Raw genomic sequence first — 115,343 nt, 5'->3', positions numbered from 1 at the left:
ACGCCCAGTTCGAAGAAATCCGTCAATTGAAACTGGGCCATGCCGTCCGCGCCGGCGATGACGGCATCGGCCTGCTGAAAACGGAAGGTGGGAAAGGCGCCGCGAATGGTGAGCGTCGGCTCGGGTTGCGGAAACAGGAAAATGAAGTCATGCAGCCGGTTGCGGTAGGCACTGAACTCCAGACGACTGCGCTTGCCCTGCTGTTTGAGCGTGACATCGAAATTGAAGCTGCGCTCGCGGGTCAGGCCGGGATCGCCGATCTCGAATTGTGCGGTGCCGTGATGCACGCCATTGCTGTAAAGCTCATTAATGCCGGGTGGCCGCCAGGCGGTGCCGAGATTCGCGGCCAGCGCCCAGGAGGGCGCGAACTGATAAATTGCCCCCGCCACCGTGGTGAAGTTGTGATAACGATGCACGGTGGTAACGACTTCACGATTGATCCGGCGGTAAACCCGTTGTACGCGGGCATCGAAGCGGAAGCCGGCGTTGATGGTCCAGGCGCCGTGTGTCCAGGTCTCGAGAACATATGCGCCGCCGGTGTGGGCGCGAAAATTAGGGATCAACAGAATGGTTCCGGCTTGCACATTGCCCTGGCGCATGCCGCTCACGCCGAGCTTGCCGAAGAGATTGCGCCAGGGATGGTGAGCAAAGGTCAGGTCCACAGCGTGCGTGGTCAGCGTGAGATCGAGGGAGGCCCGGTTCAATGCCGCCAGCGAATCGTTGTACGGCTTGTGGGCGTCGAACTCCTGGCGATGGTTTTGTTGCCAGCCGTACTGCAAGTGCAGCCGGCCCAGTCGTCCCGCGGGCAGGCTGGAACGCACCGACAACAGATTGTGGCTGATGGTCTGCTTCGGCGGCCGGATTTCATAGCTGAAGTCGCTGTCTGTGGCGGGCCGGCCGCGTGCGATGGCGCGCAGCAAGTCCGTGAGGTTGCCGAGGTGTGAACCCGTGAAAATTCCCAGCTCGGTGCCGAAGTGGCTGAAATACACCTCGGTGGTGACGCCGCCTTTGTCATAGCCCAAACCGAGCGAACCGCTGCGTTCGGCAAAACCGGAGTTGCGGATGTTGAAATCCGGCGTGCGGGCGTCACCAGCGCGGCGCACACTGCCTTGCAGTCGCCAGGCCAGGCCCGGCATCTGCCGCGGCGCGCCTTCGAGCAAAAGCGAGCCCGCCGCTTGCAGATTGTTCGAGAAACCATTGAGCCAAAACTCGCCGCCCCAACCCGGGTGCTCGCGCAGCGGCCGCGGCTCGACGCGAATCACACCGCCGATGGCACCAACGCCGTATTGCACGCCGGCAGCGCCTTTCAACACTTCGATGCGTGCCGGTGCAAATGGATCGATTTCCGGGGCATGCTCCCCGCCCCATTGCTGGCCCTCCTGTGTCACGCCGGCATTCAAGACCAGCACGCGATCGCTGTGCAGACCGCGCACCACCGGCTTGACCACCGCCGGTCCGGTTTGTAAAACCGTCACGCCGGCGATCCCCTCGAGAGTTTCGCCCAATGACTGGCCGCGCGCCTTCTCCAGGCGCTCTCCGCGCAACACTGCCAGCGCGCGGTCGCTGCCGCCAGGCTTGTCCCGGGCAAAGCGTTCGGCAGTGACCGTCACGGCCGGCGCCGCCACAGGCTCTGCCTCGAGTTGAAAGATATGCTCTGTATCCTCCTGCAGCAGCAGATGCTCTTCACAATCTGCATAGCCCAGCAACTGGCAGCGCACGTGGTGCCTGCCCGTGGGGATGGCGGGGATGGTGAAACGGCCATGGTCATCCGTGACCGTGCCGCGCCGCAACTCGGGAAGATAAACCTGGGCACCGGGCAGCGGCTGCTTCGTTTGCTTGTCGATCACCCGTCCGAAAAATCGGACAACTGTCGGTTCCTGCCGGGCAACACCGTCTGGCAGGGCCAGCCCCAAATACAAAAACACGAGCCAATATCTCAGACTAGGCAATGACATTTTCCAACCTCGCAGATGGAAAAACCATGAGGCCTTTCCGCGGCGCATGGCCGGCAGACTCGTTTCAGACGGCAGTTCTGCCTGCGCTCCCACTGCCGAAGTGGTGCGGGCAGCGCATGCAGTGTGCAGGCGCACGGGCTGACCCTCGCCTTGCACGCACCCCGGCAGCAGCTTCAAACCGCCATGTGGCAAAACGGCTGCCGGCCAGTCACAGACCAGATGCCGGTACAATCAGAAAGGCGATGATTTGGCGCATTCCGGCCGGGATGAAGCACTGCGGCCCGCCCCGTCAAGCTGCCGGCTGCCTTGCAGGCACAGGCATGATCACACGACAGCAGATGACATCGTCTGCCCGGGACCAGGCAGCGCAGATGGCCTGCTGGCAACTCGCACGATGACGGAAAGCGGGAGGCGCTTCACGCCGCCGGAGAACACCGTAATTGTGGGGAAAATGCTTTCAGGCAGGGACAGCAGGAGGGGCACGCAGGGTGCAGAAGAGCGCCGGAGCGGCACTATGAAAAGCAGGTTCAGTGAGAGGCAGAAACGAAACGACAGACGGCAGGTCCATGCAAAGAAGGTTTGCTGCAACTGCAGACTGCGTCAGCGACAGCAGACAGGCAACGCAATCCTGGCTTTTGCCGGCCATGCCCGGGGATTTGCCCGTGGCATTGTCCGTTGCAAGCAGTCGCAATTCGGCCGGCTGACTGCCGTGCCGATGCGCCAGTTCCGCCGTCACTGTGAGCAGGAGAAAGACCGCGCTCATGAGTGCGGCGACCGGGGCTCGCCAGTTTTTCTTCATGACTCCATCTCTGATTTTTTGATGAGGCAAATCTCACTGCCTGTTGCAATGCCCACCTGCAACGGTTTATTCCGAGCAGGTGCGGCCAGTATAGGCAGGCTGGGCGAAGAAAGTCAAGCAAAATTTCGCGCGGGTTGCAGGCCCGCGGATCTTGGCGAAGCGCGCGGCACAAAGCTGTTGCCGGCAGGCAGGGAAGTCGGCGTTATGCCACATGTTGCTGGGAGATTGCTTCGACTATTGAGCAGCCCGGCTTTCGAAATTCGACCGTTTGCCAAAGGCGTCACGACTTTTCTCCCGCGAAAATGAACCCCACGAAATGGCTTTTTCCATGGGCGTGCTGCTTTCGCGGAGGGATTTTTGGAGTCTGATCCTGACACCGATGGCGGCTGTTCTTTGGGCTTGCTTGCCGGAATGGATTTCCTTATTTTCGGCTCCCTTTTCAAATCAAGCAACGAGCTGACGGAGGCCAGATGAAGCAAATCGATCCATTGGAACTGCACCAGCGCCGCCTGCGGGGTGAGGCCATCGTGCTGTTGGATGTCCGGGAGCAGTCCGAAGTGGACTATTGCAAAATCGACGGCGCCCTCCACATCCCCATGCGCGCCATACCGCATCGTCTGGGGGAAATGAATCCGGAAGACACCATCGTTGTCTACTGCCATCACGGCGGGCGCAGTATGCAAGTCTGCCGCTTTCTCGAGCAGCAGGGCTTCAGAAATGTCATGAATCTGCGCGGCGGCATTGCGCAGTGGTCACGAACGGTTGACCCGTCGGTGCCGGTCTATTAAAAACCACCCCGAGGAGGCCGTGCCTTTTCGTTTCACGCCCGCGATGCAAAAGCGCCTGAGCCGGCGGCTGGTGCAGATGCTGCACCATGCCCTGCACCATTTTCCCGAGCTGCAGGGGCAAACCATCACGGTGGGCTACACCCGCGTGCATCTCGGCGCCGCCATTCGCGAGCAAAACCTGATTCGCCTGCGCGCCCGCAAGGTGAGCTACAACACCATCGGCCATGAGTTGACACATTTGGTCCAGGGCCAAAATGGCATTCCCGGGGGCGAAAAACAATGCGACATCTGGACGCTGGCGCGCAGCCCGCTGTTCTGCGATGAGGCACCGGCCTATTTGCGCCTGCCCGCCGTCGTGCGGCAGCACTGGCCGGCCTTCGCACCGGCAGTGCGTGCGCTCTGCCTGCGCGCCCTCGAAATCAGAAAGACCCACCGGCAGTACATCCGCTGGCTGGAGCAGGAGCTGCACGCCTTGAGCCGCTGCCGCGCCGCTTCTGCCACGGGGCAGCTTTCGTTGTTCGAAACAGCCGGCCGGGAGAAACCGGAGGCCTGATGATCGCAAGCCTTCGCTGGAGGGTGCTGGTGGCGGCTGGCGCAGTGTTGTATCTGACGTCACGCACCGCCCACGCGCAAACTCCCCAATTCGGCAGCCGGATCGATTGCGGCGTGGTCGCCTGCCGGCTGCTCACCGAAGCCTCCGGACTCGCCGCCAGCCGGAAAAATACCGCCGTGTTGTGGACACACAACGACTCGGGCGATGACAGCCGGTTGTTCGCGCTCGACACCCACGGCAGACATCTCGGCACCTTCAGGCTCGCCGGCGTAACCGCGCGCGATTGGGAGGATCTCGCCCTGGGGCCGGGGCCGCTGCCGGGCGTGGATTATCTCTACATCGGTGATCTGGGCCACACCTCTTCCTCACCTTCCCTCAAAACCATCCATCGTGTCCCCGAGCCGCGCGTGCGGCCGCGACCATCTCCGCTCGACACCACGCTCACCGGCGTGGAAACGATCACGGTGCGCTATCCCGATGGCAGCCGTGACGCCGAAACACTCATGCTCGATCCACTGACCAGGGATCTTTACATCGTCAGCAAGCAGGACACCATTGCCCGCGTGTATCGTGCCGCGTATCCGCAGCCGACTTCGGGCACGCTCACACTCGAGCACGTCGCGACCTTGCGCTTGGGGGGTGTGGTTGCCGGCGACATTTCGCCGTCCGGTGACGGCATTCTGATCAAAACCTACGTCGCGATCTACTTTTGGCCGAGGCAGCCGGATCAGAATCTGTGGCAGGCCTTCGCTCAACCGGCCACGCCCGTGCCCTACATTCTCGAACCGCAAGGCGAGGCCGTGGCCTGGCAGGCGCAGGGCAAAGGCTACTATACGCTGAGTGAATCGCTGCGCGGCCTGCCGGTGCGGTTGTACTACTATCCCAGGCTCGAGGCTTCGCCGCGGCGATGAGCTGCCGTTTTTATGCCGGCGGCACGCTCCGGCAATCTGTTCTCATCTGACGGACTGGCCCGTGGGAATTTTTGCCTGTGTGCCAAAGGCTCAGTCAAAATCACGACACAACTTCTGACACCTGAATTTTGCATCTTCTTTTTGCCACCTTTCCCTCAACGCTGAAACCGCCTGAAGGCGGCTGCCCGCCAACCGGGTGACAAGCCGGCCTTCAGCCGGCTCGCGCTTCGAGCCTGCGATTGCAACCGCAGGTGGTGAGGGCAACATGACCCGTGCAAAATTTCAGGAGACAACTTTGCCCGCTGTCACTGCGCGCACACGTCAGTTTACACCTGAATTTTGCACCCAGATCGATCCCCTCCGCGAGAAACACCGCTTTGATCACGACGCCCAACCACCCAAGGGGTGGTACATAAAAAATTTTGCAGGCAAACACGCTGTCAACTCCGGTCGGAGTGAACTGTTTTTTAGTGAAGCGGCATCTCGCATTTCCCAAAACTCCGTCAGGAGTGACCTACTTGGCCCTCCTCGAAAAAACCGCGCCAGATTATGGGAAATTCGACAGGCCACTCCTGACCGAGTTTAAAGACACGCAAGATGCCCATGTCTACAAACAGTTCACTCCTGACGGAGTTTTGTGAACAGGCCGTTTCTTCCGAACAACGGCAAGCCCGCCTGCAAAATTTAGGTTACATGAAAAAAAGTGAGCGCAGGAACGTGCTTGCCGGCCACGCCACCCGCCACTGCCGGCTTCAGCCGGCGGGGCTTTCAGACGCTTTCTTCGCCACTCTCTCTCTGCGACGATCCCAAATCACCAGAAGCACGACCATTGCCATGGTCACGCCGGAGAGGCCGGGCACGGCCCAGCCGAGGCAGCCGAGCGCCTCCACGGCATCGATGGCGAAAGCCGCGAGCATGGGGCCAAACAGTGAAGCATAACCATAAAGCATCGAAAAACGCGCATTAGCCACCGCCATTTTTCCGGGCGGCGTGCGGTCGCCCAAAATCTTCAGACTGACGGGATAGACGCCGCCGACGCCCACACCAATGCCGACGAATGCCATCGTTGCCCAGATTTTACCTGCCGCCAAACCCTTTTGACTCATGACCCCGGCCGCCAGACAGCAGGCCACGCCGAACACCCCAATGCCCGCCATGGCGGGGCGCGCGCCGAATTTGTCCGCCAGCCAGCCGCAAATCGGCTGGGTGAGCACCATGCCGAACGCGGTGAAACCAACGATGTGCAAGGTTTCACTGCGGCTCAAACCCAGACGCTGGCCCTCGACCGGATAAGTGCCGGCGATGGCCATGTCCAATGCACCGAAGACGAGCGCACCAAACAGACCAAGCCACAGACTGCGCCAATCCATATCATCGGCCGGCGACAGCCTGCCAGGGGATTCCGGCTGTGAAGCGGGCTGGCCAATTTCACCGCGCAAGCCCCACCATGCCAGCGGCGCCATGATCAGCGCGGCGGCTGCAACCAGCCCGAAACACCACAAGCCGGCCCAATCATAAGCCCAGTCGCTCACAAAGACCCCGGCACTGAATCCGAAGGTCAATGCAGCGCCATAGGCCGCCATCACCCGGCCCCGCACGTGGGCGGCAACGCCACGCAGCAATGCCACCTCGGCGCCGACAAAAGTCATGGTGGCGGCAACACCGAGAGCAAAGCGGACGAGAAACAACGCCGGTTCATAAAACGCCAGCGCCACCCCCAGGCCGGCGAAGCCGAGAGCCTGGCCCACCAACCCCAGGAAGTTGATGCGCTGGGTGCCATGGCGCTCGACCAACCTGCCAACATGTGTGCTCAGCAGGGCGACCGCCACCGCCAGCATGGCGGAGACGCCGCCGGTGAAATACTCGCTGAAGCCGCGCTGCTCCAGCAACGCCGACACCAGAGGCGCCACCGCGCCGAAGCTGGTGCCGACGAGCAACATGGAGCTGATGAGAGCGATCACCTCGGCGGGACGAAGCGAGGGGGGTGAGACGGATGAAACATTTGACATGAGGCCATTTCGCAGTTGGAACAAGGAACGACGGATTAAATGCCGGCGCGTCTTGCGGAGTTTTCACGGGTCACCACCGGCGGTCAAACGGATTGGCAGCCGCAACTCATGCCGGATTACGATGCTGCAATGTTAGGCCTCTTTTGACTGGAAAGCAAGCCCAGCCTTGCTTTCCAGCCGGCAAATCGTTATTATGCCCGTCGTTTGCTCCAGAAATGACACCTGTGTTTCATTATTTTTTATTCGCATGAGTCAGCTTCGATATTTTACCGCCGGTGAGTCGCATGGCCAGGTGCTGGTGGGTATATTGGAGGGCATGCCCGCCGGCCTGGAGATCAGCGAGGCGGAGATTGCCGTGCAACTCCAGCGCCGCCAGCGCGGTCACGGCCGTGGTGGCCGCATGCGCCTCGAGCAGGATCACGCCCGCATACTCAGCGGCGTGCGCTTTGGCAAGACCCTTGGTTCGCCGATTGCCCTGCAAATTGAAAATCGCGACTGGCCCAACTGGCAAACCCGCATGGCAGTGGCACCGACCGCCGGGGAGGTCACGCCGGTGGAGATTCCGCGGCCCGGGCATGCGGATTTGGCGGGCGGCATCAAGTATCAAACCGATGATTTGCGCAACGTGCTGGAACGCGCGAGTGCCCGGGAAACGGCGATGCGGGTGGCGCTGGGCGCGGTCGCGAGAAAATTCCTGGCGTCGTTCCACCTCCGGCTGCTCAGTCACGTAGTGCAAATTCAACAGGCGCGCAGCCGTTATTCCTTTTTGCAAATTGGACAGCCGGCGTTCGACCTGCCCCTGGATGAAATCGAGGCCCGCAGCGAGGCCTCGCCGGTGCGCTGTTTGGACGAGGAGGCCGGCCGGGAAATGATCGCATGCATTGATCAGGCCAGGGCCGCGCGCGACACGGTGGGAGGCATTTTTGAAGTGGCGGCGCTCAATGTGCCGGTGGGGCTGGGCAGCCACGTGCAGTGGGACCGCCGCCTCGATGCCCGGCTGGCCGCGGCTTTCATGAGCATTCCGGCGATCAAGGGTGTCGAGATCGGCGACGCCTTCGCCGGCGCCGGGAGCCGGGGCAGCGCATTTCACGATCCGATCCATTACACCGCGCAACGCGGGTTTCATCGCCCTTCCAACCACGCCGGCGGCTTGGAGGGCGGCATCACCAACGGCGAGCCGCTGGTGGTGCGCGCAGCCAAGAAGCCGATTTCCACTTTGATGCGGCCGCTGGAATCGGTCAACCTGCGCACCAAGGCACCCGCCGCCGCGCACATCGAGCGCTCGGATGTCTGCGCCGTGCCGGCGGCGGCGGTGATCGGCGAGGCCATGATGGCGCTGGTGCTGGCCGACGCCCTGTTGGAAAAATTCGGCGGCGATAGCATGCAGGAAATCCTGGAACGATGGACAACCTGGTCACACTCAAACCGGTGAGGCATATTTTTCTGATTGGCTTCATGGGGTGCGGCAAAAGCACGATCGGCAGGCTGCTGGCGCACGAGCTGGGCTGGCAGTTCGTGGATTTGGACGAGGAGATCGTGCGACAGGAAAACATGTCGATCGAGCAGATTTTCGACCAGCATGGCGAACCCTATTTTCGCCGCGTGGAAGTGAACCTCCTGCAGCAGTTGCTCGGCCGCGAGCAGGTGGTGATTGCGCTGGGCGGCGGCACGCCCACCCAGGAGAGCGCCTGGCCGATTCTGGCACAGGGTCTGTTGATTTACCTGCGCTGCCATCCCGATGAACTCTACCGGCGCCTGAAGGATGGCACCGGCCGCCCGATGCTCAACCGCATCGCACCCGCCGAACGGCCGCTGTTCATCCGCACGCTGTTGAACGCACGCGAGCCGTACTACCGGCGCGCCACGCTCACCGTGGACAGCTTTGCGCAGCACACGCCGCAGGAAACCGCGGCGATCATTTCGCAGCTCATCCGGGCAAGCCTGTCGATCACCTGACCGCGCCGGGATCCGCAAACCATCTCATGTTTTCATCCGGTCTGACCGCATGAAGAAAATACTCGTTGTCCACGGCCCCAATCTCAATCTGCTGGGCGAGCGTGAGCCCGACATCTACGGCCGTATGACGCTGGCCGAGCTGAACGCCGAGCTGGCGCGCTTCGCCGCGGCGGCGCGGGCGGTGGTGGATTGCTTTCAATCGAATCACGAGGGCGCATTGATCGACTTTCTGCAGCGCGAGCGTCACGCGGCTGCCGGGGTGGTGATCAATCCCGGCGCGCTCGGGCATTACAGCTACGCACTGCGCGACGCGCTCGCCGCCGTGAAGCTGCCGGCAGTGGAGGTGCATCTCTCCGACATTCATCAGCGCGAAGCCTTTCGGCGTCAGTCGGTGCTGCGTGAAATCTGTCTCGATCAAATCAGCGGCCTGGGGGTGGAAAGTTACCGCCGCGGCCTCGAGGTGGTGTTGGGGGAAGCGGTCCGGCAGGAGCTGCGCGAGTTTCTCGCCCACACACCCGGCCTGGACGAGACTTACATTTTTTGCGTGCAAAAATTGAAGGCGCACTTCCCCAAATACGATTGGGTGGGAATCTATCTGCTGGCGGGCAACGAGCTGGTGGTGCACAATTACCTGGGCGCGCCCACGCCCCACACACGCATTGCGCTCGGCAGCGGCATCTGCGGCGCAGCCGCGGCTGAGGAAAAAACCATCGTGGTGCCGGATGTGAATGCCGATCCGCGCTACCTGGCGTGCAGCGTGGAAACCAAATCGGAGATCGTCGTGCCGATTAAGGGCCGCCGCATCTATGGCGAAATTGATATCGACAGCCACACGGCCGATGCTTTTTGGCACAATGACACTCGCCTGCTGGAAGCCATGGCCACGCAACTGGCAGCCCTGAACGACCAACTGACGTCTTGACTTCTCTGACAGTTTTACCGCCCCGACAGTCTGACATTTTGCCTGAGACCTGCTGCATGCCCGGAGATAACTCCCGGGAAGTCCGGCGGTTGAATCTTTTCACGCCGTAGTTTCTCATCTCACGCGGTACAGGGATAAAAACTTTTCGGCAACTGAGCTTTGGAGTGCAAGATTTTAATTTTCTGGCACTCAGTTCTTATTTGATCTTTAGAATCCACGCAAGCACTGCCTCATGCTACCATGCTGAGGCATGACACTCCGGTTCAAATTACTGAACTTGCACGCCCGGAGAGGGCGGCACAACGTTTGTAGAGTTTGTTCATCTTGAAAGCGGGACTGGTATCTTCCGACCAAATCTGGTGCGGGAAAATCACTTCCGCGTGTGAAGTCCTGCAACTCGAAAATTCATCTAAATTCATACAGGAATTTCCTATGAGCAAAGAACGAGATTCCGATGATCCGGGAATCGAGATTAGAATTCCGAAAGTCCTGCCGCTGCTGCCGCTGCGCAATACCGTCATCTTTCCGCAGCAGATTTTGCCTCTGTCCATCGGGCGTGAGAAATCCGTACGCTTGATCGAGGCCGCCATGCGCAGCGACCGCCTGATCATGGTGGTGGCGCAAAAGGATGGTGCGGTGGATGATCCCGGCCCGGAGGACCTGTATCGCTGGGGCACGATTGCCCAGGTGATGAAAATCTTCAAGATGCCGGATGGGACGCAAAGCGCGATGGTGCAGGGTGTGGCGCGCGCGCGATTGCTGGACTTTCTGCAAACCGACCCGTACCTGACGGTGGCGGTGCAGCCCTATCCCGAAGGCAAGGCCGAGGGCATGGACATCGACGCCATGGTGGTCAACCTGCGTGCGCAATTTCAAAAGGCAGTCGATCTCGCGCCCTACCTGACTCCCGAGCACACCATGATGGTGATGAACGCCGAAAGCCCGGGCCGGCTGGCGGATATCATCGTGTGGAACCTCAACATCCCGATGCAGGAGAAGCAGGACATTCTCGAAATCACCGACATCCGCCGGCGGCTGGAGCGCACGACTTTCCTGCTCAGCAAGGAGTTGCAGATTCTCGAACTGGGCAGCAAGATTCAAAGCGAAGTGCAGGGCGAGATTTCCAAAAACCAGCGCGAGTATTATCTGCGCGAACAACTGAAGGCGATCAAACGCGAGCTGGGCGAGGACGAGGACGAGCGCACCAGCGAGATCAACGAGCTGCGCCAGAAACTCGAAGAAGCCAAGCTGCCCGAGGAGGCCCGCAAGGTGGCGGAGAAGGAGCTGGACCGCCTGGCGCGCATCCCCCCGGCGGCCGCGGAATACACCGTCTCCCGCACATATCTGGACTGGCTGATCGAGCTGCCGTGGAGCAAGGAAACCGAGGACAACCTCGACGTGAACTATGCCCGCGTGGTGCTGGATGAGGATCACTACAACCTGGAGAAGGTGAAGCGGCGCATTTTGGAATATCTCGCGGTGCGGCAGTTGAAGCCGGACATGAAAGGCCCGATTCTCTGCTTCGTCGGGCCGCCGGGCGTCGGCAAAACCTCTCTGGGCCGCTCGATTGCGCGCGCCATGGGCCGCAAATTCGTGCGCATCTCCCTGGGCGGGGTGCACGATGAGGCCGAGATTCGCGGCCATCGCCGCACCTACATCGGCGCCCTGCCGGGCCGCATCATTCAGGGCTTGAAGAAAGCCGGGGTCAACAACCCGATCTTCATGCTCGATGAGATCGACAAGGTCGGCGCCGACTTCCGTGGCGACCCCTCCTCGGCGCTGCTGGAAGTGCTGGATCCGGAGCAGAACTTCTCCTTCAGCGATCATTACCTGGAGGTGCCCTTCGATCTCTCCAAGGTGATGTTCATCGCCACGGCCAATCTCGAAGACCCGATCCATCCCGCCCTCAAGGATCGCCTGGAGATCATCGAGCTGCCCGGTTACACTGCGGAAGACAAGATGCGCATCGCCGAGAAATTTCTGGTGCCCAAGCAGCTCGAGGCGCACGGTTTGAAGCCCGAACAGGTCACCTTTGAACCGGAGGCGATCGAACATGTCATCTCCGCCTACACCCGCGAGGCGGGTGTGCGCAACCTGGAACGGGAGATTGCCAACATTTGCCGCGGCGTGGCGCGTGAAATCGTCGAGAGCAAGGGACAGGAAAACGCCGCCGAGATCAGGCGCGTCGTCACCCGCGACAGCGTGCAAAAGTATCTCGGCGTGATCAAGTATTTCTCCGACGCCAAGGAACGCACCAGCCGCACCGGCGTGGCCACCGGCCTGGCGTGGACTGCGGTGGGCGGCGACATTCTCTTTGTGGAAGCCACCAAAATGCGCGGCAAGGGCGGCTTGACCCTCACCGGCCATCTCGGTGACGTGATGAAGGAGTCGGCGATGGCGGCGCTCTCCTACATTCGCAGCAAGGCCAAGCAATACGAAATCGACGAGGATATCTTCGACAAGACCGACATTCACATCCACGTGCCGGCGGGCGCCATTCCCAAGGACGGACCAAGCGCGGGCGTGACCATGTTCGTCGCCCTGATGTCCCTGCTCACGGACCGCACGGTGGCGCATGATTACGCCATGACCGGCGAAATCACCCTGCGCGGGCTGGTGTTGCCGGTGGGCGGCATCAAAGAGAAGGCGCTGGCCGCCAAACGCGCCGGCATCAACAAGGTGATTCTGCCGGAAAAGAACCGCAAGGACATCGAGGAAATCCCGCAGCATGTGCGCGAACAGATGCAATTCTATTTCGTCAGCGAAATGGACGATGTGATCAAAATCGTGCTCGGCAAACGGCCGCGCAAGCCCAAGACGGAATCGGCGGGCGTGGCCGAACAGCACCCCGCCATCGCGTGACCCGCGCGGCGGGATTTCTCCACCCGCGCCATTCAGCCACAGGCCGTGAGTGCATTCACGGCCTGTGTGTTTTCCCCTCCCGGCGCCACGCATCCTCCAATCCTCCAATAACGTGTGGAGTGGCACGGATATCCCTGCCTGCAGACAAGATGTCTGCGCCACCTCGCCATGCGTAATTGAGGCATGACGCACCCCGCTAAAATCCATTTGACAAAGACTGCCGGTTTGGTTACCATAGCCGCATCCTTTTTCACACGCAACTCACGGGCCCATGGCGACGCGCAAAGAATTTCCGACCACCGCCACGCTTGCCGGCAGGGATGCAACCCTGAAGCACGCCGTCCCCAATTCACCCACGCCTTCTCACCGGGCAGCATTCCAGACCTTCATCGCGATCGGCGCGGCCGCCTTCCTGGATCTGCCGGTGTTTGCGCGGATCGACCAACTGGTCAAAATCACGGCGACGCGGGCGGGCAGCCGGTGGCGAGCGCGCAGCCGCCGGCCCTGCTGCCAGTCGTGCATTCAGCTCCCCGGCCCCGGGCGTTGGCCGCGCATGGCTTTGTATGGTTGACATGGGATGGCGCGCCGGCAACGCCGGTTGGCAGCCGGTGGTGGAGCTTGCCCGTTCTGGCGGGCAGCATCTTGATGAAAATATTCTTGCCAGGCAAAGCAGCGTCCGGCCGCGGGATCCCGCACGACTAAAATCCCGTGGCGGCTGACCTTGTTGATCCCGTCACATCCGGGCGCATGAAGCAAATGTGAGGGCCATTGATGATGGCGCAAGCGCATCGGAGTTCATGCTCATCGAGACCGCCGGCGGCTGCCATGCTGGGCGTTCTGTGTTTGCAGCTGCTGGCGCTAAGCCCGCCGTTGCCCGGCCAGCCGCCCTCACCGCAGCACGGCCGGCGGCCGGCAGTGTTGGTCATCACCGATGCCATGCTCATCGAGGGCAACGCCACGCCCGCCGAGGGGCCGGTGGATATCGTCATCCAGCACAACCGCATCGCGCGCATCACGCGCAGCCGGCCGGATGCCGGCTATCGCCACACGGCGGAGGCCGTGATCCAGGCGGCGGGCCAATACGTGCTGCCGGGCTTCATCAACATGCACGGCCATTTGCAGGATGAGCGTGCCGGCCTCCCCATGCCCTTCGACTATCAATACAAACTCTGGCTGGGCTGCGGCATCACCACCGTGCGCGACGTGGGCAGCGACTATGACAAAGCGCTGGCGGAGAAACGCAAGAGCGCGGCCAACACCATTGCGGCGCCGCGGCTGTGGCTTTATTTCTGGTGTCCGGGCGGCGACAGCGAGGCGGAGATCCGCGCCAAGGTGCGGGAGCTCAAAGCCAAAGGCGCGGAGGGTTTGAAGTGCCATCAGATGGACCGCGCCACCTATCTCATCGTCGCCGAGGAAGCGAAGAAACTCGGCCTCAAGCTGGCGCATCACGCCGGCGTGGAAGATCTCAATGCCTGGCACGATGCACAAGCCGGCACGAGCACAATCGAGCACTGGTATGGCGTACCCGAGGCCGCGCTCACGGGCGTGCAGCAGTTCCCGCCGGATTTCAATTACAACAACGAGCTGCACCGCTTTCGTTATGCCGGCCGCCTGTGGCGTGAAGTCGATCCCGCAAAACTGCGGCAAGTCTTGCAGGCCCTGGTGCAGGCGGGCGTGGCGTGGGATCCGACGCTGTGCATTTACGAAGCCTGCCGCGATTTGCAGCGCGCCTTGACCCAGCCCTGGTTCAAGGACTATCTCCATCCCGCGCTCGCCGCCTTTTTCCAGCCCAATCCTGATTTTCACGGCTCGTTCTTCCACGGCTGGACCAGCACCGATGAGGTGTATTGGAAGGAGAACTACCGCCTGTGGATGCAGGCCATCCGTGAGTTCAGCCGGCTGGGCGGCGTCGTCACCACCGGCGAGGATGCCGGCTTCATTTATCAAATCTACGGCTTCGGTTATTTGCGGGAATTGGAGCTGCACGCGGAAGCGGGCTTTCATCCGCTCGAGGTGATTCAGCATGCCACGAGCAACGGCGCGCTGGTGCTCGGTCAGGCGCATGAGCTGGGCCGCCTGAAGGCCGGTTATCTTGCCGATCTCATCGTGGTGGACGGCAACCCCCTGGAGAATTTGCGCATTCTCTATCCCGGCGGCAGCGAGGCCACTCTCGACCGCCAGCGCCGGGGCGGCGGCATCGTTTGGACCATCAAGGACGGCATTCCCTATCATGCGCCCACTTTGTTTGCCGAAGTGCGGGAGATGGTGAGAGTCGCGCGCCAGACTGCCGCGCCCTGACCGGATCTGCCGCACGCTGGCAGACCATGGCCGAGTCCCCTCTCCGGCAGCCCTGCCAGGCAACAGCCACAGCCGGTTTGCGCAGGAGGCATGTGGCAACCATTGCCGGCATGCCGGCAATGCAACAACGTTTTCACAGCGCGCTTCCCCGGAGGAAAGAAAATGAGAATACGCAGCCACAACATTCTTAAAATCCTGCCCGCCCTGCTCACACCATTGGCGCTGGCGGCACCGGCGCACAGCCAGTCGGTGAATTGGGATTTCACCTTCGGCGCGATTTATCCCGCTCACATGGCGGGTGGTGTTTACGGCGGCGCCTGGCTGGGCACCAGCATCGATCGCACCGGTGTGTGGCAGTGGGATTTCGCGGTGGGCGCCGGCGTGCATCGCCGGCACTATCGCGACCTGGCCTTCGTCGCCGGCGAGGCGGTGACAGGCGTGCGGCCAACTGCTGAAATCGATTTCACCCGCACCATGCTGCCGCTCATGGCCGGGCCGGTGCTCAAACTCTCCCTGCTCGAAATGAATCTGCCCAATCTGCCCGGCTTGGGCTGGGCCGCCAAAACCGGCATGGACAAAGTCACCTCGCTCGAAGACACCGGACTGTTGCTGCGGCCGGTGGTGTGTCACACCATTCTCTGGAGCCGGGAGGCGAACGCCAACGGCACGCCCAGCGAGAGGCGCCAGTATCGCGCCTGGGGTTGGGGGGCGGAGGCCGGCGTCTACTTTACCACCGATGACGGCATCACCTCCACCCTGTCGTTGTTGTATCACGACGTGCGCGTGACGCGCAAGCAGGGCAGCGTTGTCACCGGTCTGCCGCAAAATCGCCGGGTCGATCTCAATGGCGTGGCCTTTCTGCTGACCATGGGTTTTGGCATGTAAGCGTGATGCCTTATGCTCGAACAGCTTCTGCAAATCGACATTGCCCTGTTCTTCTTCGTCAATCACACGCTGCAATGCGGGGTGCTCGACTGGCTCATGCCGATCGTCACCAACCCGCGCAACTGGTTTCCGCTGTTTGCCGCGGTTTATGTCTGGCTGTGGTGGAAGGGCGGCCCGACCGGCCGCAGCGCCGCGCTGCTGATCATTCCGGTGATTCTGCTCAGCGATCAAATCGCCGCCTTCGTGCTCAAGCCCTGGTTTCAGCGGCTGCGGCCGTGCGTCGTGCTGGAGGGGGTCCACATGATTTTGGGCAAAAGCACCTCGTTCTCTTTCCCCTCCAACCACGCCGCCAACTCGTTTGCCGCGGCAGCACTGTTCACGCACTTTTATCCGCAGCAGCGCACGCCGCTTTATGCCTGTGCCTTTCTTTCCGGCTTCTCGCGCATCTATCTCGGCTTGCACTATCCCTCCGACGTTGCCGGGGGCGCGCTGTTCGGGATGACCTGTGCCTGGCTTGTACTCAAGGCGCATCAGTTCGCCCGGCAACACTGCGTTCCCGGACGGCCGCAGCCGGCGGCTGAACAACCATCACAGAAGCAATGAAGAATGACGGAGGAGATCCTCAGCTTGCCCGCCCTGGATGCCATCCCTCTCAACTTCAACCCCGCCACGCTGACGCTGCTCAATGTGATTCTCGGCGTGGTGATGTTCGGCATTGCGCTGGATTTGCAACTCGGTGATTTCAAACTGGTGCTGCAGTTTCCCCGGTCCATTTTGATCGGCATGCTCGGCCAGTTCATCCTGCTGCCGGCCCTGTCCTTTGTGCTGGTGTGCCTTCTGGCGCCGGCCGCGAGCATGGCGTTGGGCATGCTGTTGGTGGCCGCCTGCCCGGGCGGCAACCTTTCGAACTTTCTCACCTATTTCGCCCGCGGCAACACCCCGCTGTCTGTGTGCATGACGGCCTGTTCCACCGCCGCCGCGCTGGTCCTGACACCGCTCAACTTCACCTTCTGGGGCTCGCTTTATCCGCCGGCGCACGCGCTCTTGCGCAAAATCGCGCTGGATCCGGTGGATCTCATGACCGCGGTGTTGTTGCTGCTGGGCCTGCCGTTGGCGCTCGGCCTGCTGCTGGCGTATCGCCGGCCACGGCTGGCCACGGCGCTCAAACGACCGATGAAAATCCTCTCGCTGCTCTTTTTCGGCGGCTTTGTGCTGGCCGCGCTGCTGGCGAATTGGGACAACTTTGTGAATCATGTCGGCCGGGTGGCGTTTGCAGTAATGGTGCAGAACGGCCTGGCACTGGCGGGTGGTTATGCTGTTGCCCGCGCAGCCCGGCTGCCCGAGCCTGATTGCCGTGCCATCGCCATCGAGATCGGCATCCAAAACTCCGGCTTGGGATTGCTGTTGATCTTCAATTTCTTTGGCGGCCTGGGCGGGATGGCGCTGGTGGCGGCATGGTGGGGAATTTGGCACATCATCAGCGGGACAACACTGGCATGGTTGTGGTCGCTGCGCCCACCGGCAGCCGGTAACACTCGTGGAATTTCGCAGGGATAAAAATGGCACATGCGTCGTCGTTCGCAGTGACCTTATGGAGTGACGCGGGCATCCCTGCCTGCCAACAAGATGATGTCCAATGCTGCTATCTGATTTTGCATGCCGGCTTGCTGTTGCTCAGAATAAATGGCGGGTTCACAAAACGCCGTCAGTTATTCCAGGTCGAAGTCACACGAGACTTTTTTCGAATGTCGAGCGGCCTGACTGCGAAATTCGCCCGTTTGCCGAGGGGGTCACGGCTTCTCTCCCACGAAATGGCTTTTTCCGTGGGAGCGCTGCTTGCGTGGGAGAATTTTTGTGTTTGATCCTGATAGCTTATGATTGAGTCGCTGTCGTGCTATAAACAGAGCGTCCCGGGCGGGGCTGCTGGGCGTGCGCCCTCTCAGCAGCGCCGGGAAACAGCTCCAGCGGGTCGAACTGTTTATACCTGAATTTTGCATGTTAGCTTGCTGTTGACCGAAAGAAATGTCTCGTTCCCCAAACTCCGTCAGGAGTGCACTGTTTGTAGACATTCGAAGCTTGCGCGTCTTTAAACTCCGCGAGGAGTGGCCTGTAGAATTTCCCGTGATCTGACGCGGTTTTTTGAGCAGAGCCGGTCAGGTCACTCCTGACGGAGTTTGGGGAAATGCGATATGCCGCTTGACTAAAAACAGTTCACTCCTGCCGGAGTTGACCGCACGTTGGCCTGCCAAATTCCTCATGCCCCATCCCCCGGATGGTTGGGCGTCGCGATCAAATCGGCGTTGCTTGCGGAGCCCGGCTCGCGCGAGTCGATGCAACGGCCAAGCCGTTGCAGAAACAGTCTCACAACCTCCTGAAATGGCGCGTTCTTTCACCCTGCCAATGAGCAGGACGCGATACGCATGAAAAACATTTTGATCACCGGCGCGGCCGGCTACCTCGGCAAAATCGTGCTGGCGGATCTGGTGACACAACAACGTGCCGGCGCCCTGCCGGCCTGCACGCTGGTCGCACTCGACGTGCGCGCCACCCCACCCGAACAACAGCTTGCTGGCGTGCAGTACGGGCAGCTCGACATTCGTTCCCCGCAACTGGTGGAGCTTTTCCGGCGGCATGGCATCACCACAGTGGTGCATCTGGCGGCGATTTTGGTGCCGCGTGATCGCGCCCTGGCCGAGGCCGTCGAAATCGGCGGTTTGCAAAATGTGCTGCACGCCTGCCTCGCCACCGGGGTCGAAAAAATCATCGTGACTTCCAGCGGCGCCGCCTATGGCTATCACGCGGACAATCCCCCGCTGCTCACCGAGCAACATCCGCTGCGCGGCAATGACGAGATTCCCTACGCGCGTCATAAACGACTGATCGAAGAGCTGCTGGCGCGTCACCGCCGCGAACACCCCGAATTGCAACAGGTCATCTTCCGGGTGAGCACGATTCTGGGGGAAACCACGCACAACCCGATCACCGCCTACTTCGAAATGCCCTGGTTGCTGGCGGTCAAGGGCAGTGACAGTCCGTTCGTTTTCATTTGGGATCAGGACGCGGCCGCCTGTATACGCCAGGCCATCTTCACGGACAAAACCGGCATCTACAATCTCGCCGGCGACGGCACACTCACGCTGGCAGAGCTTGCCCACATGCTGGGCAGGAAAACGTTGACTTTGCCGGCAGGTTTGTTAAGATGGGGATTGGCGCTGCTGCACAAACTGCGGCTGACGCCCTACGGCCCGGCCCAACTCGATTTTCTGCGCTACCGGCCGGTGCTGGACAATACGAAACTCAAACGCGAGTTCGGCTACACGCCGGTGCTGACCTCCCGCGAGGTGTTCGCCCGTTATGCCAAAGCGCGATTTCAAAGATAAGGTCGTGATCATCACCGGTGCCGCCGGCGGTCTGGGCCGTGCGCTCTGCCGCTGCTTTGGCGAGGCCGGCGCCCTGGTGGTCGGCATCGACCGGGCGGCTCAGGAATTGGAATGCCTCGCCCGCGCCTTTCAAGCCACGCCCGTCCGTTTCACCGGCCATGCCGGCGACGTGACCGATTGGGAAGTCACCCAAAAACTCGTGCAAAAAATTCTGCAGGACTTCGGCCGCATCGATGTGCTGATCAACAATGCCGGCCTCAGCCATCGCAGCCGCTTCGCGCACACCAATATTGAAGTGATTCGCCGCGTGCTGGCGGTGAATTTTTTCGGCGCGCTCAACTGGACCGCGGCGGCGCTGCCGGCGTTGCAGCAAAGCCGGGGCATGATCATCACCCTTTCCAGCGTGGCCGGCTTCTCGCCGCTGCTCGGCCGCACCGGCTATGCCGCCAGCAAGCACGCGTTGCATGGCTTCTTCGAAAGCCTGCGGCCGGAACTCGAAGCCGAAGGCGTTGCCATCATGCTGGTGTGCCCCTCCTTCATCGACACGGCCATCAACAAAAACGCGCTGGGCGCCGATGGCAATCCGGTGCGGCACGAGCAGGTGGTGGTGGGCAGGAAGATGGCACCGCTGGCCGCCGCGCAGCGCATTTTGCAGGGCGCGCGCCGCGAAAAACAACTGTTGCTGGTGGGCAACATCAGCCGGCTGGCTTACTGGCTGAACCGGCTGGCGCCGCGCTTTTACGCCCGTGGCATGGCCAGGCGCTTGCGCGCGGAAATCGAATGAGACCTTGCAGGGTTTTCATCCAACGGCCAGGCCGTTGCAGAGCCAGGCTCGCGGGGGTCTGCCGGTGCAGAGTAATGCCTCAGTTACATGTGGAGACGCAGCGCAGACTCATTGACTGCAGGCAGCGATGCCTGCGTTACTCAAAAAGTTTCCGAAGGATGACGGTGCGGGGAAGTGGCCGGCACTCTGACCAAGCAGGCAATGACGCATGATTCAGACAACAAATGCGACGAGATGCTGCAAGGAGTTTTCCATGCGACGTTTTCTTCTTATTGTGGCGTTCTGCCTGGCGCCCGCGTTGCAGGCGGCGCCCGACGAGGGCATGTGGCCGATCAGCGACATTCACAAATTGCCGCTCAAAGACCGGGGTCTGCTGATCGATCCCACTGCCATTTACAATCCCAACGGCGTGAGTCTGATCGACGCCATCGTCATGGTGGGTGGCTGTACCGGCTCGTTTGTTTCCCCGGAGGGCTTGATTCTGACGAATCATCATTGCGCTTTCGGCGCGGTGGCGGCCGCCAGCACCGCGGAGAAGGATTATGTGAAGCGTGGCTTTCTCGCCGCCACGCGGAACGAGGAAATTCCGGCCAGGGGGCTCACCGTGCGCCTGATCGAATCGTATCGGGACGTGTCCGCGGAAGTGTTGAGCGCCGTCAGCGGGGAAATGGACTACAGTGAGCGCGCCAGGGCCCTCGAGCGCAAGATCAAGGAGATGGTGCAGGCCGCCGAGCAGGCACAGCCGGGCCGGCGTGCGGAAATCGCGGAGATGTTCATCGGCAAAACCTACGTGCTGTTCCTCTACACCCATCTCAAAGACGTGCGACTGGTGTATGTGCCGCCGCGCAGCATCGGCGAATTTGGCGGCGAGGAGGACAACTGGGTGTGGCCGCGCCACACCGGCGATTTCTCCTTTCTGCGCGCCTATGTGGCGCCGGATGGCTCGCCGGCAGAGTATTCCCCCGACAACGTGCCCTATCATCCCAAGGCCGTGCTGCGCGTGGCGCCCGAAGGCGTGAACGAAGACGACTTTGTCTTTCTGCTCGGTTATCCCGGCCGCACCTACCGCCACCAGACCGCGGCCTATCTCGCCTTCGAGCAAGAGGTCCGCATGCCCTATGTCGCCGATCTCTATGAGTGGCAAATCAAAACGATGGAGGAGCAGGGACGCGCCGACCGCAGCGTCGCGCTCAAACACGCCAGCCGCATCAAGAGCCTGGCCAACACCATGAAAAATTATCGCGGCAAACTCAAAGGTTTGCAGCGCCTCGCTCTGGTCGAGCAAAAGCGGGCGCAGGAGCAGGCGCTGCAGGCATTCATCGCGGCGGATCCCGGCCGCCGGCAGAAATATGGCACGCTGCTCGCGGAAATCGCGCAGGTCTATGATGACATGCGGGCGACGGCCGAACGCGATCTGCTGCTGCAACATCTCGGCAGTGTCACGCTGTTCCGCTTCGGCTTTTCCGTCTACGAAGCCAGCCGGGAGTTGCAGAAGCCCGACCTGGAACGCCTGCCCGCCTACATGGAGCGCAACTTCAACACCACCAAACAAAGCCTGCAGCAGGCCGTCGCCGATTTTCATGAGCCGACCGACAGGATTTTTTTGAAAGAGCTGCTGTTGCGCGCCGCCCGGCTGCCGGCCAAGCAACGACTCGCGGCGCTGGCGGATATCGTGGCAGGCGATGACCCGCAGAAAACCATCGACAAATTCATCCGGCAGGCGTATGCGCGCAGCAAACTCAAAGACGGACGTTTTTTGATGGCCTGCCTGGAAAAACCACCCCGGGAATTGCAGAAATTGAAAGATCCGTTCCTCACTCTGGCACAGTCGCTTTATCCGGCCTATGAAGAAATGCGACGGCAGACGCAACGCCGCAACGGTGCCCTGGAAAAACTGTATGGCCAGCTCATTGAAGTGAAAAAGGAATTCCGCCAGGCCGATTTCATTCCCGATGCCAATCGCACACTGCGCTTCACCTATGGCCGCGTTCGCGGCTATTCGCCGGCGGATGCCGTCTACTACCGGCCGATCACCACGCTCTCCGGTGTCATCGCCAAGACCACCGGCCGGGAGCCGTTCGATACACCGGAAAAACTCATCCAACTGCATCGCGCGAAAGACTACGGCCGCTTCGCCCACCCGCAATTGCACGACGTGCCGGTGGCGGTGCTCTACAATCTCGACACCACCGGCGGCAATTCCGGCAGCCCGCTGCTCAACGCCCGCGGCGAACTGGTGGGCGTGAATTTCGACCGTGCCTTCGAGGCCACAATCAACGACTATGCCTGGAGCGAAGACTATAGCCGCTCGATCGCAGTGGACATTCGCTACGTGCTGTGGGTGACGCAGAAGTTTGCCGGCGCCGATTATCTCCTGCAGGAAATGGGCATCACCCCGTCGGCCGGCAATGAGTGAGCGGCGTTCACACTCAGCTCCTGGAGGATGAAGCCATGGCTGCCCTTGTGACCGGCCTGTTGCTGCTTCTGTGGCTGATGCCGGCGGTGGCGCAAAACCTGGCGCGACCGGCGGTGCGCGTCAACCGCAGCGCTCGCAATCCCAATGAGGTGGCGATCGCCATCAATCCGCTGCATCCGCACAACCTGGTGGCGGTGTCGCATGCCAGCGGCCGCCATCTCGGCACGCGCGTCACCAACTATGCCTACACCTCCTTCGATGGCGGCCGCACCTTTTTCGAACAGCCGCTGCCCAACCCCGAAAAACGGGTGCAGGGTGATTGCTCGGTGCGTTGTGATGCCGGGGGCAACTGCTACAGCGTGTACATTTCCTTCACCGGCTTCCGGCGGGAAAATGTTTCCGGCATTTTTTGCATCAAGTCCGTGGATGGCGGCCATTCCTGGCTGGAGCCGGTGGCCGTCTACGATCTCAACACCGCCACGCCCTTTCAGGACAAGCCCTATTTCGCCATCGACAACACCGGCAGCGCCTGGCACGGCAATATCTACATCGCGTGGACGGAGTTCACGACCTACGGCAGCGCCGCACCGGAGGACAGCAGCTTCATCTTGTTCTCGCGCTCCATCGACGGCGGCCGCTCCTTCCAGGCGCCGCAGCGCGTCAATGAGCTGGCCGGCGATGCCCGTGATGATGACAACACCGTGGAGGGCTGCGTGCCGGCGGTCGGGCCTGACGGTGAAGTTTATCTGGCGTGGGCGGGCCCTGACGGCATTTATTTCGACAAATCACGCGATGGGGGCGTGACCTTCGGGCAGGATGTGGTGGTCAGTCCCATGCCCGGAGGGTGGAATTTCGACGTCGACGGCATTTACCGCTGCAACGGCATGCCGGTCACTGCTTGTGATGTGAGCCACGGCCCCTATCGCGGGACGATCTATCTCAACTGGATCGACCAGCGTCACGGCGATCCCGATGTTTTTCTGGCATGGTCCCGCGATGGCGGCGCAAGCTGGAGCACACCGCGGCGCGTCAATGATGATTCCGTGGGGAACGGCAGGGAACAATTTTTGACCTGGCTGGCGGTCGATCCGCAGGACGGTGCGATTTATATTTTGTTTTATGATCGCCGCGCGGCGGGCAGCGATGCCACGGCCACGCACGTGTACCTGGCCGCCTCTTTCGATGGCGGCGAAACGTTCCGCAATTACCGTCTCTCACCGCAGCCTTTCACCACCAAAAAGTCGGTGTTCTTCGGCGATTATACCGGTATCGCCGCACAAGCTGGCTATATTCTGCCGATATGGACGGCGTTCACCACCGCCGATTCGTTGGAGCTGCGCACACTGCCCCTGCGCAAGGATGATTTGCTGCCGGGCCGGTGAGGCCGCCGCACCGCAAGCATAAAATCTCCGGCCGCTTCCGCGCTGGCGCCTCGACAGGAACAGGAACCTGTTTTTTCGACTGGTGAGGCGCCGGAGCCGGATGCCCGGCGGGTATCTTCGTTGGCGGGCAGGAACGATCGCGTCTCTTTGTCATCCTGACGAGTTCCTGACGCCGGTTTGCGCCTGTCTGCAGGCGGGATGCCCTGTGCTGAGCTGTGGCCTCCCGTGCAGCGCGGAGATCCCGTCCCAAATGCAAGCTGCGGCGTTGTCGTGGGATGCAATACAAACTCAAGGGAGCCCATTGTGAAAAGTAACCATGGCTGGTCGGTGCCGGCCGGATCGAGCCGGCGCCTGCGGAAGGTCACAAGCTGCTGCCTGCTGTTGGCCTGCTGGTTTGCCACGGGCGCGACGCAAAGCAACGGGAGCAGCGATTCGCTGCGCTACACCGGCGAGGTGCATCTGCGCAACGTACGGCAACTGACTTTTGGCGGAAATAATGCCGAGGCCTACTGGAGTTATGATGACAAGCAGCTCATCTTTCAGAGTGACTGGGCGCAGATCAATCCGCAGGGTTGCGATCAGATCTTCGTGATGAATGTGAACGGCAAGCCTCTGAAGAGCGGCAAACAATACGAGCTGCTTTCCACGGGGAAGGGGCGCACGACGTGCAGTTACTTTTTCAAGGATGGCCGCTGGCTCTATGCCTCGACGCATGCCGCCAGCCCGGATTGCCCGAAAGGCATGATGTTCGCCCAGGGCCGTTACGTCTGGGCGTTGTTGCAGGACTACGAAATCTATGTCGCTGGCCCCCAAGATCACACCCCCAGACTGTTGCTTGGCGGGCCGGGCTATGACGCCGAGGCCACCCTCTCACCCAACGGCCGTTATCTCGTCTACACCTCGACTCGCTCCGGCGATCTTGAACTTTGGCGTTTTGATTTGAAAACCGGCGAAAATTTGCAATTGACTTCCGAGCTGGGGTATGACGGCGGCGCCTTCTTTTCGCGCGATTCGAAACAGATCGTCTGGCGTGCCAGCCGGCCCACCGGTGAAGAGGCCATCGCCTATCGTGAGTTGCTCGCCCAAGGGCTGGTCGAACCCAAGGCGCTCAACGTTTTCATTGCCGACGCCGACGGCAAAAACGTGCGCCAGGTCACCCATCTCCCCGGCGCGAATTGGGCGCCGTTTTTTCACCCCGATGGCAAACGGGTGCTGTTCTGCTCCAATCACCATTCGCTCGACAAGGGCGGCCGCAACTTCGATATTTTCATGATCAAGACCGACGGCACCGGCCTGGAGCAGATCACCCATACCGACACCTTCGATGCTTTTCCCATGTTTTCCTACAGTGGCCGGCAGCTCGCCTTCTGCTCGAACCGCAACACGCAACGCACGCCCACGCGCGACACCAATGTCTTTGTTGCCGACTGGGTGGAAAAGCCCGCGCGCGCGGATTCGAACTTTGTGAGTTGGAAATAAGCGGGCCCGGCGCGTTTGGCCTCGCGCTCCGGCCGGCGGCCTGCTCCAACCGAAAAAAATCCCACGGCAGCAGCATTCTAATAAAACTGCTGGCGTGGGATTTTGCATTGGCGGCAGGAGGGCAGGCTGGCGAAGGCTTCACCTGTGCCGTGCAGCTTCCAGCCGCCACGTCATGAGCGGCGCCACCAGGTGAAGCGCCGGGCGCTCTCCGGTTTCTCATAGCCCCATTCCCTGGCCAGGGCATCCGCGGCATCTTCCGGATCTTCATCCGTGGTGCGGCCGCGATTGCGCAGCCAGGCATGCGCGAATTCATGCGCGATGACGTAGTTGGCAAACTCCAGCGGCGCGGTGCTGAGCGAGGACTTCCAGGCGATCATGCGGCTGCCGTTGTTGCCCACGCCCGGTGGCGCAAAATGCAATGAGTTGCCGGCCGGATCGCGAACATCGTACACCGCCATGCGAAAGCGGTCGTCGTTCACGATATCGGACACCACTTCCGGCGGCAAACTGGCGAGCACGGCGCTGATGCGCTGGCGCAAATCCGGCGCGTCAATGAAACGGCTCACGAAAGCCACTGCCAAGCGCCGGCGTTCGTCGTTCTCCGGGTGTGGCATCAGCGCAGCAGCACCAGTTTGCGCGTTTGTATGAAGCTGCCGGCAGTGAGACGGTAAAAGTAAATGCCATTCGGCACCAACCCGCCGGCGGCGCTGCGGCCGTCCCACATGACCCGGTGAAAACCGGCAGCGCGCCGCTCGTGCACCAGCGTGCGGACTTTTTGTCCGAGCACATCATAAAGCTCGAGGGTCACCGTTTCCGCCACCGGCAATTGAAACGCAATCGTGGTGCGGGCGCCGCGCGCCTCCCTGACCTGAAAAGGATTGGGAAAATTCTGCGCCAGGCCAAAGGCGGTGGGCAGTCCGGGCGTGCGCGGCTCAGACACCTGCGTCGCGAACAGGCTGCGCCACAAGGCCTGCGCCGCATCGGCATTGGCCTGCAAATCGGCGAGATTTTCGCCGGCGAGCAGCGCAAAACCCACCGTGACGACGCCATGAGGCGCAAGGTCGAAAGGGCCGGCGGCCACCACGAAGGAAACATCCGCCGGGCCGGCGCGTTCGAGGCCGATGCCGCCGCTGATCGACTGCCATTTTTCCGTGTCGGTGAAGCCGTCATGCAGCCCGATGCCGGTGAAGCCGGGCGCATTGGGATCGTTGTAGATGGCCTCGTAGTTGAAGGGGCTCTCACTCACCAGCGACATGCCGACGTAGGTTTTGGGCCCGCTGCCGCTGTCGAAGGCGTAGCCCAGCCGGCGGGAGGCATCATGGTCGGTTTTGTTGGTGGCAAAGGTGCCGCCGTCAATATCCCAGTCGAAAAAAACACCGAAATGAAAATTGTTCAGCGGCGTGTCCTTTTGATTTTCGATGCTGTAGCGCAGCAGGATGAAGTCATCGTGGGGCGCGTCCTTCATGGCGAAGCTTTCCTGGGTGATGCGGATGTTCATCGGATTGTTGGCGGCGCCGTCTTCGAAAATACCGAGACTTTCCTGATCGCTGCGGGTGCCGGGCGCGAGCACGCGCAGATCGCCGTTCGGGGCAATGGTGAAGTCCTGATCATTGAGTTGCTGGCTGCCGGACAACAGGCCGCGCACGGCATTCGAAATTTGCGCGGGGCCGGTGCCGGCAATGATGCCGCCTTCAAACAGCAAACTGGGGCCGTTTTTGAAGCGAAAGCCCACACCGCTGGCGGCATCCGCGGGGTCGAGATTGCCGAGGCGGCCGATGTTGGTCACTGTGGTGGCAATGTTGTTGATGTTGATGGCGCCGGCGGTTGGCAAAATCGTCAGGGTGAAATAATCGCGATCTTCATACTCGTTGGTCACGAGACGCAGGGTGAAGTCCACGGGATGGCCGCTGGGCGCATTGCCGGCCACGGTGAAGCGCAACGGCGTGGTGAGCTCGGCCCGCTCCTGCGTGCCGAGCGCCGCCAGCCTGGCCGTGGCGGAGGTGAGCGTGATGTAGGCATCGCTTTCCAGCAGGCTCACACTGATGCCGCTGGCAGCGGCAAGATAGTTGTGCAGCGTGATCCAGACATCGACGGTTTCACCCGGTTCAATTACGCCATCGCCATCACTCTCCACGACACGAACGCCGGTCAGGCGCAGGGAGGGCAGGCTCTCGGTGACGGCGCGCTGCGCATTGATGCGGCCGAAACCCAGCAGGCCCGCATAACCGGGATTTTTGCTGTCGATGTTGTCGGCCGTGACGCGCACCTGCTCCGCCGCCTGCAAGCCATTCCAATCTGGATGCCGGGTGCGCACCAGCGCCACCAGGCCCGCCACCAGCGGGCAGGACATGGACGTACCGCTGAATGTGGCATACTGGCCGTGGTTGACAGTGCTCAAAATGGCGGTGCCGGGTGCCGCAACATCCACCCAGGTGCCGTAATTCGAAGCGGGATTGCGCGTGTCACTGTTGGTGGTGTTGGCCACCGCCAGGACATGGCGGTAAGCGGAGGGATAATGCAGCGCGCGGGAATTGTTGTTGCCCGCCGCCGCCACGATCGCCACCCCCAAATCGGCGGCATAATCGATCACTTCCTGCTCGAAGGCGGAATTGCTGTACCCGCCCCAGCTCAGACTGATGATGTCGGCGCCGTTGTTTACGGCATACAGGATGCCTTCGAAGCCATAGGTGATATAGCGGTCGGTTGCCGAATCACTGGCGCACACCGCCATCAACTTCGCGTTCCAGCTCATGCCCGCCACGCCAGTGTTGTTGTCGGTAACCGCGGTGGCGAGGCCCGCGGTATGCGTGCCGTGATTGGCATTGTCCGGTGTGCCCGCCAGGCCGGTGGGATCCGGTGTGTTGTTCGCGAAGTTCCAGCCGTGCACATCGTCGATGAAGCCGTTGTGGTCGTCGTCCACGCCGTTGCCGGCAATCTCGCCGGGATTGCGCCAGAGATTCGCCGCGAGATCCGGATGGCCGATGTCTGTGCCGCCGTCAACGATGGCAATCACCACACTGCCCTGCTCGCCCTTCACCGCGTCCCACGCCTGCGGGGCGCGCACGAGATTATAAAAGGTCTGGTTGGGAAACGAGGGGTCATTGGGGATGGCGATGATGGTGTGTCGGTATTTCGGCTCGGCATAGATCACCAACGGACTTTGGCGCAGTGCGGCCGCCACCTGTTCCGGCGCCGCACCGCCGTGGAAGTGGGCGAAATAAACGTTGTCGAGCCGCCGCGCCGCGCGCGCCTGCCGCCGCTGCCGTGCCGGCAGAACTTGTTGCAATCGCTGAATGCGCTGCGCGCGCAACAAACTGTCAAGTGCCGGCCGGCCGGTGGCAGTGAGAGTTTCCGCAAGCAACTGCTCGCCTGCGAATTTGACCACCACCACGCCGGGCACGGCAACCTGGGGATTCGTTTGTCGCGATCCTGCGCCTCCCGCCAGGGTGTCGGCGGCTCTTGCAGGAAACGCCGCCATCAAACTGACCCACATCCCGCTCACGGCCGCGACGGCTGCAATTCGAGTCCGAAACATGCGAAGTCCTTTGTCTTGGGGGTTGAAAGTGAATTGGGGTACGGCTGTCTTCGCGCCTTAAGAAATGTGCAACAATAGCGTCCCGCCCCCGGAAAAGCAAGGGCTTTTTGCAACCGGTCACCGGCTGTTCGCACATCTCAAACCCAATCATCACGCCTTCGGCTTCAAACAAAACGCGCACCGGGAAGACAGGCAGAAACGGCGGGCAGGGAGTTTTGCGATACATGCGGCGACTGTGCTTTTCCGTTGCCGACCCAGGACAAAAACACAAAGGGAAGACCATGCCAACAACAGGCAAACTCGAACGAATCTGGATCAAACGCGCCAGGCGTGGCCCGATGGACCCGCAGCCAGCCGCACGACTGGTGGCGGGCCGGGGGCTGGTGGGCAATGCCAATCAGGGCGGCAAGCGCCAGGTGACGATCATCGCGGCGGAACGCTGGGCGGAGATGATGCAGCAACTGGGCGCACAGCTCGATCCCGCTGCCCGGCGTGCCAATTTGATGATCAGCGGCTTGCCATTGCAGGACAGCCGCGGCCGCCTGCTGCAAATCGGCCACTGCCGGCTGCGCATTCTCGGCGAAACCCGGCCGTGCGAACGCATGGACGAGGCCCTGTCCGGGCTGCGCGCCTGCATGGAACACCACTGGGGGGGCGGCGTGTTTGCGGAAGTTTTGGATGATGGGGAGATCGTGGTGGGTGATGCGGTGAGCTGGATCACCGCCACAAGCTGAGACCGCTGCTGCCGGACACACCCCGCTCAGGCGGCCGGCTTGGGTGCGGCGCAAATGAAAAGAATCGCGGCCGGCGCGAGAGTGTGCGGATGCAGGGGCTCCCGGCATTCCACCAGGCGCAGGCCGCAGCGCGTGAAGAGATTGAGCCACGAACGGACGGTGCGAAAATACCACGGCGCGGGCCGGGTGAACCCCGGGCCGCATCCCTGCCATGAGCCGGGCCGCCAGCCATCGCAATCAGGCTCACGGCCGCAAGCCACCCGCGGAGGCAGCGTTTGCACAAACAAGCGGCCGCGGTGACTCCGCAGCGCCGGCACAGCACGCAACCGTTTCTCCACCGATTTCTCACCCAACAGGGAAAAATTGCAGACGACCGCATCGAAACGGCCGTGCGGGGCCAGCGCGCCCGCGGCAATTTCTTCATCCGAACACACGGCAAACGCCGCCCGACCGCGCTGCCGCGCCGCTGCAATCAACGCCGGTATGGCATCGACACCCAGCACTTTCCGGCCCGGCTGCGCCAGACAGCGGGCCAGCCAGCCTTCTCCACAACCGAGATCGAGCACACGCCGTGGTTGATGATGTCGCACGGCCGCGAGAATCGCCTGATCCGCAACCAGCTTGCGGCTGGCGAGTGTTGGTTTTTCATGAAAGTGAAGCGCCTCGCAAAAGCAGGGGCACGGCCCTTCCGCCATGCCCCTGCCATTCGCTTCAGATGGTGGGATCCGCCGGGGTGTTGGGATTGTTCAGCCGTTCCTGGTCGGGATAGGGATAGAAATTGCGGTTGCGCTCGGGGTTGGGATCGAGCGGACCGGGACGGCCCAGCCGGCGGCTGTCTTCAAGATGCAAGCCGGTCATGAACAACTCGGCAGTGCGCTGGCGGTAAATTTCTTCCAACAACGCCGCTTCGGTCACCGCGCCACTGTAAGCCGGCAAGCCGGCCGCGACGCCGAAGGGATCGCTGGTTTTGGTGCGCACCGCGTTGATCTCATTCACCGCTTCGGGCAGGCGGCCGAGCCGCACCAGCGCCTCGGCTTTGATCAAATTCATCTCGCCGGGCAGATACACCGGAATCGCCTTGTTGGCGGCATCGAAGAAACCCTTAAGGTCATCGATGGGCAGATTGTAGGGCGAGGGATTGGTTTTGTCTGCCGGATTGAGATAGAACGCCAGCCGGCCGTCACCCGGTTCAGTCAGCCGGCTGCCGAAGTTGTCGCGCGGGGCATAGTTGCGGTTGATGAACACGAGCTGGTAAATGGGATTGGGATTGCGATCATCGTAGGTGAAAACCGATTTGGCGGCGGGGTTGACACTGCCCGCGATGTCGAGCGCGGCTTGATAACGGCCGGCCATCAGGTTGTAGCGCGCCCGCATGGCATTGATCGTGTTGAGCAGATCGAAATTTCGCGCCAGGATCTGCGTATTGAATTCGTTGCTCACCGGCGTCGCAGCCAGCAACTGCGTGGCGGCATCAAGCAGACGGATGGCGGCAAGCAACACCTCCTGCCGCGGTTGGAACACCGCCCGGCCGTTCTTGTCCAAATCGACCGGCGCCTGCTCGAACGACTGCGCCAAAAAGCCCATCGCCATGGCCTTGTAGAGATGCGCCAGAGCGATAATGCCGCTGCGCGTGCCGCCCTCCAGTTGCACTTTGGGCGCGCTGGCAATCAAGTCATTCGCCATGCCGATCACCCGGATCGGCCGCGCCCACAGCGCCAGCACGTTGCCGTTGCCGGTGGTGACCTGGTTGCCGCCGTCCTGCAGTTCCAGCAGGTTGGTGAAGGTGGAATTGATCGCGATTTCGCCGCTGGTGACACCCGGCGTCAGAATCACCGGTTCCATCACGCTCACGGCGAAATTTTGCTGCATGCCCACGGCCAGCGCGATCACGCCGGCGCGCGTGGTCAACACCTGATCTTCCGAGGCGCTGTTGGGGTTGGTGACATCCAGCGAGCAGGCGGTGAGCACCACCAGCAGCATGCCTGACAATAGCAGCGCCACTTTCGGGGTATGAAGAAAACGCTTCATCAGTTGGATTCTCCCAAATGAGGGTTTGCGGCAAAAACGTCCTGCCGGCCAGCCGGAAAGAGCGGAGCGTCACGCCCCGTGTTGCACAAAACGCGTCGCACGGACGGGCGCCCGCCGCCGCGCTCCACCCGCGGGCAAGACGACCAAGCAAGACAGCAGCACGCTAGTAATTCAATGTCACGCCGAAGGAAAACGTGCGCGGAATCGGCACTTCGACGAAGTCAAAGCCCCGCACGCCCGTGCTCTGGCCGGCGGTGTTGATTTCCGGATCATAGCCGCTGTAGTCATCGATCGACAGCAGATTGCGGCCGATCAGACTCAGCCGCAGGCTGCGCAGACCGAGCATTCTGGGATGCAGGTCATACGACACCGCCACTTCACGCAGTTTGATGAACGAACCGTCTTCGATCCAGGCGCCCAAAATCGAAAACAACGCGGTGTTGTAGCCCGCCGGGACTTTGCCCTCCAACTCGCGCTGGTAGTCGACCAGATTGCCGTAAAGCGGCCCGCGTGCGCCCACCCGCCGCGTGAAGTTGAACACGTCGAAGCCCTGCACCGCATCGACCTGGGCCCGCACCGACCAATTGCGGCCGATCTCCAGCTCATTGAGCCACGAGAAGGTGAAATCGGGATTGGGGTCGCCGGTGACGGTGCGAATGGTGCCGCCGGTGGGCTGGCCGGTTTGCGGATGGCGGCTGCGCTGCTCGGGTTGCGGCAGGCCCGCCGGCGTCAGCAGCAAGCTGCCGTCGGGATTGCGCGCATAGAAGGTGGTGTAGAACACGCCCAGCGGCTTGCCATTCACCGCCGCCGATTGGCCGAAAGAATCGGCCAGCAGCAGGATACCGCTTTCGATGCCGTTGACCTCGTTCTTGTTGGTGGCGTAGGTGAAGGTCGTGCTCCAGCGCAGACTGCGGCTTTGCAGCGGCAGGGCGCGCAACAGCACCTCCCAACCCTTGTTGTCCAGCGTGCCAATGTTTTCCAGACGGCTCGAGAAGCCGGTGGAGGGTGCGAGCGAACGGAACAACAGCAGGTCGGTCACGTGCTGATTGTAATAAGACAGCTCGACGGCGAGTTTGTCGCGCCACAGGCTGAAGTCCACGCCCACTTCATATTCGCGCTGGCGCTCGGGCTTGATGTCGGCGGTGCCGAGCTGCGTGCTGGGCACCAGGCCGGATTTGCCGTCATAGGACACCGGGCTGTAGTTCGTGAAACGGTCAAAGGGGCCGATGGCAGTGAGATTGCCGGATTCGCCCCACGAAGCGCGCAGCTTGAAGCTGGGAAACACGCCCGCCAGGCCGCCATTGCGCCAAAAACTTTCATCGGAGAGCAAATACGAAGCACTGGCTTTGGGATAAAACTGCCAGCGTTCCTCCTTGCCGAACACCGAGGAGGCATCGACGCGGCCGGCAACCGTGACAAACAGCCGGTTGGACAGCCCGAAGGTCTGCTGGACAAACGCGCCATAGATGACATTGCGGCTGCGGAATTCGCTGACCGTGAGTGTCGCGCCGCTCGGCACGATTTGCGACACCGGGCTCAACTGCGTCGCTTGTGCGGCAAAGTTGCTCGCCCTCTCGTATTGCAGCGTGCCGCCCACCACCGTGGTGGACTGCAGCGAAGCGGACAGTTCGGTTTGATAACGCACGTTGACATCGTTGTTCAACTGCAGAAAATCGCGCTCGCCGCGCCGCGAGAAACCGAGCGGATAGAGCGCCGCCGTGGTGCCCGAGGGGATGTAACCCGTGCCGATCTGATTGTAGGTGTCATAGCCCAGCGTGTAATCCACGCTCAGGCCGCGCCAGGGCGTGAGGCCGAGCTGCAGATCACCAATGAAGCGGCTGCTTTGCTGGCCGAATTTGAACAGATCGATGGCCTGCACCGGGTTGGTGCGGTTGATGGCAGCCGTGTTGGGATAAACACCATTGACCGGCCGCGGGTCGGTGATATTGGGCGAAAAGATAAACCCGGTGAGGGCGCCATAGGCCTCGTTGATGCCGCCGTTGGGCACCTCATCGCTCTGGCTGTAGGTGTAATTCGCGCCGGCCGAGAGCCGCGCCCAGCTCGACAGGGTTTGATCGATGCGCGCCCGGCCGCCGGTGCGATGATAGGAGGTCTTGTTGACGATGCCCTCGTTGCCGAGGTAGGAGCCGGAGAAATAGTATTGCGTGTTGGCGCTGCCGCCGGTGATCGAGAAATTGTTCTCCGTGCCGTAGGCGCGCCGGAAAATGAAATCCTGGTAATCGTAGCGCGTCACCGGCTTGGCGGTGGGGTCGCTTTGCGGCTTGTCGAACGGATACCTGTTGACCTCCAGGGTCTTGCGAATCGCGCTGGTCATGAAACGCGAGGTGAGGCTGATGCGCGGTTCCCCGATGCTGCCGCGTTTGGTGAAGATTTGCACCACGCCATTGTTGGCACGCGAGCCGTAGATCGCCGCCGCCGCCGCGCCCTTGATCACCTCGATGCGCTCGATGTCCTGCGGATTGAGATCCACCAGCCGGTTTTGCCGGTAGCCGCCAAGATCGATCAACTGTGGCGAATCGTTGCTCACAATCACGCCATCGACGATATAAAGCGGGTCGGCATTGCCCAGCACCGTGCTGGTGCCGCGCAGCCGCACCGTGACACCGCCCGCCGGGTTGCCCGAGTTCTGGCTGATTTGTGCGCCGGCAATCTTGCCGGTGAGCGCGGCGTCGATCGCCGTGGCACCGGTCGCCTCCACCGCGCGGAGGTTCACCGTGGAAATGGCATTGCCAAGCTGCCGCTTCGCCGTGGCCACGGAAGTGCCGGTGACCACGACTTCATCCATTTGCAGCGCATCAACAGTCAGCGAGAAGTTGACCTCGGCAATCCCGCTGGTTTGCGTGACACGCTGCCGCGCGGTTTTGTAGCCGATCAGGCGCGCTTCCACCACCGTTTCCGCGCCCGGCGACGGCACCAAAATGGTGAATTTGCCGTTCACGTCGGACGCGGCGCCGCGCGTGGTGCCGGGAATCAGCACGTTGGCACCGACCAGGGGCTCGCCGCGATCATCCGTGACCGTGCCCTGAATCGTCAACTGGCCGTGGGCAGCCAGCGGCATCACAGCGAGCAACAGCAGCATCGACAAACAACGTCGCAGATTGAACATGAAATTCCTCCCTGACGGATTTTTGAGTAACCAAGTGATACGACCTGCCGCCGTGGCAACAGCATGAAATTCCGCCCGCTGGTACCTCCTTTCTGCAGAATCCGGCGTTTCGCTGCCGCACCGGGCCGGTCAGCGCTCCCTCACTTGTTGCCGCGCTGGCCCATCTGACGGTCCAGCATCAGCAGAGCCGGCATGTGATTGCCAATCATCTTGAGTTGTTGTACGATTTCCTGCGCCGTCTTTTCCTCCTCCACCTGCTCGGTGAGAAACCACTGCAGATGCGCCTGGGTGGGATAGTCGCTTTCCGCAAGCGCCAGCTCATAGAGGCGGTGGATCATCCCGCTCACTTTTTGTTCGTGACTGAGGGCATGCTCCATCATGTCGAGCACCGATTGGTAATCCACCGGTGGCTGGGCCAAAGCCTGCAACACCACCCGGCCGCCACGATCGTTGACGTAGTCGAACAGCTTGAGCGCGTGCCCGACTTCCTCCCGGCTTTGCACCCGCATCCAATGTGCGAAGCCGCGCAGGCTGAGCGACTCGCAGCAGGCCGACATGGCGAGATAAATGTAGGCTGATTCCAGCTCGGCTTTGACTTGCTCATTCAGGGCATCTTGTACCGTTTTCTGCAACATAGGGCTCTCCTTGTCAATCAAACGTGCGACTGCGGGAAAACACCTGCCTGGTTTTGGTTAAATTGTACTGAATATGTCTTTTTTGGCACAAAAGCGCAAGGGGCGACCCGGGAAACACTCCCGGCACGCAGGCGGCGCCTGGTGCTCACACCGCAGCCTGCCGGAGTTGGCCCGGCGGTCTCTCCACTTGTGCCGCCGGACAAAAATGATTAGATTGACACGCCTTCACAACAAGTGTGAACAAAACGATCTCATTTCGAAAGCTCACCGCATGGTTGTCCATCCCACCCGGCGCAACCTGCTGCAATTGCAGCAGGAAATCATCACCTGCCGGCGCTGTCCCCGGCTGGTGGCCTGGCGGGAACGTCTCGCCCGCGAAAAAACCAAACGTTTCGCCGACGAAGAATATTGGGGCAAACCCGTGCCCTCCTTCGGCGACTGGCGGGCGTGCCTGTTGATCATCGGTCTGGCGCCCGCGGCTCACGGCGGCAACCGCACCGGTCGCACCTTCACCGGCGACCGCAGTGGCGACTGGCTTTACCGCGCCTTGTACAAAGCCGGTTTTGCCAATCAACCCGTCTCCCTCCATCGCCATGACGGGTTGAAGTTGAAAGATTGCCTGATCACCGCGCCCTGTCGCTGTGCCCCGCCAGCCAACAAACCGACGCCCGAGGAGCTGGCGAATTGCCGCCCTTTCATTCTCACCGAAGCAGCCTTGCTGAAGCAAATCAAAGTGGTGATCGCACTCGGCCGAATAGCATTCAACACCGCGCTTTCCGTTTTCGGGGAAGTCTATGGTATGACTCATTCCCCCAGGCCCAAATTCGCGCATCGCGCCGAGGTGAAGCTGACCGACAAAATCACGCTGCTGGCCTCCTTTCATCCCAGCCAGCAAAACACCTTCACCGGCAGACTGACCGAGGCGATGTTTGACGCCGTGTTTCGCCGCGCACGGCAGTTGCTGGATTCGGATCGAGGCCGGCGTCAACCTTGCTGAGCGGGCAACGCCCTGGTATTCACCCGGAAGGTTCCACCCCCGGCTTGGCCGGCGTTGCCAAAGTGTTAAAGTTGGGAAAACTCGGGGGACTTTTCAGCGCCGTCCCGGCCAGCACCGTGCTCCGGGCTAAAGACCCAACGCCACGGCCAAATCGTGGCGCAACGCTCCTGATCAATTCCTCATGACCATCCACATTCTCGGCATTGATGCGGCCTGGACTGCACAACAACCTTCCGGCGTGGCGCTGCTGGGTGCACGCAAAAATGCCAAACCGGAATTGCTCGCGCTCGGCCGATCCTACGAAGAATTTCTCGCTGCCGGCCTGCACAGGCAAAGCGATTGGCGCAACCGGGTTCACGGCTCTCCCCCTGCCATCAACGCCCTGCTGGCGCATTGCCGCAAACTCAGCGGCGCCCTGCCGCGCATCATCGCGCTCGATATTCCGCTCTCGCCACAACCGCTCGCTGGCCGCCGGATGTGCGACAATGCCGTGACTTCAGCCTACGTGAGCCGCGGCGCTGGCACGCATACGCCCACCGCCCGGCGTCCCGGCCCGCTGGCATACGCCCTCTTCCAGCAGCTTTGCGCCGCCGGCTATCACTGGCATACCCACGGCGTGCTGCCGCGGCAAAAACGCGTCTTTCTCGAAACCTATCCCCATCCTGCCATCATCGAGCTGATGCAACTGCCAAGGCGCCTGGCTTACAAAACCTCGCGTCGCGCGCAATACTGGCCGGAAGCCTCACCCGCCCTGCGCTGGCGCCGCCTCTGCCGCAATCTCGAGGCTTTGCGCGACGCGCTCGCCGGCGAGATCAAGGGCGTGACCAGCCTGGTGCCGGCCGCAACTGCGGTGCGCCGTCGCGGCGGCGCTGTGCTCCTCAAGGGCCTGGAGGACATGCTCGACGCCGTGGTTTGCGCCTGGGTCGGATATCAATTCTGGCGCGGCTGCGCCCGGGCATACGGCAATGCCGAGGCCGCCATCTGGATCCCTGTGCCGGATTTCCGTTCCAAAAAATTGGTGAAGCCTTCAAAAAATTGATCGCAGCCAGCAACAGTGTTCTCGACGCGCAAGCTTTGCTTTCTCTGCTCTCCACCCGGTCGCCATAACATCATCTTTTTCAGACGCAAAAATCGCGGCACCTCCGCGACAGCGGCAAGCAAACCCGACGGTTGCCCAACCAGCCATTGGCACTACTTTTGAACAAAACAACAGGCGATGCCAAAAACAATACCGGCCATCCAGCCGCCTCCAATCTGTCTTTGCCGGCGGCATATGCGGACATAGCAACGGCACTCCACAAGCCGACACTGCCAGCGCTGAGACACGGGTGAAATCACAACCGGAGACGCGGTGCCCGGCGATCTCGTTTGGTGCATGATCCCGCGGTGCGTCATCCCGGCAATTCTGGTGAAAGACCTGACAGCGGGCCCGAATTTTCACAGGCCCCGGCAGGATGACAATGAGAGAGTGGATGTGCTCTGCGAGACAACCGACCGCGCGTCAGCGCTGATCATCATGTTGTTGTGCAACGGCAAAAGCGGTGAGAACCTCCTGCGCGCCGACCGCTCGAGGCCCGCCGCGCACGATCAAATCAGTACTCCTCCGAAATCGCTGACTTTTCCACGACTGTTCCGGCAACGGATTGGCCGTTGCCTCAATATCTCGGCGTCTCAACGACCGCCGGTTGTGAGAGACCCGGCTCCGCCGAGGTTGAAACTTTTTGAGACAAACACGATGCCGAGACAAAAAATGATGAAGTCCCTTGCCACCTTGCTGGCAGGCCTGGCTGCCGGCTTGCTCAGCAACCCATCGATCGCACAACCGGCAGCCACCGGCAAGCTCGAGGCCTTTGGCCTGCAAGGCAAGCGAGTGACTGCCCTGGCAGTGGTTTATAATACCCTGCCCTTGCCGGCTCTGCTCTATGCCGCCACCGAGAAGGAGGGCGTTTATCGCCGCAATCTGGCAGCGCCGGATTCCGGCTGGGTTGAGTTGGGCTTGCAAGGCAAGAAGCTCACCGCGCTCGATATTCAAATCTGGGGCGCCGGACCTGCTGATTTTCATGCGCCGGTCGTCGGCCTGCTGCCCAATTATGAGGCGGGTGATTCCACCCGCCTTTACCGCCTGGAACACGGCGTGTGGGTGCCAGCCGATTCCGGCCTGCCCCAGCCGGATTTTTATCTCGTTACAGCGCTTGCGAGTTTTCGCTCCACCGGCCATGCGCCGCTGGGCGCTGCCTTTGCCGGCGGCAACGGCATGATCTATCGCTCTCAAACTTTCAGACGCTGGTGGCAGCCGGCCTTCAGCATTGGTATTGGCACCACCAACGTGCTGGCGGTGCACCAGCGTGATTATTTCACCAGCACGATTTGGGCCGGCGGCGAAACCGGCATCTTTGCGCCCTGGCTCGCGAAGTCGCAGGATGACGGTCAGACGTGGGAGATATTTTACCCGGATCTCCGCGGCGATAATGCCTGCACTGCGATTGCCATTCATCCGCTGCATCCCGACACCGTCTATGCCGGCATGGAGGGCGCAGTGATCAAGACGGTTGACGGTGGCAAAAGGTGGGATTATACCGGCCTGCGTGACACCCCGGTTTATTTCCACGGCCTGGCGCTAGATTCCGCGAATCCCGGGCACATTTACGCCGGCGGTCTGATCGCGAATCCCGATAGCTGGGCGCTGTGGGAAAGTTTTGATGGCGGGGAGAGGTGGCAGGAGATCCCGCCGCCGGTGTTGCCCACGCCGGTGGTGATCGCGGGCATCACCAGCATTGTCGCGGATCAAAGGACGCCGCGCCTGATTTACATTGCGACCCATGGTCACGGCGTCTGGCGCTATCACAGCGGCCCGAGCGCGATTGTTGACCACAGAGCGGGGATGCCAGTGCATGGTTTCTGGCTGGCGCAGAATGTTCCCAATCCCTTCCATGCTGAAACGGTGTTGCGGTATCGTCTTGCCGCCGCCCGCCACGTGAAATTGGAGGTATTCGATGTGCTCGGGAATCACCTTGCCACGCTGATTGACCAACGCCAGCCCGCCGGCGAATACCAGGCGCGCTGGCTGGGGACAACTGCCGCGGGAAAACGGGTGGCCGCCGGCGTTTACTTTTATCGTCTGTCTTTGGATGCCCGTGTCGTGGCCATGCGCAAGATGCTGCGGGCAAACATCCCGTAATGGCCGCCCGGGAAGCTCCTGCCCTTACTCTTTGCCATACTCTTGCTCCGCATCACACTGCAAGGCTCGGGAGCAGAAATAAAACAAGGCAACCTCTGATGCGAATCAGCCAATCCCAATCTGTTGCTTCGGAGGGTCACTCATGAAACGGCTTTTGCTGCTTGCCGCCGCCCTGCTCAGCCCGCTGGCCGCACCGGCACAATACTGGAACGATTATCTGCTGGAGAAGGGCTTCGACGAGCGCGGCTATTTCCTGCGGCCGCACCGCCTTCTCTCGCTCAATCTGAAAAACCTCGACAGCGGCCTGCTCGGCGTGCTGCCGGACTACCTGGGCGAGATCTCCTTTCAACCGGCAAGGCTTTCCTCGCGGAAGGGCAGCCAGCTTTACCTGGACTTGAAAGGCAGTGCGGAAAAACCCAAGGCCCCGAAGGATCACATCTATCCGCTGTACAACCATGTCAACTCCTACTTCCTCCCGCCCTTTTACGCCCGGCCCGCGCAACGCCAGCTCGAGCCGTTGCTCTCGGCGATTTATCTCGGCAAGGTTGCCGCGAAATATCTGCCGGAGTTGAAGTATGCCCTCAGCTATGAATTGATCCATCATTCCGGGACTTTTTACGAGTACGTTCCCTACTGGTACTCCGGCGCCTATGATGCCTTCGGCATGCGCACGGAAGAAAGCAGCCGCTTTCCGGAAATCGAACCGAACCTCAAACAGGACGGGCTCGACGAGAAAACTGAAACTGCACACATGATGACCGTCCATCTTTCGGTAAAGCCCGCCGAATTCTTCTCTGCCGGCGCCAAACTGAGCCGCACCGTGATGGATATCACCGGCGATTATGTGCGCTTCAATGACTACAGCCAGAATTTCACGCATGCTTATCAGGCACGCTACCGCAACGAGAAAAATGCCGGCGCGGCGCTGCGGCAAAATGAAGTCAGTGCCGGCATGCTGTTCACCCTGCCGGGGGCGCGGCAAATCGGTTTCTTTGGCGGCGGGGTCACCGGACACCACAACCAAACCGGTGGCGATCGCGACAGCAGCTTTTACAGCTATGGCGCCGAGACCGATCCCGAGTATTTCAGCCGTTCCTATTATTCCCACCGGAGTAACAGCCGCTGGCGGCACGCCGGGACAACGCATTTCGCCGGTGTCCATGGCGAATGGCCCCTGCCGAACCATATTGTTTTCCGCTTCCGCCTGGAGTATCATGAAGCAGACCTCGATCTGGCCAACAGCGGCGCGATGCGGGACACCAGTTATCATCGCTATCGCTATTACCCCGGGAATGTGCTATACGAGTCCATCTACAATTCGAAATTCACGGATGACCGCCTTGGCACGGGCACGGAAACCCGCCGGCGCAAAAGCAGCAGCGCCGGCCTGGTGATCCCGATGTACAAAAACAGTGAAGCCACCGTGGCCGTGCACTTCGAGCAGGACGACAGCAGGACCCTGATGTATGAGGATGCACAAGTCTACCGCGCCAGCCGGCAATTGGTGCCCGCACCGTGGTCGCCGGCACAAACCACCATCGGCATCGAGGACAAAACGTTGCACCTGGACAAGCACGGCACAACCACGCGCGTCACGCTGCCGGTGGCCATGACCTTTGGCCTGGGATCACGCTGGTCCCTGCACCTGGCGGCGATCAAACAGTATCTCCGCGTGGCGGTCGACGAAGTGGTCGACATTTGGTATCGCACCGATTCCCTGATTGTGATCGGACCGGAGGACGACACCCGGCAAAATTCGCCGGAGCGGGGGGATCGCTATCGCGCCGTGCCGGTGCGCCGCAGCGAAACGTCGCTGCACTTTCGTGCCGGCGTGAGCTTTCAACCCGCCGGGCCGGTGCGCATCGATGTGGGGCTGGGCGCTTCCCCCGCGGATTTGGAAACCTGGCAGTTTGCCGTGTTGTTCAACCTGTAAAAAAAAAGGAGCATCGTCATGAAAACCAAACGGCACGTGCTTGCGGCGCTGTGCGGGCTCAGCCTGCTGCTGCTGCAATGCGAGCACCGCCTCGCCGCGCCGGACAACCGCATTTTTCGCGAGCTGACTCCGCTCGAGAAACAACTGGTCACGTCGGACAATCGCTTCGGCTTGCAGCTCTTTCGCGAAGTGGTGCGGCAGGAGCCGGACGGGAACATTTTTCTCTCCCCGTTGAGTGTGGCCATGGCGCTGGGCATGGCGTTGAACGGCGCCGGCGGTGAAACCTTTGAGGCCATGAAAAATACTTTGGCACTGGACGGTCTCTCGCTGGAGGAGATCAATCAATCCTGCCAAAGCCTGATCGCACTGCTCATGCAGCTCGACCCGCAGGTGCAGTTCCAAATTGCCAACTCAATCTGGCACCGCCAGGAGATGACCTTCGCACAGGATTTCATCCATCGCAACAAAACCTATTTCAATGCGCGCGTCAGCGGCGTCGACTTCAATGCGCCTGCCACCCTCGACCTCATCAACGCCTGGGTGCGGGAGAACACCCACGGCCGTATTTCACAAATCGTCGAGAAAATCCGGCCGGAAGAAGTGATGTTCCTGATCAATGCGATATACTTCAAGGGCGCATGGACCTATCGCTTCGACCCGGCCAACACGCAGGCGGACTGGTTCACCACCGGCAACGGTGAGAAGCGGGCCTGCCGGATGATGAATCATTACAAAATCGTTCTCCCGCATCTGCGCACGGATCTTTTTCAGGCGGTGGATCTGCCCTATGGCGATGCCGGCTTCCGCATGACCATTCTGCTCCCCCACCCGGGCGTTCCCGTCGCTTCCCTGTGCGCCGCCCTGACCGCGGAAAACTGGGCCCGCTGGCAGGCCGGTTTCACACCACGCGAGCTGATGCTGGCCCTGCCCAAATTCAGCATGACCTGCGAAATGAGCCTGAACGAGGTTTTGCAGCAACTCGGAATGGCAATTGCCTTCAACGAGCACGCCGATTTCAGCAGAATCTCCGCCACCGAACGTTTGTACATCACCGAAGTCAAGCACAAAACTTTCGTGGAAGTGGACGAAAACGGCACCACCGCGGCGGCCGCAACCTCGGTGGGGATCGGCGTGGTTTCAGCCCCTCCCGCCTTCCGCGTCGACCGGCCGTTTCTCTTTCTTATTCGTGACCGTCACTCGCAAACGATCTTGTTCATCGGCAAAATCGAGTATCCGCAATAACGCACCCAATCGGAGAGTTTATGCCTGCAAGAGTATTGGCCGGGATTGCCGCATTTGCCGCCTTGCTGCTCCTTTACACCCGGGAGGTGCCGGCCTGCTCCTGTGTGCCACCGCCACCGCCGGCGCGCGCCTTTGCTGAAGCAGATGCCGTTTTCCTGGGCACGGTTCTCTCGTTTGAAGCATTGCCGGCAATCCACCAGCGCCGCGCCCATCTTGAAATCTTGAAAATTTGGAAAGGCAACAAAGACGAAGTGGACACGCTTTATACGCCCTTCGATGAAGCGGGCTGCGGCTACCCTTTCCGCATCGGGGTCACTTATCTCGTCTATGCTTACCAGGATGGTATTGATCGCTTGAGTACGAATCTTTGCACGCGCACCCGGCCGGCGGAGCAGGCGGCCCAGGATCTGGCGCATCTCGATTCCCTCTCTTACTTCCCCCTGGCAATTGGCAACTGGTGGCGCTGGCGCTCGACCTTTCAGCATGTCATGCGGGAGACGGTGATCGACAGCTTGCGCGCCGGTGGCCATCTCTATCACCGCTTCGATCAATTCCGGGAATTCAGCGGGGCGGGACTGCGCTGGAGCAATGACCGCGAGCTGATTGTGCGCGAGGATACGAGCGAGCAGGTGTGGCTCAAATTTGGCGCAAAAATCGGCGAGAGTTGGCGGGTGTACGGACCGCAACGCCTGGCGGAGTGGAGCGTGACACTCGAAAGCACCACGGACACCGTGACGACCGAAGCCGGACGCTTTTTCCCGTGCCATCGCTTCTCCTTCAAATTTGCCGGTGCGGACAATGACTGGGTGGAGTGGTATGCGCTCAACGTCGGCCCGGTCAAACGTGTGCTGTTCGGCTTTGCAGTGATTGAATATGTCCTGATTGGTGCCCATCTCAACGGCAAAAATCTCCCAACCCTGGTCACCGAGACGCCCGCTGCCCCCCGGACACTCGAACTGGGGCAGAGCTTTCCCAATCCGTTTGCGCCGGATCGTGCCGCCTCGCACTTGCGCGCGACGACCATTTCCTATCGTTTGCTGCGGCCGGCGCAAGTGACATTGACGATTCACGATCTCCTCGGCCGGACGATCAACACGCTGGTGCAGCGCCGGCAAGCCCCGGGCGATTATGTTGTCACCTGGGATGGCCGGGATCAGCACGGCGCACGCGTGCCCGGCGGCATTTATTTCTGCAGATTGCAGGCGGGCGGCTCGGTGCAGACGCGCAAGCTGGCGGTCATTCACTGATCCATTGCAAATCAAGGCTGTGTCGTATTGGCACCGGGCAGGCTTGCTATTTTTGTTTCTGTCCGAAAACCTTCCCACGCCGGCTGAGCCGGAGATCTGAAACATCTGGCCACGGGAAAATCCCTGGGAACTTGCCAGGTGGGTTTGCACACTCATTACGATGGAAATGTCGCGCAGACTTCCTGTCTGCAGGCAGGCTGGAAGCCCAATGCTGCCAACTTTTTCGAAGCGATAAAATTCAAAAGCCAGAACACGCAAGGACGGGAAGTTACTGGGGTTTTGCAAAGGATCACCATTCCGCCACGGTTTGACCGTGGCCTTCTCTTGCGATCCTGCGGATGCTCTCTGCAGGAATGCCACGGCCAAGCCGTGGCAGATCAAACGTGAAGATCAAGCCCTCAAAATCCGCCCACGAAAGCAAAGTCCCGCGGAAAAGTCATTTTCACGGGAGGAAAACTGCTGCGGTAGGACCTGAATTTTGCATGCTGGCTTGCTGTTGACCGGAAGAAATGCCTTGTTCACAAAACTCCGTCAGGAGTGAACTGTTTATAGACATGGGAAGCTTGCGTGTCTTTAAACCCCGTCGGGAGTGGCCTGTCGAATTTCCCATGAGCTGGCGCGGTTTTTTCGAGGAGAATCAAACCGGTCACTCCTCACGGAGTTTTGGGAAATGCAAGAAGCAGCCTCACTAAAAACAGTTCTCTCCTACCGGAGTTGACGGCACGTTGGCCTGCAAAATTTTTTATGCACCAGCCTTTGGGTGGTTGGGAGTCGCGATCAAAGCGGCGTCTCACGCGAAGGAGATCAATCTGGATGCAAAATTCAGGCAGGAAAATGATTCTCCCACGAAAGCGGCATTCCGCGGAAAAAGCCGTGTGGGATACTGTTTGAATTGTGAAAAATTATCTGCTATCTTCCGCGCGCTGTTGCGGGTTTATGCCGCAAACGACTGCAGGCATGTGGGGCGGGTGATTGCGGGGGCTTTGTGACCGCGGAGACCCGGGTCATGCGATCCTGCGTCACGTGAACTGGATTTCGGCGAGAGCCGGGCATGCAGGTGGAAGCCACTCCTCGCCGAAGAGGCACGGCGCCCACCTGCCGGCAGGCTGGCGGCCAGTGTTACCGAAGAGGCATAACCGGCGACATCGCGTTTTTTCATCCGGCACCAGGCCAACGAGGACTTTTGCGACACTTATCCCGACCACACGCTGCGCGCCAAGCTCGTGCTCTGGTTGGCGCGCGACATAATTGTCCAGCTCGTGCTTCTCACTCCGCCGGGCAGTGGGATTCGGCTGCGCGGAGCAGGCACGCCGCCGTTCTGATGCTTTTCCTCGCCGGTGTTGTTGCGGCGCAGCCCCTGCGCACCGGTGCCGGCGGGGCGAGTGAAACCGCGGCACGCCTCCATGCGCAAGCGCTGGTGATCGACGCACACCTCGACGTTCTCTATCACCTGAGCAGAACCGGCTCGCGCGCCGATCTCTCGCAACGGCGAGCGAGCGGGCATTTCGATTTCGTACGCGCCCGGGAGGGCGGGTTGGATGCCTCCTTCTTCGCGATTTTTGTCTCCAATCGCTTCAACGCCACGCCGGATGGTGCCTTCCGCGAGGCGCAGCGCCTGCTCGAGATGCTGCAACGCCTGCTGGCTGCCAATGCCTGCAGCGCCGGCCTGGCCGGCACTCCCGAGGAGGTGAGGCGCCTGGTTCAGGCCGGCAAACACGCCGTGATTCTCAGCCTGGAAAACGGCACGCCCATCGGCCGTGATCTCAGCCGGCTGCAACACTTCTATCAACAAGGCATTCGTTACCTCACCCTCTGCCACAATCAGGACAATCAAATCTGCGATTCCTCCTATGACAACCGCCGCACCCATCGCGGCTTGAGCGCTTTCGGCAAACAGGTGGTGGCGGAGATGAACCGTCTCGGGATGATGATTGACGTATCGCATGTTTCGGACGAAGCGTTCTGGCAGGTGCTGCAGCTCTCGCAATCGCCGGTGATTGCCTCGCACTCGGGCCTGCGAAAATTCCGCTCCTTTCAACGCAACCTGTCGGACGAGATGCTGCTCGCCTTGAAAAAAAATGGCGGGGTGGTTTGCCTCAATTTCGGTGCGATGTTCCTGAGCGAGGATTACCGCCGCCGTCGGCAAACGCTGCAGGACGTCGTCAAACACATCGATCATGCCGTGCGACTGATCGGCGCCGATCATGTTGGTTTGGGCAGCGACTTTGACGGCGTGGATGAAATGCCGGCCGGCCTGGAGGATGTGAGCTGTTATCCCCGGCTGACAGCCGCGCTGTTGCAGCACGGCTACACCGCGGAAGAGATCGAGAAGATCACCGGCGGCAACCTGCTGCGTGTCTGGCAGGCCAATCTTGACCGCCGCCAGCCTTGAATGCCCCGGCGTTCGCAGCCTGCCCGGGCTGCGGGTATAATCACACCGTCCTGTTGCCCGCCGGACGCCGGGAGGCGGCCGCGGGCCATTTTCACCATTCTTCGCCCACCTCCTGCAATTCCCAAAGCAAACAGTTTTGGTTGTTCAAATCCTGATCATCACCCGAGTCGCGAACATGAATCGTTACACCGGCATGCTGCTTCTTCCCGTGTTGCTGTTTACCAGTCTGGCGGCACAGTCTTCGCGGTTTGGCCGTGCTCCTGCGCAAGCAGTCACGGCTGCGAGTTTCAGCAAACAGAAGTTGAGCAGCGGATCGTCCATTGCCGCAGCCAGCGCAGCAACCAGCAGCGCGGATTCCGGCATCGTCAAGGGCGCGGACTGGCTCAAAGCGCAACAAACCGCCGACGGCAGATTTCCCTGGGAAATCAACGGCCGGCTGCAGCCCGATATTCAGGGCACAATTGCGCGCGGGGAGCTGGTGGCGTATGACGTCACGCGCGACACCAGTTATCTCAACGCGGCCGTCAAAACCGGTAATTATCTCGTCAACAGTTATCCCCGCAGCTTCAGCGACGGTGATCCGGAATTTGCCGCGCATGATGTCATGTTTCTGGAGGAGCTCACCACGCTGACCAACGATGCCAGGTATGCGCAATTCGTGCAGACACATTTTTGGGACAAATTGAACGCCGGGACATACGGCGAAAACAACGACAAGGATGCGGGCGAGTGGGCCGCCGGCTATGTCGGGTATGCCGATTATCATCACTGGGTGGCGCTGCGGCCCTGGTTCATGGCCTCCCCGGCAATTGCCGCGCACTACAAGGGGCAATATGCCATTCGTGACAGCCTGATGAACTCGATTCTCAAAAAATTGGAAGCCACGACCAGTTCAGACAAGGACGGTGATTTGACGGGATTGGCGGGCGCGATTTGGGCCTCGGCGCACACCGGCATCGATCTCGATCCCACCGCCGGGCGCTGGGCCGGCAGCAACTCGACCGCGGATTTGGTCGCAACATTGGTGAGCTACCAACGCAGTGGCGGTGACTGGCCTTATGATACCGGTTCGCGCGCGGCGAAACATGTGGGCGATGTCAGCACCACCACCTGGGCGGTGATGGCATTGAAAGCCTGGGACCCGGTGACGTATGCCGCGAATATTGCCAGCGGCCTGAGTTTCATCGAGAGCAACCAGCAACCGAATGGCCAGATTCTCACCAATCCCGGTTATGCGCCGGAAACCGAGACGGGCGTGGAAGTGCATGCGGAGGCGCTGCAGGTGCTCGGCACGGATGGCGGCATGCTGCCGGTGCCGGAGACGGCGGTGGCGGTGAAGGTCTTGCTTGAGGGTCCGTATGATCCGAGCGCGCACGCCATGACCACTGCTTTGCGGGGCTCGTTGCCGTTGACTTCGCCTTATTCGCAGAATCCGGTAACAGTTGACAGTATCGGCAGGGAGGTGGTGGACTGGGTGCTGGTGCAATTACGCAATACCGCCGATGGCACCGTCGCGACCTCCCGGAGCGCATTTTTGCACAAAGACGGCCGCATCGTGGCGGAGGATGGCCGCACCAACAAAATCTTCCTTCCGGCGAAAACCGGCACTTACTCACTGGTGGTGCAGCACCGCAATCATCTCGCCATCATGACCGCCGGCGCGATCACCACCCGCCGTGATTTGCCCGCGCTGTATGATTTCACCACGGCGCAAACCCAGGCCTACGGCACCAACCCCATGAAACAGGTCGAAGCGAATGTCTTTGCCATGCTGGCGGGTGATGGCAACGGCGACGGCAGAGTGGACGACGCCGACCGCAACAGCATCTGGCGGCCGCAGAATGGCACGAGCTGGAGTTATGACAAGGGCGGGGATTTCAATCTCGATGGCGGAATCGATGCCATCGACCGCAACCGCTTCTGGCGGGCGAACAGCGGCAGCAGGAGCAGCGTGCCGTGAGCCGATGCGCGACGATGCGCTGAGGTAATCCCGCAGTGCTTGAATTTTGCATGCTGGCTTGCTGTTGACCGGGAGAAATGACGTGTTTACAAAACTCGGTCAGGAGTGAACTGTTTGTTTGTAGACACGGGAATCTTTCGTGTCTTTAAAAACTCCTTTGGGAGTGGCCTGAAGAATTTCTCATGATCCGGCGCGGTTTTTTGAGGAGGGCCAGGCAGGTCACTCCTGACGGAGTTTTGGGCAATGCGATATGCCGCTTCACTAAAAACAGTGCACTCCTGCCGGAGTTGACCGCAGGCTGGCCTGCAAAATTTTTCATGCACCACCCCTTGGGTGGTTGGCTGTCGCGATCAAAGCGACATTTCTCGCGGAGGGAATCAATCTGGGTGTAAAATTCAGGTGGTAAAAAGAAGATGCCCAATTCCGGCAGTAACGTGTGGAGCAGTGCAGGCCTCCCTGCCGGCAGACAGATGTCTGCGCTACGTCTTCACACGCAACTGAGGCAGTACCGCTCCGCCGCCCATGTGCAAAAGCCGCGCGGCCGGCAAGAAGAATTGCCGCCGGCCGGCGCAAGTTTCAGTGAAAATCAGCCGGCTTGAATCCCGCCAGGCGCATGGCGTTGCCGATCACCGCCAGTGTCGCGCCCATGTCGCCACACAGCACCGCAATGACCAGCGTCGTCCACCCCGGAAACACTGCCAGTCCAAGCGCCAGCTTGAGCACCAGCGAAGTCCACACGTTTTGTTTGATGATTCGGCGCGCCCGCCGGCTCAGTGTGATGAGATAAGGCAGCCTGCCCAGGTCATCGCCCATCAGCGCGATGTCCGCGGTTTCGAGCGCGGCATCGCTGCCGGCGGCGCCCATGGCAATGCCGACTTCCGCCGTCGCCAGTGCCGGCGCATCGTTGATGCCATCGCCCACCATGGCCACTTTGCCGAATTGCGCCTGCAGTTTCCTGATCTCATCAACCTTGGCTTCGGGCAGCAACTCGGCACGCGACTCTGCCAGACCGGCCGCCCGCGCAATCGCGCGCGCGGTGAGGGCATTGTCGCCCGACAGCATGATCGTCTCGAGGCCGAGCCGGTGAATCTCCGCCACCACGGCGCCGGCATTTTCCCGCAGCCGGTCCGCCACCGCGATGATGCCGGCTATTTCATAATCGCTGCCAATCAGCATGGTGGATTTGCCCTGGGCGTGCAGCTCCTGCAATTGCGCCAGCGTCAGCGCGTCCGGCTCACCGGCGAACATTTCGGCCGCGCCGATGCGATATTGCGCGCCATTGATGCGGCCCTGCAAACCCCGGCCCGCCGTGTTTTTGAATTCTGACACCAAATGACGCGGCAGGCCGGCGGCAGCCTGCAGAATGGCCTGTGCGATGGGATGCTCGCTGCGCTGCTCGAGTGAAGCGGCAAGCTGCAACAGCTCCGCCCGGGAGAGGCCGTTGCGGGGCAGCACGTCGGTCACCACCAGCCGGCCGCTGGTGAGCGTGCCGGTTTTGTCGAAAGCCATGACCCGCACCTGTGCCATGTTCTCCAGGTGGATGCCACCCTTGATCAACACGCCGTTGCGTGCCGCGCCGGTGATCGCCGAAATCACCGCCACCGGGGTGGAGATCACCAGCGCACAGGGACAGGAAATCACCAGCAGGGTCAGCGCCTTTTCAAACCACAGCTTGAAATCGCCGTGGAAAAACAGCGGCGGCACGATGGCAATCCCCACAGCCAGCAGCACCACTGCGGGCGTGTAAACGCGGGCGAACCGGTCGATGAACTTGGCACTCGGCGCCTTTTGGTTCTCCGCTTCCTCGACCATTTCGATGATGCGCGACAGCGTGGTGTCCTGCGCCGGCCGGGTGATGCGAATTTCGAGATACCCCTGCTCGTTGAGGCTGCCGGCATAGACTTCATCGCCCGGCCGCTTGTCGAGCGGCATGGATTCGCCGGTGATCGGCGACTGGTTGACACTGGAGGCCCCGGCCACCACCACACCATCGAGCGCAATGCGCTCGCCCGGCCGCGCAATGATGGTCTCCCCCACCCTGACTTCATGCACGTCAACCGTCTGCTCGCGGCCCTCGCGCATGACCGCCGCCTGCGCCGGGGCAATTTGCGTGAGGTATCTGAGCGAGCGGCGCGCACGTTCCACCGCGTAACCCTCCAGGAGCTCCGCCAGCGAATACAAAAAGGCCAGGCTGGCAGCTTCGACGTACTCCCCGATCAAAATGGCGCCGGCGATGGCCAGCGTCATGAGAAAGTTGATGTCCAGCGCCAGCAGGCGCACCGCCCGCAGCCCCTTGGGCGCAAAATGCCAGGCGCCGGCAAGCAGGGCCAGCAGCAAAACCGGCGTGGCAACATGAAATGTGAGACCGAAAATATCCAGGAAGGCTGCGCGGGCGAAAAAATCGACCAGCAAACCGATCCCCAGCAGCACACCGGAAAGGGCCACCGCCGCAACCTCGGGTGTTTGCCAGAAGGGGGCACGCGCTTCGTGTTGGACGCGGCGGTGTTCATGTTTGACCTGAAAACCGGCGCTTTCAATGCGCTCTTTGATGCGCGCCAGGTTTTGCCGGCTTTTGTCGAAACTGACTTTGACCCTGCCGTTCGCAAAATTGACGGCAACGGAATCGACCCCCGGCATCTGCGTGACCGCGGATTCGATCGTGCGGGCACAGCCGGCGCAATGCACGCCGGCCACCGTGATCTCTTCGTGCGTGAGTGTGTCGGTCGCTTTGTCCATCGCTTCACACCTTTGCAGCTTTGACACGCGGCTGCCGGCCCCGGGCCTGAACCCGCCGGCTTTCCGCCACATGCGCGGCGGCAACTTTGATCAGGCGCTCGATGTGCTCGTCATCCAGGGAGTAATATGCCATCTTGCCGGCGCGGCGATATTTCACCAAACGCACCGCGCGCAGAAAACGCAGATGATGGGAAACCGCCGGCCGGGTGACGCCCAGCAGGCTGGCAAGATCGCAGACGCACAACTCGGTGCGTTGCAGCGCCAGAATGATCTTGAGACGCATGGGATCGCTCAAGACCTTGAAAATCTCCGCGAGCCGGGTGATGCGGTGATGACCGGCAATTTTGGCGGCGGCTTTTTGCACCCGCGCCTGATCGACATATTCGATCTCGCAAACCGCGTGGCGGTCTTCGGAAAACATGCGCCGCTCCAATGATTAAACGAACGTTGAATCGTAAAATAGCCGTTTAATCGAATTTCGCAAGCACTTTTTGGCGGCAGGGCGGCATGGTGCGGCGCAAACACCCCGTTCCACTCGCGGGCGCACCGGCGGGAGATCACACGCCGCCGCGGACAGGGACAGCATTTCCCCGCACGCCGGCCGGGCGCTCGCACTCTGCCGGCGGCTCAAAGTTCTCCCTCCGGCACGATGCCCGCGCGGAATTTGGCCACCTGCTCCGCCGTAAACGGCCGCGCAAACAATACACGCTCCTGCGCAGAGGCACGGAACAAATGCAAAATGTAATGCATGCGCTGCTGCAGGTCGCACCAATCGCCCGCAGCACAATTGCTGCTGCCCGGTGTGCAGGGATCATATTGCCGCACGAATTCCGCAAGCGGTGTATGGGGGTTGTCGATGAAGACGGGCGGCACCGGCGCCTCCAAATTGTCTCCCAACGACAGCACGACATGAGGCAGCGCCAAAACCATCATCGCTTTGGTGACGGCTTCGCGGGTGAGAGCGGCCGCGGCGTCATGCACCCGCTTCGCCAGCCAGCCAACCAGCAGGACGAGCGGCCGGTGCGTACAGCCTCGCCACTGGTGCGCGCGTGGAAAAAACGCACGCAGCAGTCGAACGCCCAGCTCCGCCGCCGTGACCAGCGGCGCCTCCACGGCGGCGACGATTTGCGGCTGCAGGCGGATTTGCTCATGCAAACCGATTTTTAAATTGGCGAGTAAAATCCAGGCAGCCTGCGCCGCCTTGTCCGTCTCCTGGCGCTGCTGTTGATAGTGCGTGAAGGCCTGTTTCAAATAATCCTGCCCGTCCGGCGGCGGGCCGGCGCGAAGCGCATTGACGAACGCGAGCAACGCCGGGGAATCGGGGTGGGCATCGGCGGGCACAGTCGTGAGGAAGCGTGCGAACTCCCGGCCGATCTCGGCAAAGACCTTTAAATTGCCCGTGGCAACGGCCGCGCTCGCCCGCTCGAAAGCGTCAAAGGGCTTGTGAATCGCGGCAACGGCCCTGCCCAGTCTGGTGTCGGGCTCGAACAGACCCTTGCGCAACAGCATGCGATAACAGGCTTGCAAGGGCGCCAGCCAGCGCGCCGGCTCGCCGAGCTTCCTGTGGAAGTGTGCGAACAGGTCTTCGCCGCGTATCGTGCTGCCGGCCTGGCGCGAAGCCCAGGTTGCGAACGTGCACCAGTTGGCCGCGTCGCCGGTGCGGTCGCGCATCGCCTGCGACAGGTCCGCATAGCATTCGGTGATTTCCAGATTGCGGATCACGCGATTGCGGATCGCGACGATGCGGTCTACTTCGGCGGGACGGACAGACGACTGAGCGATGGCTGCCTGCATTGCGCCTCCCTGTCTTCGTGGCCTGGAGCGATTGCCCGCGGTGGCTGGGCGGGCCTTCAAGCAAGCCCGATCAACTGCCAACTGTCGCGGCCCTGCTGACGACACGCCGCCTGACGTGGGCACGCTCCGGCGGGTCGGCCTCGCCGCCGCGCGCGATCACCGCAACAACAGCAGCCTTCCCACGCGGCTGTGCGCCCCGGCTTGCAAGCGGTACACAGAGATGCCCGAGGGCAGTGCTTCGCCATGATCGTCCCTGCCCTGCCATTGCACCACATGCCTGCCCGGTGCTTGCATGCCGCGAACCAGCTCTTTAACGGGCTGACCCAGCACATCGTAAATGGTCAACACCACTGCCACGCGCTCGGGCAAATCGTAGGTAATCCGGGTGGCGGGCTTGAAAGGATTGGGATGATTGGGATAAAGGCGAAATGCGGCCGGCAGCGCGCCGGGATTTTCCGCACCCGCCACTGCTGGCGAGACAGTGAAGCGCAATGGCCGCAGGTTCCGTGTCGCGACCCTGCCATCGCTCACGGTCACCTGCCAGGCATAGGAACGGCCGGGCTTGAAAAACTTGCTGCCGTCGAAATCGAGGAACGTCGTGTTGATCGTGGTGAATGTGGTGTCGACGCCACCGGCGCCACTGATGATCAGTGAATAAATGAGCGTATCGTCATCGACATCGTGCGCGACCTGCCACGGAAAGTGGATCGGCGCGTGCAGCGACGTCAGCGTGTCACGATCCGCCGGCGTCAACAGCGCGAAGGCACCCGCTGCATCATTGATCAGAACCACGGACACGTTGAACGCCAGTGAGTCACTGCCGAGCGCATTGCCGGCGTGCACACGCACGAGATGGCTGCCATTGTCGGGATCATCCGGCAGCCAGGTGATGACACCGGTCTCGGCGTTGATTGCCATGCCGGGCGGTGCCGCACGCAGTGAAAACACGGGGACGGGATTTCCCAGGGCATGCACCTGAAGTTGATATGCCTTTTCTTCAAAAATGACATGATCGCGCACTGCGCTCAGGAGTGGTGCCGCATCTCCGACTGTGAAGCGATGCCTGTGCTCCACCCCGGCATATTCTGCGATAAATTGCCAGACGCCGGCCGGGGCCGATGCCGGCAGAGTGTAAGACCAGTATCAATACGAGGCGGCATGAAATGGCGCGGGAGAAATGTGCTGCCACTGCAGGAGGGTCGAGCCATCCGGCCGTGTCACCCGAAAATGACTGGTCGCGCTATTGACCCGATCACGATAGTAGATGACAAAGTAAATCGTTTGCCCGGGCAGAAAACTGCTGCTGGCGTTGGTCACCTCCGGATTGGGGCAGCCTCTGAAATCCGGCGGGGCCGAGTGCGTCATCAGCGCATTGATGGCCGTGTGTGTCATAGTAGAGCCGCTATTCCAGCCACCAGGAAGTCGTGGTGGTCGGGTTGCAAGGTCCGGCGCAGGGATCAATCAGTTGACCGCTGGCGTCATGCAACTCGAAGTGCAGATGCGGGCCGGTGGAATTGCCCGAGCTGCCGACCAGACCCACATATTCGCCCGCCCCCACCCGCTCGCCCACGCTCCTGGGCGTGAGCGAGTTGCTCTTCATGTTCCCGTACCAGGCAATTGAACCGTCACCGCGCTCGACATACACCGCCTTCCATGCCCCGCCGCCGAAGCTGCAATTGCGGTCGAACTGCCCGTCTTGCTTGAGGACGATCACGTCCTCGGCGGCGGCCACGATTGCCACCGCATTCTCATCCATCTTCTTCCACATGAACGGCCACAGGAAATAATCGATCCCCTGATGGTTGGACCCGCTCGCCAGATCGTAGCTGCGCGTGCCGCAGTTGTAATCCCGCAACTGATTGGGAAAGGCGGAATCGAGATCGACGAAATTCGAGACGCCGTGATAGCCGTAATCGATCAATGTCGGCGCCGCCTGCAACGGCCACGCCCGCTTCACCATTTGTTGTGAACGCTTCGGCAAGTTGAGCCGGGCGCGGCTGCGCGCGATCTCCGCCTGAATCTCCCGGCGCTGTGCCTCAGTCAGGCACGGTTGCTCGCGTGCGGGGAATACACGCCGAAGCCCATGTCGCCCATTTGTGCGAAAAGCGGCGCGGCGGACAAGAGGCACAACGGCAGCGATGACAGAATCCGCGTCAGAATCAAACCTCGCATGTAGTGGCTGAAAGATCACATCGATCCGCGCCACAAGCATTGGACCGCAGGTTTGCAGCTATCACACCAGCCACCTGCCGGTGCCGGCACGCCGGAGGCTGCGGCCGGCCACCGCTCAACAGGATGGGCCTGCCCGTCGGCAGCCTGTTCCGGCACGGCCGCGGCAAAATCGGGCACAAGGCTGGCATGTGCCCCGGCGGATGGCCCTGGCGGGTGGCACCCGCCAGAGCGCGCCCGGTGGTGGCATTATTTATCCACAACAAGCGGTGTGTGCTACTTGGCGAGCAACATCTTCCTGGTCAGCACCACTTTATCCGCCTGGAGGCGATAAAGATACACCCCACTCGCAACCTGCCCGCCCTCGCTGTCGCGGCCATCCCAAACCACCGTGTGCGCGCCGGCAGCGACTTCCGCATCAACCAGCGTCCGCACCACCTGCCCGAGCATGTTGAAAATCTGCAGCGTGACACGACCGGGTTGTGGAATTTGGTAAGTGATCGTCGTCGTCGGATTGAATGGGTTCGGATAGTTGGCCAGCAATTCATAAGCCGTCACGGGTGCCGTCGCGACCTCTGCATCAGCCGGCGCTGCCTGCTTCACCACGCCGAGTGCGCCGTAATAGGCAATTTGCGTTTTGTCGCCGCCGGAAGCAGCGGAGGAAGTTTCGGCATCCAAAGAGTAGAGACGGCTGTTGCTCGGCAGATTGACCGTCATCGCGGTGACCACGTCCGAAGCCGCCGAGCTGGTCATCACACCGGTGCGGTAGATGCGTGGCACATACGAGCCGCTCGAGCCGGTGAAGCCGGCGAGATAAAGCCGCTGCGTGTTTGCATTCCACGACACGTCCCAAACCGACATGCCGCTCGGCAGGCCGCTGCTCGCGACCGATGAGAAGGTTGTGCCATTGGTGGTTTGATAATATTTCGAGGAGCTGCCGACCGCATAGCCCCAGGTGCTGTTGATCATTGTGATGCTGTAAAAAGGCGAGGCGGTCGCAGTACCGCTCCAGGTCGGCGAGGCGCTGGTGCCGTTGCTGGTGAAGTAGATGCTGTTGCCGCCGGTGGCATACGTGCCGCAAATGTAGACGATATCCGCCGTCACAACATCGATGCCGTAAAACGCCGTCGATGATGACGTACTGGTGCTGCCCATCGTGCCGCCGTCAATGCGCGTCCAGGTCGCACCGCCATCGGTGGAGCGCACCACGCGCACGCGTCGCGAGCCGGAAGTGACGTAACCGACGGCATAGAGCGTGTTGCCGATGCCATCGACTTTGCGCCAAATCGGCGTTGGTGACATGCTCGGCGCCACCGAAACCCACGAACTGCCGCCATTTGTCGTGCGGCGAATGGTGTTGCTCGCGCCGACCACCACCACCGTATTGGCATCGACTGCCTTGACGCCGTACAAAGCGTTCGACGTGCCGCTCGTCACTGCACTCCAGTTGAGACCGCCGTTGGTGGTTTTTGCAATCTTGCCGCTCGTCGCCACCGCCCAACCCGTGTCTTTGTCGAGCATGTCAACTTCGTTGAACGTGTAAGTTGAACCCAAACCACTGACCCCGGCTTGCGCCCAACTGCCGCCATCCTCCACCCACACCGCATAGCTGCGCGCCGGCAGTTCGAGATACACCTGACTGCTGACATTAACGGTCAACACAGCGGTGGTGGAATTGCCTACAACATCGACCAGCGTCGCGCCAACCGGCAAGCTCGTAGTGTTGACGCCATGCGTGACTTTGAGCTGCTCGCCGGCAAAGTTGATGGCGACGATCACATCGCGTCCGGAAACCGCGCCGCGCAATTGATAAAGCAGCGTCGTGTTGGGATAGCCGCCGGTGTAGGTGGCGCTGTAGGGTGTGCCGATGCGGCTGAGATAATCGCGGCTGCTCGCGCCATAGATGTAATTCCTGTGAATCTCGATGAGCTGGTCGATTTTGCCTTTGAGACTGCTGTAGTAATCCGGATAGAACACACTGGCCACGCCGAGCTGGTTGTTGGTGAGCGTGTAGGCGTAGGCGAGAATCGGATCGTTGTCCACCGGCTGGCCGGGATCGCGAAAGTCGTGATTGTTGACGAAGGTCACCGCATAATCGCCGCTCACGCCCTGGGCATCGACAATGCTGGAGGTGAACACATGGCGCGCATCATAGCCATAAAGATCACAGGCCTTCTCCAGGGCATCGCGCAGCGCGAAATCGAACACCCGCGGCTTGATCGCAGCCTGCGTGCCGGCATCCATGTAACTCTTCACATCATCCACCCAGTCTTTGAGGATGTAGGAGTTCGAATCGAACCATTCACCCACCACCATGCCGGGATCCATGCCATTCGCGTGCAAATTATCGAGCAGGTCGCCGACGAATTGCGGCGTGAAATGCTTGACCGCATCCATGCGCAAACCGCGAATGCCGACGTTGCTCCACATCCAGCGCGTCCACGCAAACAACGTATCGCGCGTGCTCGGCACGGTTTGATCATAATCGTAGAAAAAGTACATGTAATCCCAATCGCCGCAGAGACAGGTGGGATTGCCGTTGGGTTTGAAATTGGTGTGATTCATGTCGCCGCGGCCGCTGGGCATGCTGGTGAAATCGGTGTAGGTTTGATACTTGATCGCGCTTTGATGATTGCTGCCGTTGTACCAAACTTCATACACGTAATGATCGGTGTAGCCGCTGGAGTTGCTGGTGTAGATCCAAATCGTGTCGCCGGCGGCGTTGAAATCGCTGCTGCCGAGCGTGAGCGCGAACTCGTCGATTTTGCAGCCGAGCGCGTCGATGTTGGCCTGCATGTCGATGCCCAACGCGATCACATTGTTCGGCTCACCGCAGCCGCCGCCGCCGTTCGGCTCGGATTCATTTTGCGGCGGCTGGCCCTGATAGCCGACGACATTGGTTTGCATGTAAATCTTGTAGGGCTTGTTGTAAAAATTGGAATGCTCGGAGGCGGATTTGAATTTGAAATAATATGTGCCCGTGCCGCGGCCGGTGGCGCCGCCGATGGGCAAAATGCAGCGATAGCGATCCGAAGGATAGGGTTGATCGCCGGCATTCACTTTCGCGGCAGTGTAGTTTTCAATCCAGCCTTCGACAGAAGGATTGTTTTCCGCCTTGCCGCCGTCACGGTGGTTGTAAATCATGTCCGCGACAGCCTTGATGCCATAGGTGTTGAAAGTGGCGAGGAGATCGTTGACGTCAGTGCGCGTGCCGAAGCGTGTCGGGCCGCCGCCAAATTCACCGAGATCGAATAAATCTTTCGGATCATAGCCGTTGCTGGTCTGGCCAAAACTGGCGCGAGAGAGCGGCGGCAGCCAAACGTAAGTAAATCCCGCGTTCGCCAGCGCCTGTGCTTTGGCGCTGAGCGTGTCCGCCCACACGTAGCCATCGGCCGTGCCGGGATAATTCCAATACCAGCCCTGCAGCATGAAGTCTTGTGGCAGTGCCGCTTGCTGCCAACTCAACAACAAACCCACCCCGACGCCCAACACGAGTCTTCTCATGGTCGCGCTCCTTGTCTGTGAGAGGTCAGACTTGTATCTCTTCTGAACGTCTGAAAAATGGGCAAAGGATAAACAGAAGCGGAGGAAATGTCAAGGTCGATCTGCAAAGCGGCAGTTTCTCGGGCGGCTTTGCCAGGAGGCAAAAACGACGGCGGGAAATTCGCAGATGGCGGCCAGTCGCTGCCGCGAGATGCGGCAGGGCGGGCGGCAATCGCGCTGGTGCCGGCCTGATCTTGAGCGGCTCAGGTATTCGGCTGCCGCAACTGCAACTCCGACAGGATCCGCGCCACGATGGCCGCGGGAGGTTGTGCAATATCGACGGCGCGCGCGTCGGCCGGCTCTTCCAACGCTTCAAACTGGCTGGCGAGCAGATTGGGATTCATGTAATGATTCGTGCGTGCGGCCAGCCGCCGGGCGATGGTGTCGAAATCGCCCCGCAAAAAAACGAAGCGCACCTGCACCGGATCGACCCGCAAGCAGTCGCGGTATTTTTGTTTCAGCGCCGAACATGCCAGGACGCCGGACTGACCGGCGTTCAACTTTTCGCGAATCAAATTTTGCAGCGTCAGCAGCCAGGGTTCACGATCTTCATCCGTCAGAGGAATGCCGGCGCGCATTTTTTCCACATTGGCGGCCGGATGAAAATCGTCAGCATCGTAAAACGGCCAGTTCAGCTCCTGCGCCAGTTGCCGGCCGATCGTGGTCTTGCCGCAACCAGTGACGCCCATCAGAATAATGATCATCGATAATTACCAATCGAGCTTTAGAGTCTATCCGAAAACCAGAAAGTTCGTAATATCAACAACTAAAAGTGCGGCAAAAATACATGCCAGATTTTTATATTTATTTTCCCAGCTTTCATTGGCATGAATACCACTCATGCTAATGAATTCGACGTGAATCCCGGGTTCTTACCCAGCGAAGAACTCTGGCAGCTCGTTGAAATGTTGCTGCCACCTTGGCCAGACAAACCAAAAGGTGGCAGACCACCGATGCCGGACAAACAAGCCTTCCTTGCCATCCACTATATCTTTATATCTTGGTGACCGGTATCCAGTGGAAGGCCTTGCCGCGCTCGTTCGGTGCGCCCAGCACCGTTCATGATCGTTTCCCAAAATGAGTGCGGTTGGGCCTGTTTTTGGATCTTTGGCGTCTGGGCGTGCATACTTATGACCATGTCCTCCCTCTGATGTGGGAGTGGCAAGTTATGGATGGTACCATCACGAAAGCCCCTCTGGGGGGCGAAAACACTGGCCCCAATCCCACCGATCGCGCCAGGCGAGGTACCAAACGGCATCTTCTGACCGATGGCCGGGGCATTCCGCTGGCACTGGTGGTGAGCGGAGCCAATCGTAATGATTTCAAAGAAACCAAAGCAGTGTTGGACAATCTCGTGATGGCACGCCCCCAACCGACCACACGCAAGCAACAAAACCTGTAGGCTGTGATTATCCGGAAGTGGCGAAAATCGTGGCAGCATACGGTTACACCGCACACCTGCGGCGCCGCGGTGAAGAGCACGCACAGGAAAAGAACATTCCGGGTTATCGCGCGCGGCCCTGGGTGGTGGAACGCACACACAGTTGGATGAATGGAAATCGCCGGCTGCTCATTCGTTGGGAAAAGAAGACGGCCAATTATGAAGCCTTTCTCCCTCTGACGTGTGCGATCATTGCCGTTCGCCGTACCCTCGCGGTTTTCGGATAGGCTCTTAGCAAGAGTGTCCGACTTTAGGGGTGCACTTCAGATGCCACCAGAGTAACACGTTCGGACAGTTGGACAAGTTGTTATGCATGCTGCTTGAAAGGATCATCCCGCAAACGATAAAGAATCTCACCGGCTTTGGGAACGAAGAGAATGCCTTCGTCTTCGCGATCCTGCCATTCTTCGATTTTGATCGCAGCCGGATCGCGATAGCCGAGATTGATGCTGCGGCACACCTCCGCGGGAATCTGCGTGGCGAGCACGACGTTTATGCGCGGTTTTTCGATGCCGTTCTCGAACGTTCCCACTCCCTTCACATGCGTGGCGTGCGCCAGTATGCCACCGGGCACGTCGCGAAACTTGTCCATCTGCTTCAAAAAATAATCGCGCACGTGATAGCCGATACGCCGGATCTCATCGCCGTGTGACACGGAAATCTCCCTGATGTGCGGCGCATAAATGATCAGCTCGCCGCCGTCGGTGACCACGGGTTCCAGTTTGTAAGTGCATTTGCCGCCCACCCACAAGTCGTTGTACATCGCCGGCGCGCAGGAGAGAACTTTTGCAAAAGGCCGCTCTTTGTAAATGATGTGAATCTCCCGCGACAGATCGGCCGCCGCGCTCCACGCTTCCTCCGGTGTGCCGATGTACAAACCGGCGAGATCACTGCCTTTCACCACCAGGGCCAGACACATCCGCTCAACCGGCACGAATGCCGCGGCGCGATCGACGACCCGCCGCACCGGCGTGTGCTTTGTCCCAATGATCACCGGACTGGTGATGAGCGCGCCCAGCCAGTGAAACATGTCGATGATTTCCCTGCCCGCGATGCCGGGAAAGAGATATTTGTTGCCGCCGGAAAAACCCACCACCTCGTGCGGAAAAGTCGGCCCGATGATCATCAGCAGATCATAATCGAAAATCATTTTGTTGATGGTGATCGTGACCGGCTCGTGCATCATGCCGTTGGAAATCTCCGCTACTGTGTCCGCGGCAATCGTGCCGAGGCGGGCAAGTTGCTGCGCATCATTCCAGGCGTGGTTGAAGATGCGCGCTTTGGCATATCGGGTGCGCAATTCCCCGTTGCCCAGGCCGAGCCGCTGGCTGATGCCGGCCTCGGACAACGGCGGATGGGTGCCGAGCGCGATGAGAAAATCCAAACGCGCGACGCGATCGGCGAGCAACTGATAAACGGTGCGGAACATCAGGTCGATGGGCGCGCTGCGCGTGTTGTCGGGAATGATCGCGAGAATGCGCTTGCCGGTGAGACTGCGGCTTTCAAATGCCTGCGCGCATAATTCCAAAACCTGCGCCGCCCGGAGCAGTTCGTGTGGCGAGCCTTTGCCGATGAGCATGCTGGTCTCAGTTGTTGTACTTGCCTGCGGTCACGTCACCACCGCGGCCGGTCCAATTGGTGTGAAAGAACTGACCGCGCGGTTTGTCAATGCGCTCGTAGGTGTGCGCGCCGAAATAATCGCGCTGCGCCTGCAGCAAATTCGCTGGCAGGCGTTCCTGGCGGTAGCCGTCGAAAAAGCTCAACGCCGAGGCCATGGCCGGAATCGGAATGCCCAGCGCGGTGGCCTGCATCACCACGCGGCGCCACGCCGCCTGCGCCGCCATCACCTGTTCGCGGAAGAAGGGATCCAGCAACAAATTGGTGAGATGGGGATCGCGCTGAAAGGCGTTGCGAATGTCGCCGAGAAAAACCGAGCGGATGATGCAGCCGCCGCGCCACATCAGGGCGATGCCGCCGTAATTGAGATTCCAGTTGTATTCTTGGGCGGCGGCCCGCAACAGCATGTAGCCCTGCGCATACGAGATGATTTTGGCCGCGTACATCGCCTGTTCGAGATCAGCAATGAACTCGTTCCTGTTGCCGTCGAATTTCGTCTGTGGCCCTTTGAGCAGCCTTGCCGCCTGCACCCGTTCCTCCTTCATCGCGGACAACGCGCGCGCGTACACCGCTTCGCTGACCAGCGTGATCGGAGTGCCCAGGTCCAACGAGGAAACGACGGTCCACTTCCCGGTGCCTTTTTGTCCGGCCGCGTCGAGAATGAGATCGAGCACCGCCGCGCCGCTCTCGTCGCGATAACCCAAAATGTCGCGCGTGATCTCGATGAGATAGGAATCGAGCCTGCCCCGGTTGAAGCGTGCAAAAACCTCGTGCATCTCATCATTACTCATGCCCAGGCCGCGCTTCATCAGATCGTAGGCCTCGCCGATGAGCTGCATGTCGCCGTATTCGATGCCGTTGTGCACCATTTTGACGTAATGGCCGGCGCCGTTCTCGCCCACCCAGTCGCAGCACGGCTCGCCATTCACTTTCGCGGCAATGGCTTGAAAAATGGGCTTCACGAATTCCCAGGCTTGGGGGCTGCCGCCCGGCATGATCGAAGGTCCGTGGCGCGCGCCCTCCTCCCCGCCGGAAACGCCGGTGCCGATGTACAGCAGGCCCCTGCTCTCGACATATTGCGTGCGGCGAATGGTGTCTTGATAATTGGAATTGCCGCCGTCAATGATAATGTCGTCCGCTTCGAGATGCGGCAGCAACAGCTCGATAAAATCATCCACCGCCTGTCCGGCCTTCACCATCAGCATCACCCGGCGGGGTTTTTTCAAAAGGGCGGTCAACTCGGCGATCGAGTGCGTGCCGATCACATTGGTGCCCCGGGCAGCACCATTGATGAACTCGTCGACCCTGGAAGTCGTGCGGTTGTAAACGGCAACCGTAAAGCCGTGGTCGTTCATATTCAAAACCAGATTTTGGCCCATCACGGCCAGACCAATCAAGCCGATGTCGGCTTTTCCGTTCATGCGCATCATTCTCCTGAAAGAAGTTCATAAAAAGACGGTTCGGCGTGCGCAATCGCAGTGGGCGGGACACAATCTTTGCACTCCGGTTATACGCCGCTGAACGCCGAAAACCCGCCGTCTACCGGCACCACGACGCCGGTAACGAATGCCGAAGCCGGCGAGAGCAGCCAGAGCGTGGTACCGAGCAGATCCTGCGGTTTTCCAAATCGCCCCATCGGCGTGTGCTCAATGATTTTTTTCCCACGCGGCGTCAATTCACCCGTTTCTTTGTCTGTGAGCAGGAAACGATTCTGCTCAGTTAGAAAAAATCCCGGGGCGATGGCATTGACGCGGATGTTCGGGGAATATTCCTGCGCCATGTGAACCGCCAGCCATTGCGTGAAATTGCTCACCGCCGCTTTTGCCGCCGAGTATGCCGGAATGCGGGTCAAGGGCCGAATGGCGTTCATCGATGACACATTCAAAATCACGCCCTCTTTTTGTTCGGCCATATACTTCCCGAAAATTTGGCTCGGCAAAATGGTACCCATCAAGTTCAAATTGATCACCCATTCCAGCGCTTCCTTCGACAACTGAAAAAAAGATTGCTGGGGACTCGTGGTGGCGCGGGGATTGTTGCCGCCGGCGCCGTTGACCAAACCGTCAATGCGTCCGAATGTTTTGATAATTTCATCCGCCGCCTTCCTCAGCGTGCCAGCCTCACACACGTCGCCGTGGACGACGATTGCCCGGCCGCTGCAGTTCGCGATGCGCGCGAGCAGCGGCGCAGCAGTTTCGGGTGTGCGGGTGAGGAGGGCGACATTCGCGCGGCAGCCGGCAATGGCACACGTCATCTCCCTTCCCAAGACGCCGGTGCCACCGGTGATCACGAACGTGCGACCGGAGAGATCATATAGCGTGTTCAGTTGTTCGAGGGTCATCAGATAAACTCATTGCAGGAAAAAATTGGCAAAACCATATTGAACAAACTTTTTAAAAGAGCGCCGCGGCGACTTTGACAGACTTGACATTTTTTAAATGAAACAAAATTGCCTTTAAAATCAATACCTTTTCATCTCTTCCGGCCTTTTTATTTCAACCGGTTCGATGCTTGATAAAACGTTTTCTTCCGCACCTCGCGATCGATCACAAAGGCATTTTGCGCCATCGCCAAATCGCTGTTCATCACGGCAACGTTTTGCGTGTCCCTGCCTGTGAGATGGAGAAAAACGTGCGTGCCGGCCTCGGCACGGCAGGCGTTGAAAAAAACATTGCGCGCCTGTTCGAGATGAATCGTCGCCAGCGTGCTGTTCAAGCCCGCGGCGCGGCCCGCAAATTCCATGATCGTCACCGCTTGCACGTGCGCGCCCCAAATCGCATGTCGCTGCCGCTCGGCGCTTTCATGCTCGACTTCGATTTGAAGATTTTTGATCGTCAAGCCGTTGATGTGCGCAAACGTCCAATGCGCAGGCACGCCGGCGAAATCGGTTCCGGGAGGCGGCGCAGCCAGATTGCGAACGCCGCGCGGCTTGGATTTGCCCTGCACCTCGTCGCACGACGGCACGACCATGCGAATGTTTTCGAGCGCAATGTCTTCGAGGGGCTGCTCGCGGATGCCCGCAATCAGGCAATGCCCGCCGGTGGTGATCGTCAAATTGCGCAAACTCATCCAGCTGATTTTTCCCAGCGCGGAAGCCGGCGTGCGTTTTTCAATGTCCATGAAAATCGGATAAACCGTTCGGCGGCTTTCCGACCACGACGCATTTTCCAAAATGACGTCGGAAATCCGGATGTTGTTGTAATGGCCGCCATCCTTCATGAAAAACGCGATGCCGTAGGTGCTGTTGCGGATGATGCAATTCGCGATCGTGATGAATTTCATGTCGCCGTGCGAGCGCGTGCCGAATTTGATCGCCGAATCGTCGCTGATCAAAATGCAATTGGAGACCGTCACGCTTTGCACCGGCTCGTTCGGGAAATGCGATTTGAAGCAGATCGCGTCGTCGCCGGTGTCGATGAAAGCGTTGGTGATCTGCACGTTCGATGAAGAGTTGACATCGATGCCGTCGGTGTTCGGGCCTTGGCGATAATTGAGAATCTTGATGCCGTCGATGCGCGCGCGGTTGCTGCTCAAAATGTGCAGCGCCCAAAACGGGCTGTTTTGCAGCGTCACGTTTTCGATCGTCACGTCCTCACAAGTTTCGAACTCGATCATCTGCGCTGGACGAGGCCGCGGCAGAAAATTTTCATCCCAAAACGCACGGCCGTTGCCGTCGATTCTGCCCTTGCCGGTGATGCCGACATGGCTTGCCTTCTGCGCATAGATTAAGTGCAAATTGCCGGTGTCTTGATTGCTCGTGCCCAAAAGCTGCGCCTCCAAATCCGGCCTCAGCGCGTACGGTTTGTAATCCGCGAGATTGGCGCTGCCAAGAAGTGTCGCGCCGGCTTCGAGATGCAGCGTGACATTGCTCTTCAACACCAGCGTGCCGGAGAGATAAGTGCCGTTGGGAAAATAAACCGTGCCGCCACCCTGCGCGTGGCAGGCGTCGATGGCCTTTTGTATCGCCTCGGTGTCGAGTTTCTCGCCGCTGCCGCTCGCGCCGTGGGCTTTGACGTTGACAACGGCCTCGAGGCTCTGCGCGATGACGAGACTCGGATCAAGCCTGAGCAACGGCATGAAGATGAATAGAGTCATGCATTTAAAATTGAAAAGCATAATGTTTACTCCATCTCTATTTTTCAGTCCAAACATTTTTCCGCCATCGCTTTCATTCAAATCAATTAGTTCCTACTTCACGTAATTCACCAGCTCGCCGATATGCTCGATTTCGATTTTCACCACGTCGCCGGGTTTCATCGCCGCCGAACCTGCGGGCGTGCCGGTGGCGATGACGTCGCCGGGGTTGAGCGTCATCACTTGCGAGATGTAACTGATGAGAAACGGAATGCCGTAGCTCATCTGCGAGGTGCGCGCGTCCTGCTTTTTTTCACCGTTCAAAGTCGTCGTGAGGCGCAAATCACGCGGGTCGATCTCGGTGACGATCCACGGGCCGAGCGGGCCGAAGGTGTCGAAGCCCTTGCCGCGCGTAAATTCCGGATCGCTTTGGGTGAGATCGCGTGCAGTCACGTCGTTGAAGCAGGTGTAGCCCAGCACGCAATCCAGCGCGTTTTCCGGCGTGAGATTTTTCGCGTGCTTGCCGATGATGATGGCGAGCTCGCCTTCGAATTCCACCTGCCTGGACAAGCCGTGCGGGTAGCGAATGGTGTCGCGATGCGCGATGATCACCGTCGGCGGCTTCAGAAACACCAGCGGATCGTTGCGTTGCACCTGGCCGCCGACTTCCTGCGCATGCTGCGGGTACGTCCAGCCGAAGTTGATCACCTTCGACGGTTCGGCCGGCGCGAGAATTTTGAGGTGCGCCAGCGGGAGGATTTTGCCGTCAAGCTCATACTTGCCGCGCGCGAACGCCTCGATGCCGCCTTTCAATTGATGCACTTTGTCTTCTTTGACGAGGCCGTAATGCACCGCGCCGGCCTGATCCTGATAGCGCACGATCTTTTTGGATTCGGCGGAAGCCAGCGCACAATTCAGCGCCACGGCGACAAATACAAGGTTGATCAAAGTACGAAAAATATTCATAACTCAGTATGAATTTAGCCAAGCGAACTCGGAGTGCAAAACTTTAGTTTTGCAATGCTAAAGCATTGCACTCCGGTTCAGATCGCTAAATTCATGCATAACTCATGACTTTGTTTTTGGGGACGCAGATTGGCGCCGATGCCCGCAGATTGTAAATCTGCGGGCATCGGCGTTTTGCTTTTTGTTATTCGCTTCAAGCCCCAATTCGCGCCAGTAAAACGGCAACCAGGATAATCCCCGCTACCAAACCCCACGCCGCCATGAATCCCAAAATATCGATGCGATAGCGTTTGAAGCTGAAGGTTTTGGGCAGGTCCAGCAAATCCACCAAGAGCAGGGCGTGCCCTTTCTCTTCGAGAGATTCCGTTGGCGCGGGCGCGAAACCGGATGGGCGCGGCACCGGCCCGGCGTAGCTGCCGCCTTGATGAATGATCTCAATGCCGGCGTTGCGGAGTTTATATTCTTCACCCACCGGCGTGTGGAGCAAGGTGTAAAAGGCGCGCAGTTTTTCTTCCGGCTCCGGTTTGGTAAGCAGGCTGGCGATGATAAAAGCCAGCACCCCGGCGGGAAGATAAAGCGCAATCTGATTTTCAATCGGCCAGTCGCGTGATTGTGTGTAAAAGGAAAGCGTCGAAGTCACCATGACGCTCACCCAAAGTCCGTAGCGATTCCCCCGCCGCCAGAAAATGGCCATCCAAAACGGAATGCCCATAAAGGCCATGATTTTCCAAATGAACTTCAAGCCGGAGACGACGTCGGACAAAACCAGAGCGAACAGAATGCCGGCGCCGACGACGAGAATGGAGGACCAGCGCGCCACTTTCATCTCGTGCTCTTCGCGGGAGCTTGACGCAAAAAACTTTCGATAAAAGTTGCGGGTGAATAGAGCCGAGCCATCGATCATGTAGGCATCGCAAACTGCCATCAATGAGGCAACCATCGCCGCGATCATCAGTCCTACTAATCCGGCGGGCAGCAAATTTAAAATCATCATCCCGAAAGCTTGCTCGCGTTCGGCCTCGGCCAGCCCGGGATAGAGCGCCAAAGCAAACAAGCCGGTAAAAGCCCAGCAGAGAGTAACGAAGCGCTTGACAATATTGCCGTACGTCCATCCGGTGCGGCAACTGATTTCACTCTTTCCGGCGCCGCCGATGGCTGTATGATGCGGCATCGCCACGACGCCCACCAAGGCATTGATGGTGACCATTGTGATGAAGAATAACGTGACTTCGAATTTCGCCACCAGGGAGAACATCTCCGGCGCCAGCTTTTGGTGCAATCCCGCAAAGCCGCCGGCCTCGCTGAAAGCAAATGGCAGGAGCAAAAGCGAAAGGATGACGAGCATGGCGCCTTGTAGGAGCTTGGTTTTTACGGCGGCAACCAAGCCTCCTGCCGCGCTGTAGGAGACGAAGACCGCGGTGGCGACAAAAATCGTGAGATTGGCCGGAATCTGCCCTTTGGTCAGTGCTTCGACCGTGGTTCCGGTGCCCCGCAACACCATGCCGATCTCGACCGAAAAAAAGAGCAGCGCGACGAAGGTGTAAAGTGCACCCGCAGCTTTGCCATAACGCTGTTCAAAGAAATCGCCGGTGGTGAGATAACGCAGCCGGCGGTAGATCGGCGCAATGATCCAATAAAACGGCGTGCTGAAAATGTAGAGCCATTGATACCACACGCCGGACAGGCCGACTTGATAGGACGCGCCGGTCACCGCCACGGCTTGATCGGCGCGCGTGCCGACACTGAACGCTTTGACCATCATCAACAGCTTGCCAAAGCGCCGCCCACCCATGAAAAAATCGCCGACGTCTTTCACCGATTTCGAGGCGCGCAGGCCGATGCAGGTGATGCCGGCGAGGTAAAACAGAATAACCGCAAAGTCGAGTGGAGTCAGGCCGGCCATGGTTGATGCAGAACAGTGATCAGTTCATGTCAATCTGTTACAAGTCAAATCTTTGCAAAAAAATTTTCCAACGGATAGAAAAACCCAGCGGATAAGGCTTTGACAGTTGGGTTCTTCTATCCATTAGAGATTTTCTTTTGGGTTGCGGCTTGTCCGCATTGGGTTAAGCGCGAAATGGGCTGAGATAAATTTTGTCCCGAAGAATTCAAAAATCCCAAGTCCAGAAAGGACCTTTGAAAACAACATTTGTAATATCATGAGCATTCGGTTTTCAATCGTCTCTTCGAGACTTTGCCGCACGCGGCTTTTTATCAAATGAGAGCCAATGTTGGCGAATCGCAAAGGCCGCCGCCTTCGGCTCCCGTTGCCGATTGAATACGCCTTTTTTGTTCAACACTACGCGGCGGAAATGTTGCGCGGTGCGGAAATCGGCGAAATTCCAAATATGCTCGCCGATGGCAAACGGCAGCGATTCGATGATTTCAAAATATTTCTGAATCAACTGAGTTTGGTATTCCTCGGTAAACAGTTGCGGATAGGTGGCATGCAACCCGTCGATGGTATCGGCGCCAAATTCGGAGACGAGAATCGGCTTCTGATACTTTTCGTGGAGCAATTCCATTTCCGCTTTGAGCGTGGCGCCGGCTTCCTCGATCTCGCCGGGAATCTCGTACCATCCCCAATAGCGGTTGATGGAAATGAAGTCGGAATATTTGTAGGCAGGATCCCGCTCTTTCCAAAAGGCGAAAGCCGGCAGGGTGATCGGCCGGGTCGAATCGAGCGATTTGACATGCCGGCAAATCTCCGCCCAATAGTTCTCGGCCTTTTCGGAAATCGCTTCCTCCTCTCCCCAGATGCCGGGTTCATTGGCGATGCTCCAACTGATCACCGCCGGATGGTTCCGGTCTCTCGCGATCAGCTCGGTTAACGCCCGTTTGTGATTCTCCAGGGTTTTGGAGGTGACGTGGCGAAAGTTCAAACTGACCGCCGGCACTTCATCGATAATCAAAAATCCCATGCGGTCGGCCATCTGCATGATTTCTTCGGCGTAGGGATAATGCGAGGTCCGAAATGAATTGGCGCCAATCCATTTCATTAATTGAAAATCCTTGACGATCAGGGGGTGGGATAAACCTTTTCCCAGAACGGCGAAGTCCTCGTGCTTGCCGAAGCCTTTCAGAAAAATGGGCGCGCCATTCAACAGCAGCTTCGCGCCGGCCACGGTGATTTCGCGAACGCCGACTTCAACCTGATACTCATCCACCGGCGTACCATTCTCCTGCACTGAAAACCGGAGCTGGTAGAGATGGGGATTCTCGGGACACCAAAATTGGCAGCGCGAAATGGCAAATTCACCGGCGACGGTTGAATAGTTGCAGGGTTTTATTTTTTTCTCCAGCTTCTGCCTGCCATCCCAAAGAGAGATTTCCACGCTTGCTGCCTCGGAAAGCCGGCTGAATGTTGCCTCGAATTTTAAATGGCCGGTTGTGCCCGCGATGGCGGTGTCGACCTTCACCTCGGAAAGATGGAGAGGATGAAGCGCGACAAGCTTCACCGGACGATGCAGACCACCGTAGGCAAAAAAGTCAAACGCCGTCGGAGGAAAAGAGGCGTCACGATTTTTGCGGAATGAGGCAAAATCCTCTTTGGTGAGGCCCTGGGGAATGGTGTCATAGGTCAGCGTGTTGTCCACGCAAACGACGAGTAGGTTCTCGGCATCATGGTTGATAAAAGAAGTGATGTCGAATTCAAAGGGCAAAAATCCACCCTCGTGCTCTCCGACAAACTCCCCATTGACCCAAACCCGGGCATGAAAATCAGCAGAGCCAAATCGCAGCAGCAATGTTTTCTCGGATAAAGCGGACGGAACATGGAAGCGCGTTTGGTGCCACAGCGGCCCGACATAATTCATCAGCCCGATTTCGGCGAGCTGCTCATTCCAACTGCCGGGCACACCAATATAAGCATCTGCTTCGAATCCATCGTTCCAATTTTTTTCAACACCAAAGCGATCCGGATCGGCTTTGATTTCCCAAAAGCCGGAGAGATCGAGAACGGTACGGCAGCGATTGTTTTGGGGATAGAGCATAAGTTGTCGTATGACCTTTCACAATTCCCAGCGGAGAGTTCACTTGCGGTTATTGGTCCTGGTCGCGAATTCAAAATACAACTTTACCCGGTCACTCACAGTGACCTCGTCCTTTCTGGCCCTGGCAAACAGTTCGTTTTCTCCCTCATGGAATGCCACTTCCCACACGAAATCCTCTTCTTTGGCGCCAAGCGGTTGTCCATTGAGAAACAGCTCCACGACGTCGCAATTGCTCAAAATGCGAATACGCTTCTTCTCGCCATTGTTGCCACTGCGATGGCGCCACGTGTGCGAGACGATGTAAACCATCGGCTCTTGTGACCATTGGCTCTGATAAAAATAGTAGGCATCCTTCGGCCGGCGTCTGTAATCGACCAGACCTTTCTGATTGAGGCGGGGAATGTTGCCAATTTTATGCTCGGAGGCAAAATCGCAGCCATTCCAAACCGCGCTGCCACCAAGCCACGGCCGCTCGTTGATTTGCCGGAGATAGCCTTCGTGAAACCGCAGTTGATAGTCTTCGCTGAAATCGAAGCGTTCGGGGTTTTCGACATGGTAACCGCGTTTGGCATCGGCGCCATATTCGCTGATCAGAATTTTCCAATGCGGATATTTTTGGTGCAGCTCATCAATATCCTTGCCGAAATCTTCGATGGCGCCGCGATACCAGCCGAAGTAACGATTGAAGCCGATGCAATCGGTGATGCCGGCCAGATCGTAATCCACCATGTTGTTTTGCGCCTGCACGGTGAGCCGGGTCGTATCCAGCGCTTTCGCAAGATCATGGAGCGCTTGAAGCGTCTTGCGGATGTACGGCACTTCCGAGGCGGGCATCCACGCTTCGGCAGTTTCGTTGGCGATTCCCCAAAATATGATGGCGGGATGATTGCGGTCGCGGGCGATCATCTCGGCCAACATGTTTTTGCAATTGTCGATGAACTTTTCACGGCCGACGGTATTGACGTAGGGAATCTCCTCCCACACCAGAATACCCAGGCGGTCACATTCCTGCAGCATTACCGGATCATGGGGATAATGCGCGAGGCGAACGAAGTTGATGCCCATTTTCTTGAACAAACGCAAATCTTGCACGCGCAGCGAATCCGGCACTGCCGGGCCGTAGCCGAAACGATCCTGATGCAGATTGACGCCGCGAAGCTTCAAATATTTGCCATTGAGGAAAAAACCTTTTTGTGAATCAAATTCAAACCAGCGAAAACCGAGCGGCGAAGCATATTCGTCGACCAGGGTTTCGCCATCATAGAGATGGGAATAAACGGTATAGAGGTTCGGCTCCTCCGGCGACCACAAACGCGGCTGCGGAATCGCGCCGCTCTGTTGTGTCAATGTGTGCAAGGCGTTTTTCTCCACTCGTGCGTGGCTTTCCATCGAGGCGACAATGAATCCTTCCGCATTGACAACGCTGGCAACCAGCCGGAGTTCTTTGGCATGATTGGCGTCATTCTTTATTTCCGTCACCACTTTGACGGTCGCGGCGTGATGAGAAACTTCCGGTGTGGTGACAAAGGTTGAAACGACATGCACCTTTTCCGTCACCTTCAACCAAACTTCTCGCGTAATGCCCCCCATCATGTTGAAATCGCCGGTATGCGGAGGAATATCGTAATCAAAACGATTGTCAACTTTCACTGCCAAAAGATTCGATCTGTCGAATTTTATGAGGCTGGTCACCTCGAATTCAAACCCCAAGTATCCGCCGATGTGCTGTCCCAAATGCACGCCATTGAGCCAGACTTCTGCCACCTGATTCGCGGCTTCAAACTCAATGAATATTTTTTTCCCTCTGCAAGTTTGATCCACCGTAAACTGCTTGCGGTACCAGCTTATGCCGCGCCAATAAGAGGTGTAAATATCCAAACCGTCGTTGAAATTGCGATCATCAATGATGTCGCCGGCATTCCAACTGTGCGGCAAAGCTACCGGCTCCCAATTGGCATCATTCAAATTCGGCGCTTGCGCATTGGCGACATCGCCTTTGTGGAATTTCCAATCGTGATTGAGATTGATCCGTTGCCGCAAGGGGTGCCGGGGTTTTACATACAGCGGTTCCCACTCCGGCCGCAGGCTCTGAAGCGCAATACGCAAAAGTTTGGCGTCGCCGGCTGCAAGCTGATACCGCAGCCGTTTTTCAACCCCGAGCAAGGTTCGATCAATCTTCACCTCGACTTGCTTGTCTGTGTCAGTGGCGATGAAGATCAGTACTTCTTCATCCTTCCCATCGCCGCGGAGAAAAGCAAGGTGAAAGGTATTGGCCTGCACCAGCTCGGTCACGTTCTTTTTCGCTTTGCGGCGACGGAAATTGCTCACGATCGTTTCGTCGCAATAGAGATCGCCGTTATGCAGAAAAAAACTGATGGTCTTGTCTTTGTGGCGCACGTTTTTCGCCGACAACCATGTCCAGCCGGGGCGGAGGCTGGGATGGATGGTGAAATCTTTTTCGTCCGGCACCAAGCCGTAGAAATCAACGGCGGCGATGTCCTTGCCTTGAAGCTGGCGGTTGATCTCGATGCTGGGGGTGAAGAGTTGCGGTGGAGATTGGGCCAACGCGAGGTTTTGGCCGTTTCGCCAACAGAGCGCGCATAACAGCGTCAAAAAAAGCACGGCGTGGAGGGATCGTTTATTCATTTTATTCATTTTCATGCAGTATTAAATTCGAAGACCATCACGGTCGCGAAGAGTTTGTAGCACAAACTTCCAGCTTGCCTTCGTTTGCAGACTGGAAGTCTGCGCTATGACATAATCTCTATTCAACTCAACCCGTGATCACCGCAGCTTGATTCACAAAATCCGGATCAATGGCAATGCCAAAGCCGGGACCGGTGGGGACGCGGACGATGCCATCTTTGCAGATCAGCGTCGAGGTGTCGCAATGAATGGGTATTTTTTCGCTTTTGCCCTTGTACTCCATGAACTCGCCGGCGTTGGGAACGAACGAGGCAAAATGAATCACGTAGAGATAACCGACGCTGCTGCCGCTCATATGCGGCGTGCATTCCAATCCGGCTGCGGCGGCCATTCTCGCGACGCGCACGCTGCGAATGAAGCCGCCGAAATAAAACAAATCCGGCTGCACGATTTGCACAGCGTGGTTGTGAATCATCCAGCGGAAGCGCCAGAGGCTGCTTTCCTGCTCGCCGCCGGCAATGGGGATCGTGAGCGTGTCGGCAACTCGTTTGGTTTCTTCCAACTCATCGAACGCGCAAGGCTCTTCGTAAAAAGTGATTTTGTGCTCCTCCAACATTCTGCCGACACGCACCGCTTCCGCAACGTTGTACGAGCCGTTGGCGTCGGCCATGATCACCATCTCGTCGCCGAACGTCTTGCGCATCAAGGGAATCAGCTTCTCGGTGCGGCCGGGCGGCGAGTCCGCGAAACCTAATCTGCCGCCGACTTTGAACTTCAGCGCTTTGGCGCCGATTTCCTCGACGCGCTTTTTCGTACGGCGAACCGATTCTTCCGCCGACAAGCCACGATCGTTGTTGGCGCGATAAACTTTGATCTCGTTGCGAGTGACGCTGCCGAGCAAATCGCCCACCGGCTTGCCCGCGAGATGGCCGAGCAAATCCAAAATCGCAAATTCCACCGAGGCGACGCACATCCAAAAGGCGAGGCCTTGCAGCTTGTAATTGCTGTCATGAACATAAACGCCGTCAATGAGCGTCTCGAGCTGCCGGGCGTCCTTGCCGATAAAATACGGCGCGACGATTTTTGTCAAAATGGGATAGAAGGCATCCATGCGCTCATTGTTGGAAACGGCCATGCCGACCGCGCCGTCTTTCGAGCGCACGCGCACGAACCACTCCTCACCGTTTTTCAGCAAGTCGATGGCGGCGATGATTATGGGATCTTTAAAAAGCTTGGCTCTGAGCACGGGCTTTTTCGCGGCGGCGTCCAATTCTTCCAGCGCGATTGTGCGCGTTTGCGCGCGCACCGGCGCCGCCTGCAAAGTTGCGCCGAGCGCAGCGCCCAAAGTTGTCACCAAAAATGCGCGGCGGTTAGTTTTCATAAATGCATCTTGCTTTCTAAAGTCAATGCTTTTGAACGCGGATTACTCGGATGACACGGATCATTGCGGATTTTGCTTTGGTTCATTTATGTTTTATCCGTGCTCATCCACACGACCCGTGTCATCCGAGTTCAAAAAATGGCGTAGAAACTTTCTCTGGCCTGAGATTGATTCGAGTCGGACTTTCAACCACTGAGCCTTATTTGACCAACAGCATATCACCCGTTCCGGTAAACGTTTGTTTCGCCGTCGCGGCGGTGACGCGATAGAAGTACACACCGGTGGCGAGGGCCGAAGCGTCCAAGCGCAGCGCCTGCGCGGAGCCGGCGTTCATGCGCACCGGCTTGGTGGCGAGCACTTGCCGGCCGGTGACATCAAACACGGCGATTTGCACTTCGGCTGCAACCGGCAGATCAAAGCAAATTGCAGTCGAAGGGTTGAACGGATTGGGATAATTGCCGAGCAGACGAAACGAGTTGGGCACTTTGCTGCCGGCGCGATCCTTCACGGCGCTGATGATGTCGAGGCCGAACCACGTGAGCGCGCCGAGCGGCTGGCCGGCAGTGGAGCCGGTGTACGCCGCCGTCGTGGTGGGATATTTGAAATCGTAAGGCTCTTTCGAGGTATCAAAGGGTGGATAACTCGACATGGATCTGCTGGTATCCAGGAAAGCCATCACCAAAGGGATGTGCGAAGGCGGACCGTTGACAAAAGCGATGGCTTCCATAGTGGTATTACTGGCATGAGCCGTGGCAATCGAGTCATAGGGCTGAACGACTTTGCGGCCGCGGATGCCGGGAAACAGACTCGAGATCGCCGGATCCAAATAGAAATTGTTGTTGCGGATCGTCACGCTCAAGCTCAGGCCCGCGAGCAGCGGTCCGGGGGGATCAAGCTCGATGAGCGTGCGCGGCACGCTGCCGGGCGTTGTCGTGGTGTCCGTGCCGAAATAAGCGCCGTTGACCACGATGTTGTTGGTGAAGATGAAGGTCGCCAACTGCTCGATGTCCAGGCAATGCTGTGCGCTGTTGACGATGGTGTTGTGGTTCCAATAGTGGAACTTGCTCAAGCCGCCGTCGCCGACGCGATAGACGCGGCTGGTGATGTTGTAAACGGTGGTGTTCTCCACCCAGATCGAATCTTGTTGAACGCCGCGCGCATCGATGAAGCGGCCGTTGTCCAGATTCGTCGCCTCGCCGATGTTGCTGATGATGGACTTTTTCACGAACACGCGGCAGAATTTGTTGTCGAGCCGGATGGCCGATTGGCCGTCGCGATCGAGATGGCAATCTTCCAGCACGATGCGAACGTTATCGGCGCCGGTGCGGATGATGTTGGTCTCGCGGTAAGCGCCCAAAGAATTGGCGCCGGTGACGTACAAGCCTTTGAGCGTGAGATTGGCGCGGCTCCGAAAGGCGCGGGTCGAGTTGCCGGCGTTATCCGCCAGCGGCACCAAGCGCGGGCGTTCCCCTGTTCCCTCCGAAATAATCGTGAGCGGAAAGTTATGATCGATGGTTCCGGACAACAAATAAATTTTTCCGGCGCCGCGCTCCAGCACGTAAACGGTGTTGGGGGTTCTAGCGGTATCCCCCGCGATCGCCGCGTTCAACGTTCCGATGCCGGGAGCAATCGGCACGCGGCGCTCTTGGGCATTGGATTCGTCAAACCACCCCAAGACGGCGATGGCGCACGCCAATAATTGGGGCAGCAGTCTGTAAATTGGTTTCATCGTGGCTTCTCCGGTTTTGAGTTCGTGCGAAATTTTTGTTAGTGGTGTGATACGGCTCAAACAACTTGCGGCGGCTTGCAATTGATCATAGGCCAACCTCCTCACTGTTTTGGTTAAATAAACGAAAAGAATTCATAACGGCGCGTTAAAACTTGTAGCGCAGCCCGAGATCGGCCGTCCAGCCGAAGAATTCCTCACTCGTTGGAAACGCCTTGATGCCGAGAAAGGCCTTCTCCGCATAATCGGTCATGTTGTTGAAGTTCAGAAAGGCGCTGAAGCCGCTGGTGATTTTCTGTTGCAAGGTGAGATCCCAGCGCAAAAAATCATCGGCAAAGCCGTCAAATTCACTCGTGCCGCCCAAATTTTCCAGGCTGCCGCCTTGCGCGATCAGTGACAGGCGACCCGAAAATCCTTTCTTCTCGTAACCGATCGCGAAGTTGGCAATATAATCCGCCTGGCCGGCGACGCGCCCCGAACGCACCGTATCGATAGCCGTGGAGACAACATAGGGAGGAGTGGGAATCAGCTTGGTTTCAACGCGGAAGAAGGGGTAAAAAGTTTTTGAGGTGATGCGGGAATAGTTGGCGTACAGCACCAGGCCGTCGAGCGGGCCGGGCAAAAACTTGAGATTGGTTTGCAAATCGATTTCCCAGCCTTTGATCGTGGGCTTGCCTTTTCCATTTATCGGCCCGACGATGTCGTAACCGCGATAGGGATGCCCGATTTCGAGAATCGGGAAGCGGCGGAGATAATCAATGTCGCGGAGTTCCTTGTAAAATCCGCCGACGGTAAAAAGCCCCAAGCGGCTGTAGAACGACAGATAGGCGTCGTAATTCCACACGCGGGTCGGCTTCAGATTCGGCTCGCCACGTTCGATAATTCTTTCGTCGTTGTTGATACTTTCGCGCGGCACGAGATTGAAGTAATCGGGACGCGAAAGGGTTTTGGTGGCGGCCAGGCGAATGTCGAACCACGAAGTGAATTTATAGCGCAGGTGCGCCATCGGTAGAATCTCATCATATTGCCGAACGCCCGTGGTATCGGTCACGCCACTCACGCTCTGACCATCTTCCCCAATTTCCGGCGTTCCGAAAATGCTTTTGTAATCGTTCTCCGTCCATTCGTAGCGGGCGCCGCCCAGCAGGGTGAGCTTGCGTCCGAGATTAAACTCGGCCATCAAATAGGTGGCGCGAATCTGCTCGCCGGCTTTATAATCCCGCAAATCATAAAGCTTGTCGACGACATACAGCGGGTCGCCGTTCATTAAAATGAAGGACCGGAAGGTATTCAAAAAATCGTGGAGTTTGTCCACACTCAGCCCCGGGCCAAACGTGAACTGGCCGTTGAGATAATCTCCGGCGCTGAAGCCGGGATCAAGAAAAGCGTTGAGCCCAAGACGATTGACGTTGGTCAATTCGTAGAGGCGAAATTCGTTGCGAAACCTCTCGGGGTTCGCGGCCATCTCACGGCCGAGCGCATCGAGGTTGAAATGAGAAGTCCAAATGCGATGATCGTCGCGCGTGCGATCCTTGTCGCGAATTTTGCCGCCGAGTTTGAAATAACCCGAAATTTTTTTACCCAACACCCACGGCCTTTTGATATCGAGCTGCGCGGTCCAATCACGGTCTTCGATCCGTTGCTCGTCGAGATGATCGTTCTTGAAATAAGTTTCGGCGAGATTGTTTTTTGCGCCCAGCGGAATCAGCTCCGGCCCCTGGTCTTCGATCAAGTCGGCGGTGTAGGCGGCGTCCTCGCGAAAGCGCGCGTAATGGGAAAACGGCATGTTCTGTTTGCTGTCGGAATACGAAGCGCGCCAGCTCAGCTCGAGGAGTTTGAACGTGTGCTCCCCGCTCAAAGAATTGGTCAGCAACGTGGTTTCAATGCGGCGGTCGATCAAGTCATATTCCACGCGGGTGGTGCCGACGCGATACCGTTTGCGGCGCTGAATCTCGTCGCGGTCGGTGCGGCTCCAAAAGCTGTTGAAAAGAATGGAGCCGTTGCCCAAATTATAATCGAGCGCCAGCGAGGCGCCGTAACGGTCGCGGGTTTCCAGCCGGTCGCCGAGATTCAAATCTTCAACTTTGATTTTGGCGCGGTCCACGCCCTGTCCGGCAAAGGAATAGTCGGCCTCCAGCACGTCCGAGCTGCGATTGGCCCGCTGCAGATTGCCGGTCAAAATAACGCCCAACTTATCTTCATAGAAGCGGTTGCTCAAGCTCGCGCTGCCCTTGTACACGCCGTAATCGCTTTCGTGATTGTTGTATCCGCCTTGCAAGCGGAAATCCGTTTTCAAACCTTCGGGCGCTTTGCGAATCACAAAATTCACCGTGCCGCCGATCGCGTCTCCATCTTTATCCGGCGTGAGGGCTTTGAACACTTCGATGCCCGCCAGCATGTCCGGCGAGATCATGCTGAGATCGACCGAGCGATCAACTGCCTCAGTGGAAGGAATGCGCTCGCCGTTGACGGTGATCGAGTTGAATTTCGGCGACAGGCCGCGAATCACGACTTTCGTGCCCTCGCCGGCGTCGCGCTGAATGGATATGCCGGGCAAACGCCCCAACGATTCCGCCGCGTTTTGATCCGGCAACTCCTTGATCTTGTCCGAAGACACGACGTTGACGATGGTGTTGGCAGACAATTGCTGGTTGATGGCGCGCGCTTGGCCTTCCAATTGCGCCGTGACCACGACGGCTTGCCCCTCGATGACTTCGAATTGCAGTTTAACGTCCTGGCGGGTGATTTGATCGGTCGTGACGCTGATCGGCATCGTCACCTTCTTGTAACCGATATATGAGACGACCAGCATATAGTCGCCGGCCGGCACGGAGGGAATGAGGTATTCGCCTTTGAGGTTGGTCGCGGCGCCAAGGGCCGTGCCTTGCAAAAAAACATTGGCGCCGGGCAACGGCTCGCCGGTTTGGGCGTCTTTGACGACGCCAACGATTTTACCCGTCGAGCTGGCAACGAGGCTCGTTCCCGCAAAAAAGACGAGAACGAGCGCGACAAAAAAAGGTTGGCCTTTCATGATTTGCTCCTCCGATTATGAGCAGCCTTGAGGCATAACCGAAAAATAAATTTCTCATCATTGGAGGCTCACCATATACTTCTGGACCAGCGCCGGATCCGGATCGATGCCCAAGCCGGGTTTGTCGGGAACCGTGATGAAGCCGTCTTTCACCGGAAAGAGCGGCAGCGCCGGGTTGTACTGGCTCTCGACGCCGGGATAGGTTTCCATGATCAACGCATTGGGCGTTGCCGCGAGCAGGTGCACCGCCATGTGCGGGCTGCCGTGCGGCGCCACCGGAATGTGAAACGCCGAGGCTAGCGCCGCGATTTTGCGATACTCGGTGATGCCGCCGGCTTTCACGGTGTCGAGATTCAAAATATCCGCGGAGCCGGCTGTGATCAGATCGCGACAGCCCCAACGCGTGTATTCATTTTCTCCGGCAACGATGGGAATATCCAGCGCCTGACGCACCTCGGCGCAGCCGGCGAAATCATCCGCGACCACCGGCTCCTCGAACCAAAACAGATTGTATTTCTCCACCGCGCGACCGAAACGAATCGCGTCGTAGGCGAGCCATTTGTTGTTGGCATCGATCATCAGATCGATGTCCGGCCCCAACGCCTCGCGCACGGCACGAACGCGCTCGACATCGACGCTAAAACTTTCGCCACCGACTTTCATCTTCACGGCGCGGAAGCCTTCGCTCACATAACCCTCCATCTCTTTCACCAAATCGGCGACGGTCTTGCCCTCTTCGTAATAACCGCCAGCGGCGTACACGCGCAGCCTGGTTTGATAGGCACCGAGCACGCGATAAACCGGCAACTCGAGCGCCTTGCCGATGAGATCCCAAATCGCCATATCGAGCGAGCCGATGGCCTCGATGTATTCGCCTTTTGCCACCGACTTGCGATTGTCACGATACATGTGATCCCACAGGCGCTCCACATCAAACGGGTTCTCACCACGAATTTTGCTGAAGGCGCTTTTGATCAAGCTGTCCGGGCCTTTGGGCAGGCTGCGGCCGATCAGTCCTTGATTGGTGTAAAGCTCCAGCATCTTCAGGCTCGGCGCCTCGCCGCCGCTGGTGATGATGGCATTGCGCTTGACCGGCGTTTTGCCGGGAAATTGCAACTTGAGAAATTTGAGCTCAGTGATCTTCAAATTATTGAACGCGGCACGCGCGTTCTCCATAGGGCGAGCAAGAGCCGGCGACGGCGACGGCGCGAGCCACGAAGTGGCCGCGAAGCCGCCAAGACCGCCCGCCAAAGTCCGTATAAAATTGCGGCGATCGAGTTTTTGCAGTTTCGTTTTCATAGTTCGTCACCGAATAAAGCTGATGAAGCGGAATTTGTTGGTTCCGAGGTTAAGCAAGGGCGGACGCCACTTTCATAAAATTAAAATGTGTCAAGCTGTGCAGCAATCAATATAATATACCAAGTATACCAGGATAACGGCAAAAATAAGGATTTAAATACACTCCTAGTTAAAAATTTACTTGAAGTTAAGCAGTTGTAACACTGTATGACATATTGCGAGAAATGGATCGTAACTTTGCGCCACAGGATTCACGCACGACAAGCGTGGGTTTCAAAATGGTGCGTATATTTGCTTCCTTCCCTTCGATTCTTTTAATAAGTGTTTCTACGGCGATGGCGCCAATTTCCGCGGTGGGCTGATGAATCGTCGTCAAAGGCACCGGAGCATACTGGCCGCTTTCAATATCGTCAAAACCAACAATGGCAACATCATGAGGAACTTTCAGACCGTGATCCAGCAGGGCCTGCTGAAATCCAAGGGCGGCAAGATCCTTGTATGCAAACACGGCGTCGGGTTTTTGGGCAAGTGCCAAAAAGCGCAGGCCGATTTCGTAGCCGGACTGGTAATCGTCCCCTTCGCCTTTTGACGAGGAACGAAAGACCAGGCTTTCTTCAAAGGGTTTTCCATATTGTTGCAACGCGCGCAGGTAACCTTTCTTGCGGAGCTCGCTCAACAAATTTCCTTCTTCGCAACTGATATAACCAATTCTATAGTGGCCAAGTTTAATCAGATGCTCCGTCGCCAGATGAGCGCCATATTCATGGTCGGTGCCGACGTAGAAAATATCCTCGTCTTCCATATAAGATACAAAAACATAGGGAAAGTTCTCCTGGTGTAATTTTCGGATACTGTTGGTCGCTCGGTAAATGCGGCTCATTGAAGCGATAATTAAGCCACTCACACCGATTTGACGAAAATGGTGGATTTGGCTCTCTTCTTTATCAAGGCGATCCCCGGAATTGGAGAGCAGAAGATTATATCCCCTTTCGGAGGCTTTTTCTTCAACGCTGTGAACAATAAGCGAAAAGAAGGGGCTTTTCAAATCTCGCAAAACTAAACCGATGGTCTTATACCTGGACAGATCAATCGCAACCCGCTTTCGTGCCGCAACATAAGTTCCCTTTCCCACACGGCTAAAAAGCACGCCCTCGTGGATGAGATCGGCCAACGCCTTTTTCACCGTGATCAGACTGACACCATATTTCTTGGCCAGCTCCTGTTGCGAGTCAAGCTGATCCCCTACCTTCATCTGTCCAGAGGCAATCCTGGCTTTAATATCATCCGCAATTTGGCGGTACAATGGGGTCGGTGTGTTGAAATCTATTCCCATAAAGTGTCCTTCACAAAACTCAGGCGTTATTGCAAAAAATATATTAATTATACCTGGTATTCTAAGTATAAAAATTTTACACCTCTTTTTCAAGCATTTTTTGCATTTCGAGAAGTTTTTGCTGCTTCATTTCATTGCAAAAACGGTTCGATATGCCGGCGGTAATGCCGGCACAGGTTTTCATAATGCGCTTCCTCGTGCTGTTCCAATGCGCGCAAGATGCGGTCTTTGAAAACCGGTTTGCCAGCGCTGTCTTTGCAAGTGAGCACGGAGCCGAACGTGACGTGCAACACCTGTCGCGCATCGTTGTCCTCAAAGAGGCGGAGAAAGCGCTCCAGCGTGCAGTTTTGTGAGGGCGGCACGCGTTCAAGCTTGGCGGAGACGTGATACGAAGCTTTGTCGGTCTCATACCGGCCGCGTGCAAAGTCGAGAATTTCGCTGAACAACGCTGGCTCTTTCTCTGCAATCGTCCTTAACGCCTCCAAATAACTCGTCCCCGCGGTCTTCACATGCACGTGACCAAGCTTCAACGATCCAATGACGTTATAGACGCTGAATTTGTCACTACCCGAATGAATGCTGATTTTGTACGGGCCGAGCGCCTCGGCGATTTTCACATGCTTGACATATTCTTTTTCAAATAAAGCAAGATCACCTTTGAAGTCAATCCCTTTTTCAAAATCACCGACGAAACGCGGAGCGAGACTGACCAGTTTCACTCCCAAGCGTTTCAATTCATTGGCGACCAGAAAATGCTCGAACGGAGTAGTAGGAGAATCGGTTTCATCCACCGAAAGCTCCACTTCATAAGCCCGTCCGCGATATTTGCTCTCGAGATGCCTATAAAGCGTGACGGCATGTGCAATGACGGCACCGTATTTTACCAAACTACAAAGCACTTCCGCAGCCGTCGTATGAATCTCGAAATCATCGGTGATGCGAAAGCTTTTGCCTTCGTAGCGCGAGCGCATTCCTTCGGGCGTATCTGCCAGAACCTCCCAAGGCAGTGCTTTAAGGCGATCGGACAACTCGCTGTCGGGTAGTTTCGCGGCCTCATTCACCACATATGCGCTGGGATCAAAAGTAAAAAATGTGAATCCCGCTTGCATCATGCGGTCAATGTGCTCAGTGGTTTTGAGATGATCGGCATCGGCGCCAAATCCTTTCTTGTATCCTTCTTGAAAAACTGCCCACGTCGCCGCATCCATCACCTCGTCAGGGGTACGTTCGGTGCGTTCGAGTTCGCGGATGGATTGCTGCGCGAGAATGGCGCGAAACGGCGTGCCGGCAATGGCGCGCAGATGCGCGGGATTGGCCAGACCGAGGCGGTCGCCGAGGCCAAAGGAATTTTCCACGCCCAGCAAAACCGGGCGGGTGAAATCAAACAGCTCGCGCAGCACCGCCGCGTTTTGCCGATTGAGCGGACAACATTTGAGTGGCGGATTTGCTTCAAGCGTCTCGCCTTCAAAGCGAGCCGGCATTGCATGAGAATCATTCGCTGGCGAAAGAAATAAATATTTTTTCACACCGCGGCGGGCGATGAAAAAATAAGAGTGATCCAATTGATGAATCGATTTCGGATAAATCCGCAGGGATTCATTTTTGGAGAGCTCGACCAGGAAGGGCTGATTGCCGCTTGCGGGAGTCATCTTTAGTTTTTCGATAATTGGCATCAAGCTCATGGCCATACAGGCTCCAAACAAACACATTGTTTTCGTGGCGCAAGCTCCGGCTTCGGCGTCGCAGCCGAAGGGTGCTGTTGCGAAACATATTATCGGCTGAGACCAAAACCAAAATATTCGTTCGCATTGTCAAAGCATATGCCAGCAACCATCTTCCCAACGAGTGGCACATCATTGGGGATTAGACCTTTTTCCATATCCTCGCCGAGCATGTTGCAGAGCAAACGGCGGAAGTAGTCGTGGCGGGGAAAGGAAAGAAAACTGCGGGAGTCGGTGAGCATGCCGATGAAACGGCTCAACAATCCCATATTGGAAAGTGCTTCGAGCTGTTTCTTCATGCCGTCCAGTTGATCGAGAAACCACCAGGCGCTGCCATATTGCATTTTGCCGGCGACGCTGCCATCCTGAAAATTGCCGATCATGGTCGCCATCACCTCGTTGTCGCGCGGATTGAGATTGTATAAAATAGTTTTCGCCAGCTTGTTTTTGTCGTCCAAACGATTCAAGAATTTCGCCAGTGGCCTGGCAACCTCAAAATCGCCGATGGAATCGAATCCCGTGTCCGGTCCGAGCGTGCGGAACATGCGGCTGTTGTTGTTGCGCAGCGCGCCCAGATGAAATTGTTGTGTCCAGCCTCTTTCGTGATACATCAGGCCAAGTTCATACAACATCGCGGATTTGAATTGGAGTATCTCATTGTGATCGAGACGCTTGCCGGCGAGCGCCTTGTCAAAAATATTCTCGATCTCGCTTTCGGTGTAATCTTCTGCATACGCGGTTTCAATGCCGTGATCGGACAGACGGCAGCCCTGCGCATGAAAAAAATCCCGCCGCTTTCTGAGCGCGGCGAGATAATCCGGAAATTTCCTGATGTCAACGTCTGCGGCGGCCGCGAGCTTGTTCACCCATTCGCGAAAGGCAGGGCCATTTTCAATGGCCAGCCCCCTGTCGGGGCGAAATGCCGGCAGCACGCGAATATCGAAACCGGTGTCATGGCGAATACTTTGGTGATATTCCAGGCTGTCGGTCGGATCGTCCGTGGTGCAAATCAGCCGGACATCGAATTGCTGCAGGATGCCGCGAACGGAGAATTCATCCTGCGCGAGCTTGGCGTTGCAAATCTCCCAAATTTCTTTGGCGGTGTCCTTGTTCAAAAGCCTGTCGGAAATGCCAAACGGTCGCTTCAGCTCCATGTGCGTCCAGTGATAAAGCGGATTGCGCAGCGTTGTGGGAACCGTTTCCGCCCACGCGAGAAATTTTTCCCAATCGGAAGCATCGCCGGTGATAAATCTCTCGCTGACGCCGTTGGTTCGCATGGCGCGCCATTTGTAGTGATCGCCGTACAGCCAAATCTGGGTCAGATTCTCGAACTTCTTATTTTCGGCAATCTCTTTCGGCGGGAGATGGCAATGATAGTCGATGATGGGCTGGTCTTTGGCATAATCATGATAAAGCTCGACTGCGGTTTCGTTATGAAGCAAAAAGTTTTCAGTGATGAAAATGTCTTTCATGTTTTTCGTCGTTAAAACATTCAAAAACCGAACCACTTCGGCAATGCCAGACTCAGCTCGGGTATGTACGTTACCAAAATGAGCACCACGATCATGGCGATGAACATCGGGATGAGCGGCTTGAGCACTTTGACAACGGTGGTGTTGGCCACGCCGCAGCCGATGAACAAAACACTGCCCACCGGCGGTGTACACAGGCCGATGCACAAATTCAAAACCATAATGATGCCGAAATGAATGGGATCCATTCCCAGTTTCACCACCACGGGAAGAAAAATGGGGGTAAAGATCAGCACCGCCGGCGTCATGTCCATAAACGTGCCGACGAACAATAGAATCAAGTTGATGATCAACAACAACACGATCTTGTTGTCACTCAACGCAATCAAGGCTTCGCTGACGTTTTGCGGAATGTTTTCATACGACATGATCCACGACATGCCCATTGAAGTGCCGATGAGCAACATGACAATAGCGGTGGTCGCCGCCGAATCGAGCAAAATTTGGGGAAGCTCTTTCCATTTGACCTCGCGATAAATGAGCACGGAGAGAATGAATGTGTACAACACGGCGATGGCAGAGGCTTCCGTGGCGGTAAAATAACCGGCAAGGATTCCTCCCATCACCACGAGCAACAAAGACAAGCTTGGAATCGCCTCAAGGAAACGCATGAATCCTTCTTTAAAGGCGATGCGAGCACCGACCGGATAATTTTTTTTGTGCGCGATAAAGCCCGCAACGATCATCAGCGCCACGCCGACAATGATGCCGGGGAAATAACCCGCGAGAAAAAGCGCGGCAATCGAAACGCCGCCGCTGGCCAGCGAGTAAACAATCAGAATATTGCTGGGCGGAATCAACAAGCCGGTGGTCGAGGAAGTGATGTTGACGACGGCGCTGAAATTTTTGTCGTACCCTTCCTTATTCATCAAGGGCGTCATGAATCCGCCAATTGCCGCCGCCGCCGCTGCCGCCGAACCCGAGACCGCGCCGAACAGCATGCAGGCGAGAATATTCACATAAGCCAATCCGCCGGGCAACATGCCGACCAGGGCTTTGGCGAGATCGATCAGGCGCCGCGCGACGCCACCGCGATTCATCAATTGGCCGGCGAGAATGAAAAACGGAATGGCCAGCAGCGCAAAACTGTCGAGCGCAGTCGCCATGCGTTGCGCCACAGTGGTCAGGGCCGGCATGGCTTGGATGCTCATGAGCATTGTAAACGCGGTCGAGATGCCGAGGCAAAAGGCGATGGGCACGCCAAGCAGAAGCAAAACCATGAAGCTGAGCACGAGAACGAGTATGTCGGTCATATTCGGGCCGGTTCGTATTGGTCAGCGGCTGGAATCTGGCATCGCTTTGCCGTCCAAAAGCATGCGAAGCTGTTCGGCAAAAAAACATGCGGCGTAAAACATGATGATGATGCCGCTCAGCGGCAGCGCCAGGTAAACATAAGCCAGTTTGATTTGCAACGCCGCGGAGATTTGATTCAGTGTGAGCGTGAGATTGACCAGGCGAATGCCGCCAATCATCATGATGGTGAGCGCGAAAAGAAAAGTGCAGAGGTAAATAAACATTTCGGCACAGTGCCGGGATTTCCCGTGCAAATGCGCGGTCAAAATGTCGATGGCGAGATGCATCTTCTGGCTGGCGGCATAAGCGGCGCCGAGCAAGCCAACCCAGATCAACAAATAACGCGCCAATTCTTCGGTGTACGAGCTGGGGTCGCGCAACACGAAACGCGTGAATACCTGCCATGAAACGTTGAGAACCATCGCGCTCATAAGCACGATCACAAGCCATTTCAAAACCTGATCGACGCCGGATCGAAGGCGTTGCATGCTCACCTCACGGCTTTGATTTCTTGAATGAGATTGTAAATTTCCGGCTGGCTGCGGTATTCCTCATAAAGACCGGCCACCTGCTCGGTGAACAGGGTTTTGTCCGGATAAAAAATTTCGACGCCGGCTTTTTGCACCTCGGCGAGCGCGTGCGCCGTGGCTTCCTGCCAGATTTTCTTTTGATATTCGGCGGACTCGTCCACCGCTTCCTGCAGCCATTGCTGCTCCTGGGGCGAGAGAGCATTCCAAACGACCGTGCTGATGACCAGCACATCCGGAACCGAGGAATGCTCATCGAGCGCATAATATTTGCAAACTTCGTAATGCCGCGAAAGATGAAAGCTCGGCGGATTGTTTTCGGCGCCGTCCACCACGCCCTGCTGCAAAGCGGTGTACAACTCGCCCCACGCAATCGGCGTCGGCGAGCCGCCGAGCGCTAACACCATTTTCATCGGGGTGGCGCTCTCTTGCGTGCGAATCTTCAGCCCGGCCAGATCCGCGGGGCGCATAATCGGTCTTGCTTTGGTGTAAAAACTCCGACTGCCGGCGTCGTAGTAGCAAAGTCCGCGCAGAAAAAATTTCTCCGGTGCCTGCAGCAAGCGCATGCCGATTTCGCCTTCCAAAACTTGGAAGCGGTGCGCATCGTCGCGGAATAAATACGGCAGGCTGAAAACTTTGTACGACGGCACGAAACCCTCCATGACGCTGGTTGAAACTTTGGTCATGCCGAGACTGCCGATTTGCAACAGCTCGAGGCATTCGCGTTCGGTTCCCAATTGCGAGCTGGGGTAGACGTCAATGCGGAGTTTGCCGCCGGATTTTTCCAGCGCACGCTCGGCCATGTATTCCATTGCCTTGTGCACGGGATGGCTGGAATCGAGGCCGTGCGCCAGCTTGAGCACCCGCACACGGTTTTCGCGGCCGCAGCCGATGAGGGCAAGAATTCCGATGACGACGATCACATGTGCTTTGCTGTTCATGGAAAATGCAAGATTGAGTTCACACCAGCCAAAAATTTCGGTTGACGTAATGAGCTTGCGGCTGAATGAGTGGAGACGATGCCGCCCAATAATCATTCTGCCTATTATAGTGTTATTCTGGAAAACTATGACGAATGCGAAAATTTTAGGACACAGATTTCCATGGATCAACACGGATAATACCTGCATTTGCGCGGGTCGTGTTGCCCCTACTGTCTGCGATTGAAATCGCAAACTCGAAGCTCAAGTCAACGAAAAGCCGACTTATCACCCGATTGGTGTGCAGCCGCCTTCCGAGGGATTTAGCTTTGAGCCTGAGATTCATTATCAGGCGAAAGGTGGCAAAAAAGGATGTAAAATTCAGGTAATAAATCTGTGCGAATCTGTGTTTATCCGTATCCAATAAAATTTGGTTGCGGCATGAATGCCGCGTTACAATTAAAAGGACCAGTTTAACGGCTCAACCAGCCGCCGTCAACGACCAGCGTGTGGCCGTGCATGTAATTGGAGGCCTCTGATGCCAGGAAAACGATCGCCCCCATTAAATCCTCCGGCGTGCCCCAGCGGCCCGCTGGAATGCGCGCGAGGATTTCGGTGCTGCGTTTGGGATCTTCACGCAGCGCCTTGGTGTTGTCCGTCGCCATGTAACCGGGAGCGATCGCATTCACATTGATGTTGTGGCACGCGAGTTCATTGGCGAAAATACGGGTCAGCCCCATCACGCCGCTTTTCGCAGCAGTGTATGAGGGAACCAGAATGCCGCCCTGGAAGGAAAGCAACGAGGCGACGTTGATGATCTTGCCGCCGCGCTTTTGTCCGACCATCACTTTCGCCACGGCCTGACTGAGAAAAAACAACGTGCGCAGATTGACCTTGATCACCTCGTCCCAATCTTTTTCGGCAAATTCGAGCACCGGCGCGCGGCGAATGATGCCGGCATTGTTCACCAGAATGTCGATCCCGCCCAGCTTTTCGACGGCCGAGTTGACGATGGTCGGAACACAATCTTTATTGCCCAAATCCGCGATGACAGTGACACAACGCCGTCCGAGTTTTTCGATTTCTCGTTGAACCGCCGACATGTCGCTCACCCCGGCGAGCACCAAATCCGCGCCGGCTTCTGCAAGCCCGAGCGCCATGCCGCGGCCCAGCCCTCGCGAAGCGCCGGTGACGATGGCGATTTTGCCGTTGAGCTTGAATTTATCCAGGATCATGTGGAATCCTGCTGGAAAAATCAACGCAACTGCTCCAGGCGCACCGCATCCATGTCCTCGAACGCCTGATTCTCGCCGCCCATGCCCCAGCAAAACGCATACGCGCTCGTGCCGGCGCCGCAGTGTATCGACCAGCTTGGCGAAATCACTGCCTGCCGGTTGGCGATCACGAGATGACGCGTTTCATCAGGCCGGCCCATGAAATGAAAAACGCGTGCATTGTCAGGCACATCGAAATACAAGTAGACTTCCATGCGCCGGGAGTGGGTGTGCGGCGGCATGGTATTCCAGATGGAGCCGCTTTTGAGTTGCGTGAAACCCATCACCAACTGGCAGCTTTCGATGCCGCCGGGATGAATGTATTTGTAAATTGTGCGCTGGTTCGCGCCCTCCGGCGAGCCGAGACGAACCGCATCCGCCTCGGCAAAGCGCATCAGTTCGGTTGGATAACTTTGATGCGCGGGAAAGCTCAAGATGAAAAATGCCGCCGGTTCCGTGTCTTTGTCACTGCCAAAGACAATCTTTTTCGCTCCCCTGCCGATGTAAAGCATGTCGCGATTCGCGAGATCAAAAACTTTTTTATCGACGCTGATTTGCCCCGGCCCCCCGATGTTGAGCACACCAATCTCGCGGCGCTGCGCAAAATAATCTGCCGCCAGTTCTTTGCATGTTGGAAGCAGCAGGTTTTTCCTCACCGGCATCGCTGCAGCGATGACGGCACGATCGATCTCCGAATAAACCAATTGCACGCTGTCAGGCTGAAACAAATTTTCGAGCAGGAATGCCTCTCTCAGCTCGGAAGTCGTCAGACTTTTTGTGCGCACGGGATCTATGGCCGGTAAAATTTTCATTATGCCACTCCTGATCTGTTCCCGGGGAACACGACAGCACCAAATTTTATTCAATTACCAGCGGTGAATTCAATTCCGCCACGGTTTGATTGAGGTAAGTTTCAAACTCTTCGGCGGCTTTAATGCCGTTCGGCTCCTGCTCCCAGGCGGCCAGAAAATAGTAAGTCAGTTGACCGTTTGCCGGCTTGAACACGACCACGTGGCTGTATTGATCGCCTCTCACTTCGATCAAGTCATGCTTGCGATACAACACTGCCAGGCCGAGCTTGTCATTCGCCAAACTTTGTTTGCCGTAAGTTGCCAAATACGCCCAGCCTGCATGCGAGGGCGGCGAAGCCAACAGCCTGGTGCTGTCAAACTTGACGATGCCCGTACACAAATTCTCTGGATTGCCGGAAATCTCGACAGCGTGTTTGGTCAAACGACTGCCGGCTGTGATGGCCAGATTTGAAACGACATTGTAACGGCCGCCGCCGGCCTTCCAGCCAAAATACTTTGTCTGAATTTGCGAGTACACGGCGCCGTTGGCAATGATCGCACAGGTCACGCTGTCGGTGTGGGCGATGCGCTGCGCCTTGCCCGCGTGCCACATCGCGAGCGAGCCAATCCCCAGGGATTCACCCACCTTTAAAATGTCCATGCCCCAATCCGACATCTCGTGATAAGAATCGAAGCCATCCTGCCCGACGTTTTGCAAAACCATTGACGGCGTTTTTTTGCCGAAAATATCGATGGCATTGCGCCAGTCGAGATAGAAGCGATAGCCGATTTTGTCCGACTCCCAGCCCGGGCCCTCGTAGCGAATGTAGAAGGAATGATCGGTGTGTTCAGATGGCACGCGCAGGTATTGCACGTTCTGAAAGGTGCCGCCTTCGTATTTGCGATTGACGAACTTGCCGCCCACCTTGTGGGAAAGTTCCGCTTGTGTCCGTTTGGGATAGGCGTGCTGCAACACGCCGGACTTCGCATAGCGCACGGTCAATGTTTTCGTCTCGTAAGGCGCAAAATCGGCAACGCAGACGATTTGATCGGCGCTGCCGTTACCGTCGCCATCAACAGCTTGACCCGCCAGCTCGCCGTCCTGTGACAATACGACAAAAGCCCCGGGGTTGAACGCCGGCGCTTTGGCTTTGAGCTGCACCATATCGAAAACAATCCCGGTCTGCAGACGCGCAAACCCCGCCGGATTTTTTACGGAGATAGCGAGGGTTTCGGGATAAGCCTGCGCATGGACAGCGCCGACCTCCCTCCACTGCGAGTATCCGGGGAAAATCGCCACCAGCGTCATCATCGCAAATATTCGTAGAGACAGCATGACTCGATCCTCGCCATTGGTTTAGGAAAAATTTTCGATCAGCTTCACCGGTGTGTCAACGGCGAGGCGGAAGAATCCGAGCGCGAAACCAGTGAGCAGCGCCGCCGGACAGCCTTTGGCATTCAAACGTTTGTTGAAAACACCGAGAAAGAAAACCACAAAAATCGGGGGTGCGAGATAGGCCTGGACTCCCTGCAGATAATCGTAGAGGCCCTTGCCGCCTTGAATCACCGGAATCCCAAGAAAGCCGATCAGGACCATGACCGCGGTCGCGACTCTGCCCATCCACACCAGTTGGTGCTGGGTGGCTTGCGGCCGCAATCTGGCATAAAAGTCCATCGTGAACAGCGTGGAGGAGGCATTGAAGACACCGGCAAGCGAGCTCATCAACGCGGCCAGCAGACCGGCCACCATGAGGCCGCGCACGCCGATGGGCAGCACATGGGCCACCAGCAGGGGGAATGTTTTCTGGGCGTTGTCGCGCAACAGCACGCCGCCGCTGTCGAAGAGTTGCGCGCGTAAGGCGGGAATTTTTCCACTTTGCGCCAGCGCGAAACAAATGAGGCCGGAAATGATGAAGATGAAAACCGGCAGCAGCTTGAAAAAGGCGGCGATGATCGTGCCGCGGCGGGCTTCCGTTTCGTTGGGTGCGCCCAGTGCGCGCTGCACGATGTATTGATCGGTGGTCCAATACCACAGGCCGATGATCGGCGCGCAAAACAACATGCCGGGCCAGGGAAAGGCGTCATTGAAATACCAGGCGATGCGGCCCGTTTCCCGCACCGGCGCCCAGGTGCTTTCCAGCCCTGCCGGCACCAGCGGTTTCCACAGGTTGAACATCTCCGGTCCGGCAATCGCACGCAGCTCGCTCCATCCGCCCAGGGCTTGCAGGCCCAAAATGGTCACCAGCGCCGACCCCAGAATGAAAATAATCGTCTGCAGCGCCTCGGTGTAGGCCACGGCACGCATGCCGCCGAAGATGGTGTAAAGGCCGGTGAGCACGATCACCAAAATGGAGCCTGTCCAAAAACTGTTGCAGCCCTTGAATTCGAGATCCGGCAGCAACACACTGAAGACAATGCCACCGGCAAAAATGCCGACGGCAATTTTGGTCAGCACATAGGCCACCAGGGAAATGAGCGAAAACAGCGTGCGCGCCGCCGGGGAGAAACGCCGCTCCAGAAACTCCGGCATGGTGAAAATTTTGGCGCGCAAGTAAAAGGGAATCATCACCCAGCCCAGCCCCAGCAAACACCAGGCATGCAGTTCATAATGCGCCATCACCACGCCGTCGGTGGCGCCCGTACCGGCCAGGCCCACAAGATGTTCGGAGCTGATGTTGGAGGCGAAGATGGAAGCCCCGATCATGAACGCGCCGAGATGGCGGCTGGCCAGGAAATAATCGGCGGGCGTGTCCTGCCGTTGTTTGCTGACCCACCAGGCCACGCCAAGAATGAGGAGAAAATAACCGGCAATAACCACCCAGTCGAGGGCATAGAGTGCGGTCATATTCTCTGCTTTCGTTGAATGGTTCGCTGCAATCTCTATCCCCGAAACGGGATTCTGCACGGCGGCGGCACCCGCAAAACACGCGGCGACAAGGCACATGCCGGTCGCGACCGCGTCCGCGTGATCGACAGCGTTTTCTCACCTGGCTTGTTGCAACCGCTCCATTTCCACGCTGGCCATCAGGAATGGGCCCACGCCCTTGAGATCATTGCTCACAACCGGCGTGCTGATGTAGTACTCATAAGAGCCGTCCCGATAAGGCTTGCCGCCAAGTCCGGCAACCTGACAAATCTGTGTGAGCGTGACCAGACCGTCCGGTTCCACCTTGATGAAGTTCGCAAGGATGCCGCGATAACCTTTTTCCGCCACGGCCAAATAGGAGGATTCAAGATAGCCATTGCGCACCGCTTTGGCAAGGGCGTAGACAAACATTGCCGAGGCCGAGGCTTCGGGGAAATTGCCGTCACGGCTGCCCTGATCCAGCACTTGATACCACAGGCCGGTCTTCTCATCCTGGTATTTTTGCACCCCCCGAGCCACCCGGCGAAGGATGGCAAGAATTTCGGCCCGTTTGGGATGATCCTGTGGAAAGTGATCAAGCACATCGACGATGCCCATGGCATACCATCCCAGTGCACGACCCCAAAAATTCGGTGAGCAGCCCGTGACCGGATCAGCCCATTTTTGCTGGCGACTTTCGTCCCAGCCGTGATAAAACAGGCCGGCGGTGGAATCGTAGGTGTGGCGCGCCACCAGGATGATCTGGAGTGCAACATCATCAAAGGCAGCGGGGCGGTCGAATCTCCCGGCATACTCGGCATAAAACGGCGCGGCCATGTAAATGCCATCGAGCCACATTTGCCAGGGATAGATCTTCTTGTGCCAGAAGCCGCCCGCCTTGGTACGCGGTTGCGTTTCAAGCTGCTTCATGGCCAAAGCGGCGGCCTTTTTGTACTTTTCCTCGCGCGTGACATTATAGAGCAGCAACAGAATCTTGCCGGGGTTCAGGTGGTCGAGGTTGTATTCCGCCAGCGTGTAGGTTTTGATGCTGCCATCCGGTCCGACATAGGAGTCGGCGAAAGCCTTGATGTAGTCGAAATATTTTTGCCTGCCCGTCTGCTGCCAGACGTGCTCCAGTCCCTTCATGAAAACGGCAGTTTCATAGACCCATGAGGTCTTCGCGCTGTCATGGAACAAGAACGAATCACCGCGGCGTTGCATTTCCGAATCAGCCATGCGAACAGACCATGGCAAATCCTGCGCCGCTGGCCGATGCTGGCGCGGCACCCGGCCCTGGCCGGAAAGAAAGACGACCATCACCACCAGCAGGAAGCGGTGCCATATCTTTTGATTGACGTTGGTCATTTGCTTCGAGCCCTGTTCAATTTCCCCACTGCACAGCGCGGGGATTCACTTCCGGTGCCATTTTGACCCGCTTCTTCACTTCTGCCAGATTGGGTGTGTGAAACTGGATGCCGGCCGTCTTGCCACCGGAAAGGGACAAAACCGTGGCGGTCTCCGCTGCAAAACGCGGGTTTTCGACGAGAACGTTGGTGCTGTTGTGAAACGCCAGCGCCGGGCCGCGCTGCGGCAGAATTGCAACATTGATCAGGTTCACATGATCTGCATTGACAGCGGACAACCCCTGTTGCGCGCTGATGGAAATATCCCGCAGGGTCAGATGCCGCAGCGGCATTTCCGGCAGACCGTGCAATTCCACCGCCTGTCCCGCGCCACGGACCGTCACTTCGCTGATGGAGATATTGCGGAACAGCGGCGTGGCTTCCGTCACCGGCATGGCCGCCTCCACCGCGAAACCGGCATCCCAACCGGGATCGGGAATGGGCGCCTGCCCGCTGTAGAACATGTTGAAAGTAATCGCCGCCGCGGGTATGTCCTTCATGAGAAGGCGTTTGATGTGAATGTTCTCGACAATGCCGCCGCGGCCGCGTGTGCTTTTGAAGCGCAGGCCGGTGGCGGTGCCCATGAAAACGCAATCGCGAATTTCGACGGTGCGCACGCCGCCGGACATTTCGCTGCCAATCACGAAGCCGCCGTGGCCGGCATAAACCCGGCAATCGTAAATCAACACATTTTCCGTGGGCATGCCGCGCCGGCGGCCGGCCTCGTCGCGTCCGGACTTCAGGCAGATCGCATCGTCCCCGACATCGAAAGTGCAGTTGTACACCACGACATTGCGGCAGGATTCCAAATCCAGCCCGTCACCGTTTTGTGAATACCACGGATTCCGGACAGTGACATTGCGGAGGGTAATATCCGTACTCATCAGCGGATGCAAATTCCACGCGCCCGAGTTTTGAAAAGTCGGTCCATCGATCAGGATCCTGCTGCACCGGTACAATTGCACCAGCACCGGCCGCAGAAAGTCACGCACCTTTTCATAATCGGCGCGTTGCGGCTGCCTGCCGCTTTGGCGAATAGCCGTGAGGAAGGCCTCGCCGTCCCGTGCCGCTTCGGAGGGCCACCAGGTCGTACCCTTGTCATCGAGCACACCGCCGGAAGCGAGCAAATCCTGCCACTGCCGCTCGGTCATTTTGAATTTTTTCACCGGACGCCATACTTCACCAGCACCGTCGAAGACGCCGGCGCCGGTGAGAGCGATGTTTTCGAGATCCCTGCCGTAGATTGCGGCCATGCAGCGATACTCCGGCCGGCCTTCGAACCAGGTGTCAACCAGGGGATAGTCGTCACGGTTTCGGCTGAAGCTCACCAGCGCGCCTTTTTCGACATGCAGCTCGATGTTACTCGCCAGTTGGATCGGGCCGGTCAACCACAGCCCCGCCGGAATCACAACCCGGCCGCCACCGGCCTGTGCGCATGCGGCAATCGCCCGGGCGATGGCTTCCGTATTCATGGTTTTGCCGTCACCCACCGCACCATACTCCACAATGTTGACGGTCCGGTTCGGAAAGGAAGGCAATGGGACTTCGGGAAAATGAGATGCCGTCTGGCCGGCCGCGTTGCCGAATTGCAACAACAGGGAAAAGACGGCCGGGCGCAACAGAGAAAACAGCATCGTAACAGCGGGGCCGTGCAGAGGGGAGATTTTCATCAGGTCAACCCGGTTTTTTTATTTGGCAAAAACTCGTGGCAAGATGCCCGGGAAGCAGGGGCGCCCGCAACAAAAGATTGCTTCATTCCGGCCTGCGCGTCTGACTTTTGCAACCGGGCAGTCGCGACCGTGCTGCGCCGGGCATGCTGCTCTCTGTCCGGGCACCGAGATACCGCATGCGAGGCATGCCCTTCAGTACCCGGGTCGTTATTCCCTCCGTGGGAACGGCCCTTCTCGGGCACGGAACGATCTCATCACCATCATCTTTTTCGTTTGTATCAGGCTTCCGGCGGCGAGCCTGCAAAAGTAAATACCACCGGGCAGATTTTGCGCGTTGAACTGCAGCTCGTAACGGCCGGCAGCTTTTGCCTCATTCATGAGTTGCATGACTTCCCGGCCGAGGATATCGTAGACGCTGATTTTGACATGGGCACTGCCGGGCACCTCGTATTCTATCATCGTCATCGAATGAAATGGGTTCGGGTGATTCTGATGCAACCGAAACTCCGCCGGTGTGAATTTTTCATTTGCGACGGCGGTGCCGAAATCACTTTCGAAGGCGCCGAGATCGGGCGCCCGGCCTTTGAACGGCCGGCCGAGATCCACGCCGGCATCGATCAAATCACTGCCGGCGGCGAGGTGCAGGAAGGGCATCGCCGGCAGGCTGCCGTCGGCGCGGCGCGGCAGGGCGGCCGGTGCGGGATCGAGATCCGCGAAATCCGCCGCGGTCACCACGAAGGGGCTCATCCAACTGTTGGCGGCCTGCACGGCAAAGCTTCCCAACTCCACCCGGCCGGCAAAAGACACGCAGTTCTTCACCGTCAGGGTCTGTCCGGGGGCAAGCGCCCGGGAAAGGCTGTAATTAGCTTCACGGTTGTTATAGCCGGTGCACTGAAGCAGGGTCATGGAGCCGGCGTTGTTGTTTTGATCGAAGCCCTTTTGCTTGTTGTTGAATGCAAGGCAATTGATCAGGACGACATGATGCCGCAACTGCCCGCTGTTGCTGTTGTCGCCGCCGCCCAGTTTGAAACCGTTGCCGTTGGCTTGCGGGCCGGGGTCGGTGCCGTCCTTGAGATAGCCGTTGCCCCACGTCCAGCAGTTTTCCAGGATCGTGCTCACGTTGTCGGCACCGCGCAAATAGCCATCCCAGCCGTCATCCGCATTTCCCCAGGCGCGACAACCTTGGAAAACATTCCCTGAGCCCACGGTGAGTTTGGGCGCGAAACCATCGGCATCCGCGTAATCGGGCGGATCGGCATTGTAATAGGAATCGCAATTGCTGATGCGATTGTCGGCCGCGCCGTTGCTCAATTGCAGGCCGCTGTCCCGGTTTTCAAAAAAGGCGCAGTTTTCGATGAGATTGTTGGTGCCGCCATCGATCTCCATGCCGTTGTCGCCCGCGCCTTTAATCTGCAAGCCGTGCAGGTGCCAGTAACTGGCGCGCAGGCTGATGCCCCTGGCGCCGCCGGGCTGCGCGGAGAAATCGAGCAGGGGTGTTTCATTCGGAAATGCCGTCAACGTGACCCATTGGCCTGCGGTTCCGCTTTTTGCCGCCGGGATCATGATCGTGGCCGTCAGGGCATACCTGCCGCCGCGCACATAAATCGTATCACCCGGTATGATTTCAGCGATCGCCCGGCTGATCGTTTGAAATGGCCGGGCCAGGGTTCCAGGATTGGCATCATTGCCGTCCGTGGCCACGTATTTCTGCGCCCGCAACGGCAGCCCCCCAACAAAAAGTGCGAAACAAAGAAAAGCTTTTTTGCTCACGACCCGGCCCTTTCACAATCCCTGCTTCGAACAAACGGGCTGCCAACCGTTGAGAACGTGTGCGGCAGTGTAATAGGCCGCCTCTTTTTCGTTGAGTGTGGGTCGCCGGGCGCTCTTGATTGCGCCCGGGCCGTGGCTTTCAAATTCGAAAAAGCGCGAGTCGGGCTTCACTTCAAACCAGAGGCGCTGCCCGGTGGAATCCCGGATGGAAATGGGGGCATAGCCCTCCGCACCAAGATGATCATCCATGAAGCAACGGATAAAAACGGCGCTGCCTTCCACACGCGGATCGCCGGCAGGATGCCAGGGCCGGCCGAGGCAAACCGAGCCCCCGGGCAATGCCGGCGTTTCCTTCAGCAGGCGGCAATGCAGGAAGAGGAAGCCATAGGGAAACGCGGCCGCGGTGCTGGGGGCGGTGACAAAACCGGTGGGCAGCCTGCCCGGTCGGTCGCGCGAAACAATCTCACAGTTTTCAAAAACTGCCTGGCCCGCGCCGAAGATGAAATCCACGTGACCGAGAATGCGGCAGGCGTGGAAGTAGTGTCGTCCGGCATCCGCAAACAGCGTGTCTTGAAAGCCTTTGATCACGCAATTGCAAAACACGGCGCGGTCGCTGCCGGTGGTCGTCATGAGGGCAACAGCCTGCGGGTTTTGAACTTTGGCGGGATCATCCTCCGCTCTGGCGGCATTGGCGGGATAGTCGAAGCCGTTCGCGATGGTGAGATTCTCGGCGCGAAAATCGGGCGCTGCGATCTGCAGCGTGAAGCTGCCCTGCATTCCCAGCCTGCCGCCGTTTGGCGCCGGCGTGTCGCTGCAATCCGCGTGGCTGATGATCGTGCTGTCACGGTTCTCGCCGAGGAAATGCACGAATGGCCGGTCGACAATCAGTTTCTCGTCGTAGCGTCCCTGCTTGATGAAAATGAGGAAAGGCCGGTCATTGTTCGCCGGCACGGCGAGCAGTGCTGCGCCAATGGTGGCGAAGTGCGGCACACCGTTCACCCGCCTCCCGGGTTCGCCGGAGTAGCCGGCATCAACAATGGCGTGTTGCGCCCCGGCAAGCGTGGCAAGCGCGCCGCAAAGCATCGTTACAGCACGAAGAATCACGGCAACTCCCTCCCGGCGTGGGCCAACCACAACCAAAAACAAAATCTCCAGCGGGTAAAAGAACCCGACTGTTGAAGTTTTTCCGTTGGTTTTTGTATCAGTTGGAAAAATCTTTGCTGTTTTACCTGAATTTTGCATTCAGATTGATCCCTCCGCGAGGAACGCCGATTGGATCGCGACCGCCGACTACCTAAAGGGTGGTGCATAGAAAATTTTGCGGGCAGCTTTGCTGTCAACTCCGGTGGGAGTGAACTGTTTTTAGTGAAGCTGCTTCTTGCATTTCACTCTGTGAGGAGTGACCTGTTTGGTTCTCCTCGAAAAAACCGCGCCGAATCATGGGAAATTCTACAGGCCACTCCGGACGGAGTTTAAAGACCCGCAAGATTGCCCTGTCTACAAACAGTTCACTCCTTACGGAGTTTTGTGAACAGGCCATTTTCCTTCAGGTCACAGCAAGCCGGCATGCAAAATTCAGGTTTTACACAGATTCAACCCGCAAGAGATTAAAAGCGGAAAACCTGCGGGCAACGGCACGGCGCCCCGGAGCCGGTGCCCACCTCCCCGCGGCACTACTCGACCTCCACCACCACGGACTTGGCCGGCACAGTGATCGCACGCATATTGTTGCGCAGCGCGAGCCGGTTGCAAGCAGTGATCCTCACATTCCCGAGTTGGGTGAGGGTGTTGTGCGCCTGCAGGTGTGGTGCGGTCAGCATCCTGCCGGAGGCCCGCACAGTCTGCATGCCGCGCAACTCGCAATCCAGAGGCAAATCCCTGTGCGCATGCACATTCACAACGCTGATATGAAGGCTGCCATCCGGCGCGCACGAGCATGAAGCGCTCAATGCCGGGATGCTCTTGCCATGATGTTCGTAGGTTTCCGTTTGCAGTTGGGCCGGCAGGAGCCGCGCATCCTGATGCACTTTGTAGAGATCGAAAACGTGACAGGTCGGCGTCAGAATTATTTTCTCCCTGTCGTTCAGAATCATCGCCTGCAGCACGTTCACCGTCTGTGCGATATTGGCCATGCGGATACGGTCGCCATATTTGTGGAAAATGTTGAATGTGAGTGCGGCAGCAAAGGCGTCGCGCAGTGTGTTTGGTTGGTAAGGGAAAGCCGGTGGCGAACCCGGTTCGACATCGTGCCAGACGCCCCATTCGTCCACCACCAGGGCGATGTGTTTTTCGGGATCGTGGCGATCCATGATTTTGAGGTGGCCAGCCAGCAGCTCCTCCAGCGCCAAAACGGATTCGATCAGGGGGGAATAGTCGTGCTTGTCGAACACGGTGACGGATTTCTTTTTCTCCCATGTGCCATTGACAAAATAATGGTGCAGCGACAAACCGTGCATCAGACCCTATCTGACCTTTTTCATCAGGACTTCGGTCGAGTTGAAATCGCCGTCCCCGTCACCGCCGGCAATTTTGAAAAGCTGATTGTCGCCATAATTGCGGCAGTAGGTGGCCTAGCGGTTGTACAGCTCGGCATCAAACTCCGCGGTCATGTTGCCGCCACAGCCCCAGTTCTCGTTGGCCACACCCCAGTATTTCACCTGCCATGGTTGGTCGCGGCCGTTCTTGCGCCGCAGCTCGGCCATCGGGCTCACGCCGTCAAAGGTGATGTACTCCACCCACTTCGACATCTCTTCCACCGTGCCGCAGCCGAGATTGCCGCAAAGGTAAGGCTCCGCGCCCAGTTGCTCGCACAGATCGAGAAACTCATGGGCGCCAAAACTGGCGTCCTCGGTCACCCCGCCCCCAGTGGGTGTTGATCATTGTGGGTCGCTGTCTGCGCGGACCGATGCCGTCTCGCCAGTGATATTCATCCGCAAAACAACCGCCCGGCCAGCGCAGATTGGGCACTTTGATATGCTTCAGAGCCGCAACCACGTCGTTGCGAATGCCACGCGTGTTGGGAATGGACGAGTTGTCACCCACCCATATGCCCTCATAAATGCCCCGTCCAAGAAGCTCGCTGAACTGCCCATAAATGGGCCGGCTGCTGACAAACCGGGCGGAATCGGCATGCACAACGAGCTGGTTCCGGCGTGCGGTCATGCCCGTCTAATTGAAAACAAGGGAGGGAGTGAAGCAAAGCAGGGTGAAAACTGGCATCAGGGTTTTCATCGGATTTCCCTGTCAAGACTTGCCGTGCTGTCTGTTGCCGTGCAATCACCGCCGGGCAGCGCCAGACTGTTCAAATACTCTTCAAGATTGGTGTAGCCGTCGCCATTGTAATCGCCGTTGCGATCCTCCGGATTGCCTGGATCGAGGCCATGGCGGCGCTCCCAGGCGTCAGCCATGCCATCATGATCATCATCCGGGGGCGCCGGCGCCGGGCGCAGCACCGGCCAGCCGCCCACCTCGTTTTGTGAATCAATCAGACCCAGCCCGGCACGGCCAAAGCTTGCAGTGCCGCTGCGGACCTCCGCGACGATGCGTGCATCGATTGTGTCACGCCTGGGGAGTATGGCGCCGGCACAGGCCAACACCAGCGCAAAAGCCTCCCCGGCCGAATGCGTGACGACCGGCGCAGCGGGATGGGGTGCATCAACCTGGCCCGCATCCGCGAAGCGGCCCTGCACGCCGGTCCGGTTGTCGGCGGTGACCGCGGGGAAACCGTGGACGAAGTTGCCCGCCACATACCAGCGTCCGCGCGCATCATAGGGCTCAACGATGCGGTTTTTCGTATCCCCGGTTGCCGGGCCGAATTTGTAATAATTCGCGATGAGATTGTGCCTGCCGCCCTCGCCGCCATAAGCGCTGTTTTCCCCCCAGTTGTAAATCACATTGTTGCGGAAATCGACCAGTTCCCTCTCCGGCTCGCCATGCGTGCGGCTGCCGTTGAAGCGCGGGGTGCGGTTGGCATGATGCGCGAGCAGGTTGTGATGAAACGTCACGCCTTTGCCGCCCCAAATGCCGCCATAACCGTGCGGCCCCTTGTGGTGATACGACTCATTCAGGCTTTCGCTGATCAAACACCATTGCATCGTGGCATTTTCATTGTCATAAAAGGAAGCGACCTCGTCGATGCCCCAGCTCATCGAGCAATGATCAAGCATGATGTTTCTCCGGCCGAGGCACGAGACCGCATCTTCCGGCAGCCGGCGGACATCGCCCAGACGCATGCGCAGAAAGCGGATGATGACGTTGTCGGCGGCGATGATCAGCGGCTGATCCTTCAGGCAGATGCCGTCGCCCGGCGCCGTTTGTCCGGCAATGGTGAGATCGCCGTTCGTGATTCGCAGCGGCGAGCGCAGGGCGATGGTGCCGGAAACGCGGAAGACAATGGTTCTGGCGCCCCGCGCCGCCACTGCCGCACGCAGGCTGCCCTCGCCGCTGTCCTGCAAATTGGTGACAGTGAGGACTTGGCCGCCGCGGCCGCCGCTGGTGAAGCGGCCAAAACCCTCAGCTCCCGGAAAGGCCGGAGGCTGCGCCAGGCCGGCCGCCGGCAGGATTGCGAGCATCACAACCATCCGCCGCGCAGCAGTGTGTCCGCGCATCCCGAACGAAAGGAAGCGCGCGGCACACGCCGCAAGCGCCAAACGGCAACACAGCAACGGTTGCAGGCGGCGGGCAGCCGACAGCGGTGTGAAGGTCATCGTGGTGAATGAAACAACCATGCGGTGCACGGCGGCTGCGTTTCTCCCGGCAAAAACTTCGCCGGCCGGCTGCTTGCGGCAGCCGGCCAGACAAGCGAAGGGAGGTCAATGGGTCTTATTTCATCACGATCATCTTGCGCGTTTGTGCGAAGGCGCCGGCTTGCAATTTGTAGAAGTAAATGCCGGAGGGCACATGCCGCGCATCCCAGACGTACTCATGCCGGCCTGCGGGCAACCTGCCGTGGATCAACGTGGCGATTTTCCGGCCGAGCGCATTGTAAATCTCCAGTTTCACTTCGCCGGCCCGAGCGAGCGTGAAGCTGAGATGGGTCGAGGGGTTAAATGGATTGGGATAATTCTGGCGCAACTCATAGGTCGCGCCGGCCGGGTGCGCCCTGTCCGCCACCGCCAGATTAATGCCCTGCTCCCATTTTGCCTTCAGCTCGGGATACCAGTTCAAATCGCCCGCGGGATAACCGTTTTGCGCGCCGGTGAAGGCTGGCGACGAGGTGTCATAGGTGGCATCCAGTTCGTCACGATAATACTCGATCGGGCGGCGGTCATAATCATCGGTGTTGCGATTGAAGGCGGCGCTCGGTGTGTTCTTCGTGCGGTTGCCGCCGGTCGGGCTTTCATACCAGCGCATCATGTTGGTCATCAGCCGCGGGGTGTTGCCCAGCTTGAGAGAGACCATGGTGAAAGCCTTCACCGAATCGGCGCCCAGCCGGCTGTTGATGTGATAGGAAAGCGGGGAGCCCGGCGGAAAGCCGAAATTGTTGAGGAAAGCCCAACCCGAATCGCTGATGGTGTAGTAGTTGTTGCTCACCTGCCACCGGGTGGTGGTATTCGGCGCGGTGAAAATCCAGGTGATGCGGTTTCTGCCGTTGGGATAAATTTCGCCGGTGTTGGCCCACTCCGCCGCACGGGTGGCATCGGTGGAATCTTCGCCGAGCGCGAAGGCATCGACAAACAGGTTGTTGGTGATGATGATCTCCGCACCGACGTTGCCGAGCGACAGCAGTCCGTGAAAGCCCATGCCGTTGATGAAGGTGTTGTGATCGATCAGACCGTATTTGATTTCGCCGGTGCCGGCCTGCGGATTGGCGAAATTATAATGCCGGATGGCGCGATCCTGGAAATTGACGAAGGTGTTGTTGACCACGATCAGAGAGTCGCACGCGGCCTCGCGCAAATCGATGCCCTTGCCGGCGCCAAGATTGGAGGTGGTCAACGCACCCATGTTCGCAAAGATTGAATTCTTGATGGAAACTTTCGTGGTGTTGAAACCGGTGCGCACATGCTGGCCGTTGATGTTGGAGAACACCACACCGTCAATCACGATGGAGGAGCCCACCGCCGTGGTGTTGATCAAGCCGCCCTGCACCCCGTCCACGCGATCCGGTTCGGGTTCATAAAAACCGGCAATGCAAATATCCCTGATCTCCAAATGGCCGCCATTCAACACCACGAAATTGCCCGGGGGCCTGGTTGGATTCTGCCCGGTTCCGGTCTCCCACAAATAGACGATCGGCTTCTTGCCGCTGCCGGCGGCAGCACGCAACCGCAGCGTCTGGCCCGCCGGAACCGTGACCGTTGCATTGTGCAGGTAGATGCCATCCCGCTGCAACTCATAAACGCGGTTGGCCTTGAAGCCGCCGGCCGCGGCGGTGTCCGCCAAAATTTGTCTGTTGAGGTGGGTGGCCGCCGTGCCGTCCGTGGGGATGAGGGGAATGACGGTCTCCTGGCCGGGAAGCGACCCAGCCAGCAGCAGCACCGCAATGAGAATCGCCTGCAATCTCGACCAACGCATGGGAGCCTCCTCTTGTGGATTTGGGGTAAAGAGAACTGCGTGTTACGCAAGCAGCATGCTTTTTCTCGCCGTCCGTTTCTGTTACCGCAGTTGCCACATCAAGCCGAAGTTGGCCGTCAGGCCGTATTTCTCGCTTTGATTGAAAAGCCGGCGGTTGAAGACGCCCTGGTCGGGGGAGTTGTTGTTGATCAGGCTGCCGTCTTCAAGATTGGTGGCATTGCTGAGGCTCGCGAACAGGGCAAGATGATCGGTGATGCCCTGCTTGAGGGTGAGGTCAACGCGGGTGAAGGCCATGGTGATGCGGTCCGCCAGGCCGCCGGCCGAATAAGAAACATTGTGCTCACCCTGGTGAAAGACCGAGACCCTTCCCGAAAATCTGCCTAGGTCATAGCCCAGTGCGACATTGCCGAAAAATTCCGGCATGCCTTCCAGTTTTTGTTTGCGCTCGGTCAGCACGGTGAATCTTCTCCACGTCGGCGGAATCGGGCCGGGCGGGTCATAGAAGACGGAATCAATCCGCGAAGTCCAAATGAATGCCTGCGACCGCACCAAGGAGGCGTTGTAGGTCAGCACGATGTTTTTCAGCAGCCCCGGCAGGAAGTCAAAATTGATCTGGTGCTCGAATTCGAATCCCCACACTTTGGTTGGCCGGGGCGAATTGTAGGGCAGGGTGACATTGTAGGGGGAGGCGCCCATCTGGCTCGGCCATTTGATGCCGAAGCGCTGCAGCAACGTATCCTGCAACACACCCTGCGCGTCACGCACCGCGGTCGTGTTGAAGTTGTTCAACATGTGATACATGCCGGTGATTTCCTTGTAAAAGGCCGACAGGGAAATCAGACCGATGGTGTTGCTGAAGAAGGAGGTGTTCACTTCGTAATTCCACGCGCGTGCGGTTTTGAGGCGGGGATTGCCGACAAAGACTTGCAATTGCGAACCGACCTCCGCCGGCCGGCCGGCAATGTAGCGTTCCAGCCGCATGTTGAAATCCGGGCGGGCCAGCGCCTTGTAGACGGCGAGGCGCACCTTCATGAAGTCCAGCGGGGATACTGCGAGATTGAGATTGGGGAGCACGACGGTCTGGGAAGCGGAAGAGGTCGTATCGCGGATGGAGTTGGCGGGGACGGGAAAACCGCCCACCGATTGCGGCATGAACTTGGAAGCGTAGTCATTGTCCTCCCGTTCGATGCGCACGCCGCCGATCACGGTCACGCCCTGCCCGAGCTGGAGGGTGTTCATCAGATAACCCGCGGCGATGCGCTCCGTGATGTCATAATCATCGTATCGAATGAGGGGATTGGTCCACACTTCGAGTTGGTTGCGCGTCACATCGATGCCGTAGCGGTTGAGCTCATACCATTGCCGCAGTCGGTTGCGGTCAATCAGCGGCGTCAGGCGGTAGGAGCCATACACCTGCCGGACAACAGGGGTGTCAAAGAACAGGGACATGGGCGTGAAGCCGCCGCCGCCGGCATTCAGCCAGCTTTCGAAAGGTGTGCCGGTGAAATCTTTGGGGCGGAAAGTTCCGTCCGGCAGTAATTCATAGCGCTGCCATCTGCCGAGATAGTAAGGTGTGAAGTCTTCGGTCCGCACATTGGAGCGGTCCCTGATCTTGTATTTGCCGCCAAACTTGATCTCGCCGGAAATCCTGCTGCCCAGCAAATATTTCCTGGCAAGCTCCAGATGCGCCGTGCGTTCCTTGTCGAAATTGCGTTGTTTGCGGTAATAGGTCCAGGACAAGCCGGCCGCGGAGAAATCATTGAGGGCATACGCAATCAGTTGCTCCGGCTTGTCCTGCAGGTTGGTGGGGGTCGGCCGCATGCCTGGCCGCTCGACGAAGATCATTTCATAATCGAATGGATAGTCGGCCACCGACTGCGCGAAGGCGGCGCCCCAGGCGAGAGACCATCCGAGCAGGCGGTTGTCACCCCGGATCGAACTGCTGAGGGTGTAGATCTCCTGCTCGCGGTCGCGATAATCATAAACCGGCGCCCCCGACTCACTGCCGCCGCCGACGGCGGGATAATCGCGCGTCGACCAGAAGTAATCCCGCCGGGTGCGGCCCAAAACGGTGTTGCAGCGAATGGTGCCGTTGTCCGGCGTGTTGACATCAAGCAGCAGGCTGAAGCCGTCACGTTTCCTGATTTCATCGGTGAATTCCAGCAGGAAATCGCTGATGGAAAAGCCCTGGTACTGGAGATTGGTGTAGTCGACATCGATGCGTTCGTTGCTGCGGATGCGCTTTTCGAGATTGCCCGTCACCTGCACACCGAGCACCTGGTTGAAGAAGCGCTCGCCGTAATGCAGCGAAAAATCATACTGCCTGGCCGAGTTCATCAGGCGGTTGTAGTCGCCCTTCAAATCAACTTTGAGATTTCTGCCTGCGGGTGCCGCTTTGGTGACCAGATTGATGCTGCCCGCCAGCGCGTCACCGTCCTTGTCGGGCGTTGCAGCTTTGTACAATTCGATGCCGGCCAGCGAGCTTTGCGACAACGTGCTCAAATCGACCCCGCGGCTGGTGGCATCGGTGGCGGGAATTTTCACGCCATCGATGGTGATGACGGTGAACTTGTCCTGCAGGCCGCGCAGGATGACTTTGTTCGCCTCGCCGCCGGATCGCTGCACCGAGACCCCGGGTAGACGACCAATCGCCTCCGCAGCGTTGGCATCCGGCAATTCCCGGATTTTCTCCTCGGAAACGACATTGATGATGGTGGGCGCGGTGCGCTGTTGATTGATGGCGGCCGCCTGGCCGACCGCCTGGCCGGTGACGGTGATCGCAGCGCCCTGCAAAATTTCCACGCCCAGTTTGATGTCGATCACCTGAGCGGTGTTGTCGGCAACTGTCACCGGCAAATCGCGCGTGCGATACCCGATATAGGACACCCGCAGGGTGTAGCTTCCTGCGGGGATGCGATCGATGCGATAAGCGCCCTGCAGATTGGTGGCGCTGCCCAGTGCCGTTCCCACCAGATAGACACTGGCGCCCGGCAGTTTTTCCGCCGTGGCCGAGTCACTCACCACGCCCTGCAGAGAGCCCTGCGCAAAAACCGGCATGGCCATCAGGAGAAACAACCACATCCAGGATTGGCGAACCAGCAGTGTTTTCATTTTGCCTCCTCTTGAATCCAAACCTGCCGGCAGTGAACATCAGTTTGCGAAGCAGCCACTCCCTGTGTCTCCTCACCGGCGGGGGCAACCATTCCTGCAGGGTGCCAGCCTCTCCCTGCTGACCGGCTTCAACAAACAGTCAGCCGCCCGATATTTTCCGCGTGTTGCATGCGGGGGGGGGACGAACACTGTCACGAAGGTGATTCTGAAACCGCCCGGCCTCTGCTCCAAAAAATCAAAACCTGATCCTCCCGGCATCTGCACCTCCAGGAAAATGAGATCAGGTTGCTGCTCATTGAAAATCCACGTGGCCTCCGTCAGGTTTGCCGCTTCTCCCATCAAACATGACTTTGGGATCGTTGCGCAGCAAGTGCTGCCATTCCACACGAATGAATTGCTCATCGTTCAGGATGAGCGTTCTGGAAATTTTTTTTATGGAAGGGCCGGCCCGCTTTGGCGCATTCCGGCCTCCCGGTACCGCCTGCGTCGCCCATGCAACATAGCAAGCCGGCGCGGCGCATGCAATCATCGGCGTGCGAACGGCAAATAGGCGGGATGAACGGTCAGAGGAGTTCGTTGACATCTCCCGCAAAAGTGCTAAATTGCCGGGCAAACCAGCCGGGTGAACTCTCAGTAACTTGTGGCGGAGCACAGGCATCCCCGCCTGCGGACGAGATGCCTGTACCACCTCCCCACATGCAACGCAGGCATTACCCGACCGATGAAGGAGGGCATGACCATGACCTGTGAATCCCATATTGCGGCAACCGCCCCGTGCGGCAGGCATGACGGGCATGAGCGGAAAAAATGCGGTGTCAATGCGGCCACTCCGCAAAGTGAAACAGCCAGTCCGTCCCAGCCTCCCGCAGCCATGCCCAGTTACGCGGGGCGCCATTGTCATCAGCGGCGCCGTGGCATTAGGGTCCTTCTGCTCATTCTACCGGTGGTTGGCCTGAGCACACCGCTTTCCGCCCGGGAAAATGATCTCAAATTCGTGTGTTTCTCCATCAAGGATGGGCTGTCCCACAGCAAGGTCAACAGCATTTTTCAGGACCGGCGCGGCTTTTTGTGGGTGGGGACCAATGACGGTTTGAACAAGTTCGACGGCTATGAATTCACCGTCTATCGCTGGCAGCCCAACAAGACACAGGGGTTGTCGGCGCAGCTCGTGCGCATGGTAATGGAGGACAGCAGGGGCCGTTTGTGGATTGGGACCGAGGGCGGGGGTCTGAATCTGTTGGATCGCGACAGCAACACCTTTCGGCATTTCACGCCGGATTCTTCCTCCCCCATTAGAATCAGCGGCCAGGATGTCAATGCCATCCTGGAAGACCGGCAGGGCAACTTGTGGCTGGGCACGAGCAACGGGCTGGATCTCTTCGATTTCGTGCAGGGCCGCGTGAGCAATTTCGTACCCGCCGCTCTCACGCATTTGCCGCCACGTGAAAAGGTCGTCAATGTCATTTATGAGGACCGGCGGGGGAATTTGTGGGTGGGCTCACAAAATCATGGGCTGTGGTTGTTTGACCGTGAGCGCCGGCAGTTCACCTGCTTTGCAAACGACCCCAACAACCCCGCCAGCCTGGGCGACAACGATGTCCGCTCGATTCACGAGGATGCGCAGGGCAATCTGTGGATCGGCACGACGTTCGGAGGCCTCAATTTGCTGGATCGAGAGCGCCTGACCTTCCGCCGCTTCTTTCCGCAAAAAGATCATTCCGAGAGCAACACCATTCGCGCCTTGCTGACCGCGGATGAGAATCATCTTTGGGTCGGCAACCGCAGCGGGTTGCACAAGTTTGACCTGGTGACGCAGCGGTTTATACATTACCAGCACGATCCCAACGATCCCTACAGCCTGAGCCACAATTCCGTGCAATGCCTGTTGCAGGACGCCAAAGGCGACTTCTGGGTGGGGACGCGCGATGGGCTGAATTTCATCAACACCAATATTGCCGGGTTTGTGCATTATCAGGCCAGGGCCAATGACCGCCGTTTTCTGAACAACAAAGTGGTGTACGCCATTTTGGAGGATCGCGCCGGCGATCTCTGGTTTGGCACGGAGGAGGGCGGGCTGAATCACCTCGACCGCAAATCGGGCTTGTTCACCTACTACAGGCACGACCCCCGCAATCCCCACAGCCTGAGCGTCAACAACATCAAGGCCATCATCGAAGACAAGGACGGCAATCTTTGGGTCGGCACGTTTCATGGCGGGCTGAATTACTTCGACCGCCGCACGAAGCGTTTTATTCACTTTCAACACCGGCCCGGGGATTTCACCAGCCTGGCGGATAACGATGTCATGGCCATGCTGCTGGATCAGCATGGCGATTTGTGGGTGGGGACGTTCGAAAACGGCCTGGATATTCGTGACCACAAAACTGGCCGCTTCCGGCATTTTTTCCACGAGTTCGGCATTCCCGGCTATCGCATGATCAGTGCGCTCATGCAGGACCGCCAGGGCAACATTTGGATCGGCTCCAACCGCGGCCGTCTGGGCTGCTGGAACGGCGCCACGCGGACATTCAAACAGTATCAACTGCCCATCCAAAATATCATCACCATCGAGATTCGCCCGATTTTCGAAGAGGACAGCGGCAACTTTTGGATCGGCACCACCGGCGGCGGCCTGTATTACTTCAATCGCAGGGACGAAAGCTTCCAGGCCTACACCATGCAGGACGGTCTGCCCAGCAATGTCATTTACGGCATTCTGCAGGACCGGGAGCGCCATCTCTGGTTGAGCACAACCAACGGCCTGGTCAAATTCAATCCGCAAACCGGCGTCTTCAAAACCTACTATCATGCCAGCGGCCTGCAGAGCGATCAATTCTGCTATGATGCCTATCTGCAAACCCGCAGCGGGGAAATGTTCTTCGGCGGCATCAACGGTGTCACCGCCTTCTTTCCCGAGAAGATCCGGGAGAACACCTATGTGCCGCCGGTGGTGATCACGCGCCTGAACATCTTCAACAAACCGGTGGAGGCCGGCGGGCCGGACGGCATTCTGCAGCAATCCATCACAACGACCCAGGCCATCACCCTGTCACACCGCCACTCGGTCTTTTCGTTCGAATTTGCCGCGCTGAATTATGCCATCAGCGCCCAGAACCAATACGCCTACAAGATGGAGGGCTTCGATGCTGACTGGAACATGGTGGGGAACCGGCGCTTTGCCACCTACACCAACCTCAACCCCGGCACTTACACGTTTCGCGTCAAAGCGGCAAACAATGATGGTGTGTGGAACGAGCAGGGTGCCGCGCTGCGGGTGACGATCACCCCGCCGTTCTGGCAAACGTGGTGGTTCAAGGCCATGGTGCTCGCGCTGGTGCTGCTGATCATCAAGCATGTTCATGATTACCAGAGGCAGAAGAGGGACGCCCTGCACGCCCTTTCACTCGCCAATCTCGCACAGTTGAAACTGCTGCGCTATCAGATGAACCCGCATTTCCTCTTCAACGCCCACAATTCCATCCGCTCGATGATTCTGCTCGACCGGGAACGCGCCTGGCAGATGATCACCGAATTATCGGAATTTTTCCGCTACACCCTGCTCAATTTCAACAAGGTCACGGCCTCGCTCGACGAGGAAATCAAAGCGGTTGACAATTACTTGCACCTGGAAAAAATCCGCTTTGGCGAATCGTTGCACGTCACGTTTGCCATCGACGAGACGGCGCGTCCCTGCAAGGTGCCGGCGTTCCTGTTTCAGCCGCTGGTGGAAAACGCCATCAAGTACGGCATGCAAACCAGCACGCTGCCGCTGCGGGTGGTGATCTCAATCACCCGGCAGGAGGCCACGCTGTCGATCGACGTGTCCAACACCGGCAAATTGCTGCCGCGCGCCCGCCACGAGGAACACGAGCAAGTGCATGGCACTTCGCTGGACAATCTCCGGCAAAGACTGGCCATCATGTTTGACAGCAGCTACAGTTTGCAACTCTATGAAGAAAACGGCTGGGTGCATTGCAAAATCAGAATTCAATATCAGACGGACGACAGCCGCAAAGGGATGAGGCGCCTGGTGCCAAAGCCAAACGCCACGGCGGCGCTGCGCCGGGAGAGCAACTCGCCATCATCCGTTTGAACAACCCCGCAAGCAGGTGGCGGAAAGGGTGGCGATACAAGAAACGGTGATCGCGCTGCCGCGGGGCATGCGCGCGAGAAGGTCGGAGGACTGCGGCGGCAGCGGAGGCGGGCCTCCTGCGGCTCCGGCGGGCATCAAATCGGCAGCAGATGCTTGAGCCTGGAGGCATAGCGCCGGCTCATAATGAATGGTTTGGGCAGGCCCTGGATGAAAACCTCCTGGGTGTAGTTCCGGCATTTCTTCACCTGTTCCACATAGTCGAAATTCACAATGGCGGAGCGGTGAATCCGCACGAAATGTTTTTCCGGCAGCAGTTCATCCCACTCCTGCAGGGTCTTTGAGACCAGTGCGCGCGGCTTGTCGGCATAATAAATCCAGGAATAATTGCCCTCGGCAGTGATGCACTTCAACAACGGCAGTTTGATGAATTTCAGCGCGCCGTTGACGATCACGTAAAGGACGTCGTCATAGGCGGCGCGTTTGCCTGGCTGCGGCGGTGCCGGCTCATTCGAACCCAGCTTCTTGATGGCCTTCGCCAGCCGCTCCCTGCTGATCGGTTTCAGCAGGTAATCGAGCGCGTTGACTTCGAAGGCGCGCAGCGCGTACTTGTCATATGCGGTGACGAAAATGATGCGCGCGGAGGTCTCGACTTGGTCGAGCAAATCGAAGCCCGAAGCGCCCGGCAACTGGATGTCGAGGAAGATGACGTCGGGGGGACTGTTCTCCATCAAAGCAACGGCCTGCGCGACGCTGCCGGCCTCGCCGATCACCACAATCTCCGGATGATCAGCCAGCATCATTTTCAGCTCCGCGCGCACCAGCCACTCGTCATCGACAATTATGGTGCGAAAGCTTTGCATCGGGCACGATGGGAAGATTGCGCTTGAACCATGAAAAATTGCTTTATAAAAAACCAGTGCCATTTTGCGATCACACCGTCGGCTCGCGGCTTCCGCCCCGCGCGGCCGGCACCGCAGCCGCGCGCAGCCAAATGCAACCATCCTTGCTCCACATGATCCGCCTCCCACCGCCAAACACCTGCCGCAAACCGACTCGGCCGTGCTACCGGAGCCACTTCCAGGGCAATTCCGCGACAGCGAGTCCCGTCATTACAGCGCGATGCACCACAGCGATGACTGTTTCGCAGTTGGCATCGAGATCGAGATAATTCTCCCGGAGCGTGAGTCCGGCAGGCGGTTCCAGCAGTGCAAGATTCTTGACGAAACCATCGGAGGTGACCCGCACCTCCCATTCCTGTTCCGCGATTTTGGTGAGCTGCCACGCCAGATGAGGCGGTTGCAGGTGCAGATGCTTGTGACGGCAAAAGAAATGGCGGTTCTCGGCCAGTAGACGCCCGTTTTGCCGGAGCCGCGCACGCAGATATTGCCGGTGCGGATCGATCTGCAACAATTCCGCGACTGCCGGCGCCGCCAGCCGCAGCGAAAAATTCGCCGGTAGCAACACGGATTCCCGACGCGCCCAATATACTTGCCCGGAAAAATCGAGAAGCTCCATCTCGAATTCGGCCCTGAGGGCCGCGAGCGTGTCATTGGTTGCCCAGACTTCAACGCCGCGGCCGGCGGGTTTGAAGCTCACCAGCACCGGCGCAAAGAAGCGGCGCGCATACCAATAGGCGGCTTTGGGCTGCAGCTCGCTGTCGATCACCGCCCAACTCGCTGCCGGCCAGCAATCATTCAGTTGCCAAAACAACGTGCCGGCGGTGTGAAATTTCTCGCGGCGCCAGTGTTCCACCATGGTCTTCAATGCCTCGGCCTGGATGATTTGTGTCTTGAAGACAAAATCCTCGAAGTCGTGCGGCATTTTGCAATGGCCCGCAAGAAAGCGAAAAAGCCGTTCCGGGCCCTCCACCTGCTTGTTGTGGTGCTCGAACACCGGACTTTGCGGCCAGAGAGCTTCGGCGGCGAGATACTTTCGCCAGGTCGACAACGCCGCCGGTGCCTGAAACCCAAACTCCGAGAGAAAGCGGCCACGGTCGCCAGCCACCGCAGCCGGATCCGCCCAGTTGCTCCAGATCGTCCACTGATGGCGGTCGCCTTGCTGTTCGGAGTTGGGATCCTCCCCACCAAAAGGCGAGCTTTGCCAGTAAGGCCGGGTGGGATCATGACTGGCGCAAATCTCCGGGATGATTTTTTCGAAGAGGGACACGCCCGGCATCTCACGATACGAGCGCCGGGTGTCCATGTGCCAGAGCCATTCATTCTCGTTGTTGCCACACCACAGAACGATACAGGGATGGTTGCGCAGTTGCCTGATGACCGCCGCAACTTCCCGCCGCACATTGTCGACAAATTCCGGATGGTCCGGATAACCACCGCAGGCGAACATGAAATCCTGCCACACCATCAGGCCCAGCTCGTCGCAGAGATCATAAAAAATCTGCTGCTCGTAAATCCCGCCGCCCCAAACGCGCAGCATGTTCATGTGGGCGGCACGTGCCAGGTTCAGCAGGGTGTGGTATTTCTCCTCTGCAATGCGTGGAATGAACGAGTCGGCAGGGATCCAGTCGGCGCCCTTGCAAAAGACAGGGACGTTGTTGACTCGAAACAGGAAAGACTCGCCGCCGGCATCCGGCTCGCGCACCAGCTCGAGCCGGCGGATGCCAAAACGGACGGTCTGCTCATCTTCGATTTCGCCTGCGACGCGCGCACACACATGCAATTCATACAGTGGCTGTCCGCCGCAGCCGGCAGGCCACCACAAACGCGGCTGCTCGATTGCAAACGCCAGGACCAGGCTGCTCTCGGCCGTGCGGATTTGACGGCGGGCGTGAAAATCCGGGCCGGAAACTTCCACTTCCAATTCTGCAGGGTGGGGGGTGAATTTTTCAATCGCGATTTTGGCCAGCACACAGGCGTGCTGCAAACTGGAATCAAGCTGGACTTCGGCAAAGAGATGGTCGAGGCGCAAATGCCGGTGGCCCTCGAGTTGAATCGGCCGCCAGATGCCGCTGGTTGCCAGCTTCGGCCCCCAATCCCAACCGAAGGAGTATTGCGCCTTGCGAGCATAAACGCGATAACTCTCCAGTGCCACCGGCAGTCTGCCATGCTGCGCCTCCAGCGCCTGCGCCCGCTGCATGGGCGAAGCGAAGCGGATTTCGATTTCATTCCCACCGGCCTGCAGCAACGACTTCACCTCAAAGCGATGCGCGATGAACATGTTGGCGGTTTCGGCCACCAGCCGGCCGTTGAGAAAAATCGCGGCGAAGCTATCCAGCCCATTTGCCACGAGTTGGACCGCAGTCTGCCGGAGGAATTCTGCCGGCATATGAAACGAGCGCCGGTAGCGCCAGCCGATTTCCGCGATCCACAGCACGCGCTCCTCCTCGTCGCGATAAAATGGATTCGGAATCTTGCCGGCGGCAAGCAAATCCGTGTGCACTGTTCCGGGCACCACTGCCGGCAGCCATTCCTCTTTTGTGAAAAGTCCGCCGGGCAATTGGCTGATTCGCGGCGAATGCCAATCGGGCTGCAACTCCCAAACACCATTCAGAGTGATCGTGTTCATGTCCATCATTTCATTATAATGGGCAGACTTGCCGGCATGGTTGTCAGACCCGACAATCCTGCCGGGCATGCCATGCGGTGACCCTCACGGCCTCCCGGCATCTCGCAAGATACGCTCACGGCGGGGATGATTAAAACAACGGCAGTTTTTCTGCGCGACTCACAGCCTGAAACGTCTCAGTTCATGCAGCAACTCTTCCAGGCTGGCCCTGGCCATG

79 protein-coding genes and 3 pseudogenes (2 of these 82 running past the window's edge) are annotated in these 115,343 nt (G+C 58.6%); 30 read left to right on the top strand and 52 right to left on the bottom strand.

What is annotated here, in order from left to right; genetic code table 11:
• Both ONB52_17625 and ONB52_17620 read right to left on the bottom strand, forming a co-directional pair.
• Nucleotides 1–1,949, bottom strand: partial view of a TonB-dependent receptor gene (locus ONB52_17625; GenBank protein MDZ7417955.1) — the 5' portion only. The gene continues 403 nt to the left of window position 1, outside the view; 1,949 of the gene's 2,352 nt are visible here — the first part of the coding sequence; the start codon lies at nt 1,947–1,949; its stop codon lies beyond the left edge, outside the window.
• Between the two features lie 463 nt (nt 1,950–2,412).
• Nucleotides 2,413–2,754, bottom strand: coding sequence for a hypothetical protein (locus ONB52_17620; protein ID MDZ7417954.1), 342 nt, complete (start codon nt 2,752–2,754; stop codon nt 2,413–2,415).
• Nucleotides 2,755–3,224: 470 nt separating this feature from the next.
• Between ONB52_17620 and ONB52_17615 the strand changes: the two genes are divergently transcribed.
• From ONB52_17615 to ONB52_17605, 3 genes are read left to right on the top strand one after another with little or no spacing between them, the layout of a single operon-like run.
• Nucleotides 3,225–3,542: a rhodanese-like domain-containing protein gene (locus ONB52_17615; protein MDZ7417953.1), complete on the top strand. Its 318-nt coding sequence runs from the start codon at nt 3,225–3,227 to the stop codon at nt 3,540–3,542.
• 19 nt (nt 3,543–3,561) lie between these two features.
• Nucleotides 3,562–4,095 carry a hypothetical protein gene (locus ONB52_17610; protein ID MDZ7417952.1) on the top strand — a complete coding sequence of 178 codons (534 nt, stop codon included), beginning with the start codon at nt 3,562–3,564 and terminating at the stop codon, nt 4,093–4,095.
• A complete protein-coding gene (locus ONB52_17605; protein ID MDZ7417951.1) occupies nt 4,095–5,006 on the top strand; it encodes a hypothetical protein in 912 nt (303 codons plus the stop codon). Before ONB52_17610 ends, ONB52_17605 begins: the two co-directional genes overlap by 1 nt.
• 752 nt (nt 5,007–5,758) lie before the next feature.
• On the opposite strand, the gene ONB52_17600 is transcribed toward ONB52_17605, so the two are convergent.
• Complete coding sequence (locus ONB52_17600) at nt 5,759–7,015, bottom strand: MFS transporter (GenBank protein ID MDZ7417950.1); 1,257 nt, start codon at nt 7,013–7,015, stop codon at nt 5,759–5,761.
• Between the two features lie 247 nt (nt 7,016–7,262).
• Here ONB52_17600 and aroC point away from each other — a divergent pair, with 247 nt between their 5' ends.
• From aroC to lon, 5 genes and pseudogenes are all read left to right on the top strand, one after another.
• Nucleotides 7,263–8,447 carry a chorismate synthase gene (gene aroC, locus ONB52_17595; protein ID MDZ7417949.1) on the top strand — a complete coding sequence of 395 codons (1,185 nt, stop codon included), beginning with the start codon at nt 7,263–7,265 and terminating at the stop codon, nt 8,445–8,447.
• Complete coding sequence (locus ONB52_17590; GenBank protein MDZ7417948.1) at nt 8,417–8,971, top strand: shikimate kinase; 555 nt, start codon at nt 8,417–8,419, stop codon at nt 8,969–8,971. The genes aroC and ONB52_17590 overlap by 31 nt, the downstream gene beginning before the upstream one ends.
• Nucleotides 8,972–9,020: 49 nt before the next feature.
• Nucleotides 9,021–9,440 (top strand): annotated as a pseudogene (aroQ, locus tag ONB52_17585) (type II 3-dehydroquinate dehydratase).
• Nucleotides 9,432–9,893, top strand: coding sequence for a GAF domain-containing protein (locus tag ONB52_17580; GenBank protein ID MDZ7417947.1), 462 nt, complete (start codon nt 9,432–9,434; stop codon nt 9,891–9,893). Before aroQ ends, ONB52_17580 begins: the two are co-directional and overlap by 9 nt.
• Before the next feature lie 432 nt (nt 9,894–10,325).
• The gene (gene lon, locus ONB52_17575; GenBank protein ID MDZ7417946.1) at nt 10,326–12,755 is read left to right on the top strand and encodes an endopeptidase La; all 2,430 of its coding nucleotides are present in this window, start codon (nt 10,326–10,328) and stop codon (nt 12,753–12,755) included.
• A gap of 363 nt (nt 12,756–13,118) precedes the next feature.
• On the opposite strand, the gene ONB52_17570 is transcribed toward lon, so the two are convergent.
• The gene (locus tag ONB52_17570; protein MDZ7417945.1) at nt 13,119–13,277 is read right to left on the bottom strand and encodes a hypothetical protein; all 159 of its coding nucleotides are present in this window, start codon (nt 13,275–13,277) and stop codon (nt 13,119–13,121) included.
• Between the two features lie 303 nt (nt 13,278–13,580).
• Here ONB52_17570 and ONB52_17565 point away from each other — a divergent pair, with 303 nt between their 5' ends.
• The 9 genes from ONB52_17565 (at nt 13,581) to ONB52_17525 (ending at nt 25,379) form a co-directional block, all read left to right on the top strand.
• Entirely contained in the window at nt 13,581–15,053 is a 1,473-nt protein-coding gene (locus ONB52_17565) for an amidohydrolase family protein (protein ID MDZ7417944.1), read from the top strand.
• Between the two features lie 162 nt (nt 15,054–15,215).
• A complete protein-coding gene (locus tag ONB52_17560; GenBank protein MDZ7417943.1) occupies nt 15,216–15,938 on the top strand; it encodes a hypothetical protein in 723 nt (240 codons plus the stop codon).
• Between the two features lie 12 nt (nt 15,939–15,950).
• A complete protein-coding gene (locus ONB52_17555; GenBank protein MDZ7417942.1) occupies nt 15,951–16,541 on the top strand; it encodes a phosphatase PAP2 family protein in 591 nt (196 codons plus the stop codon).
• A gap of 3 nt (nt 16,542–16,544) precedes the next feature.
• The gene (locus tag ONB52_17550) at nt 16,545–17,495 is read left to right on the top strand and encodes a bile acid:sodium symporter family protein (GenBank protein ID MDZ7417941.1); all 951 of its coding nucleotides are present in this window, start codon (nt 16,545–16,547) and stop codon (nt 17,493–17,495) included.
• A gap of 863 nt (nt 17,496–18,358) precedes the next feature.
• Complete coding sequence (locus ONB52_17545) at nt 18,359–19,318, top strand: SDR family oxidoreductase (GenBank protein ID MDZ7417940.1); 960 nt, start codon at nt 18,359–18,361, stop codon at nt 19,316–19,318.
• The gene (locus ONB52_17540; protein ID MDZ7417939.1) at nt 19,293–20,102 is read left to right on the top strand and encodes an SDR family oxidoreductase; all 810 of its coding nucleotides are present in this window, start codon (nt 19,293–19,295) and stop codon (nt 20,100–20,102) included. Before ONB52_17545 ends, ONB52_17540 begins: the two co-directional genes overlap by 26 nt.
• A gap of 253 nt (nt 20,103–20,355) precedes the next feature.
• Complete coding sequence (locus ONB52_17535; GenBank protein MDZ7417938.1) at nt 20,356–22,518, top strand: S46 family peptidase; 2,163 nt, start codon at nt 20,356–20,358, stop codon at nt 22,516–22,518.
• 35 nt (nt 22,519–22,553) lie between these two features.
• Entirely contained in the window at nt 22,554–23,900 is a 1,347-nt protein-coding gene (locus ONB52_17530) for a glycoside hydrolase (protein ID MDZ7417937.1), read from the top strand.
• Between the two features lie 303 nt (nt 23,901–24,203).
• The gene (locus tag ONB52_17525) at nt 24,204–25,379 is read left to right on the top strand and encodes a hypothetical protein (protein ID MDZ7417936.1); all 1,176 of its coding nucleotides are present in this window, start codon (nt 24,204–24,206) and stop codon (nt 25,377–25,379) included.
• A 170-nt stretch (nt 25,380–25,549) separates the two neighbouring features.
• Here ONB52_17525 and ONB52_17520 read toward each other — a convergent pair whose 3' ends face one another.
• Both ONB52_17520 and ONB52_17515 read right to left on the bottom strand, forming a co-directional pair.
• Nucleotides 25,550–25,945: a hypothetical protein gene (locus ONB52_17520; GenBank protein MDZ7417935.1), complete on the bottom strand. Its 396-nt coding sequence runs from the start codon at nt 25,943–25,945 to the stop codon at nt 25,550–25,552.
• 47 nt (nt 25,946–25,992) lie between these two features.
• Nucleotides 25,993–28,914: a S8 family serine peptidase gene (locus ONB52_17515; protein MDZ7417934.1), complete on the bottom strand. Its 2,922-nt coding sequence runs from the start codon at nt 28,912–28,914 to the stop codon at nt 25,993–25,995.
• Between the two features lie 281 nt (nt 28,915–29,195).
• On the opposite strand from ONB52_17515, the gene ONB52_17510 reads away from it, so the two are divergent.
• Entirely contained in the window at nt 29,196–29,648 is a 453-nt protein-coding gene (locus ONB52_17510; GenBank protein ID MDZ7417933.1) for an MOSC domain-containing protein, read from the top strand.
• Between the two features lie 26 nt (nt 29,649–29,674).
• On the opposite strand, the gene ONB52_17505 is transcribed toward ONB52_17510, so the two are convergent.
• The 4 genes from ONB52_17505 to ONB52_17490 all read right to left on the bottom strand — a co-directional run bounded on the left by ONB52_17505 (nt 29,675) and on the right by ONB52_17490 (nt 35,438).
• Complete coding sequence (locus tag ONB52_17505) at nt 29,675–30,343, bottom strand: class I SAM-dependent methyltransferase (protein MDZ7417932.1); 669 nt, start codon at nt 30,341–30,343, stop codon at nt 29,675–29,677.
• A gap of 16 nt (nt 30,344–30,359) precedes the next feature.
• Nucleotides 30,360–31,676: a RagB/SusD family nutrient uptake outer membrane protein gene (locus ONB52_17500; protein MDZ7417931.1), complete on the bottom strand. Its 1,317-nt coding sequence runs from the start codon at nt 31,674–31,676 to the stop codon at nt 30,360–30,362.
• 163 nt (nt 31,677–31,839) lie between these two features.
• Nucleotides 31,840–34,803, bottom strand: a complete 2,964-nt coding sequence (locus ONB52_17495; GenBank protein MDZ7417930.1) for a SusC/RagA family TonB-linked outer membrane protein — start codon at nt 34,801–34,803, stop codon at nt 31,840–31,842.
• 140 nt (nt 34,804–34,943) lie between these two features.
• Nucleotides 34,944–35,438, bottom strand: coding sequence for a ferritin (locus ONB52_17490; GenBank protein ID MDZ7417929.1), 495 nt, complete (start codon nt 35,436–35,438; stop codon nt 34,944–34,946).
• A 271-nt stretch (nt 35,439–35,709) separates the two neighbouring features.
• On the opposite strand from ONB52_17490, the gene ONB52_17485 reads away from it, so the two are divergent.
• From ONB52_17485 to ONB52_17445, 9 genes are all read left to right on the top strand, one after another.
• Complete coding sequence (locus ONB52_17485) at nt 35,710–36,435, top strand: uracil-DNA glycosylase (GenBank protein ID MDZ7417928.1); 726 nt, start codon at nt 35,710–35,712, stop codon at nt 36,433–36,435.
• A gap of 181 nt (nt 36,436–36,616) precedes the next feature.
• On the top strand, nt 36,617–37,474 hold the full coding sequence (locus ONB52_17480; protein ID MDZ7417927.1) for a DUF429 domain-containing protein: 858 nt from the start codon (nt 36,617–36,619) through the stop codon (nt 37,472–37,474).
• Nucleotides 37,475–38,185: 711 nt separating this feature from the next.
• Complete coding sequence (locus ONB52_17475; GenBank protein ID MDZ7417926.1) at nt 38,186–39,613, top strand: hypothetical protein; 1,428 nt, start codon at nt 38,186–38,188, stop codon at nt 39,611–39,613.
• A gap of 142 nt (nt 39,614–39,755) precedes the next feature.
• Nucleotides 39,756–41,546, top strand: coding sequence for a hypothetical protein (locus ONB52_17470; protein MDZ7417925.1), 1,791 nt, complete (start codon nt 39,756–39,758; stop codon nt 41,544–41,546).
• Between the two features lie 18 nt (nt 41,547–41,564).
• Nucleotides 41,565–42,788, top strand: coding sequence for a serpin family protein (locus ONB52_17465; protein ID MDZ7417924.1), 1,224 nt, complete (start codon nt 41,565–41,567; stop codon nt 42,786–42,788).
• Nucleotides 42,789–42,808: 20 nt separating this feature from the next.
• Nucleotides 42,809–44,035, top strand: a complete 1,227-nt coding sequence (locus ONB52_17460) for a hypothetical protein (GenBank protein ID MDZ7417923.1) — start codon at nt 42,809–42,811, stop codon at nt 44,033–44,035.
• 725 nt (nt 44,036–44,760) lie between these two features.
• Nucleotides 44,761–45,024 carry a hypothetical protein gene (locus ONB52_17455; GenBank protein MDZ7417922.1) on the top strand — a complete coding sequence of 88 codons (264 nt, stop codon included), beginning with the start codon at nt 44,761–44,763 and terminating at the stop codon, nt 45,022–45,024.
• A gap of 332 nt (nt 45,025–45,356) precedes the next feature.
• Entirely contained in the window at nt 45,357–46,427 is a 1,071-nt protein-coding gene (locus ONB52_17450; GenBank protein ID MDZ7417921.1) for a dipeptidase, read from the top strand.
• A 175-nt stretch (nt 46,428–46,602) separates the two neighbouring features.
• Entirely contained in the window at nt 46,603–48,387 is a 1,785-nt protein-coding gene (locus ONB52_17445; protein ID MDZ7417920.1) for a hypothetical protein, read from the top strand.
• A gap of 576 nt (nt 48,388–48,963) precedes the next feature.
• Here the strand turns inward: ONB52_17445 and ONB52_17440 are convergent.
• From ONB52_17440 to ONB52_17405, 8 genes are all read right to left on the bottom strand, one after another.
• A complete protein-coding gene (locus ONB52_17440) occupies nt 48,964–51,123 on the bottom strand; it encodes a cation-translocating P-type ATPase (GenBank protein MDZ7417919.1) in 2,160 nt (719 codons plus the stop codon).
• A gap of 4 nt (nt 51,124–51,127) precedes the next feature.
• Nucleotides 51,128–51,544, bottom strand: a complete 417-nt coding sequence (locus ONB52_17435) for a metalloregulator ArsR/SmtB family transcription factor (protein ID MDZ7417918.1) — start codon at nt 51,542–51,544, stop codon at nt 51,128–51,130.
• 206 nt (nt 51,545–51,750) lie between these two features.
• The gene (locus tag ONB52_17430) at nt 51,751–52,917 is read right to left on the bottom strand and encodes a hypothetical protein (GenBank protein ID MDZ7417917.1); all 1,167 of its coding nucleotides are present in this window, start codon (nt 52,915–52,917) and stop codon (nt 51,751–51,753) included.
• Between the two features lie 156 nt (nt 52,918–53,073).
• On the bottom strand, nt 53,074–53,865 hold the full coding sequence (locus ONB52_17425) for a hypothetical protein (GenBank protein ID MDZ7417916.1): 792 nt from the start codon (nt 53,863–53,865) through the stop codon (nt 53,074–53,076).
• A gap of 195 nt (nt 53,866–54,060) precedes the next feature.
• Nucleotides 54,061–54,309 (bottom strand): hypothetical protein, encoded by a 249-nt coding sequence (locus ONB52_17420; GenBank protein MDZ7417915.1) that lies wholly within the window; start codon nt 54,307–54,309, stop codon nt 54,061–54,063.
• A gap of 10 nt (nt 54,310–54,319) precedes the next feature.
• Nucleotides 54,320–54,898 (bottom strand): M23 family metallopeptidase, encoded by a 579-nt coding sequence (locus tag ONB52_17415; GenBank protein ID MDZ7417914.1) that lies wholly within the window; start codon nt 54,896–54,898, stop codon nt 54,320–54,322.
• 464 nt (nt 54,899–55,362) lie between these two features.
• Entirely contained in the window at nt 55,363–58,590 is a 3,228-nt protein-coding gene (locus ONB52_17410; protein MDZ7417913.1) for an alpha-amylase family glycosyl hydrolase, read from the bottom strand.
• A 242-nt stretch (nt 58,591–58,832) separates the two neighbouring features.
• Nucleotides 58,833–59,333: a gluconokinase gene (locus ONB52_17405; GenBank protein MDZ7417912.1), complete on the bottom strand. Its 501-nt coding sequence runs from the start codon at nt 59,331–59,333 to the stop codon at nt 58,833–58,835.
• 123 nt (nt 59,334–59,456) lie between these two features.
• Between ONB52_17405 and ONB52_17400 the strand changes: the two are divergent.
• Nucleotides 59,457–60,297: pseudogene (locus tag ONB52_17400) on the top strand (IS5 family transposase).
• A gap of 80 nt (nt 60,298–60,377) precedes the next feature.
• On the opposite strand, the gene ONB52_17395 reads toward ONB52_17400, so the two are convergent.
• From ONB52_17395 to ONB52_17360, 8 genes are all read right to left on the bottom strand, one after another.
• On the bottom strand, nt 60,378–61,649 hold the full coding sequence (locus ONB52_17395; protein ID MDZ7417911.1) for a lactate racemase domain-containing protein: 1,272 nt from the start codon (nt 61,647–61,649) through the stop codon (nt 60,378–60,380).
• Between the two features lie 7 nt (nt 61,650–61,656).
• Complete coding sequence (gene gnd, locus ONB52_17390; protein MDZ7417910.1) at nt 61,657–63,108, bottom strand: decarboxylating NADP(+)-dependent phosphogluconate dehydrogenase; 1,452 nt, start codon at nt 63,106–63,108, stop codon at nt 61,657–61,659.
• Nucleotides 63,109–63,194: 86 nt separating this feature from the next.
• The gene (locus ONB52_17385) at nt 63,195–64,028 is read right to left on the bottom strand and encodes an SDR family oxidoreductase (GenBank protein ID MDZ7417909.1); all 834 of its coding nucleotides are present in this window, start codon (nt 64,026–64,028) and stop codon (nt 63,195–63,197) included.
• A gap of 149 nt (nt 64,029–64,177) precedes the next feature.
• Nucleotides 64,178–65,782, bottom strand: a complete 1,605-nt coding sequence (locus ONB52_17380; GenBank protein MDZ7417908.1) for a glycoside hydrolase family 28 protein — start codon at nt 65,780–65,782, stop codon at nt 64,178–64,180.
• Nucleotides 65,783–65,875: 93 nt separating this feature from the next.
• A complete protein-coding gene (locus ONB52_17375) occupies nt 65,876–66,727 on the bottom strand; it encodes a fumarylacetoacetate hydrolase family protein (protein MDZ7417907.1) in 852 nt (283 codons plus the stop codon).
• 193 nt (nt 66,728–66,920) lie between these two features.
• The gene (locus ONB52_17370; GenBank protein MDZ7417906.1) at nt 66,921–68,630 is read right to left on the bottom strand and encodes a hypothetical protein; all 1,710 of its coding nucleotides are present in this window, start codon (nt 68,628–68,630) and stop codon (nt 66,921–66,923) included.
• Between the two features lie 271 nt (nt 68,631–68,901).
• On the bottom strand, nt 68,902–70,719 hold the full coding sequence (gene uidA, locus ONB52_17365) for a beta-glucuronidase (GenBank protein ID MDZ7417905.1): 1,818 nt from the start codon (nt 70,717–70,719) through the stop codon (nt 68,902–68,904).
• Nucleotides 70,720–70,758: 39 nt separating this feature from the next.
• Complete coding sequence (locus tag ONB52_17360; GenBank protein ID MDZ7417904.1) at nt 70,759–72,264, bottom strand: glycoside hydrolase family 2 protein; 1,506 nt, start codon at nt 72,262–72,264, stop codon at nt 70,759–70,761.
• Between ONB52_17360 and ONB52_17355 the strand changes: the two genes are divergently transcribed.
• Nucleotides 72,259–73,323, top strand: a complete 1,065-nt coding sequence (locus ONB52_17355) for a hypothetical protein (protein MDZ7417903.1) — start codon at nt 72,259–72,261, stop codon at nt 73,321–73,323. The two genes, ONB52_17360 and ONB52_17355, sit on opposite strands and share 6 nt — an antisense overlap.
• A 169-nt stretch (nt 73,324–73,492) precedes the next feature.
• On the opposite strand, the gene ONB52_17350 is transcribed toward ONB52_17355, so the two are convergent.
• The 23 genes and pseudogenes from ONB52_17350 to ONB52_17240 all read right to left on the bottom strand — a co-directional run bounded on the left by ONB52_17350 (nt 73,493) and on the right by ONB52_17240 (nt 108,166).
• On the bottom strand, nt 73,493–74,746 hold the full coding sequence (locus tag ONB52_17350; protein MDZ7417902.1) for a mandelate racemase/muconate lactonizing enzyme family protein: 1,254 nt from the start codon (nt 74,744–74,746) through the stop codon (nt 73,493–73,495).
• Nucleotides 74,747–74,945: 199 nt separating this feature from the next.
• Nucleotides 74,946–76,475: a T9SS type A sorting domain-containing protein gene (locus ONB52_17345; GenBank protein MDZ7417901.1), complete on the bottom strand. Its 1,530-nt coding sequence runs from the start codon at nt 76,473–76,475 to the stop codon at nt 74,946–74,948.
• Nucleotides 76,476–76,620: 145 nt separating this feature from the next.
• The gene (locus tag ONB52_17340) at nt 76,621–79,503 is read right to left on the bottom strand and encodes a TonB-dependent receptor (GenBank protein ID MDZ7417900.1); all 2,883 of its coding nucleotides are present in this window, start codon (nt 79,501–79,503) and stop codon (nt 76,621–76,623) included.
• A 57-nt stretch (nt 79,504–79,560) separates the two neighbouring features.
• Complete coding sequence (locus tag ONB52_17335; protein MDZ7417899.1) at nt 79,561–80,802, bottom strand: mandelate racemase/muconate lactonizing enzyme family protein; 1,242 nt, start codon at nt 80,800–80,802, stop codon at nt 79,561–79,563.
• A 187-nt stretch (nt 80,803–80,989) separates the two neighbouring features.
• On the bottom strand, nt 80,990–82,135 hold the full coding sequence (locus tag ONB52_17330) for a GntR family transcriptional regulator (GenBank protein ID MDZ7417898.1): 1,146 nt from the start codon (nt 82,133–82,135) through the stop codon (nt 80,990–80,992).
• Between the two features lie 131 nt (nt 82,136–82,266).
• Nucleotides 82,267–83,823: a tagaturonate epimerase family protein gene (locus tag ONB52_17325; GenBank protein ID MDZ7417897.1), complete on the bottom strand. Its 1,557-nt coding sequence runs from the start codon at nt 83,821–83,823 to the stop codon at nt 82,267–82,269.
• Nucleotides 83,824–83,906: 83 nt separating this feature from the next.
• Nucleotides 83,907–85,328: a glucuronate isomerase gene (gene uxaC, locus ONB52_17320; protein MDZ7417896.1), complete on the bottom strand. Its 1,422-nt coding sequence runs from the start codon at nt 85,326–85,328 to the stop codon at nt 83,907–83,909.
• Between the two features lie 20 nt (nt 85,329–85,348).
• Nucleotides 85,349–86,641, bottom strand: a complete 1,293-nt coding sequence (locus ONB52_17315) for a TRAP transporter large permease subunit (GenBank protein MDZ7417895.1) — start codon at nt 86,639–86,641, stop codon at nt 85,349–85,351.
• Nucleotides 86,642–86,662: 21 nt separating this feature from the next.
• Nucleotides 86,663–87,169 carry a TRAP transporter small permease gene (locus ONB52_17310; GenBank protein MDZ7417894.1) on the bottom strand — a complete coding sequence of 169 codons (507 nt, stop codon included), beginning with the start codon at nt 87,167–87,169 and terminating at the stop codon, nt 86,663–86,665.
• A gap of 2 nt (nt 87,170–87,171) precedes the next feature.
• The gene (locus tag ONB52_17305) at nt 87,172–88,149 is read right to left on the bottom strand and encodes a TRAP transporter substrate-binding protein (protein ID MDZ7417893.1); all 978 of its coding nucleotides are present in this window, start codon (nt 88,147–88,149) and stop codon (nt 87,172–87,174) included.
• 452 nt (nt 88,150–88,601) lie between these two features.
• On the bottom strand, nt 88,602–89,363 hold the full coding sequence (kduD, locus tag ONB52_17300; GenBank protein ID MDZ7417892.1) for a 2-dehydro-3-deoxy-D-gluconate 5-dehydrogenase KduD: 762 nt from the start codon (nt 89,361–89,363) through the stop codon (nt 88,602–88,604).
• Nucleotides 89,364–89,383: 20 nt separating this feature from the next.
• Nucleotides 89,384–90,214, bottom strand: a complete 831-nt coding sequence (gene kduI, locus ONB52_17295) for a 5-dehydro-4-deoxy-D-glucuronate isomerase (GenBank protein ID MDZ7417891.1) — start codon at nt 90,212–90,214, stop codon at nt 89,384–89,386.
• Between the two features lie 46 nt (nt 90,215–90,260).
• Nucleotides 90,261–91,529, bottom strand: a complete 1,269-nt coding sequence (locus ONB52_17290) for a DUF4861 domain-containing protein (GenBank protein ID MDZ7417890.1) — start codon at nt 91,527–91,529, stop codon at nt 90,261–90,263.
• A gap of 21 nt (nt 91,530–91,550) precedes the next feature.
• Entirely contained in the window at nt 91,551–93,038 is a 1,488-nt protein-coding gene (locus ONB52_17285; protein ID MDZ7417889.1) for a sodium:solute symporter, read from the bottom strand.
• 138 nt (nt 93,039–93,176) lie between these two features.
• Nucleotides 93,177–94,403 (bottom strand): glycoside hydrolase family 88 protein, encoded by a 1,227-nt coding sequence (locus ONB52_17280; GenBank protein ID MDZ7417888.1) that lies wholly within the window; start codon nt 94,401–94,403, stop codon nt 93,177–93,179.
• 16 nt (nt 94,404–94,419) lie between these two features.
• Nucleotides 94,420–96,111 carry a glycoside hydrolase family 28 protein gene (locus ONB52_17275; protein ID MDZ7417887.1) on the bottom strand — a complete coding sequence of 564 codons (1,692 nt, stop codon included), beginning with the start codon at nt 96,109–96,111 and terminating at the stop codon, nt 94,420–94,422.
• A gap of 207 nt (nt 96,112–96,318) precedes the next feature.
• Nucleotides 96,319–97,881 (bottom strand): right-handed parallel beta-helix repeat-containing protein, encoded by a 1,563-nt coding sequence (locus ONB52_17270; GenBank protein ID MDZ7417886.1) that lies wholly within the window; start codon nt 97,879–97,881, stop codon nt 96,319–96,321.
• A gap of 12 nt (nt 97,882–97,893) precedes the next feature.
• On the bottom strand, nt 97,894–98,985 hold the full coding sequence (locus ONB52_17265) for a pectinesterase family protein (GenBank protein MDZ7417885.1): 1,092 nt from the start codon (nt 98,983–98,985) through the stop codon (nt 97,894–97,896).
• A gap of 569 nt (nt 98,986–99,554) precedes the next feature.
• Nucleotides 99,555–101,043: pseudogene (locus ONB52_17260) on the bottom strand (alpha-N-arabinofuranosidase).
• A gap of 65 nt (nt 101,044–101,108) precedes the next feature.
• Entirely contained in the window at nt 101,109–102,452 is a 1,344-nt protein-coding gene (locus tag ONB52_17255; protein MDZ7417884.1) for a pectate lyase, read from the bottom strand.
• A 250-nt stretch (nt 102,453–102,702) separates the two neighbouring features.
• A complete protein-coding gene (locus ONB52_17250) occupies nt 102,703–104,397 on the bottom strand; it encodes a T9SS type A sorting domain-containing protein (GenBank protein ID MDZ7417883.1) in 1,695 nt (564 codons plus the stop codon).
• A gap of 81 nt (nt 104,398–104,478) precedes the next feature.
• Complete coding sequence (locus ONB52_17245; protein MDZ7417882.1) at nt 104,479–107,508, bottom strand: TonB-dependent receptor; 3,030 nt, start codon at nt 107,506–107,508, stop codon at nt 104,479–104,481.
• Between the two features lie 292 nt (nt 107,509–107,800).
• A complete protein-coding gene (locus tag ONB52_17240; GenBank protein ID MDZ7417881.1) occupies nt 107,801–108,166 on the bottom strand; it encodes a hypothetical protein in 366 nt (121 codons plus the stop codon).
• Between the two features lie 336 nt (nt 108,167–108,502).
• Here ONB52_17240 and ONB52_17235 point away from each other — a divergent pair, with 336 nt between their 5' ends.
• Nucleotides 108,503–111,601, top strand: coding sequence for a histidine kinase (locus ONB52_17235; protein ID MDZ7417880.1), 3,099 nt, complete (start codon nt 108,503–108,505; stop codon nt 111,599–111,601).
• Nucleotides 111,602–111,735: 134 nt separating this feature from the next.
• Here ONB52_17235 and ONB52_17230 read toward each other — a convergent pair whose 3' ends face one another.
• From ONB52_17230 to ONB52_17220, 3 genes are all read right to left on the bottom strand, one after another.
• Nucleotides 111,736–112,461, bottom strand: a complete 726-nt coding sequence (locus tag ONB52_17230) for a LytTR family DNA-binding domain-containing protein (GenBank protein MDZ7417879.1) — start codon at nt 112,459–112,461, stop codon at nt 111,736–111,738.
• A gap of 202 nt (nt 112,462–112,663) precedes the next feature.
• Nucleotides 112,664–115,126, bottom strand: coding sequence for a glycoside hydrolase family 2 protein (locus ONB52_17225; GenBank protein MDZ7417878.1), 2,463 nt, complete (start codon nt 115,124–115,126; stop codon nt 112,664–112,666).
• Nucleotides 115,127–115,285: 159 nt separating this feature from the next.
• On the bottom strand, nt 115,286–115,343 hold the final stretch of the coding sequence (locus ONB52_17220; protein ID MDZ7417877.1) for a glycosidase. Its footprint extends 866 nt past the window's final position; only the last 58 of its 924 coding nucleotides appear in the window; its start codon lies beyond the right edge, outside the window — the gene reads right to left on this strand; the stop codon is at nt 115,286–115,288.

This window comes from candidate division KSB1 bacterium (assembly GCA_034506255.1).
In the GTDB taxonomy this organism is placed as follows: Bacteria; Zhuqueibacterota; Zhuqueibacteria; order Zhuqueibacterales; family Zhuqueibacteraceae; genus Coneutiohabitans; species Coneutiohabitans thermophilus.
This window is presented reverse-complemented; position numbering and strand designations above follow the sequence as displayed.

Coding starts and splice junctions, on each gene's coding strand:
- ONB52_17620 (MDZ7417954.1), bottom strand. CDS start 2,754: ATGAAGAAAAACTGGCGAGCCCCGGTCGCCGCACTCATGAGCGCGGTC.
- ONB52_17245 (MDZ7417882.1), bottom strand. CDS start 107,508: ATGAAAACACTGCTGGTTCGCCAATCCTGGATGTGGTTGTTTCTCCTG.
- ONB52_17505 (MDZ7417932.1), bottom strand. CDS start 30,343: ATGGCGGAAGGGCCGTGCCCCTGCTTTTGCGAGGCGCTTCACTTTCAT.
- ONB52_17305 (MDZ7417893.1), bottom strand. CDS start 88,149: ATGAACAGCAAAGCACATGTGATCGTCGTCATCGGAATTCTTGCCCTC.
- ONB52_17285 (MDZ7417889.1), bottom strand. CDS start 93,038: ATGACCGCACTCTATGCCCTCGACTGGGTGGTTATTGCCGGTTATTTT.
- ONB52_17240 (MDZ7417881.1), bottom strand. CDS start 108,166: ATGCCTGTGCTCCGCCACAAGTTACTGAGAGTTCACCCGGCTGGTTTG.
- gnd (MDZ7417910.1), bottom strand. CDS start 63,108: ATGAACGGAAAAGCCGACATCGGCTTGATTGGTCTGGCCGTGATGGGC.
- ONB52_17515 (MDZ7417934.1), bottom strand. CDS start 28,914: ATGTTTCGGACTCGAATTGCAGCCGTCGCGGCCGTGAGCGGGATGTGG.
- ONB52_17450 (MDZ7417921.1), top strand. CDS start 45,357: ATGCTTTTCCTCGCCGGTGTTGTTGCGGCGCAGCCCCTGCGCACCGGT.
- ONB52_17315 (MDZ7417895.1), bottom strand. CDS start 86,641: ATGACCGACATACTCGTTCTCGTGCTCAGCTTCATGGTTTTGCTTCTG.
- ONB52_17275 (MDZ7417887.1), bottom strand. CDS start 96,111: ATGAAAATCTCCCCTCTGCACGGCCCCGCTGTTACGATGCTGTTTTCT.
- ONB52_17380 (MDZ7417908.1), bottom strand. CDS start 65,782: ATGACTCTATTCATCTTCATGCCGTTGCTCAGGCTTGATCCGAGTCTC.
- ONB52_17430 (MDZ7417917.1), bottom strand. CDS start 52,917: ATGCAGGCAGCCATCGCTCAGTCGTCTGTCCGTCCCGCCGAAGTAGAC.
- ONB52_17530 (MDZ7417937.1), top strand. CDS start 22,554: ATGGCTGCCCTTGTGACCGGCCTGTTGCTGCTTCTGTGGCTGATGCCG.
- ONB52_17420 (MDZ7417915.1), bottom strand. CDS start 54,309: ATGACACACACGGCCATCAATGCGCTGATGACGCACTCGGCCCCGCCG.
- ONB52_17535 (MDZ7417938.1), top strand. CDS start 20,356: ATGCGACGTTTTCTTCTTATTGTGGCGTTCTGCCTGGCGCCCGCGTTG.
- ONB52_17465 (MDZ7417924.1), top strand. CDS start 41,565: ATGAAAACCAAACGGCACGTGCTTGCGGCGCTGTGCGGGCTCAGCCTG.
- ONB52_17350 (MDZ7417902.1), bottom strand. CDS start 74,746: ATGAAAACTAACCGCCGCGCATTTTTGGTGACAACTTTGGGCGCTGCG.
- ONB52_17385 (MDZ7417909.1), bottom strand. CDS start 64,028: ATGACCCTCGAACAACTGAACACGCTATATGATCTCTCCGGTCGCACG.
- ONB52_17290 (MDZ7417890.1), bottom strand. CDS start 91,529: ATGCTGTCTCTACGAATATTTGCGATGATGACGCTGGTGGCGATTTTC.
- ONB52_17545 (MDZ7417940.1), top strand. CDS start 18,359: ATGAAAAACATTTTGATCACCGGCGCGGCCGGCTACCTCGGCAAAATC.
- ONB52_17490 (MDZ7417929.1), bottom strand. CDS start 35,438: ATGTTGCAGAAAACGGTACAAGATGCCCTGAATGAGCAAGTCAAAGCC.
- uidA (MDZ7417905.1), bottom strand. CDS start 70,719: ATGCTCTATCCCCAAAACAATCGCTGCCGTACCGTTCTCGATCTCTCC.
- ONB52_17560 (MDZ7417943.1), top strand. CDS start 15,216: ATGAGAATACGCAGCCACAACATTCTTAAAATCCTGCCCGCCCTGCTC.
- ONB52_17500 (MDZ7417931.1), bottom strand. CDS start 31,676: ATGAAGCGTTTTCTTCATACCCCGAAAGTGGCGCTGCTATTGTCAGGC.
- kduD (MDZ7417892.1), bottom strand. CDS start 89,363: ATGATCCTGGATAAATTCAAGCTCAACGGCAAAATCGCCATCGTCACC.
- ONB52_17615 (MDZ7417953.1), top strand. CDS start 3,225: ATGAAGCAAATCGATCCATTGGAACTGCACCAGCGCCGCCTGCGGGGT.
- lon (MDZ7417946.1), top strand. CDS start 10,326: ATGAGCAAAGAACGAGATTCCGATGATCCGGGAATCGAGATTAGAATT.
- ONB52_17395 (MDZ7417911.1), bottom strand. CDS start 61,649: ATGCTCATCGGCAAAGGCTCGCCACACGAACTGCTCCGGGCGGCGCAG.
- ONB52_17550 (MDZ7417941.1), top strand. CDS start 16,545: ATGACGGAGGAGATCCTCAGCTTGCCCGCCCTGGATGCCATCCCTCTC.
- ONB52_17340 (MDZ7417900.1), bottom strand. CDS start 79,503: ATGAAAGGCCAACCTTTTTTTGTCGCGCTCGTTCTCGTCTTTTTTGCG.
- ONB52_17280 (MDZ7417888.1), bottom strand. CDS start 94,403: ATGACCAACGTCAATCAAAAGATATGGCACCGCTTCCTGCTGGTGGTG.
- ONB52_17255 (MDZ7417884.1), bottom strand. CDS start 102,452: ATGCTCGCAATCCTGCCGGCGGCCGGCCTGGCGCAGCCTCCGGCCTTT.
- ONB52_17330 (MDZ7417898.1), bottom strand. CDS start 82,135: ATGGGAATAGATTTCAACACACCGACCCCATTGTACCGCCAAATTGCG.
- ONB52_17605 (MDZ7417951.1), top strand. CDS start 4,095: ATGATCGCAAGCCTTCGCTGGAGGGTGCTGGTGGCGGCTGGCGCAGTG.
- ONB52_17435 (MDZ7417918.1), bottom strand. CDS start 51,544: ATGTTTTCCGAAGACCGCCACGCGGTTTGCGAGATCGAATATGTCGAT.
- ONB52_17370 (MDZ7417906.1), bottom strand. CDS start 68,630: ATGGCCGGCCTGACTCCACTCGACTTTGCGGTTATTCTGTTTTACCTC.
- kduI (MDZ7417891.1), bottom strand. CDS start 90,214: ATGAAAATTTTACCGGCCATAGATCCCGTGCGCACAAAAAGTCTGACG.
- ONB52_17555 (MDZ7417942.1), top strand. CDS start 15,951: ATGCTCGAACAGCTTCTGCAAATCGACATTGCCCTGTTCTTCTTCGTC.
- ONB52_17230 (MDZ7417879.1), bottom strand. CDS start 112,461: ATGCAAAGCTTTCGCACCATAATTGTCGATGACGAGTGGCTGGTGCGC.
- ONB52_17345 (MDZ7417901.1), bottom strand. CDS start 76,475: ATGAAACCAATTTACAGACTGCTGCCCCAATTATTGGCGTGCGCCATC.
- ONB52_17540 (MDZ7417939.1), top strand. CDS start 19,293: ATGCCAAAGCGCGATTTCAAAGATAAGGTCGTGATCATCACCGGTGCC.
- uxaC (MDZ7417896.1), bottom strand. CDS start 85,328: ATGAAAGACATTTTCATCACTGAAAACTTTTTGCTTCATAACGAAACC.
- ONB52_17600 (MDZ7417950.1), bottom strand. CDS start 7,015: ATGTCAAATGTTTCATCCGTCTCACCCCCCTCGCTTCGTCCCGCCGAG.
- ONB52_17355 (MDZ7417903.1), top strand. CDS start 72,259: ATGCACCTTTTCCGTCACCTTCAACCAAACTTCTCGCGTAATGCCCCC.
- ONB52_17565 (MDZ7417944.1), top strand. CDS start 13,581: ATGCTGGGCGTTCTGTGTTTGCAGCTGCTGGCGCTAAGCCCGCCGTTG.
- ONB52_17470 (MDZ7417925.1), top strand. CDS start 39,756: ATGAAACGGCTTTTGCTGCTTGCCGCCGCCCTGCTCAGCCCGCTGGCC.
- ONB52_17375 (MDZ7417907.1), bottom strand. CDS start 66,727: ATGAATATTTTTCGTACTTTGATCAACCTTGTATTTGTCGCCGTGGCG.
- ONB52_17310 (MDZ7417894.1), bottom strand. CDS start 87,169: ATGCAACGCCTTCGATCCGGCGTCGATCAGGTTTTGAAATGGCTTGTG.
- ONB52_17460 (MDZ7417923.1), top strand. CDS start 42,809: ATGCCTGCAAGAGTATTGGCCGGGATTGCCGCATTTGCCGCCTTGCTG.
- ONB52_17590 (MDZ7417948.1), top strand. CDS start 8,417: ATGGACAACCTGGTCACACTCAAACCGGTGAGGCATATTTTTCTGATT.
- ONB52_17225 (MDZ7417878.1), bottom strand. CDS start 115,126: ATGAACACGATCACTCTGAATGGTGTTTGGGAGTTGCAGCCCGATTGG.
- ONB52_17440 (MDZ7417919.1), bottom strand. CDS start 51,123: ATGGACAAAGCGACCGACACACTCACGCACGAAGAGATCACGGTGGCC.
- ONB52_17485 (MDZ7417928.1), top strand. CDS start 35,710: ATGGTTGTCCATCCCACCCGGCGCAACCTGCTGCAATTGCAGCAGGAA.
- ONB52_17445 (MDZ7417920.1), top strand. CDS start 46,603: ATGAATCGTTACACCGGCATGCTGCTTCTTCCCGTGTTGCTGTTTACC.
- ONB52_17495 (MDZ7417930.1), bottom strand. CDS start 34,803: ATGTTCAATCTGCGACGTTGTTTGTCGATGCTGCTGTTGCTCGCTGTG.
- ONB52_17405 (MDZ7417912.1), bottom strand. CDS start 59,333: ATGATCATTATTCTGATGGGCGTCACTGGTTGCGGCAAGACCACGATC.
- ONB52_17250 (MDZ7417883.1), bottom strand. CDS start 104,397: ATGCGTTGGTCGAGATTGCAGGCGATTCTCATTGCGGTGCTGCTGCTG.
- ONB52_17335 (MDZ7417899.1), bottom strand. CDS start 80,802: ATGAAAACGAAACTGCAAAAACTCGATCGCCGCAATTTTATACGGACT.
- ONB52_17480 (MDZ7417927.1), top strand. CDS start 36,617: ATGACCATCCACATTCTCGGCATTGATGCGGCCTGGACTGCACAACAA.
- aroC (MDZ7417949.1), top strand. CDS start 7,263: ATGAGTCAGCTTCGATATTTTACCGCCGGTGAGTCGCATGGCCAGGTG.
- ONB52_17475 (MDZ7417926.1), top strand. CDS start 38,186: ATGATGAAGTCCCTTGCCACCTTGCTGGCAGGCCTGGCTGCCGGCTTG.
- ONB52_17325 (MDZ7417897.1), bottom strand. CDS start 83,823: ATGGCCATGAGCTTGATGCCAATTATCGAAAAACTAAAGATGACTCCC.
- ONB52_17570 (MDZ7417945.1), bottom strand. CDS start 13,277: ATGCACGACTGGCAGCAGGGCCGGCGGCTGCGCGCTCGCCACCGGCTG.
- ONB52_17410 (MDZ7417913.1), bottom strand. CDS start 58,590: ATGAGAAGACTCGTGTTGGGCGTCGGGGTGGGTTTGTTGTTGAGTTGG.
- ONB52_17510 (MDZ7417933.1), top strand. CDS start 29,196: ATGCCAACAACAGGCAAACTCGAACGAATCTGGATCAAACGCGCCAGG.